Source organism: Gordonia sp. SGD-V-85 (assembly GCF_001456905.1).
GTDB lineage: Bacteria > Actinomycetota > Actinomycetes > Mycobacteriales > Mycobacteriaceae > Gordonia > Gordonia hongkongensis.
This window is the reverse complement of the sequence record NZ_LNQO01000010.1, coordinates 1-113,516: the sequence shown is the minus strand read 5'-3', so window position 1 is coordinate 113,516 and position 113,516 is coordinate 1. Positions and strand designations below refer to the sequence as shown.

Sequence of the window (113,516 nt, the reverse complement as noted above, 5' to 3'; positions counted from 1 at the left end):
GTCCCACGCTGGTGTGCGGGAAACCAGCCGACGACGATGCGGCCGCTGGCCCCGTTCGCCGCACCCGAGCCGAGACCACCCACGAAGAGCGCGGCACCCACGACGGCATAGGACGCATCGGCTGACGCGGCGACGGCCGCCCCGGTCGCGCCGGCGAGCGAGATCGACAGCGACAGCAACAGGATCCGTCGTTCGCCGTAGCGGTCCAACAGGATTCCCCACGGGATCGTCGCCGCCATCAGTCCGACCGTCGGGATCGCGGCAAGCGCCGAGGCCTGGGTGAGGGTGAGTCCGGCGTCGGTGTGCAGCGTGGGGATCAGGTAGGCGACTCCGCTGACCACACAAGTCGTGGTGAGCGCGGCGAGCAGCGAGCACCCGAGGATGATCCACCTTCGGGCAGTGGTGATGTCGTCGACATCGGTCATGGTCTACTCACCTCGCTGTCTGTACGGACCCGGTGAACCGGGGTTGGATATCTCAATATATGAAACAGTGTGACCACATTGTAAAACCGGCACCGACGTCCGCCAATTCGTCTCCCAACGGGTGGGATCGGCGGTGCGATAGGGTCTGGACATGCGCTTAGGTCGAATTGCGAGTCCTGACGGCGTGGCCTTCGTGTCCGTCGAGGGCGACGGAGACGACGCCGTCGTCAAGGAGATCGCCGAACATCCCTTCGGTACGCCGACGTTCACCGGCCGGTCGTGGAAGCTGGCGGATGTCCGGGTGTTGGCGCCGATCCTCGCCAGCAAGGTGATCTGCATCGGCAAGAACTACGCCGCACACGCGGCGGAGATGGGCGGCGAGGCGCCGGCCGACCCGGTGATCTTCCTCAAGCCCAACACTTCGATCATCGGCCCCGAGGTGCCCATCGTGCGTCCGCCGTCGTCGCAACGGGTCGACTACGAGGGGGAGCTCGCGGCCGTCATCGGACGCCCGTGCAAGGACGTGAAGGCCGCGCAGGCCAAGGACGTGATCCTCGGATACACGGTCGCCAACGACGTGACCGCCCGCGACCACCAGCAGGCCGACGGTCAGTGGACCCGCGGCAAGGGGTACGACACCTTCTGTCCGCTCGGCCCGTGGATCGACACCTCGCTCGATCCGTCGGACGTCGAACTCGTGACGGAGCTCGACGGCGAGGTCAAGCAGCGGACCCGGACATCGCTGATGCTCCACGACGTCGGTGAGATCGTCGAGTGGATCTCGCGCGTGATGACCCTGCTGCCCGGCGACGTGATCCTCACGGGCACCCCGGAAGGGGTCGGGCCCATGGTCGCCGGTCAACGTATCTCGGTGACCGTCGACGGTATCGGTACGCTCTCCAACCCGGTGGTGGACAAGTGACAGCTCCCAGCACGGCCCGTGTCAACGGGATCGACATCTCCTACAGCCTCGCCGGGTCGGGCCCGCTCGTGGTCATGGTCATGGGAACCGGAAGTCCCGGCCGCGTCTGGAAGGCGCATCAGGAACCCGCGCTGGTGAAAGCCGGCTTCACCGTCGTGACGTTCGACAACCGCGGAGTCGCACCGTCGTCGGAGTGCGCCGAGGGTTTCACGCTCGACGACATGGTCGCCGACACCGCGGCTCTGATCGAGCACCTCGGCCGCGGTCCGGCGATCGTGATCGGCACCTCGTTGGGTGCCCGGATCACCCAGGAGCTGGCGCTGGCCCGCCCCGACGTGGTCAAGGCGGCGGTGATGGTTGCGACGTACGGCCGCAACACCCCACTGCAGGAAGCGATCTCGGCCGGTGAGCGGGCCCTCTACGACAACAAGATCAAGCTGCCACCGGAGTACGAGGCCGCCATCACCGCGCATCTCAACCTGTCGCCGCACACGCTCGACGACGACCGCACCGCGCGAGACTGGCTCGACATCATCGGGTTCTCCCCGCAGACGATCACCCCGGGCGTCCGCGCACAGCTCGAACTCCACAACAAGGAGTCCAACCGTCTCGCGGCGTACCGCGGCATCACCCGGCCCGCGCTGGTCGTCGGATTCGCCGACGACCGGACCCTGCCGGCGAAGCTGGCGCGCGAAGTCGCCGAGGCCATTCCAGGCGCGGGGTACGTCGAGATCGAGCGGGCCGGTCATTTCGGTTATCTCGAACAGCCGGCCGAGGTGAACCGGGTCCTGGTGGAGTTCTGCGAGCGCCACCGGGCCTGACGGCGGGCGTGCGGGGGCGGCGGTCGGCTTCGATACGCTGAGCCTCATGACCAGTAGTGAGGCCGTTCGCGTCCGATTCTGTCCATCCCCGACCGGCACTCCCCACGTGGGACTCGTGCGGACCGCGCTGTTCAATTTCGCGCAGGCCCGGCACGACGGTGGCACCTTCGTCTTCCGCATCGAGGACACCGACTCGTCGCGAGACAGCGAAGAATCCTACGAGGCCATCCTCGACGCCTTGCGCTGGCTCGGTCTCGACTGGGACGAGGGGCCGGAGGTGGGCGGACCCTACGGTCCCTACCGGCAGTCCGAGCGGCGGGAACTCCATGCCGACGTCGTCGCCCGCCTTCTCGAGGCCGGCGAGGCCTACGAGGCGTTCTCGACCCCGGAAGAGGTGGAGGCCCGGCACCGCGCCGCCGGACGCGACCCGAAGCTCGGGTACGACAACTTCGATCGTGACCTGACGCCCGAGCAACGTGCGGCCTACCTCGCCGAAGGACGTAAACCCGTTGTCCGCCTGCGGATGCCGGACACCGACCTCACCTGGGACGACCTCGTGCGCGGCACGACGACGATCAAGGCGGGTACCGTTCCCGACTTCGCGCTGACCCGTGCGACCGGCGATCCGCTCTACACGCTGGTCAACCCGGTCGACGACGCGATGATGAAGATCACCCATGTGCTGCGCGGCGAGGATCTCCTGTCGTCGACTCCGCGGCAGCTCGCGCTGTACGACGCGCTGATCCGAATCGGCGTCGCCGACGCCGTGCCGGCCTTCGGGCACCTGCCCTTCGTGATGGGTGAGGGCAACAAGAAGCTCTCCAAGCGCGACCCCCAGTCGAACCTCTTCCACCATCGCGACCGCGGTTTCATCCCAGAGGGTCTGCTCAACTACCTCGCGCTGCTCGGCTGGGGTTACAAGAGTGATGTCGACGTCTTCAGCCTGGCCGAGATGATCGCGGCTTTCGATGTGCGACAGGTCAACTCGAACCCCGCACGGTTCGATCAGAAGAAGGCCGACGCCATCAACGCCGAGCACATCCGGATGCTCGAGGTCGCCGACTTCACGGCGCGGCTGCGGTCGTATCTCGTCGCGCAGGGCAAGCTCCCCGAGAGCGCCGACGACGAGACCTTCGCGGCTCTGGCCGAACTCGTGCAGACGCGTATCCAGGTCCTCGGCGACGCCTGGGACCTCATCTCCTTCGCCTACGTCTCCGACGACGAGTTCACGATCGACGGGAAGGCGGCGAGCAAGAACCTGGGCGCCGACGCGGTGCCGGTCCTGGACGCCACCATCGCCGCGGTCGAGTCGCTGGACTCCTTCACCACCGCCGCACTGCAGGACGCACTGAATGCTGCGCTGGTGGACGATCTGGGGCTCAAACCGCGCAAGGCGTTCGGTCCCGTACGCGTGGCGGTGACCGGCTCCCAGGTCAGTCCGCCGCTCTTCGAATCGATGGAGATCCTGGGTCGCGACAAGACGCTCGCGCGGCTGGCCTCGGCACGGGAGATCGCAGCCAAATAGTGCCGCTGAGCTGCACGTTTGTGGACTTACGGTAACCCTTTGATACTCTCTTTCTCGGCAGTTTTCCGCAAGGAGAACCAAGCCAATGGGGTATGGTGTAATTGGCAACACAGCGGTTTCTGGTACCGCCATTCTAGGTTCGAGTCCTGGTACCCCAGCGGACAGAAAGAGATCGAGACCGTGCTAAGGTCTTGATCGCCGGAAGTTCCCATGGCCCCGTCGTCTAGCGGCCTAGGACGCCGCCCTCTCAAGGCGGTAGCGCGGGTTCGAATCCCGTCGGGGCTACGAGAAACACCCTTCCTCTGCGATGCAGGGGGAGGGTGTTTTTCCTTGCGCGACAGACCATCTCGTCCGTGTTGCGATGATCACACCGAAACACGGACGAGGGTCGGAAGGTGTCGCGCCGGGACTGCGGTCAGAGGAATTCGGCGGTGGTGCCCGAGGCCGGCATCTCGGGGATGCCGAGCTTGCGGTGGTCCCAGGAACGGGTGCGGGACGGACGGATCCGGACGGCGACGCGCTTGTTCATCATCTGCTCGACGAATGGTCGCGACTCTTCGGTGTAGGGCGCTGTGTAGCGTTCCCAGACGCTGATGCCGACCTTCAGGCACGAGTCCGGGTCGTCGAGGATCTCGGCAGTGCCCTCGAAGGTGACGCCGCGCAGTGTGTCGTAGGTGTCACCGTCCTCGATCATCACCGAGCACCGGTTGTTGCGACGGATGTTGACCGCCTTCTGCGACTTGGATTTGGTCTCGAACCAGATCTCGCCGTCGATGATCCCGTACCACATCGCCACGAGGTGGATGCTCCCGTCCGCTCCGGTGGTGGCGAGGGTCGCGGTCCGGCTGCGCGCCACGAACTCCGCGATCTCGGCCTCGGACATGACGATCTGATTGCGTTGGTTGACTCCCATTCCCCGACGCTAGCCCACCGGCGGGTCCATCGGAACCGCTCCGGGTGCAACGGCTCTGGGTCAGGGACGTGCGGCCTGGAGGCGTTTGTGGATGGCGTCGGCGGCGGCGAGCAGATCGGCGGCCCAGCGTGCACCGGGTCGTCGGCCCATCCGGTCGATCGGCCCGGACACCGAGATCGCGGCGACCACGTCACCGTTGCCGTCGCGCACGGGAGCCGACACACTCGCGACTCCGGCGGCGCGTTCACCGGCACTCTGGGCCCACCCGCGCCGGCGGATCTCGTGCAGTGCGCGCTCGCTGAAGACGCTGTCCGGCACGAGCGCGCGCTGGGTGGCAGGGTCGGCCCAGGCGAGGAGGACTTTCGCCGCGGACCCTGCGCTCATGGGGAAGCGGGTGCCCACCGGCACGGTGTCACGCAGGCCGGTCGGTGGTTCCATCGCGGCGACGCAGACGCGTTCGGCACCTTCGCGGCGATAGACCTGAACCGATTCGCCGGTGATGTCGCGGAGCCGGGGGAGGACCATGAGAGCCGACTCGGTGACGGGATCGTGTGCCGAGGAGGCGAGTTCGCCGAGGACGGGGCCGGGCTGCCAACGGCCGGTGACATCCCTGGTCAGAAAGCGGTGCGTCTCGAGTCCCACGGCGAGTCGATGTGCCGTCGCCCGGGGCAGACCGGTGCGTTCGCAGAGTTCGGAGAGATTGCACGGCGCCTCGGCGATCGCGTGCAGCACCGCCACGGACTTGTCGAGCACTCCGATTCCGCTGCTGACCGCGGATGCGGTATCCTTTCCCATAGGACGATACTAGCTGTCCAAATAGTGAGATGCACGTTCGAAACACAGCCAGAACGTCAACACCGCGTGCAGAGTCCGAAGAACCCGAGCAGATAACGAGTGAAGCCATGAGCAACAGCCCAGCCCAGCCGCTGACTCTCGCCGAGAAGGTGTGGCGCGACCATGTCGTCGTCCCCGGTGACGTCGATGCGTCCGGCAACACCAATCCCGACCTGATCTACATCGATCTCCACCTCGTCCACGAGGTCACCAGCCCCCAGGCCTTCGAGGGTCTGCGCCTCGCCGGTCGTCCGGTCCGCCGACCGGATCTGACCATCGCGACCGAGGACCACAACGTCCCGACGGTGGACATCGACAAGCCCATCGCCGATCCCGTGTCGCGGACCCAGGTCGACACGCTGCGCAGCAACTGCGAGGAATTCGGCGTCCGCCTTCATCCCATGGGTGACGCCGAGCAGGGCATCGTCCACGTGGTCGGGCCGCAGTTGGGCCTGACCCAACCCGGCATGACCGTCGTGTGCGGTGACAGCCACACCTCGACGCACGGTGCCTTCGGAGCGATCGCGATGGGTATCGGTACCAGTGAGGTCGAGCACGTCCTGGCGACGCAGACCCTCTCGCTGCGCCCGTTCAAGACGATGGCGATCAATGTCGACGGCGAGCTCCCGCCCGGTGTGACGAGCAAGGACCTGATCCTCGCGATCATCGCGAAGATCGGCACCGGCGGCGGACAGGGTTACGTGCTGGAGTACCGCGGGGAGGCGATCCGCAAGCTCTCCATGGAAGCGCGGATGACGGTGTGCAACATGTCGATCGAGGCAGGCGCCCGGGCGGGGATGATCGCACCCGATGAGGTCACCTACGAGTTCCTCAAGGGCCGCCCGCATGCCCCGTCGGGTGCCGATTGGGATGCTGCCGTTGCCTATTGGGACAGTCTGTGCACCGATCCCGGTGCCACCTTCGACGCCGAGGTGCACATCGACGCCGCCTCGCTGACCCCGTTCGTCACGTGGGGGACCAATCCGGGACAGGGTGCACCGCTCGGCGCCGCGGTACCCGACCCGGCGGAGTACGGCGACGAGGTCAAGGCTAGTGCCGCGGCCAAGGCGCTGGAGTACATGGGCCTCGAGCCCGGAACGCCGCTGCGCGACATCAAGGTCGACACGGTCTTCGTCGGCTCCTGCACCAACGGGCGGATCGAGGACCTGCGCGAGGTCGCCGGCATCCTCAAGGGGCGCAGGGTCGCGGACGGGATGCGGATGCTCATCGTGCCCGGTTCGATGCGGGTGCGTGCACAGGCCGAGGACGAAGGTCTCGGCGAGATCTTCCTCGCGGCCGGCGCCGAATGGCGGCAGGCCGGGTGCTCGATGTGCCTCGGCATGAACCCCGACCAGCTCGCCCCGGGCGAGCGGTGTGCGTCGACCTCCAACCGCAATTTCGAAGGGCGCCAGGGCAAGGGTGGCCGAACGCACCTCGTGTCTCCGGGAGTGGCAGCGGCCACCGCGCTGCGCGGCACCTTGTCCGCGCCCGCCGACCTGGACTCGCAGCCGGCGCCCGCCGATCTCGGTTGAGTCACGGTCCGACCCATATCCCAGCCACATCATTCGAACAGGGGCTTTTCTCATGGAACCGTTCACCGAACACACCGGTATCGGTGTCCCGCTGCGTCGCAGCAACGTCGACACCGACCAGATCATCCCGGCCGTCTATCTGAAGCGGGTGACGCGCACCGGCTTTGAGGACGGTCTGTTCGCCGGTTGGCGGACCGATCCCGACTTCATCCTCAACAACGAGCCCTGGAGCCGCGGGTCGGTCCTGGTCGCCGGTCCCGACTTCGGCACCGGGTCGTCGCGTGAACACGCGGTCTGGGCGCTGTCCGATTTCGGCTTCCGCGTGGTGATCTCGTCGCGTTTCGCCGACATCTTCCGCGGCAACTCGGGCAAGGCGGGTCTGGTGGCCGCACAGGTCGAGCAGTCCGACGTCGAACTGCTGTGGAAGCGCCTCGAGGAGAATCCTGGCCTCGAAGTGACGGTGAGCCTTGTCGATAAGACGGTCACCGCCGGAGACCTCGTGGTGCCGTTGGCAATTGATGACTACACGCGGTGGCGTCTGATGGAGGGTCTCGATGACATCGGACTCACGTTGCGCCAGGTAGAGGCGATTTCCGAGTACGAGTCGGCGCGTCCGGCATTCAAACCGCGCACCCTCGCGGACTGATTCCGCACCGCCGCGGCGGGGTCATCTCGCCGCGGCGGCACCGTCGTGAGCTGCCATGCCATTTCGCAACACGGCGTCCTAATTGGCGTGGAAGATGGACGTTTTCACATCCGACGTTTACCGTGTGTTGGTAGCTGGCCGAAACTCGGTCAGATCAGCTTGCGGAGGTACTCATGAACAAGGCGGAGCTCATTGATGAGCTGACCAAGAAGCTCGACGCGGATCGCAAGACTGCGACTGAAGCCGTCGAGCTCGTCGTCGACACGATCGTGCGCGCAGTCAACAAGGGCGAGAGCGTGACGATCACCGGCTTCGGCGTATTCGAGAAGCGGAAGCGCGCACCGCGCGTCGCCCGTAACCCGCGCACCGGCGAGACCGTCAAGGTCCGCGCGACCTCGGTGCCGGCGTTCCGTCCGGGCGCTCAGTTCAAAGCCGTTGTGGCGGGCAAGCAGAAGCTGTCCGCGACCGGTCCGGCGGTGAAGCGCGGAAGCGGGGCCACCACCACGGCAGCCAAGAAGGCTGCGCCGGCGAAGAAGACGGCCGCCAAGAAGACGACCGCCGCCGCCAAGAAGACCACGGCGGCCAAGAAGGCTCCGGCGAAGACCACGGCGGCCAAGAAGACCACCGCGGCCAAGAAGGCTCCGGCGAAGACCACGGCGGCCAAGAAGACCACCACTGCGGCGAAGAAGGCTCCGGCCAAGAAGGCGGCGCCGGCGAAGAAGGCCACCGCGGCGAAGAAGGCTCCGGCCAAGAAGACTGCCGCGAAGAAGACCGCGGCGAAGAAGACCACCCGTCGCTGACCTGCGGGACAACCGCGGTCGACGACCACAATTCAGCCCCCGGCGTACTTCCCCCGCCGGGGGCTGAATCGTGTTCGGGGTCAACCGGCGGGGGGCGCGGGACTCAGGCTGTCGGGAGCGGCCCGGCGATGTGATCGGCCGCCACCAGCCGGCCGTCGAACAGGGACAGAACCCACACACTGCCCTTGCGGTTGGAGGCCTTGGGAAGCGGGATCGAGTCGCGCTCGGACCACCAGTCCATGAGGGGCGGGATCACCTTGCCCTGACTGCAGACCGCCAGGGTCGACGTCGTGTCGGCGGCGAGTTCGAGGATCCGGCGTTGCGCCGCTGCCGGATTGGTCCGATACGTCTCCTCCGACAGATCCGGCTCGCTGTGCAACTCGACCCCCAGCCGGTCGCGTAGCGGTTCCAGGGTCTGCTCACAGCGGACGCGATCGGCCGAGTGCACCCGGCTCGCCCCGAACGCAATCAGCAATGGGGCGAGGGCGGCGGCTTGCGCCCGGCCGAGTTTGTCGAGGGGCCGCAACCGGTCGTCGCCCTTGTAGGTCGAGCGCCGGCCGGCCTTGGCGTGCCGTACCAACAGGAACGTGTGCAGGTCCGCGGGTAGCCGCACGAACTCCTCGAGGATCGTGCGATCGAGCGGATAGCTCAACATCTCCCGGGCCTCGTCGACGGAGAGCCACCGCAGCTCGTCGACCTCGTGCCCGGCGACGAACTCTCCGTCGGACGCTCGCGCCGACCAGTAGCGCACATGCTTGCGGGTACTGCCGAGGTCGTAGTGGACGTCGTCCAGGTGCCGGCCGAGAACGACGTGTTGGCCCGTCTCCTCGGCGATCTCGCGCACCGCCGTGTCGATGAGGGTCTCGCCCGGCTCGGCCTTTCCCTTGGGCAGCGTCCAGTCGTCGTACTCGGGGCGGTGGACGACCGCGATCTCGACATCGTCGATCTCGGCGGCATCGTTCCCGGTCGGACCGGGGACAACCGGTCGCCAGACCACACCGCCGGCGGCCCACACCTCATTAGTCTTCTTCGCCATGTCGATGGTGATCGTAGAGGTCGAAGGTTACGCGTCGGTGCCGGTCACGAACTGGTCTCCGGCCGACGACGATTGCGCCGCATCATCTGTCGCTGATGGTCGCGCACCTCTTCGCCCTCGGCGGGTGAGGCCACCCAGCTCCCGTCGGACTGCAGGACCCAGCAGCGGGTCCGCGGATCGAGGGCGGAGGCGAAGATGTCACCGAGTTCACCGGCCAGACGCTCGTCACGGACGTTCACCATGACCTCCACGCGCCGATCGAGATTGCGGTGCATCATGTCCGCGCTGCCGAACCAGTACTCGTTCTGCGCACCGAAATACAGGATTCGGGAGTGCTCGAGGAACTGCCCCAGGATCGACCGCACGTGGATGTTGTCGCTGTAACCCTCGACCCCGGGCCGCAGCGCGCTGATGCCACGGACCACGACATCGACGGGTACCCCGCTCTGCGAGGCCCGGTACAGCGCATCGATCACCTGCTCGTCGACCAGTGCATTCGCCTTGAGCTGGATTCTCGCGCGCGTGTCGCCGTCGCGGAACAGCTCGATCTCGCGATGGATCCGTTTGATGATGCCCGCCCGGATGCCGTGCGGCGCAACGAGGATGTTGCGGTACTCCTGCTTGCGGGAGTAACCGGTCAAGGTGTTGAACAGGTCGGTCAGGTCGGCGCCGATGTCGGGGGCGGCGGTCAGCAGGCCCACGTCCTCGTAGAGCCGCGCGGTCTTCGGGTTGTAGTTGCCGGTCCCGATGTGGCAGTACCGCTTGATCGTCGAGCCCTCGCGACGCACCACCAGGCAGGTCTTGCAGTGGGTCTTCAAACCGACGAGGCCGTAGACGACGTGGACGCCGGCCTGTTCCAGTTTGCGGGCCCACTTGATGTTCGCCTGCTCGTCGAAGCGGGCCTTGATCTCCACCAGCGCGACGACCTGCTTCCCGGCCTCGGCGGCGTCGATGAGCGCGTTGACGATCGGGGAGTCGCCGGAGGTGCGGTACAGCGTCTGCTTGATGGCCAGGACCTGCGGGTCGGCCGCGGCCTGCTCGATGAACCGCTGCACGCTCGTCGAGAACGAGTCGTACGGATGGTGGACGAGTACGTCACCGTCGCGAAGAGTAGAGAACACGCTCTTGGGTGTCTCTCGCTCGCCGAACGCGGGGTGGGTGGCGGGGACGAACGGACGGTCCTTGAGATGCGGGCGGTCGAGCGCGTAGATCTCGAAAAGTGATGACAGATCGAGGAGTCCGGGCACCTGGATGACGTCGGCGGGGTCCACCTCGAGCTCGCGCAGCAACAACTCGAGCATGTGCTCGCTCATGTCGTCGGCGACCTCGAGCCGCACCGGCGAGCCGAACCGACGGCGCGCGAGTTCCCGCTCGAGCGCCTGGAGGAGGTCCTCGTCGCGGTCCTCTTCGACCTCGAAGTCGGCGTTGCGGGTGATCCGGAAGACGTGGTGCTCAACGATTTCCATACCCGGGAACAACGTCCCGAGGTTAGCCGCGATCAGACTCTCCAACGGTAGGAACACCGCGCTCCTGGCGGCCTTGTCGTCGTCGGGCGCCCGAGCGGGCGACAGCCGGTCGACGCGGATGAAGCGGTTCACGTTGTCCGGTACCTTGACCCGCGCGAAGTGCTCGCCGCTCTCGTTGACGTCGCGGACCGTGACCGCGAGGTTCAGCGACAACCCGCTGATGTACGGGAACGGATGAGCGGGGTCGACCGCCAGGGGCGTCAGGACCGGAAATACCTCGTCCTGGAAATAATCGGTCATCCGCGCCTGCTGCTCGGCGGTGAGCTGCGACCAGGACACCACGTAGATGTCGTTGTCGGCGAACGCCGGTCGGACCGAATCGAGGAAGACGCGCGCGTGCCGGTCGGCGACGGTCTGCGCGCGTCCGGCGATGCGCATGAGTTGTTCTCGCGGCGACAGGCCGTCGGCGGACCGGACCGACAGGCCGGTCTCGTCGCGCCGCTTGAGTCCGGCCACCCGCACCATGAAGAACTCGTCGAGGTTCGAGGCGAAGATGGCGAGGAACTTCGCACGATCGAGGAGCGGCAGGGAGATGTCCTCGGCGAGCGCGAGCACCCGGGAGTTGAAGTCCAGCCAGCTCAATTCCCGGTTGAGGTAACGGTCCTCGGGCAGGTCGGCGGATTCGTCGGGCACCAGGGTGGCGGCCGGCGGGGCGTGCGGGATCGGTGTCGTGGTGACCGTGGCGGTCTGCGATACGTCATCGTCGGCGGGGCTCACCCCCCAATGATGACCCATCGCCGTCCCCGGCGTACACGCCCGCCGGTCGGACGCTTGTCGAGTGCGGGTCGGGGTCAGAGATGACGCAGCGCAGCGACGGTGTGCGGTCCGAGGCCGAGCTCGCGGGCGACGCCCAGGTCCGCCGCGGTGTCGACGTCGGTGCGCAGGTCGGCCCACTCCCGGCCGGCCGGGTCGAGTTCGACGGCGCCGGCGGCCCGGTGGGCGGCCGCCGAACCGGGCCCGAAGCGGGGAGCGGGGACGTCGGTACCGGTGCCGTGCAGCAGCACCGTCCCGGATCCGTCCCGGTCGGTGACGAAGCTCGAGCGGTGTTCACCGGCGGCGCGCAACACGGCGGCGACGGACGTGCTCGTCGCCGCCGGCAGATCGGCCTGCACGTACATCAGGCCCGTCGACTCGGGCCACGCCTCGCGCGCCCAGCGCGCACCGTCGACGAACGCGGAGTTGAGACCGGCGTCAGTCGGTGACCGGTGCGGCGACTCCCGCAGGCCGCGCATGCCCGAGCGCCGCGCCGCGGCGAGTACCTCGTCGTCGGGGCTGACGACGACGAGCCGAGAGATCCCGGCGCCGCGCAGGGCGTCGACGGTGTCGAGGAACATCGCCAGGACGAGGGAACCCCGGGCGACGGGGTCGTCACCCTCGAATGCGGTGGACAGCGTCGCCGCCAGTCGTGACTTCGCGCGGTGCAGATTCTTGACCGCCAGCACGGCCGCGACCGACGTCGCGACGGGCTCGTTGCCCCCCGCGTCGACGATCGTCGAGTCGGCGCCCGCGCCGACGGTGCTGTGTTCCATGCCGACCATCATGATGCACCGACCCCTGGTCGGTGACATTCCGGGTCGGCCATACCCGGCAGGGCACTAGGGTGAGCAGGGTCGGCCGTCCGGCCGGCGCCGGCGGTGGGAATACGGAATTGGGCTTGCCCGGTGGGAGGTTGCGGTGCGCGCGGCGGTGATGGGTGCGGGTTCTTGGGGAACCTCGGTGGCGAAGGTGCTGGTCGATGCCGGTACCGACACCGTGATCTGGGCGCGGCGACCCGAACTCGCCGAGGCGATCAACACCGAGCACGTCAACGCCGACTATCTACCCGGCATCGCGCTGCCCGCCGCGCTCACCGCGACGAGTTCGGCGGTCGATGCGCTGCTCGGCGCCGACGTCGTCGTCTGCGGTGTCCCGTCGCAGTCGTTGCGCCCCAACCTGACGCAGTGGACGCCCTACATCGGGTCGGATGCGTCGCTGGTGTCGCTCGCCAAGGGCATCGAATCCAACACCCTGCTACGGATGAGTGAGGTCATCGCCGAGGTGACCGGTGTCGCCGACGACCGGATCGCGGTGCTGACCGGGCCGAACCTGGCACGCGAGATCGCGGAGGGTCAACCGGCGGCGACCGTGATCGCCTGTGCCGACGAGGCGCGGGCGGTGACGCTGCAGAGCGCGTTCAGTACGCGATACTTCCGGCCGTACACCAACACCGACGTCGTCGGATGTGAGATCGGCGGCTCTGCGAAGAACGTCATCGCGCTGGCCTGCGGGATGGCCAGCGGCATCGGGTTCGGTCAGAACACCCTGGCGACGATCATCACTCGTGGGCTCGCCGAGACGATCCGGTTGGGTGTCGCGGTGGGCGCGCAGATCGAGACGCTGGCGGGTCTCGCCGGGATCGGGGATCTCGTCGCGACGTGTTCGTCGCCGTTGTCGCGCAACCGCACGTTCGGCGCGCGGCTGGGGGAGGGTGCCACCATGGCGCAGGCTCAGGAGGCCACCAACGGGCAGGTCGCCGAGGGCGTCAAGTCGTGCTCGTCGGTGCGTGCGCTGGCCGAGCGACACCAGGTGCCGATGCCGCTCACCGACGCGGTCCACCAGGTCTGTCACGACGGCATGTCGGTGGCCGACGCGGTCAATTCGCTGTTGGGCCGCAGCACCAAGCCGGAGATCTACCGGGACTGAGCGCCCGCCGCCGATCAGCCGAAGTCGAGCGGTCCCCGTTCGAGGGTGCGGTCGATCAGTCCCGAGATGTCGGTGATGGGTCCGTTGCCGGCGTTCGTCGGAATCCACATCGCGACATAGGGTCGGTGGTCGACGCACACATAGGCCTGGCCCGAGCCGTCGACCGTGTCCGTGATGAACCACTGGACCCCGGCCTGGCCGGCGGCGTGGATCTCCTGGAGATTGCTGGTGGGAGACAGCTCGGCAGGTCGGGTCACCCCGCACCGAAGTGTCATGTCGTCGCCCGGGCCGGTCGACGGCCACGTCGCGCGGTCGCCGGAGACCTCTTTGGTGCCGAAACCCTCGAAGGTGTCCGGTGCTTCGGTGAGCAAGCGGGTGCACTCCGCGGCGACCGGGCCGACGGAGTCGTAGGACTCGATCGGGGTCACCGGATCGGGGCGCAGCGCGGCGAACACGATGAAGCCGGCGAGCACCATCACGGGAATGGCTACCAGGGTCGCGACGAGTGCGGGGCTGAGACGTCCGCCGCCGCCATACCGCGCGGAGTCCTCGGCGGATTCGCCGTCGACGGGATCCTGCTGGGTGTCATCCGAACCTGCTGACGTCACCCCACAACAGTAGGAGTCGGTCTGCCGAACCCGCGCACGGGGACCCGTCAGGATCACCCGTCGTCGGCGGCCGGCCGACGCCCCTCAGCGCGTCGTGGGGACCACCGGGCAGGTCAGGGTGCGGGTGATCCCGTCCACCTTCTGGATCTGCGGAACCACGTTCTCGGTCAGGTGGGTGGCATCGGAGGCGTCGACCCGGACGATCACGTCGTACGGCCCACTGACCTCTTCCGACGAGGCGACCCCGGCGATCTCGGCGATGGTCGCGGCTGCGAGGGCGGCCCTGCCGACCTCGGTCTGGATCAGTATGTATGCCTGAACCACGGACATCCTCTCCGTCTGTGTCGTTCCCGGGCCACATCGTATGGGGCACATCGTCGACACGGGCTGTCGTACCGGCGGCTCGGCGCATGCGCGGTCGTCGGGCAGTGCACGACTGCCGCGGGCGGCCGGACTGTTGCGGATCGCTCTCGCCCGGCGGCCCCATACACTGTGGCACACATTGTCACCGACAACCCCGTGCGCGCGCGACCGGAAGAGGAAAGGCCCCGACGAGTGACCTTCGACGAGACAGGTCGGCAGGACCGCGCGATCGACCGGACCGACACGGTCGGGGCGATCGGTGAGCGTGCCGTGATCGCCGCGTTGACCGCGTCCGCGACCTCTGGTGAGCCCGCCGACGACATCGTGATCGGATCCGGTGACGACGCAGCCGTTCTCGACATCGGGGGATCGGCGGTGATCAGCACCGACACCGTCGTCGAGGGGCGCCACTTCCGATTCGACTGGTCGACGCCGGAGCAGGTCGGCGCCCGCGCGGTGGTGCAGAGTGCCGCCGACGTCGCCGCGATGGGCGGCCGCACAACGGGTCTCGTCGTGTCCATCGCGTGTCCGTCGGACACGCCGGTCGGCGTCGTCCTCGACCTCAACGACGGCGTGGTCCGCGCGGCACACGGACAGGGGGCCCGGGTGCTGGGCGGCGACCTCGTCGCGGCCGGTCAGGTGGTGGTGAGTGTCACCGCGGTCGGCGCGCTCGAGGGCCGGCCCCCGGTCTCGCTGGGCGGTGCCCGGCCTGGTGACGTCCTCGCGGTGAGCGGTCCGCTGGGGGCCAGCGCCGCGGGACTCGCGGTGCTGTCCGATCCGCGTCCGGTGGTCAGCGATTGGTCGGAACTGGTTGCACTGCACCGAGTTCCGAAACCCGACCTAGCCCAGGGGCCGGTCGCCGCGGCGGCAGGTGCGCACGCCATGACCGACATTTCCGACGGTCTGGTCGAGGAACTGCTCACGATGTCGAGGGCTGCCCAGGTCGCCATGACCGTGCATGGCGACGCCGTACCGCGGCGCCCGGATCTGGCTGCCGCGGCAAGCGAACTCGGGGCGGACGTCGACCGCTGGGTACTGGCCGGCGGCGAGGACCATCACCTGCTCGCGGCGTTCGGCGGGCCCACGGTGCCGCCGGGGTGGACCGTCATCGGCTCGGTGGGGGAGAAGTCCTCGTCGGCGCCCGAGGTCTGGGTCGACGACCGCCGGGTCGGCGGGCCCGACGGTCTCGAACTGCACGGGTGGCAGTCCTTCGCCGACCCGACTGGTGACTGAGGTCCCCGGGACGCACCATTAGAGTCGCCTCATGGCGATCTACGCACTCGACGACCGAGAACCGGTCCTGGGACAGGACACCTACGTGCACCCGGACGCGGTGGTGATCGGCGCGGTCACCCTGGGCGACGGTGTCTCGGTGTGGCCGGGCGCGGTACTCCGCGGCGACTACGGGACCATCACCGTCGGCGCCCGCAGCAACATCCAGGACGGCACCGTCATCCACTGCACGGTTCTCGACCCGACCGTGATCGGCGAACGGTGCGTCGTCGGACACAACGCGCACATCGAGGGCGCGACGATCGGAAACGACTGCCTCATCGCCTCGGGATCGGTGGTCCTGAACGGGTCCACGGTCGGCGACGGCGCGATCGTCGGAGCCGGCGCGGTGGTCCCGTTCAAGTTCGACGTCCCCTCGCGACGGATGGCGCTCGGTGTACCGGCCCGGCTCCGCGACGGCTACGAGGTACCGGAGGGGCACACCGAACTCAACTGCGAGATGTACTTCCAGAACGCGCAGCACTATCGCACCGCCCTGAAACGACTGGACTGACGACCGCCCACGACGGAGGCAATCGAGTGACCGCACCACCCAAACCCCTTGCCGAACTGATCGACCCGGGCTGGGCGCAGGCGCTCGCCCCGGTCGAGCCGCTCATCACCGAGATGGGCCGGTTCCTGCGCACCGAGATCGCCGAGGGGCGGCGCTATCTGCCTGCGGGACAACATGTCCTGCGGGCATTCACGCGCCCCCTCGACGGCGTGCGCGTGCTGATCGTCGGGCAGGATCCATACCCGACGCCCGGACACGCCGTCGGACTGAGCTTCTCGGTGGCGCCCGACGTGCGCCCGATCCCGCGTTCCCTGACGAACATCTACACCGAGTACTGCGCCGATCTCGGTTACCCCATGCCGACCACCGGGGATCTCACGCCGTGGGCGGACAACGGCGTGCTGCTGCTGAACCGCGTGCTCACGGTGGCCCCCGGCGAGCCGGCCTCTCACCGGGGGAAGGGCTGGGAAGAGGTGACCGAGTGCGCGATCAAGGCGCTTGCCGCCCGCGACGAGCCGCTCGTCGCGATCCTGTGGGGCCGGGACGCCGCGGGACTGGAGAAGTGGCTGCCCGACGTCCCGACCATCGTGTCGGCGCATCCGTCACCGTTGTCGGCCTCGCGCGGGTTCTTCGGGTCCCGACCCTTCAGCCGGGCCAACGAGGAACTGATGGACCTCGGGGCCGAACCGGTGGAGTGGCGTCTGCCGTGACCCTTCGAGGCTCGTCGACCTCGACGCGCTCCTTCGTCGCTTGCTCGGCCCGGCGGCTGGCGCTCCTCGCACCTCAGTACCTGCGGCCTGGCGGCCGTCGTGGATCGTGAAAGAACACTCTTGAGCGTCCACATCTCTGCTCCCTGAGGTGCGAGCGAAGCGAGCCACGAAGGGCTCCGCAACCTGTCTCACCAGGCCCTTCGTGGCTCGTCGCTGGCGCTCCTCGCACCTCAGGGAGCAATGGTCATGTCGTTCTTTCGGATCAGGGGGCGGTGGTGGCGCGGCCCCGGGTGAAGTCCGGCGCGCGCTTGCCGACGAAGGCGTCGACTCCCTCGATGCCCTCGGGCAGTCCGGACCGTTCGGAGATGGAGCGGGCTTCGAGGGCGAGGTGCTCGACCAGCGTGGTGTCGGCGGAGACGGACAACAGATGCTTGGTCATCGCGTCGGCGTCACGGGGACCCGACGCGATGGCCTCGGCGGACGTGCGCGCGGCGGAATCGACCTCGTCGTCGGCGACGATCTCCGACAGCAGCCCCCACTGCTGGGCCTCGTCGGCGCTGATGACGCGGTCGGTCAAGATGATCTGGCGTGCCCGGGCAGCGCCGACAGCGCGGGGGAGGGTCCAGGTGAGACCCCCGTCGGGGGTGAGACCGATACCGCGGTAGGCGGGCCGCAGCCGGGTCGACGGACCACCGACGGCGACGTCGGCGTGCAACACCAGCGACATGCCCGCGCCGGCGGCCCAGCCCTTCGCGGCGACGACGACGGGGCGGTCCGCCTCGTACAGGGCGCCGACGAGCTGATGGAAGTTGTCGGCGATCTCGCGCAGATAGGTCGGGCGGTCGTCCGCACCGGCGAAGGCGCGGACGTTGCCGCCGGCGCAGAAGTTCTTGCCCAGCCCGACGAGCAGGACCGCCCCCACGTCACGCTGTCCACGCGCGACCTCGCGCAGTGCCTGGGTTCCCGCGGCGAGGGCGGCGTCGTCGAGCGAGTTGCCCGCACCTGTCGTCGAGACCGCGATGGTGAGGACGCCGTTGCGCTCGTGCACCAGAGCGTCGGAGGCGTCTACGGCAGCGGGGGTGGTGGGGTTCGATGAGGCCATGCGCGAAACCCTATCGCGCACACACCAAAGACCCGATGCCGGGGAGCTTGCGCTCATGGCATCGGGTCTCGTGCTCTCGAACTCCCACCCGCGGACGGGCGAGGAGGTCAGACAGCTGCGGTCTTGCCGGCCTTCAGGCAGGAGGTGCAGACGTTCTTGCGCTTGCGGTTGCCGGGGGCGACCTCCACGCGAACGGACTGGATGTTCGGGTTCCAGCGGCGGTTGGTACGGCGGTGCGAGTGAGACACCGACTTGCCGAAGCCCGGGCCCTTGCCGCAAATATCGCAGACGGCAGCCATCGTCGAACTCCCTTGGTAGATGATCATGGTCTGGTGGTCAGCCGCTCGGATCGATCGGCACCACCGGTGGGTGTGCGCGCTCGAGGCGAAAGGCAACCCTGCAAGGATAACCAGGTCGTGGTGGCGTGACCAAATCCGAGCCGATCCGCCACCCGGTCCCGCTCGGTCGCGCCGCACGGTCGGACACCCCGAGTAACCTTGCCCACAACCTCATCAGCCGGTCACGTTGCGCGCGAGAGCACAGTACGTCGCGCGCCGCGTCTGCGAGAAAGAGCCACCGTGTGATCGCCCGCACCGTCAACCCGCAGTTGCTGCGCGATTGGGCCCGAGTCTCGGTCGAACAGCTCGAGTCGCTGCGCGGCGAGATCAACGACCTCAACGTGTTCCCGATCCCCGATTCGGACACCGGGAGCAACATGCTCTTCACGATGCGGGCCGCGGCCGAGGCGGTCGAGAAGGCGCCGCCCGACGCGTCGCTGCCCGAGGTCGCCCGCGCGATGGCCGACGGCGCGGTGGCGCAGGCGCGGGGCAACTCGGGGATCATCCTCTCGCAGGTGCTGGTCGGACTCGCGGACGGTGCGGAGATCCTGGGCGACACCGACGCCCTGACCTTCGCCGAGTTGTCGACGCTGGGTCTGCGTCTCGGTTCGCTCGCGGCGACCCGTGCGGTGAGCGAACCGCGCGAGGGTACGGTCCTCACGCTGGTGCGGGTCGCCGCCGAATCGGCCGCGGCGCACGAGCACGAGTCCCCGGCCGACCAGGTGCGCGCCGTCGCCGACGACTGCGCCGAAGCGCTCGAACGCACCCCGGAACAGCTGTCGGTGCTCGCGAACGCGGGCGTGGTGGACGCGGGCGGGCGTGGCTTCCTCGCGATCGTGGACGCCATGGTCAAGGTCATCACCGGCGTCTCGCACCGCCGCCGGCGTTACCGGGGCATCCTCACCGACAGCACCACACTGGGTCACGGACCGGACGACAGCTGCCTCGACGGGAGCGACCAGGATTTCGAGGTCATGTACCTCCTCGACGGCGCGGCCGGTGAGCAGATCGCCGAACTGCGCGAACGTCTGGACGAACTCGGCGACGCGGTGGTGATCGTCGGCGACAGTTCCAGCGGTGAGGGCGAACGCTTCTCGGTACACGTTCACACCTGCCACCCGGGTGCGGCGGTCGAGGCCGGCGCGGGCATCGGGCAGCTCTCGGATGTCCGGATCACCTGCTTCGCGCTCGATGCCATTCGCACACAGGCGGATTCGGCTGAGCCGCCGCCTCGGCACAAACGGGCCGTGGTGGTCGTCGTGTCCGGTGACGGCGCGGCCGAACTGTTCGGCGAGGCCGGTGCGGTCGTGCTGCGCGCCGACGACGGACTCTCCGCCCACGAGCTGGGCCGCGCGATCCGCGACACCGACAGCGCGCACGTCGTCGTCATGGCCAACGGCGCATTGACATCGCAGGATCTCGTCACGGTCGCCACCGAGGTGCGGTCCACCCAGCGTTCGGTCCTGATGCTGCCGACGTCGTCGATGACCCAGTGCCTCGCCGCTCTCGCCGTGCACGATCCGAGCGAGGTCCCCGACGTCGACGCCTACGCGATGGCCGAGGCCGCCGCCGGGGCACGCTGGGGATCGCTGCAGTCGGCAACCACGAGGATGATGACGCTGGCGGGGATGAGCGAGGTCGGTGACGTGCTGGGGCTGATCGGCGACGACGTGCTCGTCGTGGCGCCGGATCAGACGTCGGCGTGCACCGCCCTCGTCGACCTCATGCTCTCCACCGGAGGCGAGCTCGTCACGGTGCTCGCCGGGGTCGAGGTCGACGAGGCCGCCCTCGAGGCCGTCGAGGAGCAGATGCGGCGCAGCTACCCCGGCATCGAATTGGCGGTGTACCGCACCGGACAGCGCACCGATCTCGTCCAGGTGGGTGTGGAGTGACCGAACTGGCACTGTCGGATTCGCTGTCCGACGTCCTGGGGACCAAGCCCGCCGAACAGCTCGCCACCGTCGGCGTGCACACGGTCGGGGAGCTGTTGCGGTACACGCCCCGCCGGTACATCCGACGCGGCCACGTGGTCGACCAGGAGCGGCCCGAACCGGGTGAGTGGCTGACGATCGTCGGACGGATCACCAAGTCCGATCTCATCAAGATGAGGAGCCGCAAAGGGTCGTTCCTCAAGGTGAAGGTCACCGACGACAACGACGTCTACGAGGCCAGCTTCTTCAACGCCCACCGCCTCAAGGGGCTGTTCCGACCCGGTGCACGGGTGATGATGGCCGGCGCGGTCAAGTACTTCCGCGACCAGATCCAGTTGTCGCATCCGGAATGGATGATCCTTCCCGACGGCGATCCGGAGATCGAGGACGTCGTCGGTTCCAAGATGCTGACCGAGATGTACGCGATCGAGGAGCAGATCACCGGAGAGCGCGGCGATCACCCCCTGGTCACCATGTTCGACCGCGACATCCTGCCGATGTACCCGGCCAACAAGAACATTCAGACCTGGGACATCCTCGGCGCGGTCCGTCGGGTCCTGAGTGAGAGCGCGCCGATTCCCGACGCACTCACCGAAGCCGAACGCCGCGCGCGGGGTCTCGTCAGCACCGACGAGGCGATCCGCAAGATCCACCTGCCCGATGCCGAGGACGACGTGAAGGTCGCCGCCCATCGGCTGAAGTTCGATGAGGCGCTGGCCATCCAGACCGTGCTGGCGCAGCGCCGGCTGGCGGGGCGGAGCGAGTCGGCGCCACCGTGTCCACGCGTGCCCGGCGGTCTCGAGGACAAGTTGCGTGACCGACTCCCGTTCACCCTGACCAACGGTCAGGTCGAGGTGGGGGAGGAGCTCGCCGAGGATCTGGCCCGCGCGCAGCCGATGTCGCGGCTGTTACAGGGCGAGGTCGGGTCCGGGAAGACACTCGTGTCGTTGCTGGCAATGCTGCGGGTCGTCGACAACGGGTACCAGTGTGCCATCCTGGCCCCGACGGAAGTGCTTGCCGCACAGCACTACCGGACGATGAAGACGATGCTGGGCGACCTCGCCGAGGCGGGCGAACTGACCGCGGCCGACGGCGCGACGCGCCTCGCGCTGCTGACGGGTTCGATGAAGACCAAGGGCCGGCGCGAGACGCTCCTCGACGTGGTGACGGGCCAGGCCGGGATCGTGATCGGGACCCACGCGCTCCTCGAGGACAAGGTCGAGTTCTTCGACCTCGGACTCGTCGTGATCGACGAACAGCACCGCTTCGGCGTGGAGCAGCGAGATGTGTTGCGCGGCAAGGGTCGCGACGGACGGATACCGCATTTCCTCGTGATGACCGCGACGCCGATCCCGCGGACCGTCGCCATGACCGCCTTCGGTGACCTCGAGACCTCGGTCCTCCGGGAGCTGCCGCGCGGCCGGCAGCCGATCACCACGTCGGTGGTGCCCACCGGGAAATCCTCATGGGTCGACCGGGTGTGGTCGCGCGCCAACGAGGAGATCGACGCCGGCCGTCAAGTCTATGTCGTGTGCTCGCGCATCGGCGACGGGCCCGAACCCGAGCCCGACGACAACGAGGAGAAGGGCCCGCGGACGACCTCGGTCCTCGAGCAGTACGAGGCCCTCGTCGCCGGCCCGTTCGCGCACCGACGCGTGGAGCTCCTGCACGGCCGCCTACCCGCCGACGAGAAGAACGCCGTCATGGATGCTTTCGGTCGGGGCGAGGTGGACGTGCTGGTGTCCACCACCGTCATCGAGGTGGGTGTCGACGTGCCCAATGCGACCACGATGGTCATCGTCGATGCCGATCGGTTCGGCGTGAGCCAGCTGCATCAGTTGCGCGGTCGTGTGGGACGCGGGCGGCATGCGGGTCTGTGCCTGTTGATGACGAATGCCCGGGACGGCTCGCCGTCGATGGACCGCCTCCGCGCCGTGGCCGGTTCGAACGACGGATTCGAGCTCGCGCGAGTCGATCTCGAGCAACGGCGGGAGGGTGATCTGCTCGGGTCCCTACAGTCGGGCGTCAACACGTCGTTGCGGTTCCTGTCCCTGCTCGATGACGTCGAGGTCATCGAGGACGCCCGCGATCTCGCGGAAGACGTGGTGAGCGAGGACATCACGCTGCTCGAACACCGGCCGCTCGCCGACCTCGTCGACGGAATCCTCGTCCCGAACAAGATCGCGTACCTCGACAAGTCCTGACCGGCTCGGCCCGAGGCCAGTTGTCGCGTGTCGGTGCGCCTGGCGCCACGTTCTGCGACATCGGTACCCGGCCGATCGACACACGGAACCAGAAGGTCGCCGTGTGCGTCTGAGAATGCATGGTGATGCGTTCGCCGACGCTGCGACGACTCCGCATGCGGATCCGATGGATGCGCTGGACGCCGCGGGACTCGCCGTCCTGGTCGCCACGGCAGTGGGCGGTGCTCGTCGCCGCGGTCGTCACAGCAGTGGTGGTCGCCGTCGGCGTCGACGCCTTTCGGGCCGGTCCCGACACCGACCCGAGGATTCGGGCGATGGCGGGGCAGGCGGCGTCGCTGCTCGCCTCGATCCCGATCAGTGCGGGGCGTACCGACCGACAGGATTACGACCGGTCCGCGTTCGGCACCGCGTGGTCGGACGCCGCGTCCGTACCCGGAGGCGGCAACGGATGCGACACCCGTAACGACGTGCTCGCCCGGGATCTGCGCGACATCCGAGCCGGCCCGACGTCGAGTTGTCCGCGTGCCGTACTGGCGGGCGAACTGCGGAGCCCGTACACCGGCGACTTCGTGGTCTTCCGGCGCGATCGGAGCGCGTCGGCGGTGCAGATCGACCACATCGTGCCGTTGTCGTACGCCTGGGACATGGGAGCGTGGGCGTGGCCGCCCGACCGGCGGTTGGACTTCGCGAACGATCCCGCCAATCTCGTTGCCGTCGACGGGCGTTCGAACCAGGACAAGAGCGACTCCGAACCCGCGCGCTGGATGCCGCCGGTCCGGGGATTCTGGTGCCAGTATGCGATACAGTTCGTGACCGTCACGGCTGCATACAGATTGACGGTCGACGAGCCCTCCCGACGCGTCCTGTCGGAGGCGCTGCGGTGTGCGGACTGACGACCATGCGCCGCCGCGTCAATGCGCGCCCGCGCCCTCCGAGTTGTGCAACAGGTTCAGTCCGACGACACCCGTGAGGATGAGGAAGATGCATCCGAGCCGAGCGAGGCCGGCCGGTTCTCGCAGGAACAGGATTCCGTAGATCGCGGTACCGACCGCGCCGATCCCCACCCAGACCGCGTAGGCCGTGCCCAGGGGGATCGAGCGGATCGCGTAGGCGACACCGGCCATGCTCACGATCACCCCGATGATGAACAGGGCCGTCCACATCGGACGTGTGAAGGTGTTCGACTTCTCCAGAGCTGCCATGTAGATGATCTCGACCAGACCCGCGGTCACCAGGAGAAGCCACGCCACTTCCCGATCGCTCCCGTCTTCGGACATCTGTACGGCGTCACAGTAGGCGGGAGACGGGCGGGATGCGCGCCGAGATCAGTCCGAGAACGACGGAGGTCCTCCCGCCGGCCGCTTCACCTGTGCGAATGCCGAGACGCCCGCGAGCGTCACCAGAGACGAGAAAAGTGCGTCCGCTTCGTCACCGGTCGGGATGTCGGAGAGGACGGGACCGAAGAAATGGTTGCCGTCGATCCCGGTGATGGGGCTCCCGCCGGCCTCGCCCAGAGCATGCTGGCCGCGTTGATGCGACGCGCGCAGGGCGTCGTCGAACGACTCGTCGTCCATGGCCTCGGCCAGGCCGGCGGGGAGGCCGGTGTCGACGAGGATCTCCGACACCGCCGCGGGCGTCATCTCGTCGCCCGCATGGTGGAGCCGTCGGCCGATCGCCGAATAGAGGGGTTCGAGCGAATCGGTCCCGGACTCGTCGACGGCCGCCATCAACACACGTCCGAGTCGCCGCGAGGTGTCGAGTTGCTGCCGCTGCTCGTCGGAATCCGGCTCCTGGTCCTCATTCAGGATGGCCAGACTCATCACGTGCCAGTCGACGGAGGCATCGTGTGCCTGAGCCCGATCGATGAGCCATCGCGATGCGGCCCAGGCGAAGGGGCACACGGGGTCGAAGTAGAAATCGAAGTGGGTCATGAGAACTCCGGTGGTCTCGGACGAATGTGCAAGGGGTTTAGGACTGTGCGGTCAGGGAATCGATCGCGGCGCGCAACTTCACCGCGGCATCACGTGCGACCGGTTCGAGGTCCGGTTCGCCCGAGACCTGGACCATGAGATCGGGGTTCATCGCCTCGACCAGCGTGTGGTCGGGGTTCCCCGGGTCGGAGCGAACGACGACGTTGCACGGCAACAGCAACCCGATCTGCCGCTGGACGCCGAGCGCCCGATGCGCCAGCGGCGGATTGCACGCGCCGAGTATCAGGTACGGCTCCATGTCCTCGTCGAGTTTCGTCTTGAGCGTCGCCTGGACGTCGATCTCGGTGAGGATGCCGAATCCCTGATCGGCGAGCGCGGCTCTGGTCCGTTCGACCGCCTCCGGGAAGGGGTGCGGCAGCGTGGTGGTCAGTGCGAGTGACATCGTGTGTCCTTTCTTGTCGGCCCTCAAGGGGCGTGTACCCGATTCGGGTGAGGTCAATGCTTGAAGCTGATCGACGGGAGGATCCGGCGCAACCAGGATGGTGTCCACCACGCCGCCCGGCCGGTGATGCGTAGCAGCGCCGGCAGGAGGGTGAGGCGGATCAGGACGGCGTCGAGCAGGACTGCCACACCCAGGATGATCCCCATCTCCTTCGGAGGGAGTGGTTGGGCCAGGGCGAAGGTGAAGAAGACGGCGACCATGACCGCAGCTGCGGCGAAGATGATCCGCCCGGAGTGGGCCATGCCGTCGACCTGCGCGGTCGATGGATCCCCGGAGCGTTCGTAGTGTTCTTTGGCGGTGGCGAGGAGGAACACGGTGTAGTCCATCGCGATCGCGAAGATCATGGCGAAGAAGAACACGGGGGCCCAGCCGTCGAGAAATCCCTGAGGTGTGAAGCCCAGCAGGTCTGCCAGGTGCCCGTCCTGGAAGATCAGCTTCGCGACGCCGAACGCCGCGGCGGTGGACAGCAGGCTCACCACAGTGCCGATGAGTGCGATCAGCGGCGCTTGGAGTGACACCAGCAGCAGGACGAAACCGAGGACGAGAATGACGGCGACGACCAGCGGGAAGTAGTCGTTCAGAGCGTGCTGCAGGTCGAGGTTCTCGGTGGGCGCGCCGCCGACGAGAGCGCCGTCGGGCAATGCGTCACGCAGGTCGTCGACGATTGTGGCCATCTGGCCGGCGGACGGGTCGACGGTCGGAAGAGCCTGCATGAGAACGAGGCCCGAGTCGTCCGCGGCCGGCGTCGCGGGAGTGACCATGGTGATCCCCGGGGACTGCGCCGCGACCGCGGCGGCCTGCTGCGCCTCGTCGGCGGGTGCGACGATCTGCAGCATCCCCGGTGCGCCCTCGCCCATCTGCGACTGCACGAGTTCATAGCCCTGGCGGACGGGCGCGTCGGCCGGGACGACGCCGATGGAGGGCATAGCGACCTTCAACCCGACGACCGGGATCGCGAGCGCGACGAGAACAACCAGGGAGCCGGTGGCGACAGCCCACGGATGGCGCTGCAGGAAGCCGCCCCAGCGTGCGAACACCGGCGATCGGTGCTGCTGGCGGCGCGCGTACGGCAGCGAGACCGCGTTGATCCGGCCACCCAGGGCGCCCAGCGCGGCGGGTAGGAGAGTGAGGGTTGCCGCGAGGACGAAGGCCACCGCGAGCATGATGCCCACCGCCATCGTGCGCACCGCCGGTGCCGGAACCAGCAGCACGGCCGACAGGCTCACCAGAACCGTGATGCCGGACAGCAACACCGCCTTGCCTGCGGTGTCCATCGTCTGCGCCACCGCCGCGCGCATGTCGTCGCCGTGCTCCCGGACCGAGTCGCGGAACCGCGACACCAGGAACAGTGCGTAGTCGATGCCCAGCGCCAGCGCGAACATCATCGCGAAGTTCATGGCCCACACCGAGATCGGGGTGACCTGGTTCAACAACACCAGGCCGCCCGCGGATGCGACGAGACCGGCGATGGTCAGCAACAATGGGAGACCGGCCGCGACGAGCGACCCGAAGGCGAGCACCATGATCGTCAGCGTGACCGGCCATGAGAACAGCTCGGCCTTGATCATCGCGTCGTGATTGGCCTCGTTGAAGTCGCTCCACAGGGCCGAGGCACCCGTCGGGTACACCTCGATCCCGTTTCCGGACAGGGCGATCAACGCGTCCTTGTGCTCATCGACAGCGCGCACCATCTCGTCGGTGTCGGCGGCCGCGCCCACTATGACGATCCCGGTGTGGCCGTCCGGGCTGATCGACGTGCCGGGCTGTGGCGGGACGACCTGGGCGAACCGGCTGTCCGTCCCCGCCAGTGCAGCGATCTCGCCGACCACCTCTCGAATCGCGGGACCGTCGACCGTGTCGCGCTCGGAGTGGACGACCACATGGACCGCTGCCGACGAGTTCCCGCCGAAATGTTGCTGAGCCAGCTCGCGGACCTGCACGGACTCCGACCCGTCGGCCTGCCAGCCCGCGCCCGCGAGTGCGGAAAACACCGACGGCGCCGCGGCTCCCAGGACGAGCAGGACGAGGAGCCACACGCCGAACACCCAGCGGGCGTGCGCGGCCATGGCCGCACCCCACCGGCCGAGGCCCCCGGGCGGGGAGCCCGCGGGGTCGGTAGTGGTCGCCTCGTCGGACAGAGGTGTGATCGGCGCCATGGATTTCCTTTCGTATATACCCCTGGGGGTATCCGCCTGGCGGCTAACATACCCATGGGGGTATCTTGACGTCAAGAATTCAGCACCCAACCGGACGTCGGTGGTGCACGACAGCGAGGAGGCCTCGATGGCCGATGACAAGAGGCCCCACGTGGCCGTCGGCGACGATGCGATGAGTGCCGTCCTCAACCGTCTACGCCGAGCGCAGGGGCAGCTCGCCGGCGTGATCGCGATGATCGAGGCCGGGCGTGACTGCAAGGATGTGGTCACCCAGCTCGCCGCGGTGTCCCGCGCGCTCGACCGCGCCGGCTTCAAGATCGTGGCCTCGGGAATGCGGCAGTGCATCGAGACCGTTGACGGTGAGCAACCGCCGTTGACCGAGGCAGAGCTGGAGAAACTCTTCCTCGCACTCGCCTGAGGCGCCGACCGTGGATCTCGTTGGGGACTCCGAAACTGCGGCGTTACTCTGAGAACGGCACTGTCCGGGCGGTTGCGCCCGGAACCACCGAAGTCGAGGATGTTGATGAGCGCACCCACCGCAGAGCAGTCCGTCGCCGAAGGCGGCTCCGGCGCCGAGAAGTCCGACACCGAGAAGGTCGTTCTCGGGCTTGCCCGTGCCGCCAAGTCGGCGTCCCGCTCGCTGAGCGGTCTGACGACCGCGGGCAAGAACGAGGTCCTGCTCGCCGCGGCCGACGCCATCGAGGCGGCCACCGACACCATCCTCGCCGCGAACGCCGAGGACATCGCACGTGCCGAGGCGGCCGACATCGAGGTGAGCCTGCTCGACCGGCTGCGGCTCGACGCGTCGCGCGTGGCCGGTATCGCCAACGGTCTGCGGCAGGTCGCCGTGCTCCCCGACCCGATCGGTGAGGTGGTTGCGGGGAAGACCCTCCCCAACGGGCTGCAGCTGCGTCAGCTGCGCGTGCCCCTGGGGGTCGTGGGCATCGTGTACGAAGCGCGCCCCAACGTCACCGTTGATGCGTTCGGGATCTCCTTCAAGTCCGGGAACGCGGTGCTGCTGCGTGGCTCGTCGTCGGCCGCGTCGTCGAACGCCGAACTCGTGCGCGTGCTGCGGGAGACCCTGTCGGCCAAGGGGGTCAGCGCGGATGCGGTGTCGCTGCTGCCCAGCGACGATCGGTCCAGCGTGACCGCGCTCATCCGGGCGCGCGGACTCGTGGACGTGGTCATCCCCCGTGGCGGCGCGGGCCTCATCGAGGCCGTGGTGTCGAATGCGACGGTCCCGACGATCGAGACCGGCGTCGGCAACTGCCACGTCTACGTCCACGCACTCGCCGACCTCGATGTCGCGGCGCGTGTCATCCTCAACTCCAAGACCCGCCGGCCGAGTGTCTGCAACACCGCGGAGACCGTGCTCATCGACAAGGCTGTCGCGGCCGACGCGCTGCCGCGGATCACCTCGGTGCTGCAGACCCAGGGCGTGGTCATCCACGGCGACGAGCCGGGTATGGAGCCGGCCACCGAGGACGACTGGTCCATGGAATACCTGTCGATGGACATCGCGATGAAGGTGGTCGACGGGCTCGACGCCGCGGTCGCCCACATCGACACCTACGGAACCGGCCACACGGAGGCGATCATCACCACCGACCTGGCGGCCGCCGACGAGTTCACCCGGCGCGTGGATGCCGCCGCCGTCATGGTCAACGCATCGACCGCCTTCACCGACGGCGAGCAGTTCGGCTTCGGCGCCGAGATCGGCATCTCCACCCAGAAGCTCCATGCCCGCGGCCCGATGGGTCTGCCGGAACTGACCTCGACCAAATGGGTGGTCTGGGGCAACGGCCACGTGCGGCCCGCCTGATGAGCGCGACGACCCCGGACGCGGGGACCGCGGGATACACCGGCTCGGGCCCGGCCGTCGTGCCGTCGTTCGAGGGTGTCGACGACGTCGTCGGTCGCCTTCGCGCGACGGGTTACCTCGCCGACGACGCGACCGCGACCTCGACCTTCCTGGCCGACCGTCTCGGCAAGCCGTTGCTGGTCGAGGGGCCGGCGGGTGTCGGCAAGACCGAACTCGCCCGGTCCATCGCGGCGGCCACGGATGCCGAACTCATCCGCCTGCAGTGCTACGAGGGCATCGACGAGGCCCGCGCGCTGTACGAGTGGAATCACGCCAAGCAGATCCTGCACATCCAGGCGACGGGGGACCGCGCGTGGGATGAGGCCAAGGCCGACATCTTCTCCGACGAGTTCCTCCTGCCGCGGCCGCTGCTCAAGGCGATCTCGCGCGAGGGTGCCACCGTGCTCCTCATCGACGAGGTCGACAAGGCCGACGTCGACATGGAGGGTCTGCTGCTGGAAGTGCTCAGCGATTTCGCGATCACCATCCCGGAGATGGGAACCGTTGCCGCTCAGCGTCGTCCGATCGTCTTGCTGACATCGAACGCGACCCGTGAACTGTCCGAGGCACTCAAGCGTCGTTGTCTGTACCTCTACATCGACTTCCCGGATGCCGAGCGCGAGAAGGAGATCCTCGCGTCGCGGGTGCCGAACCTGTCGGATTCGCTCAGCGCCGAGCTGGTGCGGATCGTCGGTGTCCTACGCACACTCGACATCCGCAAGAAACCGTCGGTGGCCGAGACGATCGACTGGGCGAACACGCTGTTGGCGCTGGGAGCCGGGGAGAAGGCCACGGCGAAGAGCGGTGGCGGATTCGACGACGGGCTCATCGCACGGACTCTCGGTGTCGTGCTGAAGCACCGGCCGGACCTCAAGACGGCTCTCAAAGAACTCAAGCTGGGCTGATGACGGCTCCGCTCGTCGCGCACCTCACCGATTTCGTCGACGAGTTGCGTCGTCGCGGGATCGTGGTCGGGCCGTCGGCGCTGATCGATGCGGCGAGTGCGATGGAGGTCCTCGACCTCCTCGAACGCCCCCATCTACGCGAGGGGCTCGCGACGACACTGCTCGTCGATCATGCCCATCGCGGTGTGTTCGACCGGGTCTTCGACCTGTGGTTCCCGGTCGGCGCCGGAATGCGCACCGTGACCGAGGATCTTCCGCGCACCCCCGACGGCGAGCTCGATGTCGAGGCGGTCCGGGACGCGCTGGCGGAGATGCTCGCCGACGACGCGTCGGCGAACGACGGCCGGCTCGACCAGGCCATCGCGATGATCGTCGACGAGTTGGGGCGGTACGGATCGACTCGGGGCGAGGCGTTCTCGGCCTATCAGGCCATCACCGCGGTGAGTCCGCAGACACTGATCGCGAAGATCGCGGCGGCCATGGCCGGTGATGGCGATGGGGACGGCGGCCGGGCCGGTACGGAACCGCTCTACCGGCAGGCGGCGCGCCAGAAGGCCAACGATCTGCGTGCGGCGATCGAGCGAGAGACCCAGCGGCGCATGGCCGACCGCAACGGCCGCCAGAAGGTCGGCGCCTACGCGGTGCCCCCGCTACCCGAGAACGTCAACTTCCTGTCGGCGGGTGCCAAAGAACAGGTGGAGATTCGCAAGACCATCGAGCCACTGGCGAGGTTGCTGGCCGCGAAGCTCGAGACGAGGCGACGGCGCGCTCACCGCGGCGCGGTCGACGTCCGGAAGACGCTGCGCGCCTCGATGTCCACCGGTGGGGTGCCCATCGAACTCAGTCACCGCAAGCCGCGACCGGGGCGGCCCGAACTCATCATCATCTGCGACGTGTCGGGGTCGGTGGCCGGGTTCAGTCAGTTCACGTTGCGCTTGGTGTATGCACTGCGGCAACAGTTCTCGAAGGTGCGGGTGTTCGCCTTCGTCGACACCGTCGACGAGGTGACCGACTACTTCGACCACGGCGAAGAGGATTTCGGTGCGGCGATGCACCACATGATCTCCGCCGCGCGGATCTCCACCCGCGACGGTCACTCGGACTACGGCAACATGCTGGCCGGGTTCGTCGCCGACTACGGCGATTCGCTGACCCACCGGGGTGCGTTGCTGATCCTCGGGGACGGGCGGAACAACTATCACGATCCGCACGCCGACGCGCTCGCCGAACTGGTGGAACGGGCCCGGCACGCCTACTGGCTCAACCCGGAGGCCAAGCAGCACTGGGGCACGGGTGACTCGGTCGCGACCGATTACGCGGACGTGATCGACATGTTCGAATGCCGGAACGCCACACAACTGGGCACGGTCATCGCCGACCTCCTGCCGATCTGACCAGCGCTGCCGATTCGCATCAGTGCTCGACGCGTAGACTGACCGTCCATGTCACCCGACCGCCCGCGTGCGCGCCGTATCGGCGTGATGGGCGGCACGTTCGACCCGATCCACAACGGGCACCTCGTCGCGGCCAGCGAGGTCGCCCACCGGTTCTCGCTGGACGAGGTGATCTTCGTCCCGACCGGCCGTCCCTGGCAGAAGATCGGCGAGGCGACGACGGTGAGCCCGCCGGAGGACCGCTACCTCATGACGGTCATCGCGACCGCGTCGAATCCGCAGTTCAGCGTCAGTCGTGTCGACATCGACCGGGACGGCGACACCTACACCGTGGACACGCTCCGCGACCTGCGAGCGCTGCTCCCGGAAGCCCAGCTGTACTTCATCACCGGTGCCGACGCGCTGGAATCCATCCTGTCGTGGCAGGACTGGGAAGAGCTGTTCGGCCTCGCCCGATTCGTCGGCGTGAGCCGCCCGGGGTACGAGCTCGACGCCACGCACCTGGCCCACCATCTCGAGGCCATGCCCGCCGACACCCTGCATCTGCTCGAGATCCCGGCGCTGGCGATCTCGTCCACCGAGTGCCGGACGCGCGCGTTGCAGGGTCGGCCCGTCTGGTACCTGGTGCCCGACGGCGTCGTGCAGTACATCGCCAAGCGGAAGCTGTATCGTGCGCCCCGGGCGTCGTCGCCCGGTGTCTCCGCCCCGGCGCTTCCGGGGGCCAACCGCCCCGAGCGGCTCCCGCCCGAGGAAATTCCTCCCGGAGAGTTGCAGGGCGATACCGACGGGTCGGGCCGCGCCCTGGGCGAACAGGCCGTGACCGAATGAGAGGACAAGTGTGACTGCGTCAGCTGAAGCGCTGGAGATGGCCAAGGTGGCCGCCCTGGCCGCGGCCGAGAAGCTCGCCCATGAGGTGACGGTGATCGACGTGTCGGAGCAGTTGGTGATCACCGACGCCTTCGTGATCGCCTCCGCCGACAACGAGCGTCAGGTGAACTCGATCGTCGACGAGGTCGAGGAGAAGCTGCGGGAGGCCGGCCACAAGCCGCTGCGGCGCGAGGGCACGCGCGAAGGTCGTTGGGCACTGCTCGATTACGCCGACATCGTGGTGCACATCCAGCACACCGATGAACGACGCTTCTACGCGCTGGAGAGTCTGTGGAAGGACTGCCCGGTGGTCGAGGTGGACGGGCTGTCGTGAGTGGCGGTCCCGACTCACACGACACCGCCGTCGAACGTCTCACCCCGGTGGTGCGGCGCCTGATCCTGTTGCGGCACGGTCAGACCGAGTACAACGCGGCGAGCCGGATGCAAGGCCAGATCGACACCGACCTGTCCGAACTCGGTGTCCGGCAAGCTGGTTCGGCCGCGGTCGAGCTCGCCAAGCGGCAACCGGTGGTCATCTGGTCGTCGGATCTGCGGCGGGCCCGCGACACCGCCGAGGCGCTCGCGCAACGAACCGGTCTGCCGGTGACCACCGACGTACGCCTACGGGAGACACACCTCGGTGAGTGGCAGGGTCTGACGCACCTCGACGTCGATGCCGCGATGCCGGGCGCGCGCGCCGTCTGGCGCGATGACGCGACCTGGACGCCGCCGGGTGGGGAGAGCCGCGTCGACGTCGCCCGCCGCTCCACCCCCCTGGTCGACGAGTTGATCGAGCTGCTGCCGGAGTGGGGCGTCGGCGACAACCCGGAGGCGCCGGTGGTGCTGGTGGCCCACGGGGGAGTGATCGCGGCGATGACCGCGGCGCTGCTCGGGCTGCCGGTCGAGAACTGGCCCGTCTTCGGGGGGCTCGCGAACACGAGTTGGGTGCAGCTGTCGGGGCACAGCATGCCCGGCGAACTGCCGCGGTGGCGCCTGGACGTGTGGAACGCGTCCGCCGAGGACTCCGACCCGGCGGTGCAGTGAGCGACGTCCGCCGATGACCGAGGCCGCCGGACCCGGTCCATCCGCTGCCGATGCGCGGGAGCGATGTGTGCTGGTGTTGTCCGACTCGCTCGCGTACTACGGTCCGCAGGGCGGTCTGCCCGCGGATGACCCTCGGATCTGGCCGATGCTCGTGGGCGCTGCGACGCGTTCGGAGGTGCGGCTGTTCGGCCGGATCGGGTGGACGAGCCGGGACGTCTGGTGGGCCCTCACCCAGGACCCGAACATCTGGGCCACCGTGCCCCGCGCCGACGTCGTCGTGCTCGCATTCGGAGGTATGGACACGCTGCCCTCGCCGCTTCCGACGGCTTTCCGGGAGCAGATCCGCTACATCAGGCCGAACGGGTTGCGGCAGCGAGTACGCGCGGCCTATGCGTGGATACAACCGCGGGGGTCGCACCTCGGATGGCCGCTCGCGCTGCCGCCGCACGTCACGATCGAGTACCTGGAGAAGATCCGCGCGGCGCTCGCCCAGTTGCGTCCGGACCTCCCGATCGTCGTGTGCCTGCCGCCCACCCACCGCAGTCCGTATTACGGCAACGTCCATGCCGGGCGGATCCCGACGACCGCGGCGATGTCGCGATGGGCGTCGAGCCACGGCCTACCGTGTGTCGACTTCTACCCGGTCACCAGGGACGCCTTCGGCGACGACACCGCCGAGATGAATCCCGACGGAATCCACTGGGGTTTCTCGTGCCATCGGGGCATCGCCGACCTGGTCGCCCCGGTCGTCGACGCCGTCCGGCGGCGCGCGAATCGCGACACCGCGGGCCCGACCCCGACGCCCGTGGAGGCCCGGCGCGTGAACCCGTTAACGTAGACGCGTGCCTGTCGTCGTCGTCACAGACTCCTCGTCCCGACTGCCGCGGTCGGTGACCGAGCACTACGGGATTCGGCAGGTCCCACTGCACCTCGCCGTCGGCGACGAGGACTACCGCGAAGGTGTCGACGACATCCCGGCCGACATCGTGACGACGCCGGGCGTGACCACCTCCGGTGCCAACCCCAACGACCTCTCCGAACATTTCGAGTCCGCGCTCGAGGCGAGTCAGGGTGCCGGCGTCGTCGCCGTGCACATGTCGCGCCGGTTGTCGGGGACCTGGAGTTCGGCGCGGATGGCCGCGGAGAAGTTTTCCGGGCAGGTTCGGGTCGTCGATTCCCGATCTGTCGGTCTCGCAGTCGGTTTCACCGCCGTCGCGGCCGCCCAGGCCGCCGCCGGGGGAGCCGACCGGGACCGCGTGTACGAGTCCGCCATCCGACAGGCAGCGACCGTCGACTCGCTGCTGTGTGTGCAGCAGCTCGACAATCTGCGCAACAGTGGCCGGATCAGCGCCGCGGGCAAGCTCTTCGGCTCGGCGCTGTCCATCAAACCGATCCTGCACATGGTCGACGGGACCCTGACGCTGAAGGAACGTCATCGCACGTTCTCCAAGGCGCTGGACAAGATGGTCGACGCCGCCGCCGACTCCGCGGGCGGCCGCGCGGTCACGGTCGGCATCCAGCACTGTCAGAGCCCGGACGTGGCCGAGGAACTGCGCGCGGCCGTCCACGCCAGGCTGCGGGTGGTGACCTCCGAGCTGACCGTCGATCTCGGTCCCATCCTCGGCACCCACGTCGGCCCCGGCGCGGTGGGCGTCGTGATCGCCGCGCACCTCGAACCGATCGAGGGTCTCGGCGAGTCCTAGAGGTCGGGCCCCCGGGCTCGGCGTCATCCACAGCTCGCGGTGATCGTCCACAGATCGCGGGCTCCGCGGTTCGCGTGCGGAGCAGCGGCGGCTGTGCGACCTAGCGTGTGGCGTCATGAGCGCATCAGGACGGCGGAACCCGCTGGACCGGCTGGCGCCGGTGGCCGATCTGCCGGGCCGACGGGATGGTACGGCAGGCATCGACCCCGAGTCGCCGCCGCTCGCGCCGGACATCGACGACCCGCTCGGCCCCGTCGAGGAACCCGAGCATCCCGGGTGGGGGATCGGCGGGATGCCGACGTGGCTCGACACGACGGCGCGAACCCAGCGTCGACGGTCGGACGCCGACGGCGGCGACAGCGTCGGGGGCGACGGTGCCGAGGATGACGATGACTTCGACGACGATCCCATCCCTCGGCGGCGCTTCGCGGTCGCGCCACCGGCGGCTCTCGCGCTGATCGCGGTCGGTGTCGTCGTCTGTGCCGTCGCGGCCTTCGGACTGTTCCGCGGGTCGGAGTCGGCGCCGGTCGTGGATTTCGGTGCGGTGGCCGGTACCTCGTCGATGTCGGACCCGTCGACGCCGCCGGCCGTGCCGACCGAATCGACCCCGGCGCAGATGGTGGTCAGTGTCGTCGGTTTGGTGCACGCGCCGGGTCTGGTGCAACTCACGCCCGGGGCGCGGGTCGCCGACGCGATCGACCGGGCGGGGGGCGCGCGCAAGAACGCGGATCTGCTGTCGCTGAACCTCGCGCAGGTCCTCCGGGACGGCGATCAGATCCTCGTCGGCTACGCGGGCGGGCAGGGCGAGATGTCGCTGCGCAGTGCCGTCGTCGGGGCCTCGGGCGCGCCACCCGCACCCGCGGGTGCACCCCCGGCAGATGCAAGTGCTCCCGCCGGCGGTTCGGGTGGTCCGCCGGCCACCGGCGGACTCGTGAACCTCAACACCGCCACCGAGGCCGACCTCGACGAGTTGCCCGGGGTGGGGCCGGTGACCGCGAAGGCCATCCTGTCGTGGCGGGAACGCAACGGGCGCTTCAGCTCCGTGGACCAGCTGGCCGAGGTCGACGGGATCGGTCCGGCACGCCTGGCCAGACTGCGCGATCTCGTGACGGTCTGACGGGTGGACTACCGCCTGCTGGTACCTGCGGTGGCGGTGTGGGCGGTGACGGCGTTCGGGCTGGTGATGCCGCCCGGTTACACGCTCGGGCTGGCGATCTGTTCGGGCGCGGTGGCCTCGGTCGGCACACTGGTCTGTGCCGGCGGCCGGTTGGGATGGGACGCGGTCGGTTTGATCATCGTCGTGGCCGGACTCGCCGCGGTGTGCGCGACCTCGTTGGCTATCCGGCAGGAGGTCCGCTCCGATCACCCGCTGGCCGCGTCGACCGGGAAGTCGACGGTCGTGCTGACCGTGCGTGGTGATCCGGTGGTCGTCGGGCCGTCGTCGGCCGGACGCGTCCGTCTGCGCGTCGACGTGGAACAGGTTGGTTCGCATCGTGTTCCGACGGCTGCCGCCGACGTGATGGGCGATCTCCGGGAGTGGTCGGGACTGTTGCCTGGGCAGCGGGTGGTCACGGTCGCGCGGGTGCGGCCTCCGCCCGAGCGCTCGCTTCTGCTGGCGACCCTGACTGCGCAGCAGCCCCGGGTCGTCGGCTCGCCGCCCGCCCACCAGCAGGTGGCCGGTGCGATCCGGGAACGGTTGCAGGTGTTGGCCGCGCGGGCGCTCGACGAGGATGCGGCCGGACTCCTGCCCGGCCTCGTGCTCGGCGACGAGAGCTCCCTCGACGACGGCCTGCGGGACGATTTCCGCGACGCCGGCCTGAGCCATCTGACCGCGGTGAGCGGCAGCAATTTCGCGATCGTCTGCGGGGCAGCGCTTCTCGTGGTTCGTAGTGTGGGTGTGCCACCGCGGGCGGCCGCGGTCGTCGGGCTGGTGGTGATCCTGGCATTCGTGGTGCTCGTCCGGCCGTCGCCTAGTGTCGTGCGTGCCGCGTTGATGGGAGCGGTGGGTGTGTTGGCGCTCTTCGCCTCTCGTCGGGCGCAGGCGTTCCCGGCGCTCGGTGCGGCGGTCGTCGGCGGACTCCTGTGGTGGCCCGAACTGGCGCTGCAACCGGGGTTCGCCTTGTCGGTCGCCGCCACCGCCGCCATCGTGCTGTGGGCCCCACGACTCCGCGACCGGTTGCGCGAGTGGCGTTGTCCGCCCGGTGTCGCCGAGGTGATCGCGATGGCGGTCACCGCGCAGGTGGTGACGGCGCCGATCGTGGTCGTGGTGACCGGCACGTTCTCGGTGGTGGGAATCGTTGCGAACCTTCTGGTCGCCCCGGTGGTCGCGGTGATCAGCGTGGTCGGCACCCTCGCCGCACTCATCGGCGCGATCGGGCCGCCCGACGGCGTCGGCGCGCTCGTGGGTGAACTGCTGGTGCGCGCCCTCGCCCCCGAACTGTGGTGGATGGTCACCTGTGCGCGCACCCTTGGTGGCGTGGGCTGGGCGAGTGTGGAGGTGCCCTCGCCGTTCGGATGAGGCTGCCCGCGGTCAGACCTCGCGATCGGCCAGTGCGCCTGCGGTGCGGTTCCACACCATGTAGCCGACGCCGACCGCGGCGAACCAGACCGCCCCGACGACGAGCGCGATCCGACCGTCGCGATCGAAGAACAGCAGGACGAAGACGAGAGCGAGGAAGGCGAGTGCGAGCCAGGTGGTGACCGGGGCGCCGGGGACCCGGTAGTCCGAGCGCGGCAGTTCACCGCGCGCGACCTTCCGGCGGTAGGCCATCTGGCACAGCAGGATCGTCGACCAGATGACGATGATCCCGACCGTCGACACCGCGGTGATGTAGGCGAAGGCGTGTGCGGGATCGATGACGTTCACCACCACGCCGATCGCCATGACGGCGGCACTCAGCGTGATGCCGACGGCCGGGACCTTGCGGTTCGAGAGTCGGGTCAGCTGCCGCGGGGCGTCGCCGGTGTGGGCGAGGGAGCGCAGCATGCGCCCGGTCGAGTAGATGCCCGAGTTGCACGACGAGAGGGCAGCGGTGAGCAGGATGAAGTTGACGATGCCCGCGGCGCCGGGGATGCCGATGTAGGAGAAGACCGAGACGAAGGGGCTCTCGCCGGCCTTGAAGTCCGTCCAGCTGCGGACCGAGAGGATCACCAGCAGCGAGCCGACATAGAAGATCCCGATGCGGAACGGAACGGTGTTGATCGCCTTGCGCAGCGTGACTCGCGGGTTCTGTGCCTCTCCCGCGGTCACGCCGACGAGCTCGACGCCGACATAGGCGAACATGACGATCTGCAGGCTCAGCATCGCGTTGCTGAAGCCGGTCGCGAAGAAGCCGCCGTCGTTCCACAGGTTCGTCACCGACGGACCGGTCTCGGGCCCCAGCCCGGCGATCGGGAGCAGCACACCGATGCCGACGATGATCATGCCGAGGATGGCGGTGACCTTGATGGCGGAGAACCAGAACTCCGCGCGTCCGAACACCCCGACGGAGATCAGGTTCGCGCCGAACAGCACGATGAGCGCGATGAGGGCGGTGACCCACACCGGCACCGAGGGCCACCAGTAGTTGATGTACTTGCCCGCCACGGTGATCTCGGCCATGCACGTCGTCGTCCATACGGCCCAATAGGTCCATCCCTGGCTGAAACCGGCGAACCGTCCGAGGAACTCGTCGGCGTACTCGCTGATGCCACCGGAGATCGGCCGGTAGATGAGGAGTTCGCCGAGAGCGCGCATGACGATGAAGATCGCGAGGCCGGCGAGCGCGTACGCCAGGATGAGTGCCGGTCCCGCCTTCTCGATCGCGCCACCCGCGCCGTAGAAGAGGCCGGTGCCGATCGCGCCGCCGATGGCGATCATCTGCACGGTGCGGGCGGTGAGCCCGCGTTGGTATCCCTCGTCGGTGTCGGCACCCGTGTCGGTGCCGGGATGCTCGACAGTCACGCGGGCAACTCCTCCGAATGTCGGTGGGCCGATGGCAGAAGCTCACCGTAACGGCCCGCGATCGACCGGATTCACTCGCCCACAGGACCCGTCCACTTTGTCGTATTCGGTTGGCCGGGCGGCGGTCCGGTGATCGTGTCGGCGCCGTCTGGCACCATTGTCGCCGTGACCGCTCGCCTGCACCTGCTGCTCGGAGATGACGACTTCCTCACCGGCCGGGTGATCTCGGCCGTGGTCGACGCCGCGTCGAAAGCCGCGGGCACCCCGGTGCCGGTGACCCGGGTGCGTGCCGGCGACGTGAGCGAACACGAACTCGCGGAGTTGCTCAGTCCGTCGCTGTTCGCCGAAGAGCGGATCGTTGTCGTCGAGGCCGCCGCCGACGCGGGCAAGGAGCCGGCCGCGCTCATCGCCGCGACCGCGTCGTCGCTGCCCGAGGGCATCACGCTGATGGTGATCCATCACGGCGGGGGCCGGGCGAAGTCGATGGTCCCCGCGTTGAAGAAGGCCGGGGCCGTCGAACACGAGACGACCGCCCCGAAGTGGCCGTCGGAGCGAATGACTTTCGTGCGCAACGAGTTCCGTTCGCTGGGCGTAAAGGTCGGCGCCGATGTCGTCGAGCAGGTGGTCGAGGGCGTCGGATCGGAACTGCGCGAGCTGGCCGCCGCGTGCGCGCAACTCGTGGCCGACACCGGCGGCAAGGTCGATCGCGACACCGTGCGCCTGTACTACCAGGGCCGTCCCGAGGTGACCGGATTCGAGGTGGCCGACCGGGCGGTGACGGGCGACCGTGCCGGCGCGCTGGAATCCCTGGCCTGGGCGCTGCACCACGGCGTGCCGCGGGTGCTGCTGGCCGACGCCCTCGCCGAGGCCGTCCACGCCATCGCTCGCATCCGACCCATGGGGTCGATCAACCACTTCGATGCGGCCCGCGAACTCGGCATGCCGCCCAACCGGGTCAAGAACGTGCAGGCGAAGGCCAAGGCGTGGGATGCGGAGTCGATCGCGCGGGCGGTCGGCGTGGTCGCGGCGCTCAACGCGGACGTGAAGGGACAGGCCGCCGACCCCGATTACAGCCTCACCCACGCTGTCGCCACGGTCGCCGAGCTCCGGCCGGACGGGCGTCGGCGGAGCTGATCGTTTTAGCCGGCTTGAGTCGCATGCGACGTCAATCCGTTCACGCGACCTCGATCGAGGTCGCGTCGACGAAACGATGTCGCATGCGACTTCAGCTGGCTTCGACTCGGCGAGGAGGTTTGAGAAACGTCGATCACCCCGGCAACCGCGTGGATGCTGCCGGGGTGATCGAGGTATGGAGATGTGGCGACGGATCAACCGTCGGACCGACCGGGGTCGGCGTCAGATCAGAGCTTGTTGACCGCGAGGGCGATGGCCGACTTCTTGTTGGCGGCCTGGTTGGCGTGGATGACGCCCTTGCTGGCAGCCTTGTCGAGCTTGCGGCTGGCGGTCTGGCCGAGCTCGGCGGCCTTCGCCTTGTCGCCGGACTCGACAGCCTCACGGAAGCTGCGGATCGCGGTACGAAGGGCCGACTTCACCGACTGGTTGCGCTGGCGGTTCGCTTCGTTGGTGCGATTGCGCTTGATCTGAGACTTGATGTTTGCCACGCGTGTTACCTCTGTCGTTGCTGGTGGATATGTCTGTCTGTTCGGGTCGGGCGGTCGGCCCTGGGGGCTGAACTCGCACCGGGCGGTGTCGGCACGTGAAGCATCTCCACGGCGTCACCGCAACAGCGCACAACATTACCAGCCGGGGTCAGCCCGCCAAAATCCGTGCGTCGCGAACGACGGGCCGCCGCGTCGGCCAATAAGAATCATCGTGAACTTATGTCTACGGTGGACCCATCATGTCCGTCGTTTACGTACACATCGGCCTTCCCAAGACCGGGACCACACACCTTCAGGATCGCCTCTGGCGAAACCGCGACCTGGCGTTGCAGTCCTCCGGGCTGCTGTACCCGGGCAACGTGATCTCCGATCACTTCCATGCCGCGGTGCATCTGCAGCCGGAGCGATACCTCGACTGGGTCGATCCCGCCTTCGCCGGCACCTGGCCGACGCTCCTCGGTCAGATCCGGGCCTGGCCGCAGATCTCGTTGCTGTCGCACGAGCTGTACAGCACCGCGACCGTCGACCAGATCGAGCGGCTGATGGCCGACCTGTCCTTCGCCGACGAGGTGCACGTGATCGCGACCGTCCGCGACCTCGGCCGCCAGCTCCCGTCCGTGTGGCAGGAGAACGTGAAGAACCAGCGCCGGGCGTCGTTCGACGAGTTCGTGGATTCGGTGGCCTTCGCTTCCGAGGGGCGCCGGACCGGCGGTCCCGTCGTCGTCAGCACCCCCGCTGACGATGCCCCGGCCGACGAGGTCGACGAGGAGCCGTTCTGGGAGTTCCAGGACTACGTCGGCATCCTGGAACGCTGGTCGCGTGTCGTCGGACCCGAGCGTGTCCACATCGTCACGGTGCCGCCCCGCGGGGCGGCGTCGGGCGACACGCTCTGGGATCGGTTCCTGCGCGTGATGAACATCGATCCGGTCCCGCTGCGGATCCCGGTCCCCAGCCTGAACAGTTCGCTGTCCGCGCCGCAGGCCGAGTTCCTGCGCGGCCTCAACCGCCGCCTGCAGCCGGACGTCATCGAGTGGCGCCGATACGAGCGGATCATCAAGGGGCAGGTGATCGGGGAGATCCTGTTCGAGGCACCGTCCGGCCCACCGCAGGGACTCTCGGACAAGAGCCGGGAGTGGGCGGCGGGGGAGTCCCGGCGGATGGTCGCGGCGGTCCGCGACGCCGGCTACGACGTCGTCGGTGACCTCGACGATCTGGTGGTGTCGCCCGAACACGACGCCGGCGACGTACCGCCGCCGTCGGACGGCGAGGTGCTCGACGTCGCGCTCGACACGATCGCGGCGATGGTGCTCGCGGCGCCCTTGCCCAAGGTCGGGCCCCGTGCGCGGACGCGGGCGGCGAATGTGGTGCGCCGGGTCAAGCGGCGGGTGATCGCCGCGCGCCGATCATCCTGATCGGCGGCCCCGGAACGGCGGTGCGGCTTCGTCGATGACACGGCCGGTCGACGTCCTGCCGATTTCGGCATTCTGTAGCACCATGGCAGTTTATGACCCCCGCATCGACAAGTGCGCCAGCCAAGAAGGCGGCGCGTAAGTCCGCAGCCGCGAAAGCGGCGTCGTCCACCTCGTCGGGACGGACGGCCTCCGCCAAGTCCGGTTCGACCAAGGGTTCCGGTTCCGGCAGCCGGTCGGCGAAGGGCGCGGGCGACGCAACCACCGGGGAGAACTTCACCGGCAACTTCGGCGGGTACGCAAAAGGCCCGTACGGCAAGGCATATGACGAGATGTTCGATGCCGTCGGCGAGGTGCGGACACCGTATCGCGGTATCTACAAGGCCATGGCCGACGAGGATCAGTCCGACCTCGTGGAGGCCCGTGTGGAGGCCCTCGGGCGTGCCTATCTCGACCAGGGTGTGACGTTCTCGCTGTCCGGCAAGGAACGCCCCTTCCCGTTGGATGTTGTGCCACGGGTGATCTCGGCCGCGGAGTGGAACAAGCTCGAGGCGGGTATCACCCAGCGCGTACAGGCGCTGGAACTCTTCCTCGACGACATCTACGGCGAGCAGGAGATCCTGCGCGACGGGGTGTTGCCCAAGCGACTCGTCCACTCCTGTGAGCACTTTCATCGACAGGCGGCAAACATTCGGCCGCCCAACGGTGTTCGCATCCACGTCGCGGGTATCGACCTGATCCGCGACGAGAACGGCGACTTCCGGGTCCTCGAGGACAATCTGCGGTCGCCGTCGGGCGTCTCCTATGTGCTCGAAAACCGGCGCGCGATGGCCCGCGTCTTCCCGGATCTCTTCTCCAAACACAAGGTGCGTGCGGTCGCCGACTATCCGAGCCACCTCCTGCGTGCGCTGCGCGCGTCGGCGGCGTTCAACGAGGCCGACCCCAACATCGTCGTGCTCACCCCGGGCGTGGCCAACTCGGCCTACTTCGAGCACTCGCTCCTCGCGCGCCTGATGGGCGTCGAGCTGGTCGAGGGCCGTGACCTGTTCTGCCGCGACAACGTCGTGTACATGCGCACGACCGAGGGGGAGCAGCGGGTCGACGTCATCTACCGCCGCATCGACGACGACTTCCTGGATCCCATGCAGTTCCGGCCGGATTCGATGCTCGGCGTGGCGGGGCTGCTGAACGCCGCACGCGCGGGCAACGTGGTGATCTCCAGTGCGGTCGGCAACGGCGTCGGCGACGACAAGCTGATCTACACCTACGTGCCGGAGATCATCCAGTACTACCTCGGCGAGAAGCCGAGTCTCCAGAACGTCGACACCCTGCGCTGCTGGCTGCCCGACGAGTGCGAGGAGGTGCTCGACCGCATCGACGAACTCGTCGTGAAACCCGTTGAGGGATCGGGCGGTTACGGCATCGTCTTCGGCCCCGACGCGACCGGCGCCGAATTGGACGCACTGGCACGCAAGGTCCGCAACGATCCGCGCGGGTGGATCGCGCAACCGGTCGTGCAGCTGTCGACGGTACCGACGAAGATCGGTGACGCCATCCGACCACGCCACGTCGACCTGCGTCCGTTCGCGGTCAACGACGGTGAATCCGTGTGGGTCCTGCCCGGTGGCCTGACGCGGGTGGCGCTGCCGGAGGGATCGCTCGTCGTCAACTCGAGCCAGGGCGGCGGTTCCAAGGACACCTGGGTGCTGGCCTCGCGCACCTCCGAGGGGGACCGGGAGTTGTCGGGCGCGAAGGTCGTGACGACGAGCGGTGTCGCCGCCGCCCGGCCGGCGGAGAGCGCCCCCGACCCGGTGCACACGCAGACTCAACAGCAACAGCAGGGTTCGATGATGCAGCAGATGGGCTCCATGATGCAGCAGTTGGGTGGGACGCAGCAGATGGGTGGCATGACGCCGCAACCGAATCCGACGGCCACGTCCGGCGACATGACACAGCAGCAGGGCGGTGACGTCCGATGATGCTGGCGCGGAACGCCGAATCGCTCTACTGGATCGGCAGATACGTCGAGCGCGCCGACGACATGGCGCGCATCCTCGATGTCGCGATCCACCAGATCCTCGAGGACACCACGGTCGACGTCGACCGGCAGGCACGCCTGATCATCCAGGTGCTCGGGCTCACCGCGCCGGAGGACGACGACGAGCTCGACGTCTGGTCGTTGACCGAACGCGTCGCCTACGACGCCGACGCGGTGGGGTCGATCGTCGACCTGATCCGGGCGGCGCGGGAAAACGCACGTGGCGCACGCGAAGTCACGTCCAGCGAGTTGTGGGAATGTCTCAACACCACCTACAACGGACTCGACGGCGCCGAACGGCGCTCGCGTCGCCTCGGTCCCCACGAGTTCCTGTCGTACGTGAAGAACCGGGCGGCGATGTTCGCTGGCCTCGCCGACGCCACCCTCAGCCACGACGACGGCTACCGGTATCTGCTGCTGGGTCGGTCGGTGGAGCGGGTCGACATGACCATCCGGATGTTGCTGTCCCGCGCCGGAGATCGGACGACGTCGCCGGCCTGGGTGAACGTCCTCGTGTCCGCCGGCGGGCACGACACCTTCCTGCGGACCTACCGCGGTGTGTTGGACGCGGAGAACATCGTCGAGTTCATGCTTCTCGACCGGCTGTTCCCACGGTCCATCTTCCACGCCCTCAGCGTCGCCGAGCGCAATCTGGGCCAGCTCGAGAGTGGGCCGAGCCGGGTCGGGGCCCAGGCCGAGGCGCAGTTGCTGCTGGGCCGCGCGCGCAGTTCGCTCGAGTTCCTCGAGCCCGGGAAGTTGCTCGACGATCTGCAGGACCGGCTCGTCGACCTGCAGGACACCTGCCGCGCGGTCAACGAGGCGGTCACGAAGCAGTATTTCCATGTGTCGCCCTATGTCTCGTGGGCCGACGCCCGCGTCAGCGACGGGCATGTCATCGAGGAGAGTGAGCTGTGAGCTGGCGTCTGCGTGTTGTCCATTCCACGGGCTTCGCCTACCACAGTCCGGTCACCTCGTCGTACAACGAGGCCCGGCTCACCCCGCGCAGCGACGCCCGCCAGAACGTGATCGTCAACCGGGTCGAGACGGTCCCGGCGACGAGGTCCTACCGGTACACCGACTACTGGGGTACCGCGGTCACCGCCTTCGATCTGCACGCGCCGCACAACGAACTCGAGGTCTCGGGGCTGTCGGTCGTCGAAACCGAGGCCGGACAACGCCCCGACGAGGAGGATCAGGTCTCGTGGGACGACGTGAACAGCGATCACGTCATCGACCGGTATGACGAGATGCTGTCTTACACACCGTATGTCGCCCGCAACCGGTCACTGCTGTCGACCGCGAAGAAGGTGACCAAGGGGCTCACCCCCGAGGAGGCGGTCGAGGCGGTGTGTCGCTTCATCCACACCGAGATGGAGTACGTCCCCGGCACGACGGGCGTGCACACCACCGCGGTCGACGCGTGGACCGACCGCAAGGGCGTGTGTCAGGACTACGCGCACCTCACCCTGCTGATGCTCCGCGGGCTGGGCATTCCCGCCCGGTACGTGTCGGGGTATCTCCATCCCGAACCCGACGCCGAGATCGACAAGACGGTGCAGGGGCAGAGTCACGCCTGGATCGAGGCGTGGACGGGCGGCTGGTGGGGCTACGACCCGACCAACGACACCCCGATCACCGAGCAGCATGTGTCGGTGGGCGTGGGTCGTGACTACGCCGATGTGTCGCCGCTGAAGGGTATCTACACCGGCGGCGGCGCGACCGACCTCGACGTCATCGTCGAGATCACCCGGCTCGCCTAGGGTTTCGTCCTTCGGGTCACCGCCAGCCGTAGTGCCCGCGGAGTTCCTGGGCGACGGCGTCGAACGTCGTGCGGTCGAGGATCGCGCCTTCCCGGCGGATGCCGTCGTCGTCGACGACGAGTACACGGTCGAGGCGCACGAAGCTCGGCCGGCCCTGGGAATCCCACTCGCCCGACCCGACGGGAAGCCAGTTGCCGTCGTCCCGGTGGTCCTTGCTCGACAGCATGAGCCCGAGCACGGTGTCGGACCGGTCGGCCCGGGCGTCCCGGCCGACGACCAGGACCGGCCGGTCCTTTCCCTGGCTCGGGTCGTCCTCGTAGGCGACCCAGGTCCACACGATCTCGCCGGGGTCGGCGTCGCCGTCGAGGTCGGGGGAATAGCTGATGGTGCGGGCGAGATCGGTTGTCGGCCGAAGTGCGGGCCGGGCGTCGCGACTGGTCATCGTCAGGAGTCCTCTCCGGAGATGTGGGGTAGCAGGCAGTCCTCGATCGCGTCCGCGGTGAGGGCTGCGGTGGGTTTCCTCTTCGGGTTGAGGTCGTGTCCGACCTTCTCGAGTTCGACGATGTGTGTCGGCGCATCGATGAGGCCGATCGCGCGGGTCATCTCGTCGGTGGTGCCGAACGGGTCGGTGCTCCCGTGGACCACGAGGGTCGGGACGGTGATCGACGGCAGGTGTTCGGTGCGCAGCCGGTCGGGCTTGCCCGGCGGATGCAGCGGATACGACGTCAGCAGCAGGCCGTCGGCCAGAGTTGTTCCGTCCTCGGCGACGGCCGTCGAGGACTGTCGCCCGCCATAGGAGTGGCCACCGACGATCAACGGCCCGTCGGACTCGGCGCGCAGCGTTGCGCACGCGGCACGGATGCCGTCCCGGTCGGCGGCGGCGGTGGACGGGCTGGGCGGGCCCTTGGGCCGGCGCCGTCGATACGGCAGGTCGATCCGGGCGACGACGAACCCGCGGTCGCACAGTTCCTCGGCCAGGGCACGCAGGATCACGGCGTCGCGGTTGCCGCCTGCGCCGTGGGCGAGGACGAGCGTGGCACGTGCCGGGATCCCCGGGCGGTGTACCTCGGCGGCGACGTCGTCGGACTCGATGGTGGTGACGGTGGACGCGGACACGGCTGCCACCGTAGCGCCTTCGGAGGTGCTCGCGGACTTCTCCGATCCCTGAGGAGGCCCGGAGCCTGCGGAGGGCCGTCTCCCCGATCCCTGAGGAGGCCCGGAGCCTGCGGAGGGCCGTCTCGAAGGGTGCGACGTGGCCGGACGCGCCACGCGGGGTGCTCATGAGAAACTGGAGGACAACCCGTATCCGTACCCGTTCTCTACCGAAGTTCTCGTTCGAGGAGTAGTTCCATTCCCACCTTCGCCGACACCACCTTCACCGATCCGGCACGTATCCGGAACTTCTGCATCATCGCCCACATCGACCACGGCAAGTCGACGCTGGCAGACCGGATGCTGCAGCTCACCGGCGTCGTCGAAGAGCGGCAGATGCGGGCGCAGTACCTCGATCGAATGGACATCGAGCGCGAGCGCGGCATCACCATCAAGGCGCAGAACGTCCGTCTGCCCTGGACGGTGAAGTCGGCGGAGGGCGACGAGGACTACGTCCTGCACCTCATCGACACCCCCGGGCACGTCGACTTCACCTACGAGGTGTCCCGCGCTCTGGAAGCGTGCGAGGGAGCTGTCCTGCTCGTCGACGCCGCGCAGGGCATCGAGGCCCAGACCCTCGCCAACCTGTATCTGGCGATGGAGAACGACCTCACCATCATCCCGGTGCTCAACAAGATCGACTTGCCCGCGGCCGACCCCGAGCGCTACGCTGCCGAACTCGCGCACATCGTGGGTTGCGAGCCGGAAGACGTGCTGCGTGTGTCGGGCAAGACCGGCGTCGGGGTCACCGAGCTGCTCGACGAGGTCATCCGGAAGGTGCCGGCCCCGGTGGGCGACTCCGACGCCCCGGCGCGCGCGATGATCTTCGACTCGGTGTACGACACCTACCGCGGCGTGGTCACCTACGTCCGGGTCGTCGACGGCAAGATCGTGCCCCGGGAGAAGATCCTGATGATGTCGACCGGCACGACGCACGAGCTGCTCGAGGTGGGCATCGTGTCCCCGGAACCGAAGCCGACCACGGGGCTGGGTGTCGGCGAGGTCGGCTACCTCATCACCGGCGTGAAAGACGTCCGCCAGTCGAAGGTCGGCGACACCGTCACCACCGCCCGCCGGGGTGCCGAGCAGGCGCTGACGGGGTACCGCGAGCCGCGCCCGATGGTCTACTCGGGGCTGTACCCGCTCGACGGCTCCGACTACCCGGTCCTGCGTGAGGCGCTCGAAAAGCTGCAACTCAACGACGCCGCCCTGACCTTCGAGCCGGAGACCTCGGTCGCGCTCGGCTTCGGGTTCCGCTGCGGCTTCCTCGGCCTGCTGCACATGGAGATCACCCGCGAGCGTCTCGAGCGCGAATTCAACCTCGATCTGATCTCGACCGCCCCCAACGTCGTGTACCGGGTGGTGATGGAAGACGGTTCGGAACATGTGGTGACCAACCCGTCGGACTGGCCGGAAGGCAAGACCCGGCACATCTACGAACCCATCGTCAAGACCACGGTCATCGCGCCGAGCGAGTTCATCGGCGCCATCATGGAGCTGTGCCAGTCGCGTCGAGGCGAGCTCGGCGGGATGGACTACCTGTCGGAGACGCGCGTGGAACTGCGGTACACGCTGCCCATGGCCGAGATCATCTTCGACTTCTTCGACGCCTTGAAGTCGCGGACGCGCGGCTACGCCAGCCTCGACTACGAGGAGGCGGGCGAGCAGGAAGCCGACCTGGTAAAGGTCGACATCCTGCTCCAGGGCGAGGCCGTCGACGCGTTCAGTGCAATCGTCCACAAGGACGCCGCGTATGCCTACGGCAACCGGATGGCGATCAAGCTCAAGGAGCTCATCCCGCGTCAGCAGTTCGAGGTTCCGGTGCAGGCCGCCGTCGGCTCGAAGATCATTGCGCGCGAGAACATCCGAGCCATCCGCAAAGACGTGCTGGCAAAGTGCTACGGCGGCGACATCAGCCGTAAGCGCAAACTGCTCGAGAAGCAGAAGGAGGGCAAGAAGCGGATGAAGACCATCGGTCGCGTCGAGGTCCCGCAGGAGGCCTTCGTGGCCGCGCTCTCCACCGACGCGGTGGGTGACAAGCCGAAGGGGAAGTGATGGGCGACGGGCAGACCGGGAGCGGGGAGACGATGACCGCAGCACAGGGCACCAATCCGGTACTGGCGCAAAGCGGCCTGCCCTACGATCTCCCCGACTTCGCATCGATCTCCGACGATGACTTCCTGCCGGCGTTCACCGAGGCCATGGCGTCGCATGTGGCCGAGGTGGAGGCGATTGCGGCCGATCCCGCGGCACCGACCTTCGCCAACACGATCGAAGCCCTGGAGCTGTCGGGGCGCGACCTGGCCCGGGCGTCGGGGATCTTCTTCAACCTCGTCGGGCCCGACACGAACCCCAGACGCAACGAGATCTCCCAGGAGCTGTCGACGCTCCTGACCGATCATGCGAACACGATCGCGATGAATCCGGTTCTCTTCGAACGGATCTCCGACCTCCATTCGCGCGCCGACGAACTCCATCTCACCGAAGCCCAGCGCCGGTTGCTCGACAAGCGGTACCGGGAATCGGTCCGCGCCGGAGCCGGACTCGACCCCGACGCACAGGGTGAGATGCGGGAGATCGCTTCTCGCCTGGCCTATCTCACGACGACGTTCTCCCAGAAGATCCTCGACGACACCAACGACTCGGCGGTGCTCGTCGACGATGCCGCCGAACTCGACGGTCTGTCGGCCGGACAGATCGCCGCCGCCCGCCGCGCCGCCGCCGAGGCCGGGCACGACAGCGGATACCTCCTCACGCTCGAACTCCCGACGAGCCAGTCGGTGCTCACCGAAGTGACGAATGCCGATGTGCGCCGGCGGGTGTTCGACGCTTCGGTGGGGCGGTGCGCCCGAGGCAACGAACACGACACCCGGGAACTGGTCCTCGAGATCGTCCGCCTGCGGGCACGCCGAGCAGAGATGCTCGGCTACCGGGACCACGCCGAGTACGTGATCGCCGAGCAGACGGCGCCGGACCCGGGTGCCGTCGACGACATGCTGCGCGAGCTCAACTCCTCGGCCATGCGTGCCGGTGGCCGCGAACTCACCCGGCTCACCGAGTTCGCGGGTGACGCGACGATCGGCCCCGCCGATCTCACCTTCTGGCTCGATCGGGAGAAGCGGTCGCACTCGGCGGTGCCGCTCGACGACTTCGCGAACTATTGCGAACTGGACGCGGTGCTGACCCGGGGCGTCTTCTTCGCCGCGAACAAGCTGTACGGCCTCAGCTTTCGGGAGATCACCGATCTCCCGCTGTACCACCCGGATGTGCGCGCCTGGGAGGTACGCGACGACGCGGGCGTCGGTATCGGGCTCTTCCTCGGCGACTTCTTCGCCCGGCCGTCGAAACGCGGCGGGGCGTGGATGAACAACATCGTCGACCAGTCGTCGGTCCTGCACACCCAGCCGATCATCGTGAACGTGTTGAACCTGACCAAACCCGATGCCGGACAACCGTGCCTGCTCACGATGGATCAGCTCACCACGCTCTTCCACGAGTTCGGGCACGCCCTGCACGGGTTGCTGTCGTCGGTCGACTACCCGTCGCAATCCGGGACATCGGTACCGCGGGACTTCGTCGAGTTCCCGTCGCAGGTGAACGAGATGTGGGCGCTGCACCCGGAAGTGCTGGCGAACTACGCCCGGCATCACGAGACCGGAGAGCCGATCCCGGCCGAGCTCGCCCATGCGGCGCGGGAGTCGGCGGGAGCCGAGTCCGCGCACGGCACCATCGAATACCTCGCCGCATCCTCGCTGGACCTGGCCTGGCACCGGTTGTCGGTGGCGGAGGCCGAGGCGGTGGCCGACGTCGAGGCCTTCGAGGCGCAGGCGCTCACCGACGCGGGCCTGCACACCGAGCTGATCCCGCCGCGCTACCGGAGCTCGTACTTCAACCACATCTTCGGTGGCGGCTACTCCGCCGGCTACTACAGCTACATCTGGTCGGAGGTGCTCGACGCGGAGACCGAGCAATGGTTCCTTGCCGAGGGCGGGTTGCGTCGCGAGAACGGCCGCCGGTTCGCCGACGCCACACTCTCCCGCGGCGACAGCGTGGATCCGCTTGTCGCACATGAGGGCCTGATCGGTCGCCGGCCGCGCATCGAACCGCTGCTGCGGCGCCGGGGGCTCGCGGCCTGATCGGGTTCCGGTCATGACGACGACGCGCACCCCGCGCCGGGACCTCTCGGCGTTCGCGGTGCTGAGCATCGTGACCGCGATCGTCGTGATCGGGCTCAAACTGATCGCGTGGCGGATCACCGGCTCGGTCGGTCTGCTCTCCGACGCGCTGGAGTCCACCGTCAACCTCGTTGCTGCGATCGGAGCGTTCGTCGCGCTGCGGGTGGCGGCGAAGCCGCCGGACCGGAGCCACAACTTCGGGCACACCAAGGCGGAGTACCTCTCGGCGGTGTTCGAGGGGGTGATGATCGTCGTCGCGGCGGTCGTCATCGTCGCGACGGCCGTCGACCGCCTGCTCCACCCGGAGGAACTGGACGAAGTCGGCATGGGACTGGCGATCTCGGTGGGCGCGACGGTGGTCAACGCGGTCGTCGGCTGGGTGCTCATCCGCGCCGGTCGACGTCATCGGTCGCTGACCCTCGAAGCCGACGGCAAACATCTCATGACCGACGTGTGGACGACGGCCGGCGTCGTGGTCGGTGTGTTCCTGGTCGACGCGACCGGCTGGCTGCCGCTCGACCCGCTGATCGCCATCGCGGTGGCTGCCAACATCCTCGTCGTGGGCGGACGGCTGGTCTGGCGATCCGGTGCGGGACTGATGGACTCGGCGCTGCCCGACGACCTGCGCGCCGCGATCGACGCCGTCCTCGCGCGTCACCGCGCCGACCGGATCGACTTCCACGACGTCCGCACGCGGGAGGCCGGCCATGAACGGTTCGTCCAGTTGCACATGCTCGTCCCCGGTGACTGGTCGGTGCAGCGCGCGCACGACCTGGCCGAGACGATCGAGGACGAACTCCGCGCCACGGTCGACGATCTCACCGTGACCCTGCATGTCGAACCGATCAACGACCCACGCGCCTACGAGGACTGGCGGCTGGACTGAGCGCGTTTCGGCTCGTCGCGCTCAGTGATTCGCGGGCTGGAACGTGGCCTGATGGGCCGCCTCCTCGGCCCGGATCACGTGCATCACCGCGTTGATGAGGGCGAGGTGGGTGAACGCCTGCGGGAAGTTGCCGAGGTGCTGTCCGGTCTTGGCGTCGATCTCCTCGGCGTACAGCTTGAGCGGGCTCGAGTAGGACAGCAGTCGTTCACACAGCGTCTTCGCCCGCGGCAGTTCGCCGATCTCGACGAGGGCCGACACCAGCCAGAACGAGCAGATGGTGAACGTACCCTCTTCGCCGCTGAGACCGTCGTCGGTCTCCTCGACCCGGTAGCGGAGCACCAGTTCGTTCTCGGTGAGTTCGTCGGCGATCGCGAGAACCGTTGCGCGCACCCGGGGGTCGTCCGGCGGCAGGAACCGCAGCAGCGGGACGAGCAGCAACGAGGCATCGAGCGCGTCGTCGCCGTAACGCTGGGTGAACACCCCGCGCTCGTTGACCCCGTGCGCCAGGACGTCGGCCCTGATCTCCTCCGCGATCGCCGCCCATTCGCGCGCGTGCGCCTGCTCGCCGTGCATCGTCGCGAGGCGTGACCCGCGGTCGAGCGCGACCCAGCACATCACCTTCGACGACGTGAAATGCTGCGGCTCCCCACGCACCTCCCAGATGCCGCGGTCGGGGTCCTTCCAGTGCTTGATCGCTTCTTCGACCTGGGCCTTCAACACGGGCCACAACGTCTCCGGCACCGCCTCGTGCGACTTGATGTTGAGGTACACCGAGTCGAGCATCGTGCCCCAGATGTCGTGCTGTGCCTGGTTGTACGCGCCGTTGCCGATACGGACCGGCCGGGCGCCGTCGTAGCCGGAGAGATGGGTCAGCTCTTCCTCTTCCAAGGTGCGCTCGCCGCCGACGCCGTACATCACCTGCAGCGGATGACGTTCCCCGTTGGTGATGCCCGAGACATCGGCGATGAAGGAGAAGAAGTCGTCGGCCTCGCGGTCGAGGCCGAGCGTGTAGAGACCCCACAGGGCGAAGGTCGAGTCACGCACCCACGCGTAGCGGTAGTCCCAGTTGCGCTCGCCCTGAGGCGTTTCCGGCAGCGACGTGGTCGCGGCGGCGAGCAGCGCGCCGGTCGGGGAATAGGTGAGTCCCTTCAGCGTGAGGGCCGAACGCTGCAGATGTGAGCGCCACGGATGATCGGGGAAGCTGCCGATGTTGATCCACTGCCGCCACGACTCGCTTGTCGCCCACATCTTCTGGGCGGCTTCCTCGAAGTTCTGCGGCGCCGGCTGCCGGGACCAGCTGAGTGCGACGAAGCGGTTGTCGCCTTCGACGAGCCGGGTACGCGCCCGCGCTTCGCGACCTTCCAGACCCAGCCGGAGGTCCGTGGTGAGTTTCAGGGTGGGCGTGTCGGCATCGGTGTCCTTGGCGGTCGCGATCGCCTCGCCGTAGGCCGGGCCCGAGTACTCCCACTTCGTCGTCCCGCGGTGGTAGTCGAAGGCGGGTTCGCAACTCATGTGCAGTTCGACGGTGCCGGACACGCAGCGCACGGTGCGCAGCAGGATGTGCTCGGCGTCCCAGTCGGTGGGCGTCCGGCGGTGCGTCTTCGAACGACGTTCGTTGTCGTGCCACGGACCCATGACCAGTGCGTCACGGACGATGATCCAACCGGTGTCGGTCTGCCAGGTGGTCTCGACCATCAGGCTGCCGGGCAGGTAGCGCCGATCCACCGGGACGTTCACGCCGTAGGGCGCCAGTCGGAAGTGGCCGGCACTGCGGTCGAGGATGGCGCCGAAGACGCTCGGTGAATCGGGCCGGGGTATGCACATCCACTCGATGGAGCCGTTGCGCGCGATGAGACAGTTGGTCTCGGTGTCGGACAGGAACGCGTAGTCGCCGATCGGCGGGAAGGCGCTCGTGTGCGACGGTGCCGGGGGAGCCGCCGGGGAGACGTCGGCGTCGGCCGCGGTCCCGGATGCCCGCGGCGGCACGGTCGGCAGGGACGTTACGGTGGAGTCATCTGCGACAGACATGAGTTCCATCATTGCGACGGGTTCTCGCCGACGCCACTCGGCTCCCGTGAGCGAGACAGTGGCGGTGATCACGGACTCGGAGCGACGCAGATGCCGCGGACGGGTATACGGCTCCCCGCGGGAACGGATGCACGGATGACGGGGTGATGAGGTGTCGGCGTTCTTCGACTGGTGGGACAGCGTGGAGGAGTGGCTCACGGGCCTGTCCTTCGTGCCCCAGTTGCTGGTGACCGTCGCCGTCGTGATCCCGGTGGCGATCCTCATCGCCTACGTGCTCAGTCTGCTGGTCGACGCCGCCGCCACGCTGGTCGACCGACGCCGCTTCGCCGACGACGACGGGACCGGATTGTGAAGAAGATACTGCGTTCGCCGGTCACCTTCGCGCTGCTCGCGCTGCTGGTCCTGGTCATCATTGCCTGGCTTGTCACGGGCTGAGCGTCCCGAGCTGGTCGTCGCCGGTTGATCGGTGGGTTCGGCGACCCTTCGTGACGGCCCTCCGCAGGCTCCGGGCCTCCTCAGGGAGCGGGTGGTGTTCCGGCCCTCCGCAGGCTCCGGGCCTCCTCAGGGAGCGGGTGGTGTTCCGGCCCTCCGCAAGCTCTGGGCGCTCCTCAGGGAGCAATGGCTATGTCGTTCTTTCGGATCAGGGAGCGGGAGGAGCGGACGGCTCAGTGTCCGGCGGGCACCACTCGTTGATCCGCCGCCGTGCGGTAGAGCGACCCGATCGCCTCGATGACGTCCGGATGGGTGCCGAGGGGACCGGCGACGAGGGTGTCGTCGACCAGGGCGTCGAGCGCCGACTCGACTCGCTCGGTGAGCAGTCCGGCCGACAGGAAGTACGGACTCACCGCGATACGTCGGGCACCGCCGGCGCGGAGTCGGCGCACCGCCGAGACGACGGCGCGGTTGTGCGGCCCCAGCTTGGTCGCGAAGACCACCTCGACCGGACGGTGGAGCCGTGTCGAGAGTTCGATCGCCCGTAGGCGCACCGAACGATCGGCGGCCGGGTCGGAGGAACCGACCGCGGAAAGGATCACACCGTCGTGCGGGCCGAGGCCGGCCTCGATCAGACGGTCCGCCAGTGCCCCGGCCAACGACCGGGTTCCCATGACGTCGGTCTGCCGGGCGGTCGGTCGTCGCGACGCGATGATCGACGGTAGGTCGATCTTGTGGTGGTACCCCGCCGACAGCAGCATCGGTACGACGACGGGACCGTGGTGCGTCGAATGCGCCCCGTCGAGCTGTGCGAGAACGTCGCCCACGAGTGGCTCGTCGAGATCGAGATAGGAGAGCACCACCTCGACACCGGGCAGGCTCGACGCGACGGCGTTCCGCACACGGCGCGCGGTCGCGCCGAAGCGCGGATCGCGACTGCCGTGTGCGGCGAGGACGAGAGTCGGTGTCACACCAACTCTTTGAGATGGAGCGGCGCCAAGGCGTCGCCCACGAGGCCCGCGGCCAGAGTGTTCCCGCCCTGCGGGTCGATGAGCAGGAAGCTGCCCGACTCCCGGTTGACCTGGTAGTCGTCGGCCGGGATCGGCTCGGCGGTCTGCACCGAGATCCGCACGATCTGGTTGAGCTCCACCGACTCCGGAGCCTCCATCAGGGCGAGGTTCTGCTCGTCGAACAGCGCGTCAAGCGCACCGACGATCGCCTGGGTGGTCTTGGTGCCGTGCTTGAGGAGTAGGCGAGCGCCTGGGCGGAGCGGTTTCTCGGCGAGCCAGCAGACCGTTGCGCTGAACTGTTGCAACGGTTCCGGGGCGTCGGCGGCGGCGATGAGGTCGCCACGCGAGATGTCGACGTCGTCTGCCAGCAGGATCGTGACACTGCGTCCGGTGTGCGCGGTGGGCAATTCGCCGTCGGCGGTGTCGATCTGGCTGACGGTGGTCCGCTGCCCCGACGGCAGGACGACCACCTCGTCGCCGACGGAGACCCGGCCGGCGGCGATCTGACCCGCGTAACCGCGATAGTCGGGGTGTTCCGGCGTGCGGGGGCGGATGACGTACTGGACCGGGAACCGCAGGCCAACGTCGTTGCGCTCCACCAGATTGGGCACGGTCTCGAGATGCTCGATGAGTGTCGGCCCGTCGTAGAAGGAGGTCGTCTCCGAGCGGTGGGCCACGTTGTCGCCGTGCAGCGCCGACACCGGGATCGCGGTGACCTGCTCGTCGGACCAGCCCAGCGATCGGGTGAGTTCGGCGAATTCAGCGGAGATCTCGGCGAACACCGACGCCTGATCGGTGACGAGGTCGATCTTGTTGACCGCGAGCACCAGCTGGGGCACTCCGAGCAAGGCCATCACCGCGGCGTGGCGGCGGGTCTGGGCGACGACGCCGGTGCGGGCGTCGACGAGCAGGATCACCAGTTGCGCAGTCGACGCACCCGACACCGTGTTGCGGGTGTACTGGACGTGCCCGGGGGTGTCGGCGAGCACGAACGAGCGCGCGGGAGTGGCGAAGTAGCGGTAGGCGACATCGATGGTGATGCCCTGTTCGCGCTCGGCCCGCAGCCCGTCGACGAGCAGCGACAGGTCCGGGGTGTCGAGACCGCGGTCCACCGACGCCTTCGTGACCGCGTCGATCTGGTCGGCCAGAACGGATTTCGTGTCGTACAGCAGGCGGCCCACGAGCGTGGACTTGCCGTCGTCGACGCTGCCCGCGGTCGCGATGCGCAGGAGATCAGGAGCGTGCTTCATCAGAAATATCCTTCGCGCTTACGGTCTTCCATGGCGGCCTCGGAGACCCGGTCGTCGCCACGGGTGGCGCCACGCTCGGTCAGCCGCGACGCGGCGACCTCGGCGAGCACGGCCTCGTTGTCCGTGGCGTCGGAGAGGACCGCGCCGGTCGAGGAGCCGTCGCCGACGGTGCGGTAGCGCACCGAGAGTCGTTGCACCTCTTCGCCTTCGCGCGGACCGCCCCAGACCCCCGAGGTCATCCACATGCCGTCGCGCTGGTAGACCTCGCGCTCGTGGGCGTAGTAGATCGACGGGAGGAGCACCTGCTCGCGAGCGATGTAGCGCCAGATGTCGAGCTCGGTCCAGTTCGACAGCGGGAACACCCGCACGTGCTCACCCGGGGCGTGGCGGCCGTTGTAGAGGTTCCACAGCTCGGGGCGCTGTCGCTTCGGGTCCCACTGGCCGAAGGCGTTGCGCAGCGAGAAGATCCGCTCCTTGGCGCGCGACCGCTCCTCGTCGCGGCGACCGCCGCCGAACACCGCGTCGAAACGGTTCTCGGTGATCGCGTCGAGCAGGGGGATGGTCTGCAGCGGGTTGCGTACCCCGTCGGGGCGCTCGGTGAGCCGGCCGTCGGCGAGGTAGTCCTCCACCTTGGCCACGTGCAGCCGCAGGTTGTGCCGTTCGACGACCTGGTCACGGAACTCGAGGACCTCGGGCAGGTTGTGCCCGGTGTCGACGTGCAGCAGCGAGAACGGCAGTGGCGCAGGCCAGAACGCCTTGAGCGCGACGTGCAGGAGCACGGTGGAGTCCTTGCCACCGGAGAACAGGATCACCGGCCGCTCGAACTCGCCCGCGACCTCGCGGAAGATGTGGATCGCCTCGGACTCCAGGGCGTCGAGTGTGGTGAACTCGTCGGCCTCCGCGGCGGCGCCGCTCGTCTGGGCAGCGACGCCGGGCGTCGCCGGAACGGACGGTGTTTCGGTCACGGTCATGCGTGCAGCCCACATTCTGTCTTGGCGCGGCCGGCCCAGCGGCCGCTGCGCGGATCGGATCCGGGTTCGGGTTTGGCGGTGCACGGTGCGCACCCGATGGAGGGGTATCCCTCGTCGACGAGCGGATTCACCAGCACGCCGTTGGTGTCGATGTAGTCCTGCATCGTCTCGTCGGACCAGGCCGCGATCGGGTTGATCTTGACCAGTCCGAAGCCCTCGTCGAAGGAGATGAGCGGGGCGTTGGCCCGAGTCGGTGCCTCCACACGGCGGATGCCCGTGATCCACGCGTCGTACCCGGCGAGTCCGGCCTTGAGCGGCACGACCTTCCGCAGTCGGCAGCATTCGCCCGGGTCGCGCGCGAACAGGTTGCGCCCCAACAGTTCGTCCTGCTCGGCGACGCTGTGCTCGGGGGTCAGGTTCACCATCTCCACGCCCGGTCGAGCGAAGCGAGGGGCAGAATGGTTATAGACCTGCTCGACGGCGTCACGGGTACCGATGGTCTCGGCGAAGTGGTACCCGGTGTCGAGGAAGAGCACCTTGACCGGGTCGCCGTCGAGCAACTCACGGTCGATGTTCTTCACCGCGAGGTCGACCAGGGCCGCGTCCTGCATGTTCGACGCGACGACGAAGTTGGTGCCGAAGGTCTGCGCGGTCCAGCGGATCAATTCCTCCGGGGTGGCGTCGGAACCGAGGTCCGCAGCACCCTTCTCGGCGATGTCCCGCAGCTCGCCCTCGCTGAAGCGCCGGCCCGCGCGGGTGGTGGTCTCGATGGTCATCGCAGCGCCTCCTCATCGGCACGAACGGCCCACTGCGCGAACCGTTCACCCTCTTCGCGCTGGTCGACGAAGTTGCGGACCACGCGTTCGATGTAGTCGCCCAGCTCGGTGCCCAGCACCTTGTGCTGGCGCAACTTGCGACCGAAACCCGAGTCCAGGCCCAGGCTGCCGCCGAGGTGGACCTGGAAGCCGTCGGTCTGGTTGCCGTCGGCGTCCTCGACGAGCTGTCCCTTGAAGCCGATGTCGGCGATCTGCGACCGTCCGCAGGAGTTGGGGCAGCCGTTGATGTTCACCGTGATCGGCACGTCGAGCGTCGCGTTGATGTCCGCGAGCCGCTCGTCCAGTTCCGGGGCGAGGACCTGCGAGCGCTTGCGGGTCTCGGTGAACGACAGCTTGCAGAACTCGATGCCGCTGCACGCCAGCAGGTTCCGGCGCCACCGCGTGGGCCGGCCGTGCAGGCCGAGCGGCTTGAGCTCGTCGATCAGCCACTCGACCTTGTCGTCGGGGACGTCGAGGACGATCAGCTTCTGGTACGGGGTGAAGCGCACACGGTCGGAACCGGCCGCGGCGACCGCGTCGGCGGTCTTGGTCAGGATCGTGCCCGAGACGCGACCGGCGATGGGGGAGAAGCCGATCGCGTTGAGTCCGTTGCTCAGCTTCTGCACACCGATGTGGTCGATCGGACGCTCCGGCTTTTCCGGCGCCGGGCCGTCGATCAGCTTGCGCCCCAGGTATTCGTCCTCGAGCACCTGGCGGAACTTCTCGATGCCCCAGTCCTTGATGAGGAACTTCAGCCGCGCCTTGGCGCGCAGACGCCGGTACCCGTAGTCGCGGAAGATCGAGACCACGGCCTCCCAAACGTCGGGCACCTCGTCGAGCGGCACCCAGGCGCCGACGCGCTGGGCGAGCATCGGGTTGGTGGACAATCCGCCGCCGACCCAGAGGTCCAGTCCGGGGCCGTGCTCGGGATGCACGACGCCGACGAACGCGACGTCGTTGATCTCGTGGACCACGTCCTGCTGGCCCGAGATCGCGGTCTTGAACTTGCGCGGCAGGTTCGAGTACTTCGGGTCGCCGATGTAGCGGCGGACGATTTCGTCGATGGCCGGGGTGGGGTCGAGGACCTCGTCGAGGGACTCGCCGGCGAGAGGCGAACCCAGCACGACGCGGGGGCAGTCGCCGCAGGCCTCGGTGGTCTGCAGCCCCACGCCCTCGAGGCGCTCCCAGATGGTCGGGACGTCCTCGATGCGGATCCAGTGGTACTGGACGTTCTCCCGGTCGGAGAGGTCGGCGGTGTCGCGGGCGAACTCGGTGGAGATCTCACCGAGGGTGCGCAGCTGTTCGACGTTGAGCGCGCCCGCGTCGCAGCGCACCCGCATCATGAAGTGGCTGTCCTCGAGGATGTCGATGTTCTCGTCGCCGGTCCAGGTGCCGTCGTAACCCTCGGCGCGCTGGGTGTAGAGACCCCACCAGCGCATCCGGCCGCGCAGGTCCTGTTTGTCGATCGAGTCGAAACCCTGCTTGGAATAGATGTTCTCGATGCGCGCACGCACGTTGAGCGGGTTGTCGTCCTTCTTGACCTGCTCGTTGGGGTTCAGCGGCTCGCGATAACCGAGCTTCCACTGACCCTCGGCGCGGCGCTTGGTCGGACGGGCCTTGCGGGCCGGGCGCGCGGGCTTCGCGGCGACCGGCTCTGCAGCGGCAGCGTCGTTCGGTGCACCCGGACCGGAAGCGGCGGGGGCGTCGGTGGTGGACGTCATGAACTCTCCTGTGCCGGCGCACAGGGCCGGCGTTCGTTGCACGAGTTACGGGCTGAAACGTGCCGGCATCCCCAGGGAATCGGGGACAAATCGGGGCCGAGACGTCGCTAGATGCGACAGAAAGCGCTGTTGACGCGCTTGAGATCAATGTGGCGGCGAGCTGCGAGCCACACCCCGGGGAAAATCACGCGGTCCATAGTGCCACGCTCCCTATCGGCTCGTCTACTTGGGGTTATTTTCCATCATGATGATGGAAACCGGGCCGGCCTCCACACCTGCCTGCGCCGCACAACGCCGTCGAGGACCGCGCTGTTCCCGATCGGGGCGACGATTTCCTCCCACGCCGCCGCGATCGGCATCATGGAACGGTGAACGTCGACACCACCACCATCGCAGCCGACCTGGTCGCCGCTGCGTGCCGCGACGTCGACGCGGACGTGCCTCTCGCGCTGTACCTGCACGTCCCGTTCTGCGCGACCCGGTGTGGGTACTGCGATTTCAACACCTATACGGCGGGCGAACTCGGTTCGTCGTCGTCACCGGAATCGTGGCAGCACGCGGTCGCCCGCGAGCTCGAGGCGGCATCGCGGATGCTGGCCCCCACCCGGCCGGTCTCGACGATCTTCGTAGGCGGGGGCACGCCGTCGCTGCTCGGCGGCGACGGCCTCACACGACTCCTCGACGCCGTCCGGGTCCACTTCGACCTGTCCGACGACGTCGAGATCACCACCGAGTCGAATCCGGAGTCGACTTCGCCGGAGTTCTTCGACGACCTCCGGTCCGCCGGTTTCACCCGCATCTCGCTCGGCATGCAGTCGGCCGCCGCACACGTGCTCAGGCTGCTCGATCGCACGCACACCCCGGGTCGGGCGGTTGCGGCCGCCAGGGAGGCACGAGCGGCCGGGTTCGACCACGTCAACCTCGACCTGATCTACGGCACGCCCGGCGAGACCGACGCCGACCTGCACGCCACCGTCGACGCGGTGCTGGACGCCGGGGTCGACCACGTGTCGGCCTACGCGCTGATCGTCGAGGACGGCACCGCGCTCGCCCGCCGCATCCGGCGCGGGGAGATGCCCGCACCCGACGACGACGTCCTCGCCGACCGCTACCAGATCCTCGACCGCCGTCTGCGTGCGGACGGACTCGACTGGTACGAGGTGTCGAACTGGGCCCGCGGCGAGAAGTCGGTGTGTCGTCACAACATCGCCTACTGGCACAGCCACGACTGGTGGGGCATCGGTCCGGGGGCGCATTCCCACGTCGCGGGCGTGCGCTGGCTGAACGCCAAACATCCTGCGCGCTACGCGAAGTCGCTGGCGGACGGGGTCTTGCCCATCGCATCGGCAGAACAGCTGACCCCCGAGGACCGGCACCTCGAGGCCGTCATGCTGACCACCCGGTGCCGCACCGGACTGCCGCGCGATCTCCTCGACGACGCCGAGACCGCGCATGCCGAACAACTCCGTGCCGACGGACTGCTCACCGCGGCCGACGACGCCTACGTGCTCACCGACGCGGGTCGGTTGCTGGCCGACGGCGTGATCCGCCGCGTGCTCTGGGGCTGACGCGGGGCCGGTTGTCGGCCTACCAGCTCTGATCGGGGCGAGGCGGACTCGTCCAGCCCGTCGATCGCGCCCCGCGCCGATGCGCACCGGGGCCGTCGGGCGTGGTCGGGGGCCGGCGCGCCGGGATCTCGGCGGTGTCCTCGAGTTGCTCGTCGAGGGGTTTGGCCGCATCGGACAGGTCCAGGGCGTCGAGGTCGAGGGTGCGCGCGTGGATGATGTGCCGGTTGCGCAGCGCCGACCGCACCGCGCGATGCAGTCCGTCCTCGAGGTAGAGCTCGCCCTCCCACCGCACGACGTGGGCGAACAGGTCGCCGTAGAAGGTGGAGTCCTCGCTGAGGAGCTTGTCCAGGGCGAGGACCTTCGTGATCGGCGTCAGCTGGTCGAGCCGGAGTTGCCGCGGCGGGATCTTGGCCCAGCCACGCGTCGACAGCCCGTGGTCGGGATAGGGCTTGCCCTCCCGCACCCCCTTGAAGATCATGCGAACTCCTCCGACGCCCGTGCCTCGACGATTGCTGATCTGCGACGACGCGTCGACGGTCAGTGCGCGACACCGCGCCGTGGCACGGTGATCGCGATCCCATTTCGTACTATGGAACGCACCCAACTGTATGGCAGGGACCCGAGTCAGGAGGTGTGCCGCGTGTCTACCACCGATGATCGTCGCTTCGAGATCTTGCGTGCGATCGTGACCGACTACGTCGACACGCAGGAACCGATCGGTTCGAAAGCGCTCGTGGAGCGACACCAGCTGGGGGTGTCGAGTGCCACCGTCCGCAACGACATGGCGGTCCTGGAGGCAGAGGGATACATCACCCAGCCGCACACCAGCTCCGGCCGGGTGCCCACCGACAAGGGCTACCGGATGTTCGTCGACCGGATCAGCGAGATCAAGCCGCTGTCGGCCGCCGAGCGCCGGGCGATCCTCTCGGTGCTCGACTCCGGCGTCGACCTCGACGACGTGCTCCGGCGCTCGGTGCGGCTCCTCGCCCAGCTGACGAGACAGGTCGCGGTCATCCAGTACCCGGTGCTGTCGGCGGCGACCGTGCGTCACCTCGAGGTCGTCACCCTGTCGCCGTCGCGCCTGCTGCTGGTCGTCATCGTCGACAACGGCCGGGTCGAACAGCGCATGGTGGCGCTGAGCGAAGACCACGATGAGGACGAGATCGCCCGGTTGCGCGATCTGTTCTCGGCCGCACTGCACGGCAAACGGCTCGAAGCCGCGTCGGCCGCGGTCGCCGAGCTCGCCAACTCCGCGCCCGAGGATCTGCGCGGTGCGGTGCTCAACATCGCCACCGTGCTGGTGGAGACCCTCGTCGAACGCGGTGACGACCGGCTGGTGCTGGGCGGCACGTCGAACCTCGCGCGGTCGGCGGCCGACTTCACCCCGGTCGTCGGCGGGATGGACACCGTTCTCGAAGCCCTCGAGGAGCAGGTGGTGGTGCTCAAGATCTTGGCGACGACCCAGGACATGGGCCAGGTCACGGTGCAGATCGGCGAGGAGACCCGGACCGAGAACCTGCGTGGGACCTCGGTCGTGTCGACAGGGTACGGTGCTTCGGGAACCGTGTTCGGCGGCGTCGGTGTGCTCGGCCCCACACGGATGGACTATCCGGGAACCATCGCCTCGGTGGCGGCCGTTGCCAAGTACATCGGCGAGGTGCTCGCCGAACGATGATCGCTGTTTCTCCATGATCGCTGTCGGGCACACCGCAGCGTCGACGGCGGCCGCTCGCGACACCGAGCCGGGACGACGGTGGGGACGGCCGGTCCATCCGCGCGTCGCGCGATCGTGAGAGCACCCGCCGCCAGGCACCAACTGAGACCGAAGGATCACTACAACCGTGGCACGTGACTACTACGCAATCCTGGGAGTGGCGAAGGGCGCCAGTGATCAGGAGCTCAAGCGCGCCTACCGCAAGAAGGCGCGGGAGCTGCACCCCGACGTCAACCCGGGCAAAGAAGACGAGTTCAAAGAGGTCAGCACCGCTTACGAGGTGCTGACCGATCCGGAGAAGCGTCGCATCGTCGACGCCGGCGGCGATCCGCTGGCCGGCGCCGGTGCGGGCGGCTTCGGCGGTTTCGGTGGCGGCGGCGGGGGATTCGGCGACGTCTTCGAGGCGTTCTTCGGCAACGGCGGTGCCTTCGGCGGCGGTGGCGGGGGCTTCGGCTCGGGCCGCGGACCCAAGTCCCGTGTCCAGCCGGGTGAGCCGGCGCTGGTGAACGTGACCCTGGATCTCGCCGAGTGCGCCAAGGGGGTCGCCAAGGAGATCACCGTCGACACCGCGATCCTCTGCGACGTGTGTACCGGCTCGGGAACCAACGGCGACAGCAAGCCGGTCACCTGCGACATCTGCAAGGGCGCCGGGGAGATCCAGTCGGTGCAGCGCTCCTTCCTCGGGCAGGTCATGACCGTGCGCGAGTGCCCGACCTGCCACGGCGTCGGCGAGGTCATCCCCGACCCCTGCCACAAGTGCGGCGGCGACGGACGCTACCGCTCGCGACGCACGATGACCGTGCGCATCCCCGCCGGGATCGAGAACGGCATGCGGGTTCGCCTCACCGGTCAGGGTGAGGTGGGTCTCGGCGGCGGCCCCGCCGGCGATCTGTACGTCGAGGTCTCCGAACGGCCGCACGAGGTGTTCCTGCGCGACAAGGACGACCTGCACTGCACCGTCAAGGTCCCGATGGCCGACGCCGCGCTCGGCGCCGAGTTCGAGGTGGAGACGATTCTCGGCGACCCGGTCACCGTGACGGTCGCGCCCGGCACGCAGCCGGGCCAGATCGTGAAGCTGCGCGGGCAGGGCATGCCGCACGTCAGCTCCGGTGTGCGCGGCACCATGCACGTCCACCTCGACGTCGTCGTACCGACCAGACTCGATGCGGCGCAGACCGAAGCACTGAAAAAGTACCGCAAGATCGCCGCCGACGAGATCGAGGTCGTCAACACCTCGGCGGCCGCGGCGCCCGGCGGTCTCTTCTCGCGGCTGCGCAACGCGTTCGCCGGGAAGTAGGCACCTGGTGTCCGCGGCGGCGATCTCCGAGTGGATGTGCGCGTTCGGGACGGCGGGTACGCGGTGAGTCCACCGCTGTTCTGGGCGGACTCCGTGCCCGCGCCCGGCGCTGACCTGATCCTGAGCGGCGCCGAGGGTCGTCATGCGGTCACCGTCGCCCGGCTGGGCGTCGGCGAACGGATCCTCGTCGGCGACGGCGCCGGCTCGGTCGGCGGTTGCGAGATCCGGGAGATCACCGCCAAGGACACACTGGTGGCGACCGTCCACGACCTCGCGTTCGAGGCTCGCTCGACCCCGCAGGTGACCGTGGTGCAGGCGCTCCCGAAGTCGGAGCGGTCCGAGCTCGCGGTCGACCTCGCCACCGAGGCCGGCGCCGACGTCATCGTGCCGTGGCAGGCGCTGCGGTGCGTGTCGCGGTGGACGGGCAAGGCGGACAAGGGCGTTGCCAAATGGCGGGCCGCGGCCTCGGCAGCTGCCAAACAAAGCCGTCGACCATGGATTCCGGAGATCACCGACCTCGCGGCCACCATCGACGTCCGGGCCCGCTGCGCGGACGTCGTGGCGCAGGGAGGGGTCGTCGCCGTCCTGCACGAGGAAGCCGCGCAACCCCTGGCCCGGCTACCCCTCGCCGACGCCACCGAGATCCTGCTCGTGGTCGGGCCCGAGGGCGGACTCGACGCCGGCGAGGTCGCCGACCTGACCGCGCTCGGTGCGAACTCGGTCGTGCTCGGCCCCGAGGTGTTGCGTACGTCGACGGCCGCCGCGGTGGCCCTCGGCGCGATCGGGGTGCTCACCCGCCGGTGGGCCCGATGAGTGTCGTCGGACGCCGTTCGGTGCGTCGGACCAAGATCGAATACGGCTCTGCGCCTTCCCAATTCGGGCACCTGTACGTGCCTTCCGAGGGGCTCGACGCCGCGACGCAGACGCGGCTCGTGGTGCTTGTCCACGGCGGGTCCTGGTCTGTCGAGTTCGGGTCGACGACCCAGACCGCGATCGCCCGGATGCTCGCCGAACGCGGGGCGGTGGTGTGGAACATCGAGTACCGCCGGGTGGGCGAAGAGGGCGGCGGGTGGCCGAATACCGGCCGGGATGTCCTCGACGCGCTCGGTGCCCTGGACGGTCCCGTCCGCGACCTGCTCCCGCCCGGCGCTGTCGACTTCGCCTCGACCGCGGTCGTCGGGCATTCCGCGGGTGGTCAGCTCGCGGTCTGGGCCGTCGGTCAGCTCGGAGCCCGGACCGCCACGGCCACCATCACCACCGTGATCGCCCAGGCGGCCGTGCTCGACACCGTCGGCGCAGCGGACCGGGAGTCGGTGCGGGCGTTCATGGGTCGGCCGTTCAGCGAGTCGCCGCGCCGCTACTCCGACGCCTCACCACTGTTGGCACCGGTGGTCGACGCCCACGTCGTCGCGATCCACGGCGACGCCGATGATCTGATCCCGGTCGAGTCCAGCCGCCGGTACGTCGACGCCGCGATCGCACGCGGACAGTCCGCCGAACTCATCGTCGTCCCCGGTGAGGGGCACGACGCCTTCGTCGACCCGCGCAGCGTCGGCACGCGACAGACGATCCGCGTGCTCGGGATCTGACGGAAATATTGCCTGCTGATCGGCTGTTGCACCGCGATACACTGACCACACCCCTGCCGCCGCGACCGCGTCGTCCGGGGGCGCCGCATCCAGAACCGAACATCCATCCGGACCAGAACACCAGGAGTGATTTCATACGTGAGTGACGACAACCCCGACCAGAGCGGGCAATCCAGCCGTACGCAGCCGCGCCGGTCTGGGGTCACATCCACTGTCGAAGTCTCTCCCGGAGTCGTGTTCGGGCTGCTCGGCGCGAGTGACGTCAACCTGCGTACCCTCGAGCAGCTCCTGCCCGCCGACATCCACGTCCGCGGCAACCAGGTGACATTGACCGGTGAACCCGCCGAGGTAGCCGCGTCCGAGCGCGTCATCGCCGAACTCGTCGACCTCGTCGGGCGCGGAACTCCGTTGACACCAGATCTCGTCCGGCACAGCGTCTCGATGCTGTCCGACGGCACCGAGGAATCGCCCGCCGATGTGCTGTCACTGGACATCCTGTCGCGCCGCGGCAAGACGATCCGGCCCAAGACGCTCAACCAGAAGCACTATGTCGACGCGATCGACGAGCACACCATCGTGTTCGGTCTGGGCCCGGCCGGCACCGGCAAGACCTATCTGGCGATGGCCAAGGCCGTGCAGGCGCTGCAGTCGAAGTCGGTCAACCGCATCATCCTGACGCGGCCGGCGGTCGAGGCCGGCGAACGTCTCGGCTTCCTGCCGGGCACGCTGAGCGAGAAGATCGACCCGTACCTGCGACCGCTGTACGACGCGCTGCACGACATGATGGACCCCGACGCGATCCCGAAGCTGATGGCGGCCGGGGTCATCGAGGTCGCGCCGCTGGCCTACATGCGCGGGCGCACCTTGAACGACGCGTTCATCATCCTCGACGAGGCGCAGAACACCACGAGCGAGCAGATGAAGATGTTCCTCACGCGCCTCGGTTTCGGTTCCAAGGTCGTCGTCACCGGTGACGTCACCCAGGTAGACCTGCCCGGCGGCGCCCGCAGCGGACTCCTCGCCGCGTCGGAGATCCTCGAGGGCATCGACGACATCCACTTCGCCCGTCTCACCAGCCAGGACGTGGTCCGGCACCGCCTGGTCGCCGACATCGTCGACGCCTACGGGCGGGCCGAGGAGGCGCAGCGGGGTCTGCCCAACACGGCCATCGGCGGCAATCGCGCCGCACGCCGGGCAGCGGCGCAGGGTCGTCGCTCATGAGCATCGAACTGGCCAACGAATCCGGGGTCGAGGTCCCGGCCGAGTTGATCATCGACGCCGCACGTTTCGCGGTCACCGCGATGGACGTGAACCCGGCCGCATTGCTGTCGGTGCTGTGCGTCGACGAGGACACCATGGCCGACATGCACGTCCAGTGGATGGACCTGCCCGGTCCGACCGATGTCATGAGTTTCCCGATGGACGAACTGGTGCCCGGCGGCCGGCCGGATGCGACCGACCCGGGCCCGGCGATCCTCGGGGACATCGTGCTGTGCCCGGACTTCGCACGAAAACAGGCGCGCGAGGCGAAGCGGTCCTTCGAGCACGAGCTCGCCATGCTGACCATCCACGGAGTGCTCCACCTCCTCGGCTACGACCATGCCGAGCCGGAGGAGGAGCGCGAGATGTTCGGACTGCAGAACCGCATCCTCGACGCGTTCTACGCCGAACGTCACCGTCGCGCCCAGGAGCAACGACAGACCGACCGCGATTCCCGGCTGCTGTCCAACATCGGGTTCACCGGAGCCGAGGGCGGTTCACCGACCCCCGGTGCGCCGGCGCGGTCCGAGGAGGACCGAGGGTGACCTCCGACTACTGGTTCATCGTGGCGGCTGTCGTGTTGATCGTGGTGGGCGGCGTCTTCGCGGCCGTCGACACCGCGGTGTCGACGGTGTCGAACGCCCGGGTCGACGACATGGTCCGGGAAGGGCGCGCCGGTGCGCGCCGCCTGGCGGGCATCCTCGAGGCGCGTGCGACCTATGTCGGCCTCGTGGTGCTGCTCCGAGTCGTGTGCGAGACCGCGGCGGTCGCGCTCGTCGCGGTCGCCGCGACGCAGCTGATCGGCGTCGGCGGGGGACTGGCGGTGGCCATCGCCGCCATGACGGTCGTCTCGTACGTCGCCGTCGGCGTCGGCCCCCGCACGCTCGGCCGGCAGCACGCGTACACGATCGCGCTGTCGTCGTCGTACCTGTTGTTCGCGCTCGGCGTGCTGCTGAAACCGCTGACCCGGCTGTTGATCCTGATCGGCAACGCCCTCACTCCGGGTCGCGGGTTCCGCAACGGTCCGTTCGCCACCGAGGTCGAGTTGCGCGAGGTCGTCGACCTGGCCGAGGCCTCGGGCGTCGTCGCGGCCGACGAGCGCCGGATGATCCAGTCGGTCTTCGACCTCGGCGACACCAGTGCCCGCGAGGTGATGGTCCCGCGCCCGGAGATGGTGTGGATCGAGGCCGACAAGACCGCGCTGCAGGCCACGAGTCTCGCGACGCGGTCCGGACATTCGCGGATCCCGGTGATCGGGGAGAACACCGACGACGTCCTGGGCATCGTGTACCTCAAGGATCTGGTGGCGCGAACGGTCGCCCAGCGGATCGACCCCACGACGCTGCGCGTGGTCGACGTGATGCGCGAGGCCGAGTTCATCCCCGACTCCAAGCCACTGGACCGCGTCCTCGCCGACATGCAGCGCGAGCGCAACCACATGGCGATGCTCGTCGACGAGTACGGCGGCATCGCCGGGCTGGTGACCATCGAAGACGTGCTGGAGGAGATCGTCGGCGAGATCACCGACGAGTACGACATCGACGAACTGGCACCGGTCGAAGACCTGGGCGACGGGTCGTACCGGGTGTCGGCACGACTGCCGGTGGAGGATCTCGGCGAGCTGTTCGATGTCGAGATCGCCGAGGAAGAGGTCGAGACGGTCGGCGGACTCGTCGGTCTGGAACTGGGGCGCGTGCCACTGCCCGGCGCCCGGGTCGAGTCGCACGGGCTGCAGCTGGTGGCCGAGGGTGGGCCCAATCGCCAAGGGCGCCAACGTATCATCACGGTGCTGGTCACCCGGGTCGCCGACGCGGACGAGGATTCCCGACGCGACGAGCACGGCGGGCAGTCGAGTCGATCACAGGGACGTGCCGAGCGCACCACGGGCAACGCCCACGACGACCAGGACACGGACACCGCCGGCCAGGAGCGCGCAGGCGAGTCGAGAGCAAGGATGAACCAGTGACCGAGACCTTCTCCGACGAGGATCGCAAGCTCGTGGTGCTCGCCCGGGGTGCGCTGGCGCGTGCCGAGTCGCCCTCGGGTGCGGCGGTCCGGGACGGCGACGGTCGCACCTACGCCGGGGCCGACGTGCGGACCCGCTCGCTGACCCTCACCGGACTCCAGGTCGCGGTGGCGTCGGCGATCTCAAGCGGCGCCCGCTCCTTCGAGGCGGCGGTCGTCGTCAACGGTGACGCCGACGACCCGGGCCTGGACACCCTGCACGAGCTGAGCCCGCAGGCGTACGCGGTGCTCACCGACACCGCGGGTCGCCCTCAGCAGCGGCTGGGGCGCGCGGATGCCTGAATTCCGTTCGGGCTTCGTCTGTTTCGTGGGCCGGCCCAACACCGGCAAGTCGACGCTCACCAATGCCCTGGTCGGCGAGAAGATCGCGATCACCTCGAATCGTCCGCAGACCACCCGCCACACCATCCGCGGGATCGTCAACCGGCCCGACGCCCAGCTGATCCTCGTCGACACCCCGGGCCTGCACCGACCGCGCACCCTGCTGGGTCAACGCCTGAACGACCTCGTCCGCGACACCTACTCCGAGGTCGACGTGATCGGAGTCTGCATACCGGCCGACGAGGCCATCGGTCCGGGTGACCGGTGGATCATCTCGCAGGTCCGCGAGATGGCGCCGCGCACGACGATCGTCGGGGTGGTCACCAAGATCGACCGGGTCGGGCCGGAGCAGGTCGCCAAACAGCTGCTCGCGCTGTCGCAGGTACTCGGCCCGGACTCGGAAGTGGTTCCGGTGTGGGCGAAGTCGGGCAAGCAGCTCGACGTGCTGTCCGACGTGCTCGTGAGCCTCATGGAGGAAGGCCCCGCGTTCTACCCGGACGGCGAACTCACCGACGAACCCGAACAGGTGCTGATGGCGGAGTTCATCCGCGAGGCCGCGCTCGAGGGGGTGCACGACGAGTTGCCGCACTCGCTGGCCGTCGTCATCGAAGAGGTCATCGATCGTGAGGACCGCGACCCCGACCTACCGCCGATGGTCGATGTCCACGCCGTGCTGTTCGTCGAACGCGACAGCCAGAAGGGCATCATCATCGGCCGCAAGGGCGCGCGTCTGAAGGAGGTCGGTACAGTTGCCCGCGCACAGATCGAGCGGCTGCTGGGCACCAAGGTGTACCTGGATCTGCACGTGAAGGTCGCCAAGGACTGGCAACGCGACCCCAAGCAGTTGCGTCGATTGGGTTTCTAGCAGCGTGTTCCTGACGGCCTGACGCCGGCAGGGGCGGCCTGCGGGAAGGTACGCCGATGGGAACGCACGAATCGCCACAACAACCGGGAGACGACTCCGGCCGCGGAGCGCATGAGGCGCCCGACACCGACCAGCCGACCGGACGCACGATCGCCGGCGTCCTCGGATCGCCGCGTTTCTGGCTGGCACCGTTGGCTCTCGTCGCGGTGATGTTCTCGCTGATGGCCGCGCTGTACATGGCGGCGGTCGTCGACCCGCAGCGCCACCTCCACGACTTCCCCGTCGCCCTGGTGCAGGAGGACGCGGGCGGTGAGGTGCAGAACGCCGACGGACAGTCCACGCCGCAGAACTTCGGTGACCAGGTCGCCGAGGGCATCATCTCCTCGGCGGCGCAGAACGGGATCGTCGTGACCCGCACGGATCGCTCGACCGCGCTGTCCGAATTGAACAGCGGCAAGGTGTACGGCGTCATCGTCGTCGGGTCCAATTTCACGAATCGGGCGGTCGCGCTGGGCCGGTCGACGGTCCTCACCGCCGAACCGGCGAAACCGACCATCGACATCTTCATCAACCGGGGCTCCGGGGCGTTCGCGTCGTCGATCACCACCACCCTCGCCGATCAGGTCCGTGAACGGGTCAACGAGCAGGTGGGCGCGCAGCTGACCGAACAGGTCCGTACCCAGCTCGAGCGCAACGACATCACCTTCACCGGCGCGGCGCAGCTCGCGCTCGCGAGCCCGGTGGCCGTCGAGGTGTCCGAGCCGACCCCGCTTCCCGAGGGTGCGGGCAACGGATTGTCGGCGTTCTACCTGACCCTGCTGCTCGTGCTCGCCGGGTTCACCGGGGCGATGATGGTCAGCATCGTGGTCGACGGCATGCTCGGCCAGACCCCCATCGAATACGGGCCGTTCTATCAGCTGCGCGAGCGGCTCGCGATCAGCCGGTGGGCGACGCTCGCGGCGAAGTGGACGATCATGTTCCTGGTCGCGGTGGTGCTCTCGACCCTGTTCATCGCCGTCGGCGCGATGGTCGGGACGTCGATCCCGAACGGCTTCGTCCTGTGGATGCTCTCGGTGCTGGGCATCTTCGCCGTCGGAGTCAGTGCCAGCGCCATGATGGCGGTGTTCGGCAACCCCGGTCTGCTGTTCAATCTGCTCTTCTTCGTGGTGTTCGGCCTGCCGTCGTCGGGCGGGACGCTACCGCTGGAGGCGAGTCCCCGCCTCTTCGAGTGGATCGCCGCGATCGAGCCGATGCACGTGATCTACCTCGGTGTGCGTGCGGTCCTGTACTTCGACGCAGACCTGTCGGCGGGGTTGGGCCGATCGATCATCCAGTGCTTCATCGGCTTGCTCGTCGGCGTGCTCCTCGGTCTGCTCGGCACCAAGTTCTACGACCGCAAGGGCTGGCACCGATACCCGGGTGGGATGACGCTGCCGCCGAAGCTGGACAAGATCGTCAACGCCGGCTGACACGCGCGGCGCCGCCTCGCCCCGACCGTTCACCTGGGTCTGACACGGTGGCCGAATGGGTAACCCCGTCGTCATGTCGATCCCCGAATTGTCCTCGGCCCTGCACGAACTGCGGGACGACCTCGATCGCGCCGAGGAGCAGGCCGCCTCGCTCATCGCCGCGGTCGCCGACCAGCACCGGGACAGCGCCCGCAACCTCGTGCACTACGTCGCGGTGCGACGCCGCGATCTGCGCCCGCTGCAGGAGTCGATGTCCGCGCACGGACTGTCGAGTCTCGGCCGGATGGAGTCGATCGTCTATTCGTGGATCGAGACGGTCATCGAGACGGTGGACGCCCTGGTCGAGGGGCGCACCCGGCATCCGATCTGGGGTGACCTCGCGGGCGGGGTGCGGACCCTGACGCGTAATCGCGACCGGCTCCTCGGGCGCGTGCATCCCGGTGGCGGCGATGACGCCATCGTCGACGGACCCGGTGACGAGCACGGCGAGCGGGCCACCCGTGTGATGGTCACGATGCCGACCCAGGCCGCCGACGACCCCGACCTCGTCCGCGCCATGGGTGCCGCCGGAATGGACGTCGCGCGGGTGAACTGCGCACACGACGGCCCGGCCGAATGGGCACGGATGATCGATTCGGTGCGTGCTCTACCCGGCCGGGTGCGGGTGGCCATGGATCTCGCCGGTCCGAAGTTGCGCACCGGCCCGCTCGAACCGGGACCGAAGGTGATCAAGGTCAAACCGGTCCGCGCCGACGACGGCACCGTCGAACGGCGGTCGCGGGTGCGGCTCAGTGCCGCACCGTTCGATCCCGGCGCACGCCTGCCCGACGGCATCGACGCGGTCATCCCGGTACGCGCACTCGCCGACGTCGCGCAGGGAGACCGGTTGCGCCTACGGGACGCTCGTGGTCGCCGACGGCGACTCGAGGTGGTCGCGGTGTCCGAGGCGGGGATCGACGTCGAATGCGATCGCACCGTCTACTACGAGACGGGTACGCCGATCGGGTTGTCGGGCTCTGCCGACGCCGCCCCGATCGTCGTCGACGATCTGCCCGAGAAGCGTCAGCATCTGCTCGTGCGCACCGGTGACGAGATCCGGCTACAGCGCGACCTCACGCCGACACCGGCGACCCGGACCGGGCCGCATCGGATCGGATGCGAGCTCGGGGACGCCTTCGACGACGTCGAGGAGGGCCATCGGGTGTTGTTCGACGACGGCAAGATCGCCGGGCGAGTGCGGGAGAAGCTCGACGACGAGATCGTGGTCGACGTCGAGCGTGCCGCGCCGGGCGGGACGAAACTCCGCGCCGAGAAGGGCATCAACCTCCCGGACACGACGCTGCACATCCCGGCGCTCACCGCGTCGGACCGCGATGACCTCGAGTTCGTCGCGGCACATGCCGACATGGTGAACTGCTCGTTCGTCCGGTCGCCGGAGGACGTGGCCGATCTCATCGACGAACTGAACCGTCGAGGTGCGTCCGATGTGGGCATCGTGCTGAAGATCGAGACCCGGGCGGCCTTCGAGTCGCTCCCGCAGATGCTGCTCGAGGCGATGCGCTGGGACGCGGTCGGGGTCATGATCGCTCGCGGCGACCTGGCCGTCGAGGTCGGGTTCGGCCGGCTCGCCGAAGTGCAGGAGGAGATCCTCTGGCTGTGTGAGGCCGCGCATGTGCCGGTCATCTGGGCGACGCAGGTGCTCGACGGACTGGCCAAGAAGGGCGTGCCGTCCCGGGCCGAGGTCACCGACGCCGCGATGAGCCGGCGTGCGGAGGGCGTGATGCTGAACAAGGGGCCCTACATCGTCGAGGCCATCGAGGCGTTGACGTCGATCCTCGACCGGATGGGTGGTCACGTCGAGAAGAAGCGCGCGCTGCTTCGGCCGCTGACCTCGTTCGACATCGATCCGGGGTAGGCCGGCGGGCATGTCGGGGCACGTCGTGTCGGTACCCGATGGGAGAATGTCGCGGTGAGGTTCTACCGGGATGAGGCCGTCGTGCTGCGCCAGCACAAGCTGGGCGAAGCCGACCGCATCATCACGCTGCTCACCGCCGAACACGGTCTCGTGCGCGCGGTCGCCAAGGGCGTGCGGCGGACGCGGTCGAAGTTCGGCGCCCGGCTCGAACCCTTCGCCCACATCGACGTACATCTGTATCCCGGCCGCAGTCTCGACGTGGTCACCCAGGTCCACAGCCTGCACGCCTTCGCCGACGCCATCGTCGCCGACTACGGGCGCTACACCACGGCCTGCGCGGTCCTCGAGACCGCGGAACGGCTCGCGGGTGAGGAACGAGCGCCCACCCGTCAGCTGCACCGGCTGACGGTCGGGGCGCTGGCCGCGCTGGCCGACGACCGCCGGCCGCGTGAGCTGATCCTCGACGCCTACCTGCTGCGCGCGATGTACAGCGCGGGCTGGATGCCGGCGCTCGAGGAGTGCGCGCGGTGCGCGACACCCGGTCCTCACCGCGCTTTCCACGTCGCCGCCGGCGGCGCCGTCTGTCTGCCGTGCCGGCCACCCGGATCGGCGACCCCCTCGCCCGGCGTGCTCGACCTCATGGAAGCCCTGTTCCGCGGTCGGTGGGATGAGGTCGTCGACGCCACGCCGTCGCTGCGTCGACAGGCCAGCGGACTCACCGCCGCGCATCTGCAGTGGCATCTGGAACGCCAGCTCCGAACCCTGCCGCTGATCGAACGCACCGCCCCTCATAGGCTGATGGAGACGGGTGTGGACACGGGCGTGAGGAGGGTCGACGATGGCGTTGCGGCCGGGTAGTTCGGCGAAGGGACGCAAGGCCGCGAGCCTCCGGACGGATGTCCGTCCCCCCGATCCACATCCGAGCGGTGCCCGGCCCCCGGCGATCCCCGCCGAGTTCGTGCCCAAGCACGTGGCGCTGGTGATGGACGGGAACGGGCGCTGGGCCACCGATCGCGGGCTCCCGCGCACCGAGGGGCACAAGCGCGGCGAGGCCGTGTTGATGGACACCGTCTGCGGCTGTATCGAATTGGGGGTCGGCTGGCTCTCCGCCTACGCGTTCTCCACCGAGAACTGGTCGCGCAGCCCCGACGAGGTGAAGTTCCTCATGGGCTTCAACCGCGACGTCATCCGCCGTCGACGCGATGAGATGCACGAGATGGGCGTCCGGGTGCGCTGGGCCGGACGCCGACCCCGGTTGTGGCGCAGCGTGATCCGGGAACTCGAGATCGCCGAGGAGATGACCCGGGACAACACCGTCATGACGCTCACGATGTGCGTCAATTACGGCGGTCGTGCCGAGATCGCCGACGCCGCACGGGAGATCGCGCGACGCGCGGCGCGCGGCGAGATCGACCCGGAGCGCATCTCGGAGTCGACCTTCGCGCGGTACCTGGACGAGCCGGACATGCCCGACGTCGACCTGTTCCTGCGTCCGTCGGGGGAGCAGCGGATCTCGAACTTCCTGCTGTGGCAGTCGGCGTACGCCGAGATGGTCTACCAGGAGAAGCTCTTCCCGGACTTCGACCGGCGTGACCTGTGGGCGGCCTGTCTCGAATACGCCTCGCGCGACCGACGATTCGGCGGGGTGAAGCCGTCGTGACCGACGCCGCCGCGCTCCTCGACCGGACCGCGCAGATCGTCGCCGAACTCGGTCCCGTCGACCGACCCGACGCCGACTCCGTCGTCGTGCAGGTCGGTCCGACGCGTGCCTCCATCCGCGTGCTCACGCTGGCCGACGGGCTCGACGTGCTGGCTCTGACGCAGATGGTCGCGATGGACCTGCCCAACACCCCGACGCTCCGGGACGACGTCGAGGCGTGCGCCGCCCAGCTCAGCTTCGGCAGCCTCCGACGCTCCGACCGTGCGGGGGTCACCACAGATGTGTTGCAGTACTACACGTTTCCGGCGAGCCAGCTCGACGACGTGCCGCTGCTGACGGTCCTGCACATCGTCCTCGCCGCCGGTGTCGACGCCGCCGAACGGCTGGTGGGCCCGGCTTCTGCTTGAGTCTGGCGACATCGGATCCCGCTCCCTGAGGACTGAGAAGCGTTGAGCACGACCAATGCTCCCTGAGGCGTTGAGCGCGACCAATGCTCCCTGAGGTGCGAGCGAAGCGAGCCACGAAGGGCCGCAACGTGTCTCGCCAGGACCCTTCGTGGCTCGTCGCTAGCGCTCCTCGCACCTCAGGGAGCAGTAGTTTGCGGTTTTTCGGATCGGGGAGCGGAGGCGGGCTCGTTCCGCCCGCTCAGTCCTTCTCGGCGGTTCGGCAGTCCCCACAGCGCCCGAAGACCTCGACGGTGTGGTTGATGTCGGTGAAGCCGTGCTGGGCGGCGATCTTCGCGGCCCAGCGTTCGACCGGTTCGGCCTGGACCTCGACGGTGGTGCCGCACTCCCGGCAGACGAGGTGGTGGTGGTGTCCCGACGAGCAGTGGCGGTAGCGGGTCTCCCCGGAGCCGTCCCACAGGACATCGATCTGGCCGGCCTGGCTCAGCGCCTGCAGATTGCGGTACACCGTCGTCAGGCCGATGGATTCGCCCCGGGCCTTGAGGATCTCGTGGAGTTCCTGCGCGGAGCAGAAGTCCTCGGTGCCGGCCAGGGCGTCGGCGATCGCGGCGCGTTGGCGCGTCGACCGGATGCCGGTGACCGGCTGCGGCCCCGATGCGACGCCACTCATTCGTTCACCACCCGGGACGCATCGGACGGCACGGCGCGGCCGTCGGTGGTCTCGTTCGCGTGGATCAGCGCATCGCCGACGATGTGCGCGACATGGTCGTCGAGGAGTTCGTAGGTGATCTCACGACCGTTGCGCTGGCCCCGCACCACACCGGCGTCCTTGAGCACGCGCAGGTGCTGGCTGACCAGAGGCTGACTCAAGCCCAGGTGCCCGACGAGTTCGTGGACGCATTGCACCCGCTCCCGCAGGGACAGCACGATGGCGACGCGGGTGGGAGAGGCGAGGGCGCGCAGTAGGTCGGCGGCGGCTTCCCGCGCCGCGGCATCGGCCGCTTCGATCGGTCCGGGCCCGTCCAACGGTTGCGTCGACATCACGCTCCTCCTCGCCTGGCTCGCGCCACTGATCCGGCCATTCTATCGGAAATGGTTTTCAATCCGTGCCACCGGTGTCGCCGCTGGTCAGCCCTCGTCTGCACGTCGGCGCTCGGCCGGCGGCGGGACCCCGTCCGCACCTGCGGTCGACAACGCGTAGGTCGCGACCGCGGACGCGACCGCAGCCGAGTTGACGCCCAGCAGGTCGGTGTTCAGGTTGTCGATGGTGTCGCGCGCGGTGTGATAGTCGGGGTCGAAGGGTTCTCCGGCCCGGCCGCCCCACATCTCCGCCTGCGCTTCGTCCTTCCTTGTTTCCGCGCCGGTGAACACCCCGCCGGAGGGGATGCCCACCGCGATGAACGGGCCGTAATCGGAACGGCCGTCGAAGTCGTCGGGGGCGAGGGGGATGCCGCGATCGGCGTAGAACTTCTCGAAGGTCCGCTCGATGCCCCCGGAGCCGTCCGGGCCGGGGCCGGCTCCCTGACGCTCGGAGTCGTCGCCGTCGTAGGTGAAGTACCCGCCGTTGGGTGAGGCGAGCATGTCGAAGTTCAGGTAGAGGGCCACCGCCGTACGTGCGGCCGGGTCGAGTCCCCGGACGTACTCGGTGGAACCCACGAGCCCGTCCTCTTCCGCGCCCCAGAACGCGAATCGCACGCGGTGCGGGACACGGGGTGACGACCCGAGTCGTAGAGCCGTCTCGAGTACGGCCGCGGAGCCGCTGGCGTTGTCGTTCATGCCGGGTCCCTCGGCGACGCTGTCGAGGTGTGCGCCGGCCATGACGACGTCGTCGCCGGTGCCCGTCCGGGTCTCGGCGATCAGGTTGCGCGTGGTGATGCCGGTGGTCTTCGCCTCGACCGCAAGCGCGACCGATCGCGCCGACCGCACCCGATCGGCGTCGTCGCCCGCGATGCCGAGGACCGGGATCCCCGGACGGTCGTCCGGCCCCAGGGTGGCGCCGGTGAGCGGGCCGGGCTCGTTGTTGACCATGACGACCCCGACCGCGCCGGCCGACTCCGCGTTCCGTGCCTTGTCGGCGAAGGTGCAGGTTCCTCGGGTGATGACGGCGATCGCACCACGCGTCGTGGCCGGAAAGTCGGTGTTCGCGCAGCCGAGGCCGTTGACGGCAACCGGGGCCCCGGTGACCGGGGTGTCGCCGGTTCCGGCCGAATACTCGACGACGCGGGTGGCGACCTTCAGGCCGTCGGCGGTGAGGCTGACCGGACCGGCGTCGAAGCGCTCGTACTCGACGGGCGGCGTCGTCACGTCGAAGCCCGCCGTGCGGAGGAGCCCGGCGACGTAGTCCAGCGAGGCGTCGTACCCGGGTGTGCCGGCCGCGCGGTTGCCGCCGTTGTTGTCGGCGATCTGGGCCAGTGCGCGAACGTGCGCCATCACGTTGTCAAGGGTTACGGCCTCGGCCAGCGCGGCCGGGGTGACCTCGTCGATCGGCGGTTCGGGAGAGGGCGTCGACACCGGCGCCGACGAGGGTCGCTGGGGCTCGGCGGACTGCTCGGCCGCGCACCCCACGGCCAGTGCCAGTGTCAGTGCGAGGCCGGCCGAGGCGAGGACCGGCCGACGCCCGCGGGCCGATGGGGGGACGCCGACGCGTCGTCGTATGCGAACGATCACCCTGCCACTCTGGCAGTTTCCGTCCGTGCATGTGGGTCCGACGGGTGCACCGTTGCCGGTGGTTTCGGGAAACGGCACACGTGCTCGGTAGTCTGTACGGGTTGCCGCCCGCATCTGGTGGATGCACGTCGAGCACCGAGCGTCAGCACGACCGTCCCAGCCGAACACCTCAACCCGTGGAGAGCAGTTAACCGTGGCCGCCCAGTCCAATGTGGAATCCGTCGTCAACCTCGCCAAGCGCCGGGGCCTGGTGTACCAGTGCGGTGAGATCTACGGCGGTACCAAATCGGCGTGGGACTACGGCCCGCTCGGCGTCGAACTGAAGGAGAACATCAAGCGGCAGTGGTGGCGCACGATGGTCATCAGCCGCGAGGACGTCGTCGGCGTCGACTCGTCGGTCATCCTGCCGCGTCAGGTGTGGGAGGCCTCGGGCCACGTCGAGGTGTTCACCGACCCGCTCGTCGAGTCGCTGCACACCCACAAGCGCTACCGCGCCGACCATCTCATCGAGGCCTACGAGGCCAAGCACGGGCACCCGCCGGCCAACGGTCTGGCCGACATCAACGACCCGGAGACCGGGCAGCCCGGCAACTGGACCGAACCCAAGGCGTTCAGCGGTCTGATGAAGACGTTCCTCGGGCCTGTCGACGACGAAGAGGGTCTGCACTACCTGCGTCCCGAGACCGCGCAGGGCATCTTCGTGAACTTCAAGAACGTGATGACCACCGCGCGCAAGAAGCCGCCGTTCGGCATCGCGCAGATCGGCAAGAGCTTCCGCAACGAGATCACACCGGGCAACTTCATCTTCCGCACCCGTGAGTTCGAGCAGATGGAGATGGAGTTCTTCGTCAAGCCGGGCGAGGACGAGGAATGGCACCAGTACTGGATCGACCAGCGCTTCGACTGGTACGTCAACCTGGGCATCGACCCGGAGAACCTGCGGCTCTACGACCACCCGAAGGAGAAGTTGTCGCACTACTCCAAGCGGACCGTGGACGTGGAGTACAAGTTCGGGTTCACCGGCAACCCGTGGGGTGAGCTCGAGGGTGTCGCCAACCGGACCGACTACGACCTGTCCACCCACAGCAAGCACTCGGGGGAGGACCTGTCGTTCTTCGACCAGGCGTCGGGTGAGCGCTACACCCCGTTCGTCATCGAGCCGGCGGCCGGCCTGACCCGCTCGCTGATGGCCTTCCTGTGTGACGCCTACACCGAGGAGGAGGTGCCGAACGCGAAGGGCGGCACCGACACTCGGACGGTGCTGCGGCTCGACCGCCGGCTGGCCCCGATCAAGGTCGCCGTGCTGCCGCTCTCGCGCAACGAGAAGCTCTCGCCGAAGGCCCGCGACCTCGCCGCCGAACTCCGCAAGCACTGGAACGTCGAGTTCGACGACGCACAGGGCATCGGCAAGCGGTACCGCCGGCAGGACGAGATCGGCACGCCGTTCTGCGTGACGGTCGACTTCGACACCCTCGACGACCAGGCCGTCACGGTGCGCGAACGGGACACCATGAGCCAGGAGCGGGTCGCGCTCGACAAGGTCGCCGAGTATCTCGGCGGCAAGCTGCTCGGCGCCTGATCCTGCTCCCGGCCGCGCGGGCCGGGTGTTCACGATTCCGCCTGACCTGCGGATGTCTGTCACAATCGATGACGAGTTGTCGCGTGGAGTAGGACATGGGGTCCGTCGTGCGCGCGACGAGAGAGTGAGTGGAGTCGTGTCTGTCAGCGGGAAAGTCGTTCATTACGACGCGAATCGGGGATTCGGGTTCTTGGCGCCGGAATCGGGCGGCGCCGATGTGTTCCTCCACATCAACGACATCGACATCGACGAGAACTCGTTGAAACCGGGTGCCAAGGTGTCCTTCGACATCGAGGAGACCGACCGCGGTTCCAAGGCCGTCAACGTCGCGGTGACCGAGGCCGCGCCGGCCGACGACACCGCCGGCGCACGGGCGCACCGCCGCGACGAGCACCACGGCCGCGACCGTGATCGTGGGGACCGGGGCGACCGCGGACGTCACGACGACCGCGGCAGCCGTCGTCCGCGCGGCGGGGGTGGCTCGCTGGATGCCGCCGCGTTCACCGAAGAGCTCACCGAGCTGCTCCTCGACGCCGACGGCGCCCTCACGGCTCGTCAGATCGTGGCGATCAGGCAGCGGGTCACCGACTTCGCCGTCGCCCGGGGCTGGGTGCTTGACTAGCACCCGACAGGGTCCCGAGACGGTCGGGCATGTGCTCCCGACGGTGGCAACCTACGGCGACGAGGCCGTCGAGCGGTTCGTGCCCGAGGGCGCCAAGGTCGCGAGCCTGCCCGGCACCCGGACCGACCATCGAAGCGACTTCGCGCGGGACCGTGCGCGAGTGCTGCACTCGGCCGCCCTGCGCAGGCTGGCCGACAAGACGCAGGTCGTCGGTCCGCGGGAGGGTGACACGCCCCGTACCCGGCTCACGCATTCGCTCGAGGTCGGGCAGATCGGCCGGGGGATCGCCATCGGTCTCGGCGCCGAACCCGACCTCGTCGAACTCGCCGGACTCGCCCACGACATCGGGCATCCGCCCTACGGACACAACGGCGAACGCGCGCTCGACGAGGTGGCGGCGGAGCACGGTGGTTTCGAGGGCAATGCCCAGAACCTGCGCATCCTGACGCGGCTCGAACCCAAGCTGCTCGATGCCGACGGGCGCAGCGCCGGCCTCAACCTCACCCGCGCGTCGTTGGACGCGACCCTGAAGTATCCGTGGACCCGACGCACACCCGGAGGCAAGTTCGGCGCCTACGACGACGATGCCGCCATGCTGGCGTGGATTCGTCGGGAGGCGCCCGGGACCCGACAGTGCGTCGAGGCCCAGATCATGGACTGGTCCGACGACGTGGCGTACTCCGTGCACGACCTCGAGGACGGCGTCATCGGTGGCCGGATCGACCTGCGGACCCTCGGCGATCCGCAGGACCAACGCGCGCTCGCCGACATCGGCGCCAAGGAATTCCCGGGTCTCGACCCCGAGGCCCTCGTCGACGCCGCCGCCCGCCTGCACCGCATGGACATCGTGCGGTCGGTGGGTGTCTTCGACGGCACGCTCGACTCCTACGTCGCACTCAAGAGGTTGACCAGTGAGTTCATCGGCCGCTTCGCGTCGGCCGCGATCACCGGCACCCGCGAGGTGGTCGGCGACCGGCCGGTCTCGCGCTACGACGCCGACCTCGAGGTGCCGGAACTCATCGCCGCCGAGGTGTCGATGCTCAAGACCCTGGCACTGCGCTTCATCTTCTCCAACGAGCGGCACAAGGCGACGCAGCGTCGTCAGCGGGAACGCATCCACCGAGTCGCGAACTGGTTCGCCGAGGCGGCGCCCGGGGGCCTGGACCCGATCTTCGTGCCGTGGTGGAACGCCGCGTCCGACGATGCCGCCCGCATGCGGGTCATCGTCGACCAGATCGCGTCCATGACCGAAGGCCGGCTCGAGCGCACCGACAAGCACAATTCGGGGGCCCAGGCGCATCTGGGGTAGGCCGGGCGTGGTCGACGAAGCACCCGGCCGGGCGGCCTCACCGGCGTCACTACACTGGTCGCGTGGCAGGCCGAATTCCCGATCGCGACATCACGGCGATCCGTGAGCAGACGAGGATCGAGGACATCGTCGGCGACTACGTCGCCCTCCGGCGCGCCGGTGCCGACAGCCTCAAGGGCCTGTGCCCCTTCCACGACGAGAAGTCGCCGTCGTTCCACGTCCGTCCCAACCACGGCCACTTCCACTGCTTCGGCTGCGGCGAAGGCGGCGACGTGTACAGCTTCCTGCAGAAGCAGGAGCACATCAGCTTCGTCGAGGCGGTCGAGCAGCTCGCCGACCGGATCGGCTACCAGATCAACTACGAGGGCGGCGGTACCGCCATCAAGCGGGACCGCGGCACCCGCGCCCGACTGGTGGCCGCCAACGCCGCCGCGGCCAAGTTCTACGCGGCCGCGCTGCAGTCACCCGAGGCGCAGCCGGCGCGCGACTACCTCAAGGAACGCGACTTCGACGCGGTGGCGGCCGTCCGATTCGGTTGCGGTTACGCACCTGCCGGCTGGGACACGATGACCAAGGCGCTGCTGTCGCAGGGCTTCGAGTTCAGCGAACTCGAAGCCGCCGGTCTGTCCAAACAAGGACGCAAGGGGCCGATCGACCGCTTCCATCGCCGTCTCCTGTGGCCGATCCGCAACCTCGGCGGGGACATCATCGGCTTCGGCGCCCGCAAACTGTTCGACGACGACAACCTCGGCAAGTACATGAACACGCCGGAGACCATGCTGTACAAGAAGTCTCAGGTGCTGTTCGGTCTCGACCACGCGAAGAAGAGCATCGCCAAGGGGCATCAGGTGGTGGTCGTCGAGGGCTACACCGACGTCATGGCGATGCATCTGGCCGGCGTCACCACAGCGGTCGCCTCGTGTGGCACCGCCTTCGGTGAGGACCACCTCGCCCTCATCCGGCGGCTGATGATGGACGACTCGTACTTCCGCGGCGAGGTGATCTACACGTTCGACGGGGACGATGCCGGAAAAGCAGCCGCGCTCAAGGCCTTCGAGGGCGAACAGTCCATCTCGGGGCAGACGTTCGTGGCGATCGCGCCCGATGGCATGGATCCCTGCGAACTCCGGCAGGAGAAGGGCGACGCCGCCGTCCGCGACCTGGTCGCGCGTCGGGTGCCGATGTTCGAGTTCGCGATCAAGGCCCTCCTCGCCGGCCACGACCTCGACACCGCCGAGGGCCGCGTCCACGCGTTGCGCGACACCGTCCCGGTGGTCGCCCGGATCAAGGACATCGCGCTGCGTGACGAGTACGCCCGCCAGCTGGCGGGTTGGGTCGGTTGGGAGGAGGTCTCCCAGGTTCTCGGCAGAGTCCGCGAAGAAGGCGCGAGAATCCGAAAGGCGCAGGGCGTCAGTAACTCCGGCAGTCGGGGGAGCGGTCGCGGTGCTCGTAATCGGCCGGAGGCGGAGGCCGCGCCGACGTCCGCCCGCCCCCAGCCCAACGACCCGCGCCTGTGGCCGCAGCGGGAAGCACTGAAGGCGGCGCTGCAGTATCCGGCGATCGCCGGCACGGTCTTCGACTCGCTGCCCGTCGAGTGCTTCAACGAGCCGGCCTACGCCATCATCCGGCAGGCGATGACCGGCCTCGGGGGCACGTCGGCCGGGCTGGGTGGCGCGGCCTGGGTCGACGCCGTGCGCAATGTTGTCGACGACCCCGTCATCGACCCGCTGGTGACCGAGCTGGCGGTCGAGTCGATGCCCGTCGACGAGGACAACATCGCGCGCTACATCACGAGCGTGCTCGCCAGGCTACAAGAGGTGTGGGTCGGTTCCCAGATCGCCGACATCAAGTCGCGTCTACGCCGGATGGCACCCAGCGACGACCCGGACGGGTACAACGCGGTCTTCGGCGATCTCGTCGCCCTCGAGGCCTACCGTCGGAGCCTGCTGGAACAGGCGGTCGACCCCATCGTCGACGCGGGCTGAGTCCTGCGAGTCGCGCCGGCTCTGCGGGTTGAGCCGAGTCGAAGCCCCCGCCGGGCCGATGAGTTCGCGTGGTGGCGCCGGTCTATCTGTCGACACCGCTACGAAGGGCACTGATCATGGCGACCACCATCTATTCGGCGACCGCATCGCTCGACGGGTACATCGCGGGCCCCGGCGGGGACATGTCGTGGCTGACCCGGTTCTTCGACGTCCCCGCCGAGGGACAGAACCGGGCAGCCGACGACGCGGCCGACCGGTTGATGCGTGGTACCGGCGCGGTGTTGGTCGGCAACCGGTCGTTCCGCGGCGATGACCCCAACAAGGGCACCGACCGCGAGGGTGCGTTCGGCGGCGAATACGACGGTCCCGCCGTCGTTCTCACACACAACCCGCCGGCGGACCCCGTCGACGGCTTCACGTTCGTCTCGGATCTGCACGAGGCGGTCGACCTCGCCGCCCGGACGGCCGGCGATGGTTACGTCACCGTCATCGGCGCCGACGTCGCGCGACAGATGATCGATCACGGGCTGCTCGACGAGGTGCTCGTGTTCTTCGTCCCGGTGTTCCTGGGGGCGGGCATCCGGCTGTTCGACCGTCACGAGGGCGGCGAGGTCAGACTCACGCCCATTCCCGGTGAGACCGAGTACTGGTGTCGCGTCGAACGATGAGCCCGGTGGCGGCGGCCGGCGACGAACTCCAGCTGAACAGTCGACGACGGTTTGCCTCCCACACTGCGAGACGACCGGTCGCTGCCTAGCGTGGGAGCGTGGACGCGAATGACGAGCGCCGGCAGGTCACCGAGGTTCAGCACCGCCTGATCGGGATGTACGGCGACAGAAAACCCGAGGAAGTGGCCGATGCGGTCGAAGCCGCGTACCGACACTTCGACGGCACCGACGTGCGCGACTTCGTGCCGCTGCTGGTCGAGCGCCGCGCCAACGAGACACTCAGTGGCTCTGCGGTGATGGCCGACTCGACCGATGTGCCACCCACAGTGGGTGAGTGAGCGCTGCGGGCCCGGCCGGGGGATTGCTTGCTCTCGCTCTGTGCTACAACGCTTTTCGTGCGTGGGGCGGGCGGGGCTCGAACCCGCGACCTACGGATTATGAGTCCGCGGCTCTAACCGACTGAGCTACCGCCCCGTGGGCCCGAGAGCCCGCTGCTGGACATTACCGCACGGTCGACGGTCATATGAATGCGGACCGGCACGACTGCCGAAGACGAGAAAACCCGTCACCTGCCGACGCGGGTGACGGGCCTCTTGCTCCCCCAACTGGACTCGAACCAGTAACCGTTCGATTAACAGTCGAATGCTCTGCCAATTGAGCTATGGGGGACTGCCTCGGACCTGCTCGGCGCTCGTGGAGCGCGTCATCAGGACCGAGGACAGACTTTAGCGCATGGTCATGTCGGACGACAAAACGGGCGGTCAGCCGCATGCGGCGGCCAGGCCGCCCGCTGCGCTACTCCCGGGGGTAGTCCTCGGGGTCGATCTCGACCTCGGTGGCCTGTTCGGCGGCGTCAGCGTCGTCGGCCTCGAACGGCACGCTGGGGTTGACACCTTCAGCGGGATCGGGCGCTGCCGTCTGGGCCTGCTCGAGTGCATCGGCCTCGTTGGCCTCGACCGGCAGGTCGGCTTCCGGTGACGTCATCGGGACGCTCCTCTCCTCGTCGGACTCCTACGTCTCCACGTGTACCCGACGAGAGTGGTTTCAGTCGCCCCCGCGTCGCTCGTCGTAGTCGGCCTGGGCGTCGCGGACGGCCGGCATGTTGTCCTGCACGAGTTCAATCAGGCCGCTCAACTGGTCGGCGACCTGCCTGCCGAGCGGAGTGAGGTGGTACTCGACCTTCGGCGGGATGGCTTCGAGGACGGTGCGCACGATCATGCCGTCGCGTTCGAGGCTCTGGAGGGTCTGCGAGAGCATCCGTTCGCTCACGCCGTCGACGCGTCGCCGCAGCGCGCTGAATCGATAGTTGCTCTCCCCCAACGCGATCAGCACGAGGCTGCCCCAGCGTCCGGTAACGGTCTGCAGTGTGGTCCGGGACGAGCAGTCCCGGGCGAAAACGTCCGCCTCGAGGGACTCGTCGCTGATCTCGGTCACGTGCTCAACGGTAGCCGAATAGACGAGACCTTGCTAACAGTTCGTATTGCACTTACGAAAAGTAAGTGCATACTGGGAGTCGTTCAACCGACAGAGATGAGGAATCAGATGACCACAGCAGTGACCGGCGCGACGGGACAGCTCGGCGGACTCGTAATCGACGAACTACTCGCCCGGGGCATCGCCGCCGCCGACGTGGTGGCGATCGTCCGCGACGAGTCGAAGGCCTCGAAGCTCGTGTCGCACGGCGTTTCGGTCCGTGTCGCCGACTATGACGATCCGGCATCACTTGTCGACGCCCTCGTCGGCGTCGACAAGTTGCTGCTGGTCTCGGGTTCGGCGGTCGGGCAACGTGTTGCCCAGCACACCAACGTGATCGAGGCGGCGGAGGCCAACTCCGTCGAACTGATCGCCTACACCAGCCTGCTGCACGCCGACACGAGCGGTCTGAGTCTGGCTCCCGAGCACGTCGCCACCGAAGCCCGACTGAACGAGTCGTCGGTGCCCGCCGTGATCCTGCGCAACGGCTGGTACTGGGAGAACTACCTGGCCGCCATCCCGCAGGCGGCGGCGACCGGAACGCTCCTGGGTGCCGCGGGTGAGGGAAAACTCGCTGCCGCCGCTCGTGCCGACTACGCGGCTGCGGCCGCAGCGGTCCTCACCGCCGACTCGGACCAGGCCGGCAAGGTCTACGAGTTGGGTGGTGACGAGCGGCTGACCTACGGCGAATTCGCCCGAGCGATCGGTGTGGCATCGGGTGCGACCGTCCAGTACCGCGACCTCTCCGAAGCCGACTACCAGGCCGCTCTCGTCAGCGCGGGTCTGCCGGAACCGGTCGCCGCGATGCTGGCCGGCGCAGATGCCGGGATCAGCCGCGGTGAGCTGGACACCGACTCCGGCGACCTCCAGTCGCTCATCGGCCGGTCGTCGACCCCCGTCGCGGAGGTCATCGCGCAGGCGCTCGCCTGACCCGGCGTCGTACGATCGGCGTCCGGCGTGCTCCGCGCCGAGTCGCATCGATGAGTTCGGCTGCGACACCGAGTCTGTCCGCATAGATTGCTCGTGCCGACCGACAAGGAAGCCGAACCATGCCACAGCTACTCAGAGTCCAGAACTTCTCGATCTCACAAGATGGGGTCGGGGCGGGGGAGAACCAGACGTTCGAGCGTCCCTTCGGTGATCGCGTCGAACCGTGGGAACTGATGTCGTGGGCGGGCGCCACCGCGAGCTGGCCCAACCGGACCGACCCGGGTGGCACCCGCGGCCTCGACGACTATTTCACCCGCGACTTCGCTCATAACATCGGTGCGGAGATCATGGGCCGCAACAAGTTCGGTTATCAGCGCGGACCGTGGACCGACCATGAGTGGCAGGGCTGGTGGGGTGATGAGCCGCCGTTCCACACTCCCGTCTTCGTACTGACGCACCATGTGCGGCCGTCGTTCACGCTGAGTGACACCACGTTTCACTTCTTGGACGCGACCCCGGCCGAGGCCGCCGAGCAGGCGAAGGCCGCGGCGGACGGCAAGGACGTACGTATCGGCGGCGGCGTGAGCACCGTCCGGGAGTTCCTCGACGCCGACCTCATCGACACCCTCCACATCGCCGTCGCACCCGTCACGATCGGCGCCGGACTCAAACTCTGGGAGTCACCCGAGGAGCTCGAGGGCCGGTATCACCACGAATCCGTCCCGAGCACCAGTGGCGTGACGCACCATTTGTTCTGGCGCAAGTAGCGCAATGGCGGTGGAATGAGACCGGGAACTCGCGTAGTTGTAGGGACCATGACGGAACTCGCCGGCAAGGCCACGACTCTGCTCGAACTCCACCAACCGGGAAACCCGGTCATCCTGCCCACGGTGTGGGACGCCTGGTCGGCGAACCTCGCGATCTCCGCCGGGTTCACCGCGCTCACCGTCGGCAGTCACCCGGTGTCGGACTCGATCGGCAAGCCCGACAACGAAGGGATCACGTTCGAGGAACTGACTACCCGCATCCGGCAGATCACCACGGCAGTCGACGTCCCGATCTCCGTCGACATCGAGTCCGGCTACGGGGAGGACCCGAAGACGCTCATCGACGGCCTGATCGCCGCGGGTGCCGTCGGTCTGAACATCGAGGACACCGTGCACAGCGAGGGCGGACGCCTTCGCGAGCCACAGGAGCACGCCGATTTCGTGGGTGCGCTCCGGGCGGCGTCCGACGCCACCGATGTCCACGTGGTGATCAACGCGCGCACCGACCTGTTCGTCAAGCAGGTCGGCGACGAATCCGACCGCCTCGACCGGGCGATCGAGCGAATGAAGCTGGCTGCCGATGCCGGCGCAGACGTGCTGTACCCGGTCGGTTTCCACGACGACGCCGCGCAGAAGCGGCTCACCAGCGAACTGCCGTTGCCGGTCAACGCGATCGGCCATCCGACCAAGAACACCAAGGCGGCACTGGCCGAACTCGGTGTCGCCCGGGTCAGTTTCGGACCGATCTTTCAGATGGTGCTCGCCGAACGCGCCGCCGAGGTTCTCGAACCCTGGAAGTAGTCACACCGCTCTCCTCCGGGTCGTCGAACCCGGAGGAGAATGTCGGTGGTCCGAACTACCGTCGGATCATGGCACTCACGAAATCCGAACGAGAAGCGTTCCTGTCCGAACCCCATGTCGCGGCGCTGTCGGTCGAAGCCGAGCCCGGCCGGGCGCCGCTCACGGTCCCGGTGTGGTACCAGTACGAGCCGGGCGGTCGCCCCTGGCTGCTCACCGGAACCGAATCGCGCAAGTTGCAGCTCATCCGAACCGCCGGGCGGTTCACGCTCATGGTCGACGAGGTGTCGCCGCGGCTGATGTACGTGGCCGTGTCGGGGGATGCGGTCGACATGGTTCCGGGCACCCGCGGCGACCTGCAGGAGATGGCGGCACGCTACCTCCCGCCCCAGGCCGTCGACCCCTACGTGGAGATGGCCGAGAAGAATCACGGTCCCCAGACCAAGCTGTTCCTCGAACCGAAACAGTGGGTGTCCCTGGACCTCGGTGCGCTCTGACCGACGGGCAGTGATCCGGCAGCGAGACGAACTCGTCGGGAACGTCTCGCTACATTGAACGCATGCCGAAGTCGCGTTCCACGTCCGACCAGCCCGAACAGTCCGTCGACGCGGAGTCTCCCCAGGAGGCATCGCCGACGGGCGAGCAGGTCACCCCGCTCGACGGCAACGAGTTCCTGCAGGCCAATCGCAGTAACCGCGACAAGTACCGCGCCGAGGCCGAGGCGAAGGCGGCGAAAGCAGCCCGCAAGGCCGAGCGCCGACGCCCGGCTGACGAGCCCACGGGTGCCGACGAGCCGGCCGTTGCGGACGACGCCGACAGGCCCGACGACGCCACGACCGAGATCGCGGACCCACGCCCTGGCTCGGACCGCACCCCCCGCAAGCTCGATCCCGCCACGGCGCGTCGGAGTGGTTCCCGCCGGTGGACCGGTTGGACCTCGACGGTCGGCAGCCGACCGTGGGCGGTGATCGCGCTGATCGTGGCGGTCGTCGTCCTCGCGGCGTCGACGGCGGTGCTCGCCGTGGCGTACGTGCATGCCGATGAACGCGCCGAGTCGAGCGCGTCGGCCGGTACGACAACGTCCCTCCTCGAGACCGCCCGGCGGTACGCGGCCGAGATCTCGACCTACAACTCAGCCGACTACGCAGACCTCGACCGACGCATCCGGGAGATCTCCATGCCCGCGTTCACCCAGACCTACATCGAGTCCTCGCAGGACGCCCGCCGCGGATCCGCCGAGGCCGAATCGGTGTCGACGGCGACGGCCGACAATGCGGGCCTCATGTCCGTCGACGACGGCAAGGCCGTTGTGCTGGTCACCCTGGACCAGACCCTGAAGTCGCCGCAGACCGCCCAGGAGTTCCCGGAGGGATTCCCGTATCAGTCGCGGGTCAAGGTCACCCTCGTGGAGCAGGACGGTCGCTGGCTGATGGACGACTTCGCGGTGCTGTGAGGCCTCGGCTCCCTGATCCCAAAGAAGCGAGTCCTATCGCTCCCTGAGGAGCGCCCGGAGCTTGTGGAGGGCGCGACCAATCACCGCCTTCCGAATCCGAAGAACGACATGACCATTGCCCCCTGAGGTGCGAGGAGCGTTAGCGACGAGCCACGAAGGGCCTGGTGAGACACGTTGCGAAGCCCTTCGTGGCTCGCTTCGCTCGCACCTCAGGGAGCAGTGGCCCAGCACGTCTCTCGGGTTCTGTAGTTCTTTCGGATCAGGGCGCGGGGTCCGGCGTGCTTGCCGGTCATCAGATAGTCAGCCGTGCAACAGAATCCGCATCGCCAGTGCGTCGATCCGGTCGGGGGAGGGCGGTAGGGACTGACGCGACAGGTCGGTGACCACGTTCAGGGAAGCGTGTACGAGGAACCGCGCCTGCGAGAGCGACAGCTCGTCGCGGACGCGGGTGAGCCAGGTGGCGAACTCGTCCACGGTGATCCGCTGCTGGTTGCGTAGTTCCTCGCGTGCCTGTGGAGTCGTGTGCCCGATCTCGGTCTCGTAGATCGCGATGAGATCGGTTGCGCTGGATGATAACCGGATGTACGAGGCGACCATCGCGGCGATCGCCTCGCGGGGCGTGGTCGACGCCGCCAGCGCGTCGGAGATGGCCGACGTGACCCGGTCGGTCGCGCGCCAGAACGAGGCCTCGAGAATGGCGACCTTGCTGGGGAAGTGGCGGTACACGCCTGATGCCGGCAGGTCGGCCGCGTGTGCGATGTCCTCGATCGTCACGTCCCGGAACCCGCGGGCGGCGAACAGCTCGATCGCCTCGGTCAGGATGACCTCGCGCTTGGCGGCCGGGGCGAGTCCGGTCACCGACGGCGGCTCGGGGTCGGTCGGCTCGGGCAGCTCGACTTCGAGCAGGCCGATCGCGGCGGCCGACATCAACGCCGTCGCCTCGCGGGCCGGCAACGAGGCGCGATGCGTTGTCGGACTTGCCGCGACGCTGATCATTGCGGCAGCAACGAGATTGGCGTCGAGATCGGTCAGCGACGGGCGCAGCCGGCGGGCGGCGGCACGCACACGACGATGCTGGTGGACAACGACATCGCGGACGATCGCGGCGTCGGCGGGCTCGAGGTAGCGCGACTCCCACCGGTACAGCCCACCGCGGCGACGATTGTCGAACGAGGTGGCGGTGATCGCCTCGAGGAGTGCGGGCAACTCCTCGGGCGACCCCTCCGGGACGGTGTCGAGAACGTCGCGCAGGCCGGTCGCGAGGTCGGCGGTGGTCTCGGCGAACAATGCGTACTTGTTCGGGAAATGCCGGTACAGCGCCGGGGTGGAGATGCCGACGGCGTCGGCGATGTCGTCGAGCCGCACCGCGTGGTACCCGCCGTCGCTGAAGGCCTTCGCCGCGGCGTCGACGATCATGCGTCGCCGGTCGGCGGGACGGCGACGCCGGGCGCCGGTGTCGGGGCGTGACGTCTGCGGGCGGGCGGTCATGACGACAGAGCCTATCCGGAGACCACGTTCTCGTGACAGATTTCGGCATCGACCGGCAAAACCGCAGGAGAGACCGGCTTGCGAGTCCAATAAGTTAACCGAGATTCTCGTGATCTGCGTCGCATTGTGGTAGTAATCTAGGCGATGGCACAGATGCGGGGGGCTGTGTCTACCGAGAAGCCGGCCTGGAGTGGGGAGAGCAGTGAGCGAAGAGATCACGCGCGGCGGAGTCATCACATCGGTGGACGACTCCGGGATCGGGCGCCTGACGATTTCTCGTCCGGAACGGATGAACGCCCTCGACGGCGGGGCCCATCAGGCGATCGAGGACACGTTGGCGGAGTGGTCGACTCGCGACGACGTCCGCGTGATCGTGCTCGACGGCGCGGGCGGCAGTTTCAGTGCGGGCGCCGATGTCCGGGGCTTCGCCGAACAGTCGACCGCGGGCGGCGCCTCCGGGTTCACTCCGACGCAGGCGCGTCAGATCATCTCCGGAGGTTCTGATCTCATCCGGGCCGTGCGTTCGGTCCCGGTCCCGGTGATCGCCTCGGTCGACGGTGCGGCCGCCGGGATCGGTGCGTCGCTCGCACTCGGTGCCGACCTCATCTACACGACGGCCAGGTCGTATTTCCTGCTCGCGTTCGTCAACATCGGTCTGATGCCCGACGGCGCGGCCTCGATGTCGTTCGCCACGGCCGTCGGCCGCGTGCGAGCCAACGAGCTGGCGCTGCTCGGTGAGAAGCTGCGTGCCGCAGAGGCTCTCGACGCCGGACTCGTCAACGGCGTCGTCGAGGACCGTGCCGCGCTCGACGAGGTGGTCGGCAAGGTCGCCCGCAAGCTCGCCGGCAAGAGCGCCGCGGCGCTCCGGCTCACGAAGGCCGCGCTCGACGCGCACACGATGTCCGGTTTCGAGGCCGCGATCGAACGAGAACTCGACGGCCAGACCGAACTGCTCCAGTCCCCGGAGTTCCAGGCGGCCATCACCGCGTTCGCCGGCGCCTCCAAGTGAGCACTGCGACACGTCGGAATCGCTGTACCACAACCGTTCCCGACCCCATCACCACCAGAGAGACAACGAGGAGACCGATCGTATGACCGCGACCGTCGACACCTTCAGCGACCTGGCCACCGAGCCGCTGCGTTCGCGCCGCAACCACTGGAACAACCAGATCCGCCGCCACGCCTTCATGACCCCGGACAAGGCGGCGCTGAAGTTCCTGGGCAACGTCACCACCTGGAAGGAACTCGACGAGCGCAGCCGCGCCTTCGCGGCCGCGCTGAGACGCCGCGGCGTGCAGTTCGGCGATCGTGTGCTGATCGTCCTGCTCAACCGCTCGGAGTACGTCGAAGCGGTTCTGGGCGCGAACCTGATCGGGGCCATCCCCGTGCCGGTGAACATCCGGATGAGCCCGGCCGAGGTCGCGTTCCTCGTCAACGACAGCGGCGCGAAGGTGATCGTCACCGAGACCCTGCTCGCCCCGCTGGCCGACGCCGCGGCCGCCTCCACCGGAGCGATCGAGCACACCATCGTGGTCGGCGGTTCGGACAAGGACAATCACCTCGACTACGAGGCGCTCGTCGCCGAGGATTCGTCGGATCTCGAGGAGATCGACGTCCCCGAGGAGACCGTCGCGCTGATCATGTACACCTCGGGCACGACCGGAAAGCCCAAGGGCGCCATGCTCACCCACACGAACATGCAGGCGCAGGCGGTCACCTGTCTGCAGGCCCTGCAGACCCGTTCCGACGACATCGGCTCGTGTGTTGCCCCGATGTTCCACATCGCCGGCCTCGGCGCCATGGCGCCCCTGTTCTACATGGGCGCCCTCTCGGTGATCCATCCGCTCGGCGCTTTCGACCCCGACGACATGCTGGACACCATCGAGCGCGAGGGCACCACCTCGATCTTCCTGGTGCCCGCACAGTGGCAGGCCGTCTGTGCCGCGCAGCAGGCCAAGCCGCGCGATCTCAAACTGCGCGTGATCAGTTGGGGTGCGGCCCCGGCGTCGGACACCGTCCTGAACGCGATGAACGAGACCTTCCCGGAGGCGCTCAACGTCGCCGTCTTCGGGCAGAGCGAGATGTCGCCGATCACCTGCGTACTCGAGGGCAAGGACGCCCTGCGCAAGATCGGCTCCATCGGCAAGGTCGTCCCGGCCGTGACCGCGCGCATCGTCGACCCCGAGGGCAACGACGTCGCGCAGGGTGAGGTCGGCGAGATCGTCTACCGCGGCCCGAACATGATGAAGGGGTACTGGCAGAACGAGCAGGGCACCGCCGACGCCTTCGCCGGCGGCTGGTTCCACTCCGGTGACCTGGTCCGTGCCGATGAGGAGGGCTTCCTCTACGTCGTCGACCGCGCCAAGGACATGATCATCTCCGGTGGCGAGAACATCTACTGCGCCGAGGTCGAGAACGTCCTCTTCGGTCATCCGAGCATCACCGAGGCGGCGATCATCGGTCGCGCACACGAGAAGTGGGGCGAGGTGCCGGTCGCGGTGGTCGTGCTCGCCGAAGGCGTCGAGGACCTGACGCTCGCCGACCTCGAGCCGTACCTCAACGAGAATCTCGCGCGGTTCAAGCATCCGAAGGACATCGTCATCGTCGACGAGTTGCCGCGCAACGCCGGTGGCAAGGTCGTCAAGCCGACCCTGCGCCAGAGCTACGGCAGCAAGGACGCCGGCCTGGCCGACTGACGCCGTCGTATCCACTGTCGTCGGTCACCTCGGCGGCATCGACACCCTCCGACCTGGGCGCGAGCACTTGCGTCCAGGTCGTCGTGGTCTCATCCGTCCAGACCACCGCCGGCATCGGCGCGGCCAAGAAACGCGCACTAGAACACGTTCCAATTTTGTGGTTGAGTGACTACTGTCACGTCATGGCGGCAACCGTCGGAGTGAGTAGATCCTCCCGGTGCGAGACGTCGCCGGGTTCGAACGGAGGAGTTCAGTGAAGACAAAAGGTGCATTGCTGCGGGAGCACAACAAGCCGTGGGCGATCGAGGACATCGAGATCGGCGATCCCAAGGCCCACGAGATCAAGATCAAGATGGAAGCCGCCGGCATGTGCCACTCCGATCATCACCTGATGACCGGTGGCATCCCGATGGCCGGGTTCCCGATCCTCGGTGGTCACGAGGGTGCGGGCGTCGTGGCCGAGGTCGGCGAGGGAGTCACCGACTTCGAGGTCGGCGACCACGTCGTGCTGTCGTTCATCCCGTCGTGCGGCAAGTGTCCGTCGTGTCAGTCGGGAATGGCCAACCTGTGCGACTTCGGCGCCATGCTGCTGCAGGGCGAGGCGGTGTCGGACAACACCTTCCGTATCCAGACCGCCGCCGGCGAGAACGTCTACCCGATGACGCTGCTGGGCACCTTCGCGCCGTACATGGTCGTGCACGAGGCATCGGCGGTGAAGATCGACAAGGACATCCCGTTCGAGGTCGCGGCGCTCTGCGGCTGTGGCATCCCCACCGGTTACGGGTCGTCGACCCGCAGCGGCGACGTGCGCCCGGGGGAGGACGTCGCGATCGTGGGTGTCGGCGGCGTCGGTACCGCGGCCCTGCAGGGCGCGGTCATCTCCGGCGCGCGCAACCTGTTCGCCATCGACCCGGTGGAGTGGAAGCGGGAGCAGGCGCTCAAGTTCGGGGCCACCGCGGCGTTCGCGTCGGTCGAGGAGGCCGCGATGGCGATCGCGGAGACCACCCACGGCGGGATGTGCCAGAAGGTGATCGTCACCGTCGGCGAGGTCCACGGCAAGGACGTCGACCTGTGGATGGGTATCACCGCCAAGGGTGGCACCTGCGTCCTGACCGGTATGGGCAACATGCTCGAGAGCGATGTCAACCTCAATCTCGCCATGCTGACCCTGCTCCAGAAGAACCTGCAGGGTTCGATCTTCGGCGGTGCCAACCCGAAGCTCGACATCCCACAGCTGCTGTCGATGTACAAGATCGGCAAGCTCAACATCGCCGACATGATCACCCGGCAGTACCGTCTGGACCAGATCAATGAGGGCTACCAGGACATGTTGGACGGCAAGAACATCCGCGGAGTCATCCGCTACACCGAAGAGGACTGGTGAGCAGCCGGGTAACGTGACCCGATGTGTCTGTCCTTGATTCTCTGACGGAATGGCCCGTCGACCACGTGTCGGCGGCGATCATCACCCGCGACGGGGTCGCCGATCAGTTCGGCGACCCCGCTCGCGTCTACGAGCTCGCCTCGGTCACGAAGCCGCTGGTGGCCTACGCGGTGCTCGTCGCCGTCGAGGAGGGAGCCGTCGAGCTCGACGACCCGGCCGGGCCGTCGGGGTCGACCCTCGCCCACCTGCTCTCGCACGCGTCCGGCCTGGCCTACGACACCCGCGAGGTCGAGGCCCCGCCGGGGGAGCAGCGGATCTACTCGAGCGCGGGCTTCGAGGTGGCCTCCGAGGTCGTGGCCGAGGCGACCGGTATCGAGTTCGGCCGCTATCTCTCCGAAGCCGTGTGCGCGCCGCTGGAGATGTCGTCGACGATGCTCTACGGGCCGGCCGGGCATGCCGCACGCTCGAGCGTGGCGGATCTGGCGGCCTTTGCCCGCGAGTTGCTGGATCCGCGCCTGCTGGCGCCGGAGACCTTCGGGACGCTGACGTCGGTGCGGTTCCCCGGACTCGACGGATTCGTCCCCGGGTACGGCAAGCACCGTCCCAACGACTGGGGGATCGGCTTCGAGATCAGGTCCGAGAAGTCGCCGCACTGGACCGGGACAAGGAACTCCCCGCGGACGTTCGGGCACTTCGGTCAGGCCGGGACGTTTCTCTGGGTGGATCCGGCCCTCGACGCGGCCTGCGTCGTGCTGACGGATCGGCTCTTCGGGCCCTGGGCGAAGCCGCTGTGGAGCGAGTTCAACGATCGTGTCGTTGATGAACTCTCGTCACAGAACTGAATTTTTCTCGCAGGAGAAACTAGCGCAACACGTGCATCATGGGGCACAATTGACCCTACGAATGTGATATCCGCTGTCGCGAGGTGTGTTGGGGAAGACGTTCCTCGTCGACAACGGAGGTGAACAAGGTGCGCAATCTGAATCAGTTTGCGGACATGACAACAGGAGTGGTCTACATCCACTCGGCGCCGGTGGCGCTGTGCCCGCATGTGGAGTGGGCTCTGTCGTCGACCCTGAATGCGCGCGCCAACCTGAAATGGTCGGCACAGGATGCCGAACCCGGCATGCAGCGTGCCACTGTCGACTGGGCGGGTCCGGTCGGCACCGCGGCTCGTCTGGTGACGGCGCTGCGGGAGTGGTCGGCGCTGCGTTTCGAGGTGACCGAGAACCCCAGCGAGGGTGTCGACGGTGAACGGTTCTGCTACGTCCCGGGACTCGGCCTCTGGCGCGGCTCCACGAGCGCCAACGGCGACGTCATCATCGGCGAGAACCAGTTGCGTTCGATGATCGAATCGCAGCCCGACAGCGCCGGTCTCGCCGGTGAACTCGAAGGCGCGCTCGGAACCGCGTGGGACAACGCGCTCGAGCAGTACCGCATGGGCGGTGCCGGCGCCGAGGTCACCTGGTTGCAGCAGCGGGTGGGTTAGCAGGGGGACGAACTACAACGAGACGTGCCCCGGTCCTCGTGGACCGGGGCACTTTCGTCGTCTGTGCGACGCGTCAGAGCGGGATGTTCTTGTGGCGACCGCGGCGCGCGGGTGCCGCGGCGAGCGCCTCGGCGATGATGCTGCGAGTGTGCGCCGGGTCGATGATCTCGTCGACCACGCCAATGGACTGTGCGCGGCCGACACCGCCGGCGATCGCCTCGTGCTCGGCGGCGAGACGGTCGTGCAGGGCCTCACGCTCGTCGTCGGGCGCTGCGGCGAGAGCTTTCTTGTGCAGGATGCCCACCGCGGCCTTCGCGCCCATCACGGCGACCTCGGAGCCCGGCCAGGCGAACACCGCGGTGGCGCCGAGCGCACGCGAGTTCATCGCGATGTAGGCGCCGCCGTAGATCTTCCGGGTCACCAGCGTGACCCGGGGGACCGAGGCCTCGGCGAACGCGTGCAAGAGCTTCGCGCCGCGGCGGACGACGCCGTTCCACTCCTGGCCGACGCCGGGCAAGTAACCCGGCACATCGGTGATGACGATGAGCGGGATGCCGAAGGCATCGCAGAGGCGGACGAAACGCGATGCCTTCTCCGCGCTCTCGGAGTTGAGGCAGCCGCCCATCCGCAGCGGGTTGTTCGCGATGATCCCCACGCTGCGTCCGGACAACCGGCCGAAGCCGACGACGATGTTCGGTGCCCATTTGGCTTGCAGCTCTTCGAAACTCGAGATCTGGGTCTCGCCGTCGGCCGCGACACCGGAGTCGAGCAACTGCTCGACGACCGGGTGGACGTCGTAGGCGCGCCGATTCGACTCCGGCAGCAGGGCCTTGAGGTCGGTGTCGCCGGCCCGCGCGTGTTCGCGGTCGAAATGTCCCTGCTGGGTGAACGTCGACACCAGACGTCGTGCACGCCACAGCGCGTCGGGCTCGGAGTCGGCGACGATGTGACAGACACCGGACTTCTTGCCGTGGGTGGTCGGGCCGCCCAGCGACTCCATGTCCACTTCTTCGCCGGTGACGCTCTTGACGACGTCCGGGCCGGTCACGAAGACCCGGCCGGCCGGCGCCATGATCACGACGTCGGTGAGCGCCGGGCCGTAGGCGGCGCCGCCGGCGGCGAAGCCGACGACCACCGAGATCTGCGGGATGTAGCCCGAGGCGCGCACCATCGCCTCGAAGACCTGCCCCACCGCGTGCAACGCCTCGACACCCTCGGCGAGGCGGGCGCCACCCGAGTGCCAGATGCCGATGACCGGCGCCTGTTCGGTGATGGCGGTGTCGATGGCGTTGACGATGTGCGCACACCCCACGACACCCATGGCGCCGCCCATGACGGTGCCGTCGGTGCAGTAGGAGACCGTACGGACCCCGTGCACCAGTCCGACGGCGGCCTGGACGCCCGACTTGTCGCGCGGATGGAGCAGCGACATCGTGCCTTCGTCGAAGAAGTTGGTGAGCCGCAACAGCGGGTCGCGGGGATCGGCGGCTTCTTCGCGGCCGGCAACGGGAGCCAAGGTCGTCATCGATGTCTCCTGGGTGTCGGGGGTGTGGCGGTGATGCTCAGTAGCGACCGAAGGCGAGCGCCACGTTGTGCCCACCGAAACCGAACGAGTTGTTGATCGCGTAATCGATCTGCCCGTACCGGGGTTCACCGTGCACGACGTCGATGTCGCATTCCGGGTCCAGGTTCTCGAGGTTGAGGGTCGGCGGGATGACGCCTTCCTCGACGCTCTTGATCGTCAGGACCGACTCGAGCGCCCCGACCGCACCGATGGAGTGTCCGAGCGCGGACTTCGGCGCGTACACCGCAGCATGCTGTCCGATGGCGGCGAGGATGCCCGCGGCCTCGGCGGTGTCGCCGATGGGGGTCGACGTCGCGTGCGCGTTGATGTGGGTGATGTCGGAGCGCTGCAGACCAGCGGTCTGCAGGGCCCGGGTCATGGCCCGCGCGTTGCCCTGACCACTCGGGTCGGGGGCGACGAGGTGGAATCCGTCGGAGGTGATGCCGGTACCGAGCAGGCGGGCGTGGATATGTGCACCGCGTGCGCGGGCGTGTTCCTCGCGTTCGAGGATCAGCATCGCCGAACCCTCGCCGAACACGAAACCGTCGCGATCCTTGTCGAACGGTCGCGACGCCGCTGCGGGGTCCTCGTTACGGGTGCTCATCGCCCGCATCATCGAGAACGCGGCGATCGGCACCGCGTCGATGTGACCCTCGACGCCGCCGGTGACGACCATGTCGGCGTCACCCATGACGATGTGTCGCCAGGCGTGCGCGATGGCCTCGGCGCCCGACGAACAGGCCGAGACGGGGGTGATCACGCCGGCGCGTGCGCCGACGTTGAGTCCCGCGACGGCCGCCGGTCCGTTCGGCATCGCCATCGAGACGGCGAGCGGGGACACCTTGCGGTAGTTGCCGGTGCCCTCCATGGCCTGGACTGCGTCGACCATCGCGTCGGAGCCACCCTGACCGGTGCCGATGACGACCGCGAGGCGGTCCTTGTCGACGTCGGGTTCGCCGGCCTGCGCCCAGAGGCGCTTGCTCATGACGTGGGAGATGCGCTCGACGTAGGCCATCCGCCGGGATTCGATGCGCGTGACCTCCTCGGCGGGATCCTGGAGGAGACGACCACCGATGCGCACCGGGAGGTTGTACTTGGTGATGAAGTCGTCGGTCAGCTCACGGATGCCCGATTCGCCGGCCAGCAGGTTCTTCCAGGTCGAGTCGAGATCCCCACCCAACGAGGTGGTGGCCACCATGGAGGTGACCACCACACTCGGGAAGTTCCCACCCAGCGTGGAGTACTCGCGGAGGGAAGAGGGGGTCATCAGGCCTCGTCTGCCTCGACCTGCGCCTTGATGGCAGCTGCGGCCTCGGGGTTCTCGCTCTCGAGCTTCTGGATGTAGGCGACCGCGTCACCGACGGTACGCAGGCCGGCCAGATCCTCGTCGGGGATCTTGACGCCGTACTTGTCCTCGGTCTGGACCGCGATCTCGACCATGGACAGCGAGTCGATGTCCAGGTCGTCGACGAACGACTTCTCGAGGGTCACCTCGGACGGCTCGATGCCGGTGACTTCCTCGATGATCTCGGCGATGCCGGCAATGAGTTGTTCCTGGGTGGCAGCCACTGTGTGGTTCCCTTTCGTCTTCCTACGTGGATGTGAGATTTCCGGAGCGCAGCACGGACGGAGAAGTCCGCGCGCTTGGACACGCCGACATTGAAGCCGACGTTCCGGGGGTCGCGGACTACCCGCGACCGCTATCCAAGTTCAATGATCTTCGCGATGTCGCCGGGCTCCTTGAGCGCCAGCGCGGGGGTGCCCTTGAGCTCGCGCTTCGCGATGCCCACCAGCGTCCCTGCCGGGGGCAGTTCCACCAGGGCGTGTGCCGAGTGGTCTCGCAGGTACGCCGAGCACAGATCCCAGCGGACCGGCCTGGTCACCTGTCCCACCAGCTTGGCCAGCGCGTCGGCGCCGTTCGTGACCGGCTGTCCGTCGGAGTTCGACAGCAGGGTCCGGGTGGGATCGGCGGGCGTGATGCGGGCGGCGGCTGCGGCGACGGCGTCCTGCGCCGGGGCCATGAAGTGCGTGTGGAACGCGCCGGCGACCGCGAGCTTGCGGATCCGGGCCTTCTCCGGCGGCGAGGCGATCAGCTCGTCGATCTGCGCGACCGCGCCGGCGGCGACGATCTGCCCGGCGGCGTTGCGGTTGGCGGGGACGAGATCGAGTTCGTCGAGACGTGCGAGGACGGCCGCCTCGTCGCCCCCGAGGACCGCGGCCATGGTCGTGGGCTGCAGGGCGCACGCCTTCGCCATCTCCGAGCCGCGCAGCGCGGCCAGCGTGACGGCCTCGTCGGCCGAGATGACACCGGTGATCGCGGCGGCGGCGAGTTCGCCGACCGAGTGGCCGGCGACCACGGCGTCGGCGGGCAGTTCACCGTGCTTGCGCACCTCGTCGTAGGCCAGCAGTGCGGCGACGACGACGAGCGGCTGGGTCACTGCGGTGTCGGTGATCTCCTCCGCCGTGGCGGTGGTGCCGAGGCGTTCGAGGTCCAGACGGGTCTGTTTGGACCAGGTGGCGATCTGGTCACGCGCGCCCGGCAATTCGAGCCATGGCGTGAGCATGCCGGGTGTCTGAGATCCCTGTCCGGGAGCAAGCATCGAAAGCACGTGACCAGAGAACACCCTTTACCCGTGGGATGTGGGTGTGGAGAAGCATGAAGCTTGTCGCGGGCTTTTGTGGGGTTCCCACAAAGGAGACCTAGAGGTCACCTGGTTCGTCATCAGTCTGAGATTTGTTACCGAACCGTGTTCTTAAGGCTCCTATCAGCACAAACGGTGAATCGGACATGAAACCCGTGTGACTCATGTGGCAGATGTTGGCGATTTGTGCCGGAAGTGTGTCAGTCGACCCACCGTCGACGCGACCCTCAGAACGTAGGCGTCGCGCGGGTTAGTTGGGTCACGTCCTGTGATTTCCGAAATTTTCTTCAGTCGGTATCGAACCGTATTTGGATGGATGTACAGAATTCGGGCGCAGGACTCGACCGAGCCGCCGGAGTCGAGGTAGGCCTCGAGAGTGGTGGTCAACGTCGCACCGCCCTCGGCGAGCGGCTGGACGAGGGATTCGATCAAAGCGGTCATCGCTGACTCGTCGCCGTTGAGCGCGCGCTCGGGTAGCAGTTCGAGACTGTGGACCGGCCGCGGTGCGCTCGGCCAGCCGGCCACCGCCTCGATCCCGGCCATGGCCTCGGTGGCACTCGAGTGCGCGCTGCCGAGGTTCGGCATGGTCGGACCGATCACCACCGGACCGTCGGCGAAGTGGGAGAGCAGTGCGCCGACGAACTTCTCGGTCGGACGGGCGGGACCGCTCACGATGGCCACCAGCACCGAACCCTGCACCACCGACAGGGCCGACCGGTCGAAGGACTTGGCCGTGTTGTGGATCGCCAGTGGCACCGACACGTTCTGTTCCGGCGGCGGCGTCCCGACTATCACGGTGGCCGGCGCATCCGAGTCCCAGTTGAGCGCCGCTGCGCGAGAGAGTAATTGCGGCCCGGTGTCGCCGCGGACCACCGCGTCGACGACGAGGGCCTCGAGTCGGGAGTCCCACGCTCCGCGTGATTCCGCGGCCGAGGCGTAGATCGCCGCCGCGGCGAAACCGATCTCGCGTCCGTAGCGCAGCACCGACTCGGTCAGCGCACGGAGCTGGGCATCGTTGCGGGCGAGGAGCGGCAGCCACTTCTCGAAGAACTCCATGGCCACGCGGACCATCTCGACGGTCTGCAGCAGCGTGATGCGGCGGGCGAGGTCCTGCGGGACCACCTGGAAGGCCTGGACCGTGAACTTCACGTTGCCCTCGGGGTCCTGGATCCACTCGACGAAGTTGACCACCGCGGTCTGCACGACGAGTTGCACACTCGCGCGCTGCGCAGCGTCGAGGTCGGAGAAATAGGGCAGCTGGTCCTGCATCGAATGGACCGCCTCGGTGGCGAGTCGGCCGCTGTACTGCTTGACCCGCCGGAGAAGCGTGTCCGGCAGCGCGTCGTGCACGGTGGCGGGTGCCGGTACGTGCGCGCCCCGCTCACCGAACACGTCAGCCGGTGGCTGCTTCCTGTTCACGCGCGCATCGGACACGACCTCAATCTAGCCCCTCGGCCGGAGTGGGTTCCCCGACCGAGGCGAGTGGAGGCCGTGTCCGTCGGCGCGACCGGTCAGGCGACTCCCGGATCGCTGGTCTGCTCGGGTGCGGCCGAGACGTCGTCGATCTGGTACTTGTCGGCGGCCTGCTTGGCCACCGACATCTCGATGTTGCCGTCCCGGGCGAGCGCGACGAGCACCGCGACGACGATGGACTCGGCATCGACGTTGAAGAACCGTCGCGCCGCCGGACGCGTGTCGGAGAACCCGAACCCGTCCGTCCCCAGCGTGAGGTAGGTGCCCGGGAGGTATGCCCGGATCTGCTCCTGCACTCCGCGCATGTAGTCGCTGACACCGACGAACGGGCCGGCGGCGTCGGCGAGCAGCTCGGTCAGGTACGCCGGTGCCGGCTCGGCGGCCGGATCGCGCAGTACCTCGCGGTCGGCGCGGATCCCGTCCCGGGCGAGCTCGCTCCACGACGTGACCGAGTAGACGTCGGCGCCGACGTTCCATTCCTCCGCGAGCATGTCGGCGGCGCGCAGTGCGTCGGGCATGGTCACACCGGACACGAGGATGTTGGCCGGGTGTTCCGTGCCCTCCGGCGCCTTCTGGAACCGGTACGCGCCCTTGACGATGCCGGTCGGGTCGAGTCCCTCGGGCTTCGCCGGCTGACTGATCGGCTCGTTGTAGACGGTCAGGTAGTAGAAGACGTTCTCCGGGTCCTCGCCGAACATGCGCTCCATACCGCTCTCGACGATGTGGCCCAGTTCGTAGGCGAACGCCGGATCATAGGAGACAACGGCGGGGTTGGTCGCGGCGAGCAGCGGCGAATGCCCGTCGGCGTGCTGCAAGCCCTCGCCGGTCAGCGTGGTGCGGCCCGCGGTCGCGCCGATGATGAAGCCGCGCGCCATCTGGTCGGCGGCGGCCCAGAAGCTGTCACCGGTGCGCTGGAAGCCGAACATCGAATAGAAGATGTACAGCGGGATCATCGGCTCGTCGTGGGTCGAGTACGACGTGCCGACCGCGGCGAAGCTGGCTGCCGACCCGGCCTCGTTGATGCCCTCGTGCAGGATCTGCCCCTCCGGGCTCTCCTTGTAGGCGAGCATCAGCTCGGCGTCGACCGAGGTGTAGAGCTGTCCGTTGCGGTTGTAGATCTTGAGGGTCGGGAACCACGAGTCCATACCGAAGGTCCGCGCCTCGTCCGGGATGATCGGCACGATCCGCTTGCCGACCTCCTTGTCGCGCAACAGATCCTTGAACACGCGCACGAGCGCCATGGTGGTCGCGACCTGCTGCTTGCCCGAGCCCTTCGCGGTGGCCTTCAGTGCCGAACTCATGTCGGCCTTCAGCACCTTCGCCTTGGTGCGGCGGCTCGGCAGGAAGCCGCCGAGGGTCTTGCGCCGGTCGAGCATGTACTGCAGCTCCGGCGAGTCCTTGCCGGGGTTGTAATACGGCGGCAGGTACGGGTCCTTCTCGAGCTGCTCGTCGGTGATCGGGATGCGAGTGCTGTCGCGGAAGGCCTTCAGGTCGTCGAGCGTCAGCTTCTTCATCTGGTGCGTCGCGTTGCGGCCCTCGAAGTGCTTGCCGAGCGTATAGCCCTTGATGGTGTGGGCCAGGATGACCGTCGGCTGTCCCTTGTGGGTCATCGCCGCGGCGTAGGCGGCGTGGATCTTGCGGTAGTCGTGGCCGCCGCGCTTCAGATTCCAGATGTCGGCGTCGGAGAGGTCCTTGACGAGTTCCTTCGTGCGCGGGTCGCGGTTGAAGAAGTGCTCGCGGACGAACGCGCCGTCGTTGGCCTTGTAGGTCTGGAAGTCGCCGTCGGGGGTGGTGTTCATCAGGTTGACCAGCGCGCCGTCACGGTCGGCGTGCAGCAACGAGTCCCACTCGCGGCCCCAGATGACCTTGATGACGTTCCAGCCCGCACCGCGGAAGAACGACTCGAGCTCCTGGATGATCTTGCCGTTGCCGCGCACGGGGCCGTCGAGACGCTGCAGGTTGCAGTTGATGACGAAGGTCAGGTTGTCGAGGCCCTCGGTGGCCGCGAAGCTGGCGAAGCCGCGCGATTCCGGCTCGTCCATCTCGCCGTCGCCGAGGAAGGCCCATACGTGCTGGTCGGAGGTGTCCTTGATGCCGCGGTCGTGCAGGTAGTGGTTGAACCGCGCCTGGTAGACGGCATTCATGGGGCCGATGCCCATCGACACCGTCGGGAACTCCCAGAAGTCCGGCATCAGTCGCGGGTGCGGGTACGACGGCAGGCCGCCGCCCTCGCCGGCGTGGCTGTGCTCCTGCCGGAACCCGTCCATGCGGGCCTCGTCGATGCGGCCCTCGAGGTAGGCGCGGGCATAGATGCCCGGGGAGGCGTGGCCCTGGATGAAGATGTGGTCGCCGCCGCCGGAGTGGTCCTTGCCGCGGAAGAAGTGGTTGAAGCCGACCTCGTACAGCGACGCCGACGAGGCGTAGGTGGAGATGTGGCCGCCCACGCCGACGCCCGGGCGCTGTGCGCGGTGCACCATGATCGCGGCGTTCCACCGGATCATCTGGCGGAATCGGCGTTCGACGTCCTCGTCACCGGGGAACCAGGGTTCGGCCTCGGTGGGGATGGTGTTGACGTAGTCGGTGGAGGTGAGCGCGGGAATCGACACCCGCTTCTCGCCGGCGCGTTCGAGCAGACGCAACATCAGGTACCGGGCGCGACCAGGGCCCGCGGCGTCGAGGAGGGCGTCGAACGAGTCGAGCCACTCGTCGGTCTCGTCGGGGTCGATGTCGGGCAGATAGGACGCGACTCCTTCACGGATGACCCGGACTCGTTGTCCGGCGGCACGTCCGTTCGAGCTGGGGCCGGTGTTCCCGGCGGCGCTCGGCGAGACGTCCTGTGTCGCTTGGTCCATCTGGTTGGTCACGGTGATGCCTACTCCCTCTGACAGGCCGAACTCGGGGTGGTGGTCCGACCGCATGGCGTCGGCACCGCACTCCGATGTGGTGCGGCGCCTACCCTCATCGTGCCCCATGTGGGGTGGCTTGGCACCGGGTGGATCCGTGTCGCGTGTCCCGATCGGCGTGATGCGGTAGCGTCCAGAAACGGTTACTGACCAGTAGGGGGAGTGGATGCCGGATCGAGGAGGCGCGGCCGACGGGCGGCGCCGGGGTCGTGCCGTCCGGTCGGCGACCGCGGCCACGATCGCACTCGGCGCGGCCCTGTCGGGGGCGTGCGCGTCGACCGTCGATGGCGCGGGGGCGCCGGCGCCCGGCGAGGTGGCGGTGTACCGCTCCGAACTGTCCGCCTCGGCTGCCGCGGAGGTGCGTGCCGAGGGTGTCGAGCTCTGCCGCGAGTCGATGGCGTCGATGGTCGTGATGGTCCGCGGGTTCAACGCCTTCGTCGCCCGGCTGAACGCGGCGCAGACCTACGCCGGGGTCGGGGATCTCGACGAGAAGGCACGTGCCAGTCTCATCGCCGGTGCCGACGGGATCCGCCCCAAGATCACCGAGACGTCGCCAGCGGCCGTCTCCACGCCGGCGCGGGCGTTCCTCGCGTCGACCGCGCGCCTCGAGAACGCGATCAGTCGCGAACTGCGTGCCGGCCTGAACCCGGTGTCGAGCGAGTGGTCTCGCACCAAACAGCGCCTGCTCGATGTGTGCGGTACCTACACGCCGCTCCCGGCCACGTCCTCGGCCACACCTCGACCGTCGGTTCCCGCCACGACGTCGGCCGAGCGACCCGGGGGTTGACGCCGCCGTCCGCCTCGCGCCGCTGGGTACGGTTTGTTCCGCCCCGCTGTGGGTAACGATCGGGCGGGTCGGTCACGGAACCGGTGCGAAACGCCCGAAATCCCTGACGGCGTTCGGCTTGCAATGTGAGGCTCTAGGCTGTTGCCTATGCTGACAGGCGAACGGCGTGCGGGAGCGCACGCGGATTCGCCACAGACGACGCACAGAACGATCCACGAATCTTCAGGAGGTCACGCGCGGTGGTAGCCGCCACAGACGGTAGCAACGCCCAGAAACTGGGCTTGACCGCAGGCTTGGTCGTGCAGGAACTCGGCTGGGACGAGGACACCGACGACGAACTGCGCGCTGACATCGAGGACGCGATCGACGCCGAGATGGTCGACGAGGATGCCGATGACGTCGTCGACGTCGTGGTCCTCTGGTGGCGCGACGGCGACGGCGACCTCGTCGACGCCCTCATGGATGCGATCGGTCCGCTCGCCGAAGACGGTTTCGTGTGGGTGTTGTCGCCGAAGACCGGCAAGTCCGGCTACGTCGATCCGAGTGAGATCGCCGAGGCGGCCCCGACCGCGGGACTCACCCAGACGTCGGCCATCAGCCTCGGTGACTGGTCGGCGGCCCGACTGGTCCAGCCCAAGGCCCGCGCGGGCAAGAAAGCATGAGCGGTGCTCTGCCTTCTGCGCCCCTGACCGTCGGTGACCGGGCCCCGGATTTCGCCCTGCGCGACCAGAACAACCAGCTCGTGTCGCTGTCGACCCTGCGAGCCGACCGCAACGTGCTCGTCGTGTTCTTCCCGCTCGCGTTCACCGGTACCTGCCAGGGCGAGCTCGGTTACATCCGTGACCAGCAGCCCCGCTTCGACAACGACGACGTGACCACGGTGACCATCTCGGTCGGACCCTCTCCCACGCACAAGGTGTGGTCCGCCGCGCAGGGTTTCCTGTTTCCGCTGCTGTCCGACTTCTGGCCGCACGGCGACACCGCGCGCGCCTACGGGGTGTTCAACGAGGACCGCGGCTACGCGAACCGCGGGACCTTTCTCGTCGATCGCGACGGCGCGATCGTCTTCGCCGACATGGTCGGTCCCGGCGAGGTGCGCGAGAACGCCGTCTGGGACAAGGCACTCGGCGTCATCGGCTGAGTCGGCGCTTCTCCGCATCCCGCGCGATCGAGTCGAGTCGGTGCCATACGGAGTCCATCCCCGGTCGCTGCTCGGGTTCGAGATCCAGCATCCGGTCGAGCAGTTCGGCCAGAACATCGGGTAGAGCGCGGTTCGTCGAAAATCCGGAGTCGCGCGTCGTGGCCGACGTCGCGCGACGCAGAGTGCGCAGGCGTCGGATGCCCCGTTCGGACCACGGCGGGACCGCACCGTATGGTCGTCGTCCCGTCAGCGTCTCGAAGAGCGTGACGCCCAGGGCGAAGACATCCGCCGCCGGGGTCAGGGCGACGTCGACGGCCTGCTCGGGCGGCAGGTAACCGCGCGTGCCCGAGCCGTCTCGGCGCTCTCCGGGACGGCCGAGCAGCCCGAGATCGATGAGGATCGCCTGATCGTTGCGCCGGCGGTCCCGAGCGGAACGGTTCTCACTGTCACGGACCCCGATGAGGTCTCCGTGAGTCGCACATGAAAGATCCTTCACTGACGCCGACGGGTGCCGTCCCTGCGGCGAGTGGCATCGTGGACTGGAAAAGCGGTTGCCGCCGAGCGGATTCGACGGTGTGATGGGCGAGCCCGTCGACGCGGGCGCACACGAGAGGAAGAACTCCATGCCGACCAAGGTGTCGCCCAAGGTGCTGAACTATGCATCGCACGTGGACGACAACACCCTGACCCAAGCGGCCGAGACCGCCCGGTTGCCGTTCGTGCACCCGCACATCGCCCTCATGCCCGACGCACACTTCGGGAAGGGCTCCGCGGTGGGCACCGTCATCCCGACGACCGGTGCGGTGATTCCCGCGGCCGTCGGCGTCGACATCGGTTGCGGCATGATCGCGGTGCAGACGCGCCTGCGCGCCGCGGACATCGACGGGATGGACCTCGGGCGACTGCGGACGACGATCGAGGACGCGATCCCGCTGTCGCCCGGCAACTACAACCGCGGTCTGGACCGGTTCGAGTTCACCCGGCCGCGCATTGATGCCCTCGCCGAACAGGCGACGAAAGACGGTGTCGACCTGTCACATTCGCCGAAGTGGCGGGAGCAGCTGGGCTCGCTCGGCGGTGGCAACCACTTCATCGAGCTGTGCCTCGACGAGGGCGACGTGGTGTGGCTGTTCCTGCACTCGGGTTCGCGGGGCGTCGGCAACAAGATCGCGCAGAAGCACATCAAGATCGCTCAGCGGTTGTGCCGCCAGTGGTGGATCAAGCTGCCGAACGCCGATCTCGCGTACCTGCCGCAGGGGACCCCGGAGCTGACCGCCTATCTGCGGGATCTGTCTTGGGCGCAGAAGTTCGCGTTCGAGAACCGCGCGGAGATGATGGACCGTTTCGTCGAGGTGTTCGGGAAGTGGTTCGCAGACAACGCCTCCGGCGGCGTCGTCGAGGAAACGGAATCCCTGGAGGTGGACCGGATCAACTGCCACCACAACTACACCGTGCGGGAGACGCACGCGGGCCAAGACGTCTGGCTCACCCGGAAGGGTGCGATCGACGCCCATGAGGGCGTACGGGGCGTCATCCCGGGTTCGATGGGTACACGGTCGTATGTGGTGCGCGGCAAGGGGAATCCCGCGGGCCTGTGCTCGGCGCCGCACGGTGCCGGTCGGCGGTTCTCGCGGAGCGAGGCGCGGAGGCGGTTCACCGCCGACGATCTCGCCGCCCGGATGGCAGGGATCGAGTACCGTCACGGCGAGCAGTGGGTCGACGAGATCCCGGACGCGTACAAGGACATCGATCAGGTCATGGCCGACGCCGTCGATCTGGTGGACATCGAGTACACCCTGCGACAGATCCTCAACGTCAAGGGGACGTGACCGACCGTTCCTGGCCGACAACAGGACGAACCCCGAAGGTGCTGAGCACCTCCGGGATTCGCCCTGTCACCGCCGACGGGGAGGTTCGGCTGCCGGCGGCGATGATCACTTGCCGGTCAGCTTGTCCTTGATGTTCGACGCGGCGTCCTTGACGTTCTCCACGCCGTCTTTGACGGCGGCGGAGAGCTGATCGCCCTTGCCCTCGCTCTTGAGTTGGTCGTCACCGGTCACATCGCCGGCGGCCTCCTTGGCCTTACCCGAGAGGTCCTCGGCCTTGTTGCCGACCTTGTCGCTGAATCCCATTCTCTTCTCCTTCATCTCATTGGTTCGACGACAGCCTCGGATGAGGCCGTCCGTCGGGGTCGCTTCTTCGGGTCACCTGTCGAGGTGGATGAGAGCCTGGACGTGGACTCCGGACTCTCCGAGCGCGGTACGGATGGCGGCGACGGTCTCCGCGACGGGCGCGGTGACCTCGTCGAAGCTCCGATTCGGCGTCGCCGACACCTCGAGTCGGATGATGCTGCGCGACCGGTCGTCGATCGCTCTCGCGGTCACCTTCTGGAACAGCGGGTTCCCGGCCAGTTCCGTCGCGGCCGCGTTCGCGATCAGTTTCGGTGCGACGGTGAGCGCTCCGGTCTGATCGGAACCGTCGAGCAGGGCGTCGTCCACTGCGCGGGGCCGTACGTTGGTGGCCAGCAACAACAGGCCCCAGCCGATCGCGATCACGGTGACGCCGGCCAACACCCAGACCCACCAGGACGCCTGGGCGGCGTCGAGAGCGGCACGTTCGTCGAGACGGTCGAACCACCCGGCCACCGGTTGAGCGTCAACCCGCGAGGCCACGGCCGCAGCGCCGACCGCGATGAGCAGCAGTGCCACGAGTCCGACCGACAGTCGATGTGCGGTTGCGGGAAGACGATTCATCGGACGCTCCTCGGTCCTCGATCGCGCTCGCGCACCACAACCCGCGGTGACGAGGCGAGATCGGCCGCCACGGCGGCGACCGTGCTGTCGATGAGGGCGCGGTCGGCGACCTGTCTCCGCACGCCGACGGTGCAGGTGACCTTCCGTCGCGTCACCACGGTGTCGGCGTCGAGTACGCCGGGCAGGTCGGACACGGCGGCGCTGCAGCGTCGGGCGACGTCTCCGGGGCGGGTCCACATCCCCTCGCCGGCGGCGAGTTCGAGGTGGGTCCGGCGACGAGGCTTGATCGCGATCCACAGCAGGACGAGGCCTACGAAGATCAACCCGATGGCAACGGGCCACATCCAGTTCTGCCACCGCAGTTCTGCGACCCACTCGGCGGCGGTGACCGACCACGGACGACCGTCCAGCCAGCTCGCGTCGACGGCGATGTCGCGTACGGCTGCCGCGCCGAGAGCGAGGAGGGTGAGCCCCAACGCTGCGCCGGCGATCGCGGCGCCGGGGAGGGCTGCGGGTGGGAAGACGTTCTGGGCGTCGGTGTTCCGTAGGGTCGCGACAGGAGCGGTACCCGATTCGGGTGCGGTCTGCGTCATCGTCGTACCCCCGTGTCGATGCTGATGGTCGGAGTGAATGCGTCGGTGTTGTCCGGGTCGTCGAAGAGCGGGTCGTTGTCGCGAACGTGGTCGTCAACGTCGTCGTATTCGGGCTCGTCGGAGACCGGCGGCAGGTCCACGTAACCCTTCTGCAGGCGCCGGATCGCCTGTCGTGGCTCGAACTTGGACACCGTCACGTCGACGCGAAGCGGAACGATCCCGGCGAGTCGCTCGACCTCGGCGGCGACGTGATCGCGTGCGCTGCGGGACACCTCGGCGACCGCGCACGGCCATTCAAGGGCGAGGGACAGGGTGATCCTCGCGCCGCCCGCATGAACGGCCGCGTCGGGAAAGTTCCGCTCGCCGGCTCCCAGTACCGACCCGACGCCACCGCGATGGCGGACGACCCCCGGGATGTCGAGAGCCGCTCGGGCCGCGATCTTCTCGATCACGCGATCGGCGACGGTGAGCGTGCCGGGCGGCGAGTCACCCGCGGTCGGGTGAGCGTCCCGGGCGGGCCCGCCGGATTCGTGCTCAGCCACGACCCCGGCTCCGCAGGAGTGCGCCCAGATCGATGGTGCCGTCCCGGTTGAGTCCCAGCACGAGTCCCGCGGCACCGAGCACGATGGCCAGCAGGAAACCGGCCAGCCCGCCGGCGACGGCGGCCAGAGCGAGGAGCAGGCCGACGAACAGGCCCACGATCGCGTTGTTCATTGCGCTTCACCATCTTTCGGAGTCGGCTTCGAGCTGACGCTGATGTCTGCCACGGTCACCGTGACGGGTCTCGCGGCGAGCTCCTCGGTGACATCGCGTACCCGCGCGGCAGTGCCGTGGAGGTCGTACGCTGCGTCGACGACGATGTGGACCTCGCCGTGGTCGTCGGCGAGGGACACCCCCGGGACCCGACGCCCGGGGAGATACGTGGCGATCTCCCCGAACAGGCCGCTGTGCAGGTCACGGACGCCCGGTACGGCGAGGACGGCGGTGGCGAGGCGTTCCGCCAGTGGGCCCCCGTCGTCGGTCCGCGCCGCCGGGAGGTCCGACGTCATCACTGGACCCGCGGGGTGGTGTTCGACTCCTGCTCGTCGTCGCCGAACGCGATGTCGTGCACGGTGATGTTGACCTCAGTGACCTCGAGACCCGTCATCTGCTCGATCGCCGAGACCACATTCCGTCGAATGGCCGCTGCGAGTTGATGAATCGCGACGCCGTACTCGGCCACGATCGAGACGTCCACGGCGGCCTGACGCTCGCCGACCTCGACCTCGATGCCCTGGGTGGTGCTCACCGTCGTGCCCGGGAGGACGTCGCGGACCCGGCCGACCACGCGCTCGGTGGTGCCGCCCAGGTCGTGGACACCGTCGATCTCGCGTGCGGCGATCCCGGCGACCTTGGCGACCACGATGTCGGCGATGGAGGTGCGTCCCCGGTCGCCCGACGGATCACGGCGGGCGAGGGCACGGCCCGCGGCGCCGTCGGTGCGCGTGGCGTCGACGGTGGTGGCGTCGTCCTTGGTGGCGTCCTTGGTGGTGGTGGCGCTTGCGGACATGTCGAACTCCTTCGGTCGTCGTGTCTTCTTCGTAGACGGACCGCGTTCGGATGATGCGCGATCGCAAAGGCTGTTCACGATCCGTCTGTAAGGTCAGTCGGGACGGACGGGGGGAGTTGCACGCATGAATATCGGTGATTCAGCTCACAGGGAGCCGCCCGACCTAGGAGACTGCTGAAATAGTCGGCGTCGTTTCGGTGTGGGGTGAGCGGGTTTGCCTGGTGGGCTGGGATCCTGGTGAGTATGCAGGGTGAGCCGGATCGTCAGGGTGAGTTTCTGGATGTGAACTCGGTCGTCGGGCATTTGCTGGCCGAGGGCAGTGTGTTCGCGTTTTTGGCTGCTCATCGCGAGCAGTTGTTCCCTGCGGAGATGTTCGCGGACCTGTTTCCCAGCGGCCGGGGCCGTCCGTCGATCCCGCCGGCCACGATGGCGTCGGT

General features: G+C 68.3%; 113 protein-coding genes, 4 tRNA genes and 1 pseudogene (1 of these 118 running past the window's edge). 71 read left to right on the top strand and 47 right to left on the bottom strand.

What is annotated here, in order from left to right; translation table 11 throughout:
- Positions 1-425, bottom strand: the 5' portion of a protein-coding gene (locus AS181_RS13785) for an MFS transporter (RefSeq protein ID WP_058252130.1). 805 nt of this gene lie to the left of the window's left edge; the window shows 425 of its 1,230 coding nt (coding positions 1-425); its start codon is at positions 423-425; the stop codon falls past the left edge of the window.
- A 151-nt stretch (positions 426-576) separates the two neighbouring features.
- On the opposite strand from AS181_RS13785, the gene AS181_RS13780 reads away from it, so the two are divergent.
- The 5 genes from AS181_RS13780 (at position 577) to AS181_RS13760 (ending at position 3,978) form a co-directional block, all read left to right on the top strand.
- The gene (locus tag AS181_RS13780) at positions 577-1,347 is read left to right on the top strand and encodes a fumarylacetoacetate hydrolase family protein (RefSeq protein WP_058252129.1); all 771 of its coding nucleotides are present in this window, start codon (positions 577-579) and stop codon (positions 1,345-1,347) included.
- A complete protein-coding gene (locus AS181_RS13775) occupies positions 1,344-2,168 on the top strand; it encodes an alpha/beta fold hydrolase (RefSeq protein ID WP_058252128.1) in 825 nt (274 codons plus the stop codon). The genes AS181_RS13780 and AS181_RS13775 overlap by 4 nt, the downstream gene beginning before the upstream one ends.
- A gap of 46 nt (positions 2,169-2,214) precedes the next feature.
- Entirely contained in the window at positions 2,215-3,693 is a 1,479-nt protein-coding gene (gltX, locus tag AS181_RS13770; RefSeq protein WP_058252127.1) for a glutamate--tRNA ligase, read from the top strand.
- Between the two features lie 86 nt (positions 3,694-3,779).
- A tRNA-Gln gene (locus tag AS181_RS13765) sits at positions 3,780-3,851 on the top strand.
- Positions 3,852-3,905: 54 nt separating this feature from the next.
- A tRNA-Glu gene (locus AS181_RS13760) sits at positions 3,906-3,978 on the top strand.
- A 130-nt stretch (positions 3,979-4,108) separates the two neighbouring features.
- On the opposite strand, the gene AS181_RS13755 is transcribed toward AS181_RS13760, so the two are convergent.
- Positions 4,109-4,606 (bottom strand): PPOX class F420-dependent oxidoreductase, encoded by a 498-nt coding sequence (locus AS181_RS13755; RefSeq protein ID WP_058252126.1) that lies wholly within the window; start codon positions 4,604-4,606, stop codon positions 4,109-4,111.
- Between the two features lie 60 nt (positions 4,607-4,666).
- Positions 4,667-5,401, bottom strand: a complete 735-nt coding sequence (locus AS181_RS13750) for an IclR family transcriptional regulator (protein WP_058252125.1) — start codon at positions 5,399-5,401, stop codon at positions 4,667-4,669.
- A gap of 107 nt (positions 5,402-5,508) precedes the next feature.
- Here AS181_RS13750 and leuC point away from each other — a divergent pair, with 107 nt between their 5' ends.
- From leuC to AS181_RS13735, 3 genes are all read left to right on the top strand, one after another.
- Positions 5,509-6,972, top strand: coding sequence for a 3-isopropylmalate dehydratase large subunit (leuC, locus tag AS181_RS13745; protein WP_058252124.1), 1,464 nt, complete (start codon positions 5,509-5,511; stop codon positions 6,970-6,972).
- A gap of 52 nt (positions 6,973-7,024) precedes the next feature.
- Positions 7,025-7,618 (top strand): 3-isopropylmalate dehydratase small subunit, encoded by a 594-nt coding sequence (gene leuD, locus AS181_RS13740; protein WP_058252123.1) that lies wholly within the window; start codon positions 7,025-7,027, stop codon positions 7,616-7,618.
- Positions 7,619-7,791: 173 nt separating this feature from the next.
- Positions 7,792-8,418, top strand: coding sequence for an HU family DNA-binding protein (locus AS181_RS13735; RefSeq protein WP_058252122.1), 627 nt, complete (start codon positions 7,792-7,794; stop codon positions 8,416-8,418).
- A gap of 103 nt (positions 8,419-8,521) precedes the next feature.
- Here the strand turns inward: AS181_RS13735 and AS181_RS13730 are convergent, their stop codons facing one another.
- From AS181_RS13730 to cofC, 3 genes are all read right to left on the bottom strand, one after another.
- The gene (locus AS181_RS13730; protein WP_058252121.1) at positions 8,522-9,454 is read right to left on the bottom strand and encodes an NUDIX hydrolase; all 933 of its coding nucleotides are present in this window, start codon (positions 9,452-9,454) and stop codon (positions 8,522-8,524) included.
- A gap of 44 nt (positions 9,455-9,498) precedes the next feature.
- The gene (locus AS181_RS13725; RefSeq protein WP_058252193.1) at positions 9,499-11,697 is read right to left on the bottom strand and encodes an RNA degradosome polyphosphate kinase; all 2,199 of its coding nucleotides are present in this window, start codon (positions 11,695-11,697) and stop codon (positions 9,499-9,501) included.
- A gap of 74 nt (positions 11,698-11,771) precedes the next feature.
- Positions 11,772-12,509, bottom strand: a complete 738-nt coding sequence (cofC, locus tag AS181_RS13720) for a 2-phospho-L-lactate guanylyltransferase (RefSeq protein ID WP_058252192.1) — start codon at positions 12,507-12,509, stop codon at positions 11,772-11,774.
- Positions 12,510-12,654: 145 nt separating this feature from the next.
- Between cofC and AS181_RS13715 the strand changes: the two genes are divergently transcribed.
- Positions 12,655-13,662, top strand: a complete 1,008-nt coding sequence (locus AS181_RS13715) for an NAD(P)H-dependent glycerol-3-phosphate dehydrogenase (RefSeq protein ID WP_058252120.1) — start codon at positions 12,655-12,657, stop codon at positions 13,660-13,662.
- Positions 13,663-13,676: 14 nt separating this feature from the next.
- Here AS181_RS13715 and AS181_RS13710 read toward each other — a convergent pair whose 3' ends face one another.
- Both AS181_RS13710 and AS181_RS13705 read right to left on the bottom strand, forming a co-directional pair.
- Complete coding sequence (locus tag AS181_RS13710; protein ID WP_058252119.1) at positions 13,677-14,270, bottom strand: DUF3515 domain-containing protein; 594 nt, start codon at positions 14,268-14,270, stop codon at positions 13,677-13,679.
- Positions 14,271-14,354: 84 nt separating this feature from the next.
- Positions 14,355-14,600 (bottom strand): Lrp/AsnC ligand binding domain-containing protein, encoded by a 246-nt coding sequence (locus AS181_RS13705; protein WP_058252118.1) that lies wholly within the window; start codon positions 14,598-14,600, stop codon positions 14,355-14,357.
- 225 nt (positions 14,601-14,825) lie between these two features.
- On the opposite strand from AS181_RS13705, the gene AS181_RS13700 reads away from it, so the two are divergent.
- Genes AS181_RS13700 through AS181_RS13690 form a run of 3 tightly spaced genes read left to right on the top strand, consistent with a single transcriptional unit; the run spans position 14,826 to position 17,129 of the window.
- Positions 14,826-15,866 (top strand): thiamine-phosphate kinase, encoded by a 1,041-nt coding sequence (locus tag AS181_RS13700; RefSeq protein ID WP_058252117.1) that lies wholly within the window; start codon positions 14,826-14,828, stop codon positions 15,864-15,866.
- 31 nt (positions 15,867-15,897) lie between these two features.
- Positions 15,898-16,419: a gamma carbonic anhydrase family protein gene (locus tag AS181_RS13695; protein ID WP_058252116.1), complete on the top strand. Its 522-nt coding sequence runs from the start codon at positions 15,898-15,900 to the stop codon at positions 16,417-16,419.
- Between the two features lie 26 nt (positions 16,420-16,445).
- Positions 16,446-17,129 (top strand): uracil-DNA glycosylase, encoded by a 684-nt coding sequence (locus AS181_RS13690; RefSeq protein WP_058252115.1) that lies wholly within the window; start codon positions 16,446-16,448, stop codon positions 17,127-17,129.
- A gap of 262 nt (positions 17,130-17,391) precedes the next feature.
- Here AS181_RS13690 and AS181_RS13685 read toward each other — a convergent pair whose 3' ends face one another.
- Together AS181_RS13685 and rpmB are read right to left on the bottom strand one after the other, a co-directional pair.
- Complete coding sequence (locus AS181_RS13685) at positions 17,392-18,231, bottom strand: enoyl-CoA hydratase/isomerase family protein (RefSeq protein WP_058252114.1); 840 nt, start codon at positions 18,229-18,231, stop codon at positions 17,392-17,394.
- Between the two features lie 107 nt (positions 18,232-18,338).
- Positions 18,339-18,530 carry a 50S ribosomal protein L28 gene (gene rpmB / locus AS181_RS13680; protein ID WP_004023092.1) on the bottom strand — a complete coding sequence of 64 codons (192 nt, stop codon included), beginning with the start codon at positions 18,528-18,530 and terminating at the stop codon, positions 18,339-18,341.
- A gap of 281 nt (positions 18,531-18,811) precedes the next feature.
- On the opposite strand from rpmB, the gene AS181_RS13675 reads away from it, so the two are divergent.
- From AS181_RS13675 to AS181_RS13665, 3 genes are all read left to right on the top strand, one after another.
- Positions 18,812-20,461: a DAK2 domain-containing protein gene (locus AS181_RS13675; protein ID WP_058252113.1), complete on the top strand. Its 1,650-nt coding sequence runs from the start codon at positions 18,812-18,814 to the stop codon at positions 20,459-20,461.
- Positions 20,458-22,704, top strand: coding sequence for an ATP-dependent DNA helicase RecG (gene recG, locus AS181_RS13670; protein ID WP_058252112.1), 2,247 nt, complete (start codon positions 20,458-20,460; stop codon positions 22,702-22,704). The genes AS181_RS13675 and recG overlap by 4 nt, the downstream gene beginning before the upstream one ends.
- 125 nt (positions 22,705-22,829) lie before the next feature.
- The gene (locus tag AS181_RS13665; protein WP_374193958.1) at positions 22,830-23,597 is read left to right on the top strand and encodes an HNH endonuclease family protein; all 768 of its coding nucleotides are present in this window, start codon (positions 22,830-22,832) and stop codon (positions 23,595-23,597) included.
- Positions 23,598-23,615: 18 nt separating this feature from the next.
- Here the strand turns inward: AS181_RS13665 and AS181_RS13660 are convergent, their stop codons facing one another.
- The 4 genes from AS181_RS13660 to AS181_RS13645 are packed head-to-tail and all read right to left on the bottom strand — an operon-like array spanning position 23,616 to position 27,293.
- Positions 23,616-23,981 carry a DMT family transporter gene (locus AS181_RS13660; RefSeq protein WP_249146091.1) on the bottom strand — a complete coding sequence of 122 codons (366 nt, stop codon included), beginning with the start codon at positions 23,979-23,981 and terminating at the stop codon, positions 23,616-23,618.
- A gap of 48 nt (positions 23,982-24,029) precedes the next feature.
- Positions 24,030-24,635, bottom strand: a complete 606-nt coding sequence (locus AS181_RS13655; RefSeq protein ID WP_058252110.1) for a mycothiol-dependent nitroreductase Rv2466c family protein — start codon at positions 24,633-24,635, stop codon at positions 24,030-24,032.
- Between the two features lie 37 nt (positions 24,636-24,672).
- Positions 24,673-25,077 carry a DUF302 domain-containing protein gene (locus AS181_RS13650; protein ID WP_058252109.1) on the bottom strand — a complete coding sequence of 135 codons (405 nt, stop codon included), beginning with the start codon at positions 25,075-25,077 and terminating at the stop codon, positions 24,673-24,675.
- Between the two features lie 53 nt (positions 25,078-25,130).
- Positions 25,131-27,293 carry an MMPL family transporter gene (locus AS181_RS13645; protein WP_058252108.1) on the bottom strand — a complete coding sequence of 721 codons (2,163 nt, stop codon included), beginning with the start codon at positions 27,291-27,293 and terminating at the stop codon, positions 25,131-25,133.
- 127 nt (positions 27,294-27,420) lie between these two features.
- On the opposite strand from AS181_RS13645, the gene AS181_RS13640 reads away from it, so the two are divergent.
- From AS181_RS13640 to AS181_RS13590, 11 genes are all read left to right on the top strand, one after another.
- Positions 27,421-27,711: a metal-sensitive transcriptional regulator gene (locus AS181_RS13640; RefSeq protein WP_197414683.1), complete on the top strand. Its 291-nt coding sequence runs from the start codon at positions 27,421-27,423 to the stop codon at positions 27,709-27,711.
- Positions 27,712-27,816: 105 nt separating this feature from the next.
- Entirely contained in the window at positions 27,817-29,115 is a 1,299-nt protein-coding gene (locus AS181_RS13635; protein WP_058252189.1) for a glutamate-5-semialdehyde dehydrogenase, read from the top strand.
- Positions 29,115-30,059, top strand: a complete 945-nt coding sequence (locus tag AS181_RS13630; RefSeq protein ID WP_175401209.1) for an AAA family ATPase — start codon at positions 29,115-29,117, stop codon at positions 30,057-30,059. The genes AS181_RS13635 and AS181_RS13630 overlap by 1 nt, the downstream gene beginning before the upstream one ends.
- A complete protein-coding gene (locus AS181_RS13625) occupies positions 30,059-31,453 on the top strand; it encodes a vWA domain-containing protein (RefSeq protein ID WP_058252106.1) in 1,395 nt (464 codons plus the stop codon). The genes AS181_RS13630 and AS181_RS13625 overlap by 1 nt, the downstream gene beginning before the upstream one ends.
- A gap of 48 nt (positions 31,454-31,501) precedes the next feature.
- On the top strand, positions 31,502-32,281 hold the full coding sequence (gene nadD / locus AS181_RS13620; RefSeq protein WP_058252105.1) for a nicotinate-nucleotide adenylyltransferase: 780 nt from the start codon (positions 31,502-31,504) through the stop codon (positions 32,279-32,281).
- Positions 32,282-32,291: 10 nt separating this feature from the next.
- Positions 32,292-32,654, top strand: a complete 363-nt coding sequence (gene rsfS / locus AS181_RS13615) for a ribosome silencing factor (protein ID WP_004023080.1) — start codon at positions 32,292-32,294, stop codon at positions 32,652-32,654.
- Positions 32,651-33,364 carry a histidine phosphatase family protein gene (locus tag AS181_RS13610; protein WP_058252104.1) on the top strand — a complete coding sequence of 238 codons (714 nt, stop codon included), beginning with the start codon at positions 32,651-32,653 and terminating at the stop codon, positions 33,362-33,364. The genes rsfS and AS181_RS13610 overlap by 4 nt, the downstream gene beginning before the upstream one ends.
- A 13-nt stretch (positions 33,365-33,377) precedes the next feature.
- A complete protein-coding gene (gene octT / locus AS181_RS13605) occupies positions 33,378-34,202 on the top strand; it encodes a diglucosylglycerate octanoyltransferase (protein WP_058252103.1) in 825 nt (274 codons plus the stop codon).
- Positions 34,203-34,206: 4 nt separating this feature from the next.
- Positions 34,207-35,067: a DegV family protein gene (locus AS181_RS13600; protein ID WP_058252102.1), complete on the top strand. Its 861-nt coding sequence runs from the start codon at positions 34,207-34,209 to the stop codon at positions 35,065-35,067.
- A 115-nt stretch (positions 35,068-35,182) separates the two neighbouring features.
- A complete protein-coding gene (locus AS181_RS13595; RefSeq protein ID WP_058252101.1) occupies positions 35,183-36,184 on the top strand; it encodes a ComEA family DNA-binding protein in 1,002 nt (333 codons plus the stop codon).
- Between the two features lie 3 nt (positions 36,185-36,187).
- Positions 36,188-37,585 carry a ComEC/Rec2 family competence protein gene (locus tag AS181_RS13590; RefSeq protein WP_058252100.1) on the top strand — a complete coding sequence of 466 codons (1,398 nt, stop codon included), beginning with the start codon at positions 36,188-36,190 and terminating at the stop codon, positions 37,583-37,585.
- Positions 37,586-37,597: 12 nt separating this feature from the next.
- Here the strand turns inward: AS181_RS13590 and AS181_RS13585 are convergent, their stop codons facing one another.
- Positions 37,598-39,010: an amino acid permease gene (locus AS181_RS13585; RefSeq protein ID WP_058252099.1), complete on the bottom strand. Its 1,413-nt coding sequence runs from the start codon at positions 39,008-39,010 to the stop codon at positions 37,598-37,600.
- A gap of 165 nt (positions 39,011-39,175) precedes the next feature.
- Between AS181_RS13585 and holA the strand changes: the two genes are divergently transcribed.
- Positions 39,176-40,144 carry a DNA polymerase III subunit delta gene (holA, locus tag AS181_RS13580; RefSeq protein WP_058252188.1) on the top strand — a complete coding sequence of 323 codons (969 nt, stop codon included), beginning with the start codon at positions 39,176-39,178 and terminating at the stop codon, positions 40,142-40,144.
- A 227-nt stretch (positions 40,145-40,371) separates the two neighbouring features.
- Here the strand turns inward: holA and rpsT are convergent, their stop codons facing one another.
- On the bottom strand, positions 40,372-40,632 hold the full coding sequence (gene rpsT, locus AS181_RS13575; RefSeq protein ID WP_004023072.1) for a 30S ribosomal protein S20: 261 nt from the start codon (positions 40,630-40,632) through the stop codon (positions 40,372-40,374).
- A 239-nt stretch (positions 40,633-40,871) separates the two neighbouring features.
- Between rpsT and AS181_RS13570 the strand changes: the two genes are divergently transcribed.
- The 4 genes from AS181_RS13570 (at position 40,872) to AS181_RS13555 (ending at position 45,839) form a co-directional block, all read left to right on the top strand.
- On the top strand, positions 40,872-42,044 hold the full coding sequence (locus AS181_RS13570) for a hypothetical protein (protein ID WP_058252098.1): 1,173 nt from the start codon (positions 40,872-40,874) through the stop codon (positions 42,042-42,044).
- A gap of 92 nt (positions 42,045-42,136) precedes the next feature.
- Positions 42,137-44,020 (top strand): circularly permuted type 2 ATP-grasp protein, encoded by a 1,884-nt coding sequence (locus AS181_RS13565; RefSeq protein ID WP_058252097.1) that lies wholly within the window; start codon positions 42,137-42,139, stop codon positions 44,018-44,020.
- A complete protein-coding gene (locus AS181_RS13560) occupies positions 44,017-44,994 on the top strand; it encodes an alpha-E domain-containing protein (protein ID WP_058252096.1) in 978 nt (325 codons plus the stop codon). Before AS181_RS13565 ends, AS181_RS13560 begins: the two co-directional genes overlap by 4 nt.
- On the top strand, positions 44,991-45,839 hold the full coding sequence (locus AS181_RS13555) for a transglutaminase family protein (protein ID WP_058252095.1): 849 nt from the start codon (positions 44,991-44,993) through the stop codon (positions 45,837-45,839). The genes AS181_RS13560 and AS181_RS13555 overlap by 4 nt, the downstream gene beginning before the upstream one ends.
- Positions 45,840-45,855: 16 nt before the next feature.
- Here AS181_RS13555 and AS181_RS13550 read toward each other — a convergent pair whose 3' ends face one another.
- Both AS181_RS13550 and AS181_RS13545 read right to left on the bottom strand, forming a co-directional pair.
- Complete coding sequence (locus AS181_RS13550; RefSeq protein ID WP_058252094.1) at positions 45,856-46,281, bottom strand: type II toxin-antitoxin system PemK/MazF family toxin; 426 nt, start codon at positions 46,279-46,281, stop codon at positions 45,856-45,858.
- A 2-nt stretch (positions 46,282-46,283) separates the two neighbouring features.
- On the bottom strand, positions 46,284-46,964 hold the full coding sequence (locus AS181_RS13545; RefSeq protein WP_058252093.1) for an alpha/beta hydrolase family protein: 681 nt from the start codon (positions 46,962-46,964) through the stop codon (positions 46,284-46,286).
- A 225-nt stretch (positions 46,965-47,189) separates the two neighbouring features.
- On the opposite strand from AS181_RS13545, the gene lepA reads away from it, so the two are divergent.
- Genes lepA through AS181_RS13525 form a run of 3 tightly spaced genes read left to right on the top strand, consistent with a single transcriptional unit; the run spans position 47,190 to position 52,052 of the window.
- A complete protein-coding gene (gene lepA, locus AS181_RS13535; protein ID WP_078112904.1) occupies positions 47,190-49,046 on the top strand; it encodes a translation elongation factor 4 in 1,857 nt (618 codons plus the stop codon).
- 32 nt (positions 49,047-49,078) lie between these two features.
- Positions 49,079-51,127: a M3 family metallopeptidase gene (locus AS181_RS13530; protein WP_058252187.1), complete on the top strand. Its 2,049-nt coding sequence runs from the start codon at positions 49,079-49,081 to the stop codon at positions 51,125-51,127.
- 13 nt (positions 51,128-51,140) lie between these two features.
- Positions 51,141-52,052, top strand: coding sequence for a cation diffusion facilitator family transporter (locus AS181_RS13525; RefSeq protein ID WP_058252090.1), 912 nt, complete (start codon positions 51,141-51,143; stop codon positions 52,050-52,052).
- 21 nt (positions 52,053-52,073) lie between these two features.
- Here AS181_RS13525 and AS181_RS13520 read toward each other — a convergent pair whose 3' ends face one another.
- Positions 52,074-54,080: a glycoside hydrolase family 15 protein gene (locus AS181_RS13520; RefSeq protein WP_058252186.1), complete on the bottom strand. Its 2,007-nt coding sequence runs from the start codon at positions 54,078-54,080 to the stop codon at positions 52,074-52,076.
- 151 nt (positions 54,081-54,231) lie between these two features.
- On the opposite strand from AS181_RS13520, the gene AS181_RS13515 reads away from it, so the two are divergent.
- Entirely contained in the window at positions 54,232-54,432 is a 201-nt protein-coding gene (locus tag AS181_RS13515; protein WP_055475487.1) for a hypothetical protein, read from the top strand.
- Positions 54,433-54,745: 313 nt separating this feature from the next.
- Here the strand turns inward: AS181_RS13515 and AS181_RS13510 are convergent, their stop codons facing one another.
- The 5 genes from AS181_RS13510 to AS181_RS13490 are packed head-to-tail and all read right to left on the bottom strand — an operon-like array spanning position 54,746 to position 60,279.
- The gene (locus AS181_RS13510) at positions 54,746-55,483 is read right to left on the bottom strand and encodes a sirohydrochlorin chelatase (RefSeq protein WP_058252089.1); all 738 of its coding nucleotides are present in this window, start codon (positions 55,481-55,483) and stop codon (positions 54,746-54,748) included.
- Positions 55,480-56,772 (bottom strand): sulfate adenylyltransferase subunit 1, encoded by a 1,293-nt coding sequence (locus AS181_RS13505; protein ID WP_058252088.1) that lies wholly within the window; start codon positions 56,770-56,772, stop codon positions 55,480-55,482. Before AS181_RS13505 ends, AS181_RS13510 begins: the two co-directional genes overlap by 4 nt.
- Positions 56,772-57,758 (bottom strand): sulfate adenylyltransferase subunit CysD, encoded by a 987-nt coding sequence (gene cysD, locus AS181_RS13500; protein ID WP_175404332.1) that lies wholly within the window; start codon positions 57,756-57,758, stop codon positions 56,772-56,774. Before cysD ends, AS181_RS13505 begins: the two co-directional genes overlap by 1 nt.
- Positions 57,740-58,519 (bottom strand): phosphoadenylyl-sulfate reductase, encoded by a 780-nt coding sequence (locus tag AS181_RS13495; RefSeq protein ID WP_058252086.1) that lies wholly within the window; start codon positions 58,517-58,519, stop codon positions 57,740-57,742. The genes cysD and AS181_RS13495 overlap by 19 nt, the downstream gene beginning before the upstream one ends.
- Complete coding sequence (locus AS181_RS13490; RefSeq protein ID WP_058252085.1) at positions 58,516-60,279, bottom strand: nitrite/sulfite reductase; 1,764 nt, start codon at positions 60,277-60,279, stop codon at positions 58,516-58,518. The genes AS181_RS13495 and AS181_RS13490 overlap by 4 nt, the downstream gene beginning before the upstream one ends.
- A gap of 368 nt (positions 60,280-60,647) precedes the next feature.
- Between AS181_RS13490 and hemW the strand changes: the two genes are divergently transcribed.
- Entirely contained in the window at positions 60,648-61,847 is a 1,200-nt protein-coding gene (gene hemW / locus AS181_RS13485; RefSeq protein ID WP_058252084.1) for a radical SAM family heme chaperone HemW, read from the top strand.
- A 19-nt stretch (positions 61,848-61,866) separates the two neighbouring features.
- Here hemW and AS181_RS13480 read toward each other — a convergent pair whose 3' ends face one another.
- Entirely contained in the window at positions 61,867-62,325 is a 459-nt protein-coding gene (locus AS181_RS13480; RefSeq protein ID WP_058252083.1) for a type II toxin-antitoxin system VapB family antitoxin, read from the bottom strand.
- A gap of 162 nt (positions 62,326-62,487) precedes the next feature.
- On the opposite strand from AS181_RS13480, the gene hrcA reads away from it, so the two are divergent.
- The 14 genes from hrcA (at position 62,488) to AS181_RS13410 (ending at position 76,369) form a co-directional block, all read left to right on the top strand.
- Positions 62,488-63,522 (top strand): heat-inducible transcriptional repressor HrcA, encoded by a 1,035-nt coding sequence (gene hrcA, locus AS181_RS13475; RefSeq protein WP_055475525.1) that lies wholly within the window; start codon positions 62,488-62,490, stop codon positions 63,520-63,522.
- Positions 63,523-63,688: 166 nt separating this feature from the next.
- Complete coding sequence (gene dnaJ / locus AS181_RS13470; RefSeq protein WP_058252082.1) at positions 63,689-64,858, top strand: molecular chaperone DnaJ; 1,170 nt, start codon at positions 63,689-63,691, stop codon at positions 64,856-64,858.
- Between the two features lie 63 nt (positions 64,859-64,921).
- Positions 64,922-65,671, top strand: coding sequence for a 16S rRNA (uracil(1498)-N(3))-methyltransferase (locus AS181_RS13465; protein WP_058252185.1), 750 nt, complete (start codon positions 64,922-64,924; stop codon positions 65,669-65,671).
- A complete protein-coding gene (locus AS181_RS13460) occupies positions 65,668-66,447 on the top strand; it encodes an alpha/beta hydrolase family protein (protein ID WP_058252184.1) in 780 nt (259 codons plus the stop codon). The genes AS181_RS13465 and AS181_RS13460 overlap by 4 nt, the downstream gene beginning before the upstream one ends.
- 138 nt (positions 66,448-66,585) lie before the next feature.
- Positions 66,586-67,668, top strand: a complete 1,083-nt coding sequence (locus AS181_RS13455) for a PhoH family protein (protein ID WP_055475523.1) — start codon at positions 66,586-66,588, stop codon at positions 67,666-67,668.
- A complete protein-coding gene (ybeY, locus tag AS181_RS13450) occupies positions 67,665-68,252 on the top strand; it encodes an rRNA maturation RNase YbeY (RefSeq protein WP_058252081.1) in 588 nt (195 codons plus the stop codon). Before AS181_RS13455 ends, ybeY begins: the two co-directional genes overlap by 4 nt.
- Complete coding sequence (locus AS181_RS13445) at positions 68,249-69,673, top strand: hemolysin family protein (RefSeq protein WP_058252080.1); 1,425 nt, start codon at positions 68,249-68,251, stop codon at positions 69,671-69,673. The genes ybeY and AS181_RS13445 overlap by 4 nt, the downstream gene beginning before the upstream one ends.
- Positions 69,670-70,014 carry a cytidine deaminase gene (locus AS181_RS13440; protein WP_058252079.1) on the top strand — a complete coding sequence of 115 codons (345 nt, stop codon included), beginning with the start codon at positions 69,670-69,672 and terminating at the stop codon, positions 70,012-70,014. Before AS181_RS13445 ends, AS181_RS13440 begins: the two co-directional genes overlap by 4 nt.
- Entirely contained in the window at positions 70,007-70,918 is a 912-nt protein-coding gene (era, locus tag AS181_RS13435) for a GTPase Era (RefSeq protein WP_058252078.1), read from the top strand. The genes AS181_RS13440 and era overlap by 8 nt, the downstream gene beginning before the upstream one ends.
- 56 nt (positions 70,919-70,974) lie before the next feature.
- Positions 70,975-72,387 carry a YhgE/Pip domain-containing protein gene (locus AS181_RS13430; protein ID WP_058252077.1) on the top strand — a complete coding sequence of 471 codons (1,413 nt, stop codon included), beginning with the start codon at positions 70,975-70,977 and terminating at the stop codon, positions 72,385-72,387.
- A 55-nt stretch (positions 72,388-72,442) separates the two neighbouring features.
- Complete coding sequence (locus AS181_RS13425; protein WP_175404331.1) at positions 72,443-74,302, top strand: pyruvate kinase; 1,860 nt, start codon at positions 72,443-72,445, stop codon at positions 74,300-74,302.
- Positions 74,303-74,356: 54 nt separating this feature from the next.
- Positions 74,357-75,160: a DNA repair protein RecO gene (gene recO / locus AS181_RS13420; RefSeq protein WP_055475472.1), complete on the top strand. Its 804-nt coding sequence runs from the start codon at positions 74,357-74,359 to the stop codon at positions 75,158-75,160.
- Positions 75,141-75,962 (top strand): isoprenyl transferase, encoded by an 822-nt coding sequence (locus AS181_RS13415; protein WP_058252076.1) that lies wholly within the window; start codon positions 75,141-75,143, stop codon positions 75,960-75,962. Before recO ends, AS181_RS13415 begins: the two co-directional genes overlap by 20 nt.
- A complete protein-coding gene (locus tag AS181_RS13410) occupies positions 75,959-76,369 on the top strand; it encodes a hypothetical protein (RefSeq protein WP_058252075.1) in 411 nt (136 codons plus the stop codon). Before AS181_RS13415 ends, AS181_RS13410 begins: the two co-directional genes overlap by 4 nt.
- A 238-nt stretch (positions 76,370-76,607) precedes the next feature.
- Here AS181_RS13410 and AS181_RS13405 read toward each other — a convergent pair whose 3' ends face one another.
- From AS181_RS13405 to AS181_RS13395, 3 genes are all read right to left on the bottom strand, one after another.
- On the bottom strand, positions 76,608-77,036 hold the full coding sequence (locus AS181_RS13405; RefSeq protein WP_058252074.1) for a Fur family transcriptional regulator: 429 nt from the start codon (positions 77,034-77,036) through the stop codon (positions 76,608-76,610).
- Positions 77,033-77,407, bottom strand: coding sequence for an ArsR/SmtB family transcription factor (locus AS181_RS13400; protein ID WP_058252073.1), 375 nt, complete (start codon positions 77,405-77,407; stop codon positions 77,033-77,035). Before AS181_RS13400 ends, AS181_RS13405 begins: the two co-directional genes overlap by 4 nt.
- A gap of 87 nt (positions 77,408-77,494) precedes the next feature.
- The gene (locus AS181_RS13395) at positions 77,495-79,033 is read right to left on the bottom strand and encodes a M28 family metallopeptidase (RefSeq protein WP_058252182.1); all 1,539 of its coding nucleotides are present in this window, start codon (positions 79,031-79,033) and stop codon (positions 77,495-77,497) included.
- 193 nt (positions 79,034-79,226) lie between these two features.
- Between AS181_RS13395 and AS181_RS13390 the strand changes: the two genes are divergently transcribed.
- The 6 genes from AS181_RS13390 (at position 79,227) to AS181_RS13365 (ending at position 85,534) form a co-directional block, all read left to right on the top strand.
- On the top strand, positions 79,227-80,612 hold the full coding sequence (locus AS181_RS13390; protein WP_058252072.1) for a glycine--tRNA ligase: 1,386 nt from the start codon (positions 79,227-79,229) through the stop codon (positions 80,610-80,612).
- Positions 80,613-80,748: 136 nt separating this feature from the next.
- The gene (locus AS181_RS13385) at positions 80,749-81,234 is read left to right on the top strand and encodes a cold-shock protein (RefSeq protein ID WP_058252071.1); all 486 of its coding nucleotides are present in this window, start codon (positions 80,749-80,751) and stop codon (positions 81,232-81,234) included.
- A complete protein-coding gene (locus AS181_RS13380) occupies positions 81,227-82,543 on the top strand; it encodes a deoxyguanosinetriphosphate triphosphohydrolase (RefSeq protein ID WP_058252070.1) in 1,317 nt (438 codons plus the stop codon). The genes AS181_RS13385 and AS181_RS13380 overlap by 8 nt, the downstream gene beginning before the upstream one ends.
- A gap of 62 nt (positions 82,544-82,605) precedes the next feature.
- A complete protein-coding gene (gene dnaG / locus AS181_RS13375) occupies positions 82,606-84,528 on the top strand; it encodes a DNA primase (protein WP_058252069.1) in 1,923 nt (640 codons plus the stop codon).
- Between the two features lie 116 nt (positions 84,529-84,644).
- On the top strand, positions 84,645-85,196 hold the full coding sequence (locus AS181_RS13370; protein WP_058252181.1) for a dihydrofolate reductase family protein: 552 nt from the start codon (positions 84,645-84,647) through the stop codon (positions 85,194-85,196).
- 98 nt (positions 85,197-85,294) lie between these two features.
- Positions 85,295-85,534: a three-helix bundle dimerization domain-containing protein gene (locus tag AS181_RS13365; RefSeq protein ID WP_058252068.1), complete on the top strand. Its 240-nt coding sequence runs from the start codon at positions 85,295-85,297 to the stop codon at positions 85,532-85,534.
- A 62-nt stretch (positions 85,535-85,596) separates the two neighbouring features.
- Here the strand turns inward: AS181_RS13365 and AS181_RS13360 are convergent.
- From AS181_RS13360 to AS181_RS13345, 4 genes are all read right to left on the bottom strand, one after another.
- Positions 85,597-85,670, bottom strand: a tRNA-Ile gene (locus AS181_RS13360).
- A gap of 122 nt (positions 85,671-85,792) precedes the next feature.
- Positions 85,793-85,865, bottom strand: a tRNA-Asn gene (locus AS181_RS13355).
- Between the two features lie 126 nt (positions 85,866-85,991).
- Entirely contained in the window at positions 85,992-86,180 is a 189-nt protein-coding gene (locus AS181_RS13350; RefSeq protein ID WP_058252067.1) for a hypothetical protein, read from the bottom strand.
- A gap of 60 nt (positions 86,181-86,240) precedes the next feature.
- Entirely contained in the window at positions 86,241-86,630 is a 390-nt protein-coding gene (locus tag AS181_RS13345) for a winged helix-turn-helix transcriptional regulator (protein ID WP_058252066.1), read from the bottom strand.
- 108 nt (positions 86,631-86,738) lie between these two features.
- On the opposite strand from AS181_RS13345, the gene AS181_RS13340 reads away from it, so the two are divergent.
- The 5 genes from AS181_RS13340 (at position 86,739) to AS181_RS13320 (ending at position 90,617) form a co-directional block, all read left to right on the top strand.
- Positions 86,739-87,599 carry an SDR family oxidoreductase gene (locus tag AS181_RS13340; RefSeq protein WP_058252065.1) on the top strand — a complete coding sequence of 287 codons (861 nt, stop codon included), beginning with the start codon at positions 86,739-86,741 and terminating at the stop codon, positions 87,597-87,599.
- A gap of 119 nt (positions 87,600-87,718) precedes the next feature.
- Positions 87,719-88,366, top strand: coding sequence for a dihydrofolate reductase family protein (locus AS181_RS13335; protein ID WP_058252064.1), 648 nt, complete (start codon positions 87,719-87,721; stop codon positions 88,364-88,366).
- A gap of 48 nt (positions 88,367-88,414) precedes the next feature.
- Positions 88,415-89,167: an isocitrate lyase/PEP mutase family protein gene (locus AS181_RS13330; RefSeq protein ID WP_058252063.1), complete on the top strand. Its 753-nt coding sequence runs from the start codon at positions 88,415-88,417 to the stop codon at positions 89,165-89,167.
- 68 nt (positions 89,168-89,235) lie between these two features.
- Positions 89,236-89,661 carry a pyridoxamine 5'-phosphate oxidase family protein gene (locus AS181_RS13325; protein WP_058252062.1) on the top strand — a complete coding sequence of 142 codons (426 nt, stop codon included), beginning with the start codon at positions 89,236-89,238 and terminating at the stop codon, positions 89,659-89,661.
- 62 nt (positions 89,662-89,723) lie between these two features.
- Complete coding sequence (locus tag AS181_RS13320) at positions 89,724-90,617, top strand: hypothetical protein (protein ID WP_058252061.1); 894 nt, start codon at positions 89,724-89,726, stop codon at positions 90,615-90,617.
- Positions 90,618-90,917: 300 nt separating this feature from the next.
- On the opposite strand, the gene AS181_RS13315 is transcribed toward AS181_RS13320, so the two are convergent.
- Entirely contained in the window at positions 90,918-92,105 is a 1,188-nt protein-coding gene (locus AS181_RS13315; protein ID WP_058252060.1) for a TetR/AcrR family transcriptional regulator, read from the bottom strand.
- Positions 92,106-92,307: 202 nt separating this feature from the next.
- On the opposite strand from AS181_RS13315, the gene AS181_RS13310 reads away from it, so the two are divergent.
- The 5 genes from AS181_RS13310 to AS181_RS13290 all read left to right on the top strand — a co-directional run bounded on the left by AS181_RS13310 (position 92,308) and on the right by AS181_RS13290 (position 97,674).
- On the top strand, positions 92,308-93,114 hold the full coding sequence (locus tag AS181_RS13310) for an enoyl-CoA hydratase-related protein (protein WP_058252059.1): 807 nt from the start codon (positions 92,308-92,310) through the stop codon (positions 93,112-93,114).
- 82 nt (positions 93,115-93,196) lie between these two features.
- Entirely contained in the window at positions 93,197-94,801 is a 1,605-nt protein-coding gene (gene fadD5, locus AS181_RS13305) for a fatty-acid--CoA ligase FadD5 (protein WP_058252058.1), read from the top strand.
- Between the two features lie 253 nt (positions 94,802-95,054).
- Entirely contained in the window at positions 95,055-96,185 is a 1,131-nt protein-coding gene (locus AS181_RS13300) for an NDMA-dependent alcohol dehydrogenase (protein ID WP_058252057.1), read from the top strand.
- 23 nt (positions 96,186-96,208) lie between these two features.
- The gene (locus AS181_RS13295; protein ID WP_058252056.1) at positions 96,209-97,027 is read left to right on the top strand and encodes a serine hydrolase domain-containing protein; all 819 of its coding nucleotides are present in this window, start codon (positions 96,209-96,211) and stop codon (positions 97,025-97,027) included.
- Between the two features lie 128 nt (positions 97,028-97,155).
- Positions 97,156-97,674, top strand: a complete 519-nt coding sequence (locus AS181_RS13290; RefSeq protein WP_010841193.1) for a DUF3145 domain-containing protein — start codon at positions 97,156-97,158, stop codon at positions 97,672-97,674.
- Positions 97,675-97,747: 73 nt separating this feature from the next.
- Here AS181_RS13290 and AS181_RS13285 read toward each other — a convergent pair whose 3' ends face one another.
- The 6 genes from AS181_RS13285 to aceE all read right to left on the bottom strand — a co-directional run bounded on the left by AS181_RS13285 (position 97,748) and on the right by aceE (position 106,271).
- A complete protein-coding gene (locus AS181_RS13285) occupies positions 97,748-99,199 on the bottom strand; it encodes an acyl-CoA carboxylase subunit beta (RefSeq protein WP_058252055.1) in 1,452 nt (483 codons plus the stop codon).
- Positions 99,200-99,236: 37 nt separating this feature from the next.
- Positions 99,237-100,505 carry a KasA/KasB family beta-ketoacyl-ACP synthase gene (locus AS181_RS13280; RefSeq protein ID WP_058252054.1) on the bottom strand — a complete coding sequence of 423 codons (1,269 nt, stop codon included), beginning with the start codon at positions 100,503-100,505 and terminating at the stop codon, positions 99,237-99,239.
- A complete protein-coding gene (acpM, locus tag AS181_RS13275) occupies positions 100,505-100,807 on the bottom strand; it encodes a meromycolate extension acyl carrier protein AcpM (RefSeq protein ID WP_058252053.1) in 303 nt (100 codons plus the stop codon). Before acpM ends, AS181_RS13280 begins: the two co-directional genes overlap by 1 nt.
- A gap of 131 nt (positions 100,808-100,938) precedes the next feature.
- On the bottom strand, positions 100,939-101,847 hold the full coding sequence (locus AS181_RS13270; RefSeq protein ID WP_058252052.1) for an ACP S-malonyltransferase: 909 nt from the start codon (positions 101,845-101,847) through the stop codon (positions 100,939-100,941).
- Between the two features lie 195 nt (positions 101,848-102,042).
- Positions 102,043-103,314 (bottom strand): PucR family transcriptional regulator, encoded by a 1,272-nt coding sequence (locus AS181_RS13265; RefSeq protein ID WP_058252051.1) that lies wholly within the window; start codon positions 103,312-103,314, stop codon positions 102,043-102,045.
- 77 nt (positions 103,315-103,391) lie between these two features.
- Positions 103,392-106,271, bottom strand: a complete 2,880-nt coding sequence (gene aceE / locus AS181_RS13260) for a pyruvate dehydrogenase (acetyl-transferring), homodimeric type (protein WP_058252050.1) — start codon at positions 106,269-106,271, stop codon at positions 103,392-103,394.
- A 151-nt stretch (positions 106,272-106,422) separates the two neighbouring features.
- Here aceE and AS181_RS13255 point away from each other — a divergent pair, with 151 nt between their 5' ends.
- From AS181_RS13255 to AS181_RS13245, 3 genes are all read left to right on the top strand, one after another.
- Complete coding sequence (locus AS181_RS13255) at positions 106,423-107,043, top strand: hypothetical protein (RefSeq protein ID WP_058252049.1); 621 nt, start codon at positions 106,423-106,425, stop codon at positions 107,041-107,043.
- A gap of 239 nt (positions 107,044-107,282) precedes the next feature.
- Complete coding sequence (locus tag AS181_RS13250) at positions 107,283-107,705, top strand: DUF3052 domain-containing protein (protein ID WP_058252048.1); 423 nt, start codon at positions 107,283-107,285, stop codon at positions 107,703-107,705.
- Positions 107,702-108,184 carry a peroxiredoxin gene (locus tag AS181_RS13245; RefSeq protein WP_058252047.1) on the top strand — a complete coding sequence of 161 codons (483 nt, stop codon included), beginning with the start codon at positions 107,702-107,704 and terminating at the stop codon, positions 108,182-108,184. The genes AS181_RS13250 and AS181_RS13245 overlap by 4 nt, the downstream gene beginning before the upstream one ends.
- Here the strand turns inward: AS181_RS13245 and AS181_RS13240 are convergent.
- Positions 108,174-108,830, bottom strand: a complete 657-nt coding sequence (locus tag AS181_RS13240; RefSeq protein WP_139114210.1) for a protein kinase domain-containing protein — start codon at positions 108,828-108,830, stop codon at positions 108,174-108,176. The two genes, AS181_RS13245 and AS181_RS13240, sit on opposite strands and share 11 nt — an antisense overlap.
- On the opposite strand from AS181_RS13240, the gene AS181_RS13235 reads away from it, so the two are divergent.
- Complete coding sequence (locus AS181_RS13235) at positions 108,808-110,013, top strand: RtcB family protein (RefSeq protein WP_058252180.1); 1,206 nt, start codon at positions 108,808-108,810, stop codon at positions 110,011-110,013. The genes AS181_RS13240 and AS181_RS13235 overlap by 23 nt on opposite strands.
- 105 nt (positions 110,014-110,118) lie before the next feature.
- Here the strand turns inward: AS181_RS13235 and AS181_RS13230 are convergent, their stop codons facing one another.
- The 7 genes from AS181_RS13230 to AS181_RS13200 form a co-directional block, all read right to left on the bottom strand.
- Positions 110,119-110,316: a CsbD family protein gene (locus AS181_RS13230; protein WP_058252045.1), complete on the bottom strand. Its 198-nt coding sequence runs from the start codon at positions 110,314-110,316 to the stop codon at positions 110,119-110,121.
- Positions 110,317-110,388: 72 nt separating this feature from the next.
- Positions 110,389-110,937 (bottom strand): hypothetical protein, encoded by a 549-nt coding sequence (locus AS181_RS13225; RefSeq protein WP_058252044.1) that lies wholly within the window; start codon positions 110,935-110,937, stop codon positions 110,389-110,391.
- Positions 110,934-111,530 (bottom strand): DUF6286 domain-containing protein, encoded by a 597-nt coding sequence (locus tag AS181_RS13220; protein WP_058252043.1) that lies wholly within the window; start codon positions 111,528-111,530, stop codon positions 110,934-110,936. The genes AS181_RS13225 and AS181_RS13220 overlap by 4 nt, the downstream gene beginning before the upstream one ends.
- The gene (locus tag AS181_RS13215; RefSeq protein WP_058252042.1) at positions 111,527-112,072 is read right to left on the bottom strand and encodes an Asp23/Gls24 family envelope stress response protein; all 546 of its coding nucleotides are present in this window, start codon (positions 112,070-112,072) and stop codon (positions 111,527-111,529) included. The genes AS181_RS13220 and AS181_RS13215 overlap by 4 nt, the downstream gene beginning before the upstream one ends.
- On the bottom strand, positions 112,065-112,244 hold the full coding sequence (locus AS181_RS13210; protein WP_058252041.1) for a hypothetical protein: 180 nt from the start codon (positions 112,242-112,244) through the stop codon (positions 112,065-112,067). Before AS181_RS13210 ends, AS181_RS13215 begins: the two co-directional genes overlap by 8 nt.
- Positions 112,241-112,579 (bottom strand): hypothetical protein, encoded by a 339-nt coding sequence (locus tag AS181_RS13205; RefSeq protein WP_058252040.1) that lies wholly within the window; start codon positions 112,577-112,579, stop codon positions 112,241-112,243. The genes AS181_RS13210 and AS181_RS13205 overlap by 4 nt, the downstream gene beginning before the upstream one ends.
- Positions 112,579-113,079, bottom strand: coding sequence for an Asp23/Gls24 family envelope stress response protein (locus AS181_RS13200; RefSeq protein ID WP_058252039.1), 501 nt, complete (start codon positions 113,077-113,079; stop codon positions 112,579-112,581). Before AS181_RS13200 ends, AS181_RS13205 begins: the two co-directional genes overlap by 1 nt.
- Positions 113,080-113,322: 243 nt before the next feature.
- Here AS181_RS13200 and AS181_RS13195 point away from each other — a divergent pair.
- Positions 113,323-113,516 (top strand): annotated as a pseudogene (locus tag AS181_RS13195) (IS5/IS1182 family transposase); the annotation flags it as partial.

What these genes read in the sequence shown, in the direction of transcription:
- AS181_RS13780 (WP_058252129.1), top strand. Translation starts at nt 577, where the DNA reads ATGCGCTTAGGTCGAATTGCGAGTCCTGACGGCGTGGCCTTCGTGTCC.
- gltX (WP_058252127.1), top strand. Translation starts at nt 2,215, where the DNA reads ATGACCAGTAGTGAGGCCGTTCGCGTCCGATTCTGTCCATCCCCGACC.
- AS181_RS13755 (WP_058252126.1), bottom strand. Translation starts at nt 4,606, where the DNA reads ATGGGAGTCAACCAACGCAATCAGATCGTCATGTCCGAGGCCGAGATC.
- AS181_RS13750 (WP_058252125.1), bottom strand. Translation starts at nt 5,401, where the DNA reads ATGGGAAAGGATACCGCATCCGCGGTCAGCAGCGGAATCGGAGTGCTC.
- leuC (WP_058252124.1), top strand. Translation starts at nt 5,509, where the DNA reads ATGAGCAACAGCCCAGCCCAGCCGCTGACTCTCGCCGAGAAGGTGTGG.
- leuD (WP_058252123.1), top strand. Translation starts at nt 7,025, where the DNA reads ATGGAACCGTTCACCGAACACACCGGTATCGGTGTCCCGCTGCGTCGC.
- AS181_RS13735 (WP_058252122.1), top strand. Translation starts at nt 7,792, where the DNA reads ATGAACAAGGCGGAGCTCATTGATGAGCTGACCAAGAAGCTCGACGCG.
- AS181_RS13730 (WP_058252121.1), bottom strand. Translation starts at nt 9,454, where the DNA reads ATGGCGAAGAAGACTAATGAGGTGTGGGCCGCCGGCGGTGTGGTCTGG.
- cofC (WP_058252192.1), bottom strand. Translation starts at nt 12,509, where the DNA reads ATGGAACACAGCACCGTCGGCGCGGGCGCCGACTCGACGATCGTCGAC.
- AS181_RS13705 (WP_058252118.1), bottom strand. Translation starts at nt 14,600, where the DNA reads ATGTCCGTGGTTCAGGCATACATACTGATCCAGACCGAGGTCGGCAGG.
- AS181_RS13695 (WP_058252116.1), top strand. Translation starts at nt 15,898, where the DNA reads ATGGCGATCTACGCACTCGACGACCGAGAACCGGTCCTGGGACAGGAC.
- AS181_RS13685 (WP_058252114.1), bottom strand. Translation starts at nt 18,231, where the DNA reads ATGGCCTCATCGAACCCCACCACCCCCGCTGCCGTAGACGCCTCCGAC.
- rpmB (WP_004023092.1), bottom strand. Translation starts at nt 18,530, where the DNA reads ATGGCTGCCGTCTGCGATATTTGCGGCAAGGGCCCGGGCTTCGGCAAG.
- AS181_RS13665 (WP_374193958.1), top strand. Translation starts at nt 22,830, where the DNA reads ATGCGTTCGCCGACGCTGCGACGACTCCGCATGCGGATCCGATGGATG.
- AS181_RS13660 (WP_249146091.1), bottom strand. Translation starts at nt 23,981, where the DNA reads ATGTCCGAAGACGGGAGCGATCGGGAAGTGGCGTGGCTTCTCCTGGTG.
- AS181_RS13655 (WP_058252110.1), bottom strand. Translation starts at nt 24,635, where the DNA reads ATGACCCACTTCGATTTCTACTTCGACCCCGTGTGCCCCTTCGCCTGG.
- AS181_RS13650 (WP_058252109.1), bottom strand. Translation starts at nt 25,077, where the DNA reads ATGTCACTCGCACTGACCACCACGCTGCCGCACCCCTTCCCGGAGGCG.
- AS181_RS13645 (WP_058252108.1), bottom strand. Translation starts at nt 27,293, where the DNA reads ATGGCGCCGATCACACCTCTGTCCGACGAGGCGACCACTACCGACCCC.
- AS181_RS13640 (WP_197414683.1), top strand. Translation starts at nt 27,421, where the DNA reads ATGGCCGATGACAAGAGGCCCCACGTGGCCGTCGGCGACGATGCGATG.
- AS181_RS13635 (WP_058252189.1), top strand. Translation starts at nt 27,817, where the DNA reads ATGAGCGCACCCACCGCAGAGCAGTCCGTCGCCGAAGGCGGCTCCGGC.
- AS181_RS13630 (WP_175401209.1), top strand. Translation starts at nt 29,115, where the DNA reads ATGAGCGCGACGACCCCGGACGCGGGGACCGCGGGATACACCGGCTCG.
- AS181_RS13625 (WP_058252106.1), top strand. Translation starts at nt 30,059, where the DNA reads ATGACGGCTCCGCTCGTCGCGCACCTCACCGATTTCGTCGACGAGTTG.
- nadD (WP_058252105.1), top strand. Translation starts at nt 31,502, where the DNA reads ATGTCACCCGACCGCCCGCGTGCGCGCCGTATCGGCGTGATGGGCGGC.
- octT (WP_058252103.1), top strand. Translation starts at nt 33,378, where the DNA reads ATGACCGAGGCCGCCGGACCCGGTCCATCCGCTGCCGATGCGCGGGAG.
- AS181_RS13595 (WP_058252101.1), top strand. Translation starts at nt 35,183, where the DNA reads ATGAGCGCATCAGGACGGCGGAACCCGCTGGACCGGCTGGCGCCGGTG.
- AS181_RS13570 (WP_058252098.1), top strand. Translation starts at nt 40,872, where the DNA reads ATGTCCGTCGTTTACGTACACATCGGCCTTCCCAAGACCGGGACCACA.
- AS181_RS13565 (WP_058252097.1), top strand. Translation starts at nt 42,137, where the DNA reads ATGACCCCCGCATCGACAAGTGCGCCAGCCAAGAAGGCGGCGCGTAAG.
- AS181_RS13560 (WP_058252096.1), top strand. Translation starts at nt 44,017, where the DNA reads ATGATGCTGGCGCGGAACGCCGAATCGCTCTACTGGATCGGCAGATAC.
- AS181_RS13550 (WP_058252094.1), bottom strand. Translation starts at nt 46,281, where the DNA reads ATGACCAGTCGCGACGCCCGGCCCGCACTTCGGCCGACAACCGATCTC.
- AS181_RS13530 (WP_058252187.1), top strand. Translation starts at nt 49,079, where the DNA reads ATGACCGCAGCACAGGGCACCAATCCGGTACTGGCGCAAAGCGGCCTG.
- AS181_RS13525 (WP_058252090.1), top strand. Translation starts at nt 51,141, where the DNA reads ATGACGACGACGCGCACCCCGCGCCGGGACCTCTCGGCGTTCGCGGTG.
- AS181_RS13520 (WP_058252186.1), bottom strand. Translation starts at nt 54,080, where the DNA reads ATGTCTGTCGCAGATGACTCCACCGTAACGTCCCTGCCGACCGTGCCG.
- AS181_RS13505 (WP_058252088.1), bottom strand. Translation starts at nt 56,772, where the DNA reads ATGAAGCACGCTCCTGATCTCCTGCGCATCGCGACCGCGGGCAGCGTC.
- cysD (WP_175404332.1), bottom strand. Translation starts at nt 57,758, where the DNA reads ATGTGGGCTGCACGCATGACCGTGACCGAAACACCGTCCGTTCCGGCG.
- AS181_RS13495 (WP_058252086.1), bottom strand. Translation starts at nt 58,519, where the DNA reads ATGACCATCGAGACCACCACCCGCGCGGGCCGGCGCTTCAGCGAGGGC.
- AS181_RS13490 (WP_058252085.1), bottom strand. Translation starts at nt 60,279, where the DNA reads ATGACGTCCACCACCGACGCCCCCGCCGCTTCCGGTCCGGGTGCACCG.
- AS181_RS13480 (WP_058252083.1), bottom strand. Translation starts at nt 62,325, where the DNA reads ATGATCTTCAAGGGGGTGCGGGAGGGCAAGCCCTATCCCGACCACGGG.
- AS181_RS13460 (WP_058252184.1), top strand. Translation starts at nt 65,668, where the DNA reads ATGAGTGTCGTCGGACGCCGTTCGGTGCGTCGGACCAAGATCGAATAC.
- ybeY (WP_058252081.1), top strand. Translation starts at nt 67,665, where the DNA reads ATGAGCATCGAACTGGCCAACGAATCCGGGGTCGAGGTCCCGGCCGAG.
- era (WP_058252078.1), top strand. Translation starts at nt 70,007, where the DNA reads ATGCCTGAATTCCGTTCGGGCTTCGTCTGTTTCGTGGGCCGGCCCAAC.
- AS181_RS13430 (WP_058252077.1), top strand. Translation starts at nt 70,975, where the DNA reads ATGGGAACGCACGAATCGCCACAACAACCGGGAGACGACTCCGGCCGC.
- AS181_RS13425 (WP_175404331.1), top strand. Translation starts at nt 72,443, where the DNA reads ATGGGTAACCCCGTCGTCATGTCGATCCCCGAATTGTCCTCGGCCCTG.
- AS181_RS13415 (WP_058252076.1), top strand. Translation starts at nt 75,141, where the DNA reads ATGGCGTTGCGGCCGGGTAGTTCGGCGAAGGGACGCAAGGCCGCGAGC.
- AS181_RS13405 (WP_058252074.1), bottom strand. Translation starts at nt 77,036, where the DNA reads ATGAGTGGCGTCGCATCGGGGCCGCAGCCGGTCACCGGCATCCGGTCG.
- AS181_RS13400 (WP_058252073.1), bottom strand. Translation starts at nt 77,407, where the DNA reads ATGTCGACGCAACCGTTGGACGGGCCCGGACCGATCGAAGCGGCCGAT.
- AS181_RS13370 (WP_058252181.1), top strand. Translation starts at nt 84,645, where the DNA reads ATGGCGACCACCATCTATTCGGCGACCGCATCGCTCGACGGGTACATC.
- AS181_RS13350 (WP_058252067.1), bottom strand. Translation starts at nt 86,180, where the DNA reads ATGACGTCACCGGAAGCCGACCTGCCGGTCGAGGCCAACGAGGCCGAT.
- AS181_RS13340 (WP_058252065.1), top strand. Translation starts at nt 86,739, where the DNA reads ATGACCACAGCAGTGACCGGCGCGACGGGACAGCTCGGCGGACTCGTA.
- AS181_RS13335 (WP_058252064.1), top strand. Translation starts at nt 87,719, where the DNA reads ATGCCACAGCTACTCAGAGTCCAGAACTTCTCGATCTCACAAGATGGG.
- AS181_RS13330 (WP_058252063.1), top strand. Translation starts at nt 88,415, where the DNA reads ATGACGGAACTCGCCGGCAAGGCCACGACTCTGCTCGAACTCCACCAA.
- AS181_RS13325 (WP_058252062.1), top strand. Translation starts at nt 89,236, where the DNA reads ATGGCACTCACGAAATCCGAACGAGAAGCGTTCCTGTCCGAACCCCAT.
- AS181_RS13320 (WP_058252061.1), top strand. Translation starts at nt 89,724, where the DNA reads ATGCCGAAGTCGCGTTCCACGTCCGACCAGCCCGAACAGTCCGTCGAC.
- AS181_RS13315 (WP_058252060.1), bottom strand. Translation starts at nt 92,105, where the DNA reads ATGACCGCCCGCCCGCAGACGTCACGCCCCGACACCGGCGCCCGGCGT.
- fadD5 (WP_058252058.1), top strand. Translation starts at nt 93,197, where the DNA reads ATGACCGCGACCGTCGACACCTTCAGCGACCTGGCCACCGAGCCGCTG.
- AS181_RS13285 (WP_058252055.1), bottom strand. Translation starts at nt 99,199, where the DNA reads ATGACGACCTTGGCTCCCGTTGCCGGCCGCGAAGAAGCCGCCGATCCC.
- AS181_RS13280 (WP_058252054.1), bottom strand. Translation starts at nt 100,505, where the DNA reads ATGACCCCCTCTTCCCTCCGCGAGTACTCCACGCTGGGTGGGAACTTC.
- aceE (WP_058252050.1), bottom strand. Translation starts at nt 106,271, where the DNA reads ATGCGGTCGGACCACCACCCCGAGTTCGGCCTGTCAGAGGGAGTAGGC.
- AS181_RS13255 (WP_058252049.1), top strand. Translation starts at nt 106,423, where the DNA reads ATGCCGGATCGAGGAGGCGCGGCCGACGGGCGGCGCCGGGGTCGTGCC.
- AS181_RS13245 (WP_058252047.1), top strand. Translation starts at nt 107,702, where the DNA reads ATGAGCGGTGCTCTGCCTTCTGCGCCCCTGACCGTCGGTGACCGGGCC.
- AS181_RS13235 (WP_058252180.1), top strand. Translation starts at nt 108,808, where the DNA reads ATGCCGACCAAGGTGTCGCCCAAGGTGCTGAACTATGCATCGCACGTG.
- AS181_RS13230 (WP_058252045.1), bottom strand. Translation starts at nt 110,316, where the DNA reads ATGGGATTCAGCGACAAGGTCGGCAACAAGGCCGAGGACCTCTCGGGT.
- AS181_RS13225 (WP_058252044.1), bottom strand. Translation starts at nt 110,937, where the DNA reads ATGAATCGTCTTCCCGCAACCGCACATCGACTGTCGGTCGGACTCGTG.
- AS181_RS13220 (WP_058252043.1), bottom strand. Translation starts at nt 111,530, where the DNA reads ATGACGCAGACCGCACCCGAATCGGGTACCGCTCCTGTCGCGACCCTA.
- AS181_RS13210 (WP_058252041.1), bottom strand. Translation starts at nt 112,244, where the DNA reads ATGAACAACGCGATCGTGGGCCTGTTCGTCGGCCTGCTCCTCGCTCTG.
- AS181_RS13205 (WP_058252040.1), bottom strand. Translation starts at nt 112,579, where the DNA reads ATGACGTCGGACCTCCCGGCGGCGCGGACCGACGACGGGGGCCCACTG.
- AS181_RS13200 (WP_058252039.1), bottom strand. Translation starts at nt 113,079, where the DNA reads ATGTCCGCAAGCGCCACCACCACCAAGGACGCCACCAAGGACGACGCC.